This is a genomic window from bacterium, assembly GCA_013360195.1.
Classification (GTDB): domain Bacteria; phylum Electryoneota; class RPQS01; order RPQS01; family RPQS01; genus JABWCQ01.
Map to the genome: position 1 here is coordinate 1 of JABWCQ010000011.1, position 115,343 is coordinate 115,343.

93 protein-coding genes (1 of these 93 running past the window's edge) are annotated in these 115,343 nt (G+C 53.5%); 48 read left to right on the forward strand and 45 right to left on the reverse strand.

Features of this window, described 5'->3' with window-relative positions; genetic code table 11:
* Positions 1–187: 187 nt before the first annotated feature.
* The 4 genes from HUU59_09035 to HUU59_09050 form a co-directional block, all read right to left on the reverse strand.
* Complete coding sequence (locus tag HUU59_09035) at positions 188–1,063, reverse strand: hypothetical protein (protein ID NUO19576.1); 876 nt, start codon at positions 1,061–1,063, stop codon at positions 188–190.
* A gap of 401 nt (positions 1,064–1,464) precedes the next feature.
* Complete coding sequence (locus HUU59_09040) at positions 1,465–1,830, reverse strand: single-stranded DNA-binding protein (GenBank protein ID NUO19577.1); 366 nt, start codon at positions 1,828–1,830, stop codon at positions 1,465–1,467.
* Between the two features lie 114 nt (positions 1,831–1,944).
* On the reverse strand, positions 1,945–2,358 hold the full coding sequence (gene vanZ, locus HUU59_09045) for a VanZ family protein (protein NUO19578.1): 414 nt from the start codon (positions 2,356–2,358) through the stop codon (positions 1,945–1,947).
* Between the two features lie 9 nt (positions 2,359–2,367).
* Entirely contained in the window at positions 2,368–3,909 is a 1,542-nt protein-coding gene (locus HUU59_09050; GenBank protein ID NUO19579.1) for an NAD(P)H-hydrate dehydratase, read from the reverse strand.
* A 161-nt stretch (positions 3,910–4,070) separates the two neighbouring features.
* Between HUU59_09050 and HUU59_09055 the strand changes: the two genes are divergently transcribed.
* On the forward strand, positions 4,071–4,697 hold the full coding sequence (locus tag HUU59_09055) for a hypothetical protein (GenBank protein ID NUO19580.1): 627 nt from the start codon (positions 4,071–4,073) through the stop codon (positions 4,695–4,697).
* A gap of 336 nt (positions 4,698–5,033) precedes the next feature.
* Positions 5,034–6,902: a T9SS type A sorting domain-containing protein gene (locus tag HUU59_09060; GenBank protein ID NUO19581.1), complete on the forward strand. Its 1,869-nt coding sequence runs from the start codon at positions 5,034–5,036 to the stop codon at positions 6,900–6,902.
* 265 nt (positions 6,903–7,167) lie between these two features.
* On the opposite strand, the gene HUU59_09065 is transcribed toward HUU59_09060, so the two are convergent.
* From HUU59_09065 to HUU59_09095, 7 genes are all read right to left on the reverse strand, one after another.
* Complete coding sequence (locus HUU59_09065; GenBank protein NUO19582.1) at positions 7,168–7,584, reverse strand: DUF393 domain-containing protein; 417 nt, start codon at positions 7,582–7,584, stop codon at positions 7,168–7,170.
* The gene (locus HUU59_09070) at positions 7,581–8,480 is read right to left on the reverse strand and encodes a CPBP family intramembrane metalloprotease (protein NUO19583.1); all 900 of its coding nucleotides are present in this window, start codon (positions 8,478–8,480) and stop codon (positions 7,581–7,583) included. The genes HUU59_09065 and HUU59_09070 overlap by 4 nt, the downstream gene beginning before the upstream one ends.
* 17 nt (positions 8,481–8,497) lie before the next feature.
* A complete protein-coding gene (locus HUU59_09075) occupies positions 8,498–10,615 on the reverse strand; it encodes a T9SS type A sorting domain-containing protein (GenBank protein NUO19584.1) in 2,118 nt (705 codons plus the stop codon).
* A gap of 69 nt (positions 10,616–10,684) precedes the next feature.
* Entirely contained in the window at positions 10,685–11,089 is a 405-nt protein-coding gene (gene acpS, locus HUU59_09080) for a holo-ACP synthase (protein NUO19585.1), read from the reverse strand.
* Positions 11,086–12,642 carry a right-handed parallel beta-helix repeat-containing protein gene (locus HUU59_09085; GenBank protein ID NUO19586.1) on the reverse strand — a complete coding sequence of 519 codons (1,557 nt, stop codon included), beginning with the start codon at positions 12,640–12,642 and terminating at the stop codon, positions 11,086–11,088. The genes acpS and HUU59_09085 overlap by 4 nt, the downstream gene beginning before the upstream one ends.
* A gap of 40 nt (positions 12,643–12,682) precedes the next feature.
* Positions 12,683–14,236: a right-handed parallel beta-helix repeat-containing protein gene (locus tag HUU59_09090; GenBank protein ID NUO19587.1), complete on the reverse strand. Its 1,554-nt coding sequence runs from the start codon at positions 14,234–14,236 to the stop codon at positions 12,683–12,685.
* A 47-nt stretch (positions 14,237–14,283) separates the two neighbouring features.
* The gene (locus tag HUU59_09095; GenBank protein NUO19588.1) at positions 14,284–14,988 is read right to left on the reverse strand and encodes an HAD-IA family hydrolase; all 705 of its coding nucleotides are present in this window, start codon (positions 14,986–14,988) and stop codon (positions 14,284–14,286) included.
* A gap of 171 nt (positions 14,989–15,159) precedes the next feature.
* On the opposite strand from HUU59_09095, the gene HUU59_09100 reads away from it, so the two are divergent.
* Both HUU59_09100 and HUU59_09105 read left to right on the forward strand, forming a co-directional pair.
* Positions 15,160–15,903: a TPM domain-containing protein gene (locus HUU59_09100; GenBank protein NUO19589.1), complete on the forward strand. Its 744-nt coding sequence runs from the start codon at positions 15,160–15,162 to the stop codon at positions 15,901–15,903.
* Between the two features lie 45 nt (positions 15,904–15,948).
* Positions 15,949–16,488 (forward strand): LemA family protein, encoded by a 540-nt coding sequence (locus HUU59_09105; GenBank protein ID NUO19590.1) that lies wholly within the window; start codon positions 15,949–15,951, stop codon positions 16,486–16,488.
* 111 nt (positions 16,489–16,599) lie between these two features.
* On the opposite strand, the gene HUU59_09110 is transcribed toward HUU59_09105, so the two are convergent.
* Positions 16,600–16,806, reverse strand: a complete 207-nt coding sequence (locus tag HUU59_09110) for a hypothetical protein (GenBank protein NUO19591.1) — start codon at positions 16,804–16,806, stop codon at positions 16,600–16,602.
* 73 nt (positions 16,807–16,879) lie between these two features.
* Between HUU59_09110 and HUU59_09115 the strand changes: the two genes are divergently transcribed.
* The 4 genes from HUU59_09115 (at position 16,880) to HUU59_09130 (ending at position 24,552) form a co-directional block, all read left to right on the forward strand.
* Positions 16,880–18,652, forward strand: coding sequence for a DNA primase (locus HUU59_09115; protein ID NUO19592.1), 1,773 nt, complete (start codon positions 16,880–16,882; stop codon positions 18,650–18,652).
* A gap of 10 nt (positions 18,653–18,662) precedes the next feature.
* Complete coding sequence (gene hslV, locus HUU59_09120) at positions 18,663–19,208, forward strand: ATP-dependent protease subunit HslV (GenBank protein ID NUO19593.1); 546 nt, start codon at positions 18,663–18,665, stop codon at positions 19,206–19,208.
* Positions 19,209–19,282: 74 nt separating this feature from the next.
* Entirely contained in the window at positions 19,283–20,662 is a 1,380-nt protein-coding gene (hslU, locus tag HUU59_09125; protein ID NUO19594.1) for an ATP-dependent protease ATPase subunit HslU, read from the forward strand.
* A 212-nt stretch (positions 20,663–20,874) separates the two neighbouring features.
* Positions 20,875–24,552, forward strand: a complete 3,678-nt coding sequence (locus HUU59_09130) for a T9SS type A sorting domain-containing protein (GenBank protein ID NUO19595.1) — start codon at positions 20,875–20,877, stop codon at positions 24,550–24,552.
* Positions 24,553–24,626: 74 nt separating this feature from the next.
* Here HUU59_09130 and HUU59_09135 read toward each other — a convergent pair whose 3' ends face one another.
* The 7 genes from HUU59_09135 to HUU59_09165 form a co-directional block, all read right to left on the reverse strand.
* The gene (locus HUU59_09135) at positions 24,627–26,693 is read right to left on the reverse strand and encodes a choice-of-anchor D domain-containing protein (protein ID NUO19596.1); all 2,067 of its coding nucleotides are present in this window, start codon (positions 26,691–26,693) and stop codon (positions 24,627–24,629) included.
* 238 nt (positions 26,694–26,931) lie between these two features.
* A complete protein-coding gene (locus HUU59_09140) occupies positions 26,932–28,041 on the reverse strand; it encodes a mechanosensitive ion channel family protein (GenBank protein ID NUO19597.1) in 1,110 nt (369 codons plus the stop codon).
* 6 nt (positions 28,042–28,047) lie between these two features.
* On the reverse strand, positions 28,048–29,199 hold the full coding sequence (locus HUU59_09145) for a glycosyltransferase family 4 protein (GenBank protein ID NUO19598.1): 1,152 nt from the start codon (positions 29,197–29,199) through the stop codon (positions 28,048–28,050).
* A 124-nt stretch (positions 29,200–29,323) separates the two neighbouring features.
* Positions 29,324–34,333 carry a carboxypeptidase regulatory-like domain-containing protein gene (locus HUU59_09150; protein NUO19599.1) on the reverse strand — a complete coding sequence of 1,670 codons (5,010 nt, stop codon included), beginning with the start codon at positions 34,331–34,333 and terminating at the stop codon, positions 29,324–29,326.
* 297 nt (positions 34,334–34,630) lie between these two features.
* Positions 34,631–37,144 carry a S9 family peptidase gene (locus HUU59_09155; protein ID NUO19600.1) on the reverse strand — a complete coding sequence of 838 codons (2,514 nt, stop codon included), beginning with the start codon at positions 37,142–37,144 and terminating at the stop codon, positions 34,631–34,633.
* An 18-nt stretch (positions 37,145–37,162) separates the two neighbouring features.
* Positions 37,163–37,708, reverse strand: a complete 546-nt coding sequence (locus tag HUU59_09160) for a spore maturation protein (protein ID NUO19601.1) — start codon at positions 37,706–37,708, stop codon at positions 37,163–37,165.
* A complete protein-coding gene (locus tag HUU59_09165) occupies positions 37,705–38,313 on the reverse strand; it encodes a nucleoside recognition protein (protein NUO19602.1) in 609 nt (202 codons plus the stop codon). Before HUU59_09165 ends, HUU59_09160 begins: the two co-directional genes overlap by 4 nt.
* 247 nt (positions 38,314–38,560) lie before the next feature.
* On the opposite strand from HUU59_09165, the gene ispG reads away from it, so the two are divergent.
* The 21 genes from ispG to HUU59_09270 all read left to right on the forward strand — a co-directional run bounded on the left by ispG (position 38,561) and on the right by HUU59_09270 (position 56,647).
* A complete protein-coding gene (ispG, locus tag HUU59_09170; protein NUO19603.1) occupies positions 38,561–39,754 on the forward strand; it encodes a flavodoxin-dependent (E)-4-hydroxy-3-methylbut-2-enyl-diphosphate synthase in 1,194 nt (397 codons plus the stop codon).
* Positions 39,755–39,769: 15 nt separating this feature from the next.
* Positions 39,770–40,330 (forward strand): hypothetical protein, encoded by a 561-nt coding sequence (locus HUU59_09175; protein NUO19604.1) that lies wholly within the window; start codon positions 39,770–39,772, stop codon positions 40,328–40,330.
* Between the two features lie 13 nt (positions 40,331–40,343).
* A complete protein-coding gene (locus HUU59_09180) occupies positions 40,344–40,706 on the forward strand; it encodes a cupin domain-containing protein (GenBank protein NUO19605.1) in 363 nt (120 codons plus the stop codon).
* 59 nt (positions 40,707–40,765) lie between these two features.
* Positions 40,766–41,521, forward strand: a complete 756-nt coding sequence (locus HUU59_09185; protein ID NUO19606.1) for a ferredoxin--NADP reductase — start codon at positions 40,766–40,768, stop codon at positions 41,519–41,521.
* 41 nt (positions 41,522–41,562) lie between these two features.
* The gene (locus HUU59_09190) at positions 41,563–41,823 is read left to right on the forward strand and encodes a NifU family protein (GenBank protein ID NUO19607.1); all 261 of its coding nucleotides are present in this window, start codon (positions 41,563–41,565) and stop codon (positions 41,821–41,823) included.
* Between the two features lie 12 nt (positions 41,824–41,835).
* A complete protein-coding gene (locus HUU59_09195; GenBank protein NUO19608.1) occupies positions 41,836–42,681 on the forward strand; it encodes a cytochrome c biogenesis protein ResB in 846 nt (281 codons plus the stop codon).
* Positions 42,678–44,417, forward strand: a complete 1,740-nt coding sequence (ccsA, locus tag HUU59_09200) for a cytochrome c biogenesis protein CcsA (protein ID NUO19609.1) — start codon at positions 42,678–42,680, stop codon at positions 44,415–44,417. Before HUU59_09195 ends, ccsA begins: the two co-directional genes overlap by 4 nt.
* Entirely contained in the window at positions 44,414–46,366 is a 1,953-nt protein-coding gene (locus HUU59_09205) for a 1-deoxy-D-xylulose-5-phosphate synthase (protein ID NUO19610.1), read from the forward strand. The genes ccsA and HUU59_09205 overlap by 4 nt, the downstream gene beginning before the upstream one ends.
* Complete coding sequence (locus tag HUU59_09210; protein ID NUO19611.1) at positions 46,363–47,313, forward strand: 4-hydroxy-3-methylbut-2-enyl diphosphate reductase; 951 nt, start codon at positions 46,363–46,365, stop codon at positions 47,311–47,313. The genes HUU59_09205 and HUU59_09210 overlap by 4 nt, the downstream gene beginning before the upstream one ends.
* A gap of 88 nt (positions 47,314–47,401) precedes the next feature.
* On the forward strand, positions 47,402–48,943 hold the full coding sequence (locus HUU59_09215; protein ID NUO19612.1) for an exo-alpha-sialidase: 1,542 nt from the start codon (positions 47,402–47,404) through the stop codon (positions 48,941–48,943).
* A gap of 5 nt (positions 48,944–48,948) precedes the next feature.
* Positions 48,949–49,857 carry a lipoyl synthase gene (gene lipA / locus HUU59_09220; GenBank protein NUO19613.1) on the forward strand — a complete coding sequence of 303 codons (909 nt, stop codon included), beginning with the start codon at positions 48,949–48,951 and terminating at the stop codon, positions 49,855–49,857.
* A 60-nt stretch (positions 49,858–49,917) separates the two neighbouring features.
* Positions 49,918–50,241: an iron-sulfur cluster insertion protein ErpA gene (gene erpA, locus HUU59_09225; protein NUO19614.1), complete on the forward strand. Its 324-nt coding sequence runs from the start codon at positions 49,918–49,920 to the stop codon at positions 50,239–50,241.
* 86 nt (positions 50,242–50,327) lie between these two features.
* Positions 50,328–50,663 carry a hypothetical protein gene (locus tag HUU59_09230; GenBank protein ID NUO19615.1) on the forward strand — a complete coding sequence of 112 codons (336 nt, stop codon included), beginning with the start codon at positions 50,328–50,330 and terminating at the stop codon, positions 50,661–50,663.
* A 10-nt stretch (positions 50,664–50,673) separates the two neighbouring features.
* On the forward strand, positions 50,674–50,946 hold the full coding sequence (locus HUU59_09235) for a DUF2480 family protein (protein ID NUO19616.1): 273 nt from the start codon (positions 50,674–50,676) through the stop codon (positions 50,944–50,946).
* 132 nt (positions 50,947–51,078) lie between these two features.
* Positions 51,079–51,771, forward strand: coding sequence for a MotA/TolQ/ExbB proton channel family protein (locus tag HUU59_09240; protein NUO19617.1), 693 nt, complete (start codon positions 51,079–51,081; stop codon positions 51,769–51,771).
* Between the two features lies 1 nt (position 51,772).
* Complete coding sequence (locus HUU59_09245) at positions 51,773–52,246, forward strand: ExbD/TolR family protein (protein NUO19618.1); 474 nt, start codon at positions 51,773–51,775, stop codon at positions 52,244–52,246.
* Positions 52,247–52,251: 5 nt separating this feature from the next.
* On the forward strand, positions 52,252–52,887 hold the full coding sequence (locus HUU59_09250; GenBank protein NUO19619.1) for a TonB family protein: 636 nt from the start codon (positions 52,252–52,254) through the stop codon (positions 52,885–52,887).
* Positions 52,853–54,184, forward strand: a complete 1,332-nt coding sequence (locus tag HUU59_09255; protein ID NUO19620.1) for a PD40 domain-containing protein — start codon at positions 52,853–52,855, stop codon at positions 54,182–54,184. The genes HUU59_09250 and HUU59_09255 overlap by 35 nt, the downstream gene beginning before the upstream one ends.
* A 40-nt stretch (positions 54,185–54,224) precedes the next feature.
* Entirely contained in the window at positions 54,225–54,752 is a 528-nt protein-coding gene (gene pal / locus HUU59_09260; protein NUO19621.1) for a peptidoglycan-associated lipoprotein Pal, read from the forward strand.
* A 9-nt stretch (positions 54,753–54,761) separates the two neighbouring features.
* Positions 54,762–55,490, forward strand: coding sequence for a tol-pal system protein YbgF (ybgF, locus tag HUU59_09265; GenBank protein NUO19622.1), 729 nt, complete (start codon positions 54,762–54,764; stop codon positions 55,488–55,490).
* Positions 55,491–55,567: 77 nt separating this feature from the next.
* Positions 55,568–56,647 (forward strand): AI-2E family transporter, encoded by a 1,080-nt coding sequence (locus HUU59_09270; protein ID NUO19623.1) that lies wholly within the window; start codon positions 55,568–55,570, stop codon positions 56,645–56,647.
* Between the two features lie 50 nt (positions 56,648–56,697).
* Here HUU59_09270 and HUU59_09275 read toward each other — a convergent pair whose 3' ends face one another.
* From HUU59_09275 to HUU59_09330, 12 genes are all read right to left on the reverse strand, one after another.
* Complete coding sequence (locus tag HUU59_09275; GenBank protein ID NUO19624.1) at positions 56,698–57,351, reverse strand: DUF502 domain-containing protein; 654 nt, start codon at positions 57,349–57,351, stop codon at positions 56,698–56,700.
* 40 nt (positions 57,352–57,391) lie between these two features.
* Positions 57,392–57,712 carry a septum formation initiator family protein gene (locus HUU59_09280; protein ID NUO19625.1) on the reverse strand — a complete coding sequence of 107 codons (321 nt, stop codon included), beginning with the start codon at positions 57,710–57,712 and terminating at the stop codon, positions 57,392–57,394.
* Between the two features lie 5 nt (positions 57,713–57,717).
* Positions 57,718–58,995 carry a phosphopyruvate hydratase gene (gene eno, locus HUU59_09285; protein NUO19626.1) on the reverse strand — a complete coding sequence of 426 codons (1,278 nt, stop codon included), beginning with the start codon at positions 58,993–58,995 and terminating at the stop codon, positions 57,718–57,720.
* A gap of 83 nt (positions 58,996–59,078) precedes the next feature.
* Positions 59,079–59,375 (reverse strand): hypothetical protein, encoded by a 297-nt coding sequence (locus HUU59_09290; GenBank protein ID NUO19627.1) that lies wholly within the window; start codon positions 59,373–59,375, stop codon positions 59,079–59,081.
* Entirely contained in the window at positions 59,372–60,370 is a 999-nt protein-coding gene (locus tag HUU59_09295; GenBank protein ID NUO19628.1) for an HD domain-containing protein, read from the reverse strand. Before HUU59_09295 ends, HUU59_09290 begins: the two co-directional genes overlap by 4 nt.
* Position 60,371: 1 nt before the next feature.
* On the reverse strand, positions 60,372–61,265 hold the full coding sequence (locus HUU59_09300; GenBank protein ID NUO19629.1) for a hypothetical protein: 894 nt from the start codon (positions 61,263–61,265) through the stop codon (positions 60,372–60,374).
* A 20-nt stretch (positions 61,266–61,285) separates the two neighbouring features.
* Positions 61,286–62,488 (reverse strand): outer membrane protein transport protein, encoded by a 1,203-nt coding sequence (locus HUU59_09305; protein ID NUO19630.1) that lies wholly within the window; start codon positions 62,486–62,488, stop codon positions 61,286–61,288.
* A gap of 9 nt (positions 62,489–62,497) precedes the next feature.
* Positions 62,498–63,100 carry a hypothetical protein gene (locus tag HUU59_09310; protein NUO19631.1) on the reverse strand — a complete coding sequence of 201 codons (603 nt, stop codon included), beginning with the start codon at positions 63,098–63,100 and terminating at the stop codon, positions 62,498–62,500.
* 11 nt (positions 63,101–63,111) lie between these two features.
* On the reverse strand, positions 63,112–63,573 hold the full coding sequence (locus tag HUU59_09315) for a hypothetical protein (protein ID NUO19632.1): 462 nt from the start codon (positions 63,571–63,573) through the stop codon (positions 63,112–63,114).
* 10 nt (positions 63,574–63,583) lie between these two features.
* The gene (gene argF / locus HUU59_09320; protein ID NUO19633.1) at positions 63,584–64,507 is read right to left on the reverse strand and encodes an ornithine carbamoyltransferase; all 924 of its coding nucleotides are present in this window, start codon (positions 64,505–64,507) and stop codon (positions 63,584–63,586) included.
* A gap of 53 nt (positions 64,508–64,560) precedes the next feature.
* Positions 64,561–66,927 (reverse strand): T9SS type A sorting domain-containing protein, encoded by a 2,367-nt coding sequence (locus HUU59_09325; protein NUO19634.1) that lies wholly within the window; start codon positions 66,925–66,927, stop codon positions 64,561–64,563.
* 117 nt (positions 66,928–67,044) lie between these two features.
* Positions 67,045–70,170, reverse strand: coding sequence for a T9SS type A sorting domain-containing protein (locus HUU59_09330; GenBank protein ID NUO19635.1), 3,126 nt, complete (start codon positions 70,168–70,170; stop codon positions 67,045–67,047).
* Between the two features lie 777 nt (positions 70,171–70,947).
* Between HUU59_09330 and HUU59_09335 the strand changes: the two genes are divergently transcribed.
* Positions 70,948–72,039 carry a dienelactone hydrolase family protein gene (locus tag HUU59_09335; GenBank protein ID NUO19636.1) on the forward strand — a complete coding sequence of 364 codons (1,092 nt, stop codon included), beginning with the start codon at positions 70,948–70,950 and terminating at the stop codon, positions 72,037–72,039.
* A gap of 73 nt (positions 72,040–72,112) precedes the next feature.
* On the opposite strand, the gene HUU59_09340 is transcribed toward HUU59_09335, so the two are convergent.
* The 8 genes from HUU59_09340 to HUU59_09375 all read right to left on the reverse strand — a co-directional run bounded on the left by HUU59_09340 (position 72,113) and on the right by HUU59_09375 (position 81,501).
* Positions 72,113–73,717 (reverse strand): T9SS type A sorting domain-containing protein, encoded by a 1,605-nt coding sequence (locus HUU59_09340; protein NUO19637.1) that lies wholly within the window; start codon positions 73,715–73,717, stop codon positions 72,113–72,115.
* Positions 73,718–73,745: 28 nt separating this feature from the next.
* Positions 73,746–74,234, reverse strand: coding sequence for a hypothetical protein (locus HUU59_09345; GenBank protein NUO19638.1), 489 nt, complete (start codon positions 74,232–74,234; stop codon positions 73,746–73,748).
* 177 nt (positions 74,235–74,411) lie between these two features.
* Entirely contained in the window at positions 74,412–76,352 is a 1,941-nt protein-coding gene (locus tag HUU59_09350; GenBank protein ID NUO19639.1) for a S9 family peptidase, read from the reverse strand.
* Positions 76,349–76,951: a GNAT family N-acetyltransferase gene (locus HUU59_09355; protein ID NUO19640.1), complete on the reverse strand. Its 603-nt coding sequence runs from the start codon at positions 76,949–76,951 to the stop codon at positions 76,349–76,351. Before HUU59_09355 ends, HUU59_09350 begins: the two co-directional genes overlap by 4 nt.
* A gap of 14 nt (positions 76,952–76,965) precedes the next feature.
* A complete protein-coding gene (locus tag HUU59_09360) occupies positions 76,966–78,219 on the reverse strand; it encodes an ABC transporter permease (protein NUO19641.1) in 1,254 nt (417 codons plus the stop codon).
* 3 nt (positions 78,220–78,222) lie between these two features.
* Entirely contained in the window at positions 78,223–79,446 is a 1,224-nt protein-coding gene (locus tag HUU59_09365) for an ABC transporter permease (GenBank protein NUO19642.1), read from the reverse strand.
* A gap of 15 nt (positions 79,447–79,461) precedes the next feature.
* A complete protein-coding gene (locus HUU59_09370) occupies positions 79,462–80,148 on the reverse strand; it encodes an ABC transporter ATP-binding protein (GenBank protein NUO19643.1) in 687 nt (228 codons plus the stop codon).
* 63 nt (positions 80,149–80,211) lie between these two features.
* Positions 80,212–81,501, reverse strand: a complete 1,290-nt coding sequence (locus HUU59_09375) for an efflux RND transporter periplasmic adaptor subunit (protein NUO19644.1) — start codon at positions 81,499–81,501, stop codon at positions 80,212–80,214.
* A 192-nt stretch (positions 81,502–81,693) separates the two neighbouring features.
* Between HUU59_09375 and HUU59_09380 the strand changes: the two genes are divergently transcribed.
* The 7 genes from HUU59_09380 to HUU59_09410 all read left to right on the forward strand — a co-directional run bounded on the left by HUU59_09380 (position 81,694) and on the right by HUU59_09410 (position 94,311).
* Positions 81,694–84,270 (forward strand): hypothetical protein, encoded by a 2,577-nt coding sequence (locus HUU59_09380; GenBank protein NUO19645.1) that lies wholly within the window; start codon positions 81,694–81,696, stop codon positions 84,268–84,270.
* Between the two features lie 13 nt (positions 84,271–84,283).
* Positions 84,284–85,837 carry a hypothetical protein gene (locus HUU59_09385; GenBank protein ID NUO19646.1) on the forward strand — a complete coding sequence of 518 codons (1,554 nt, stop codon included), beginning with the start codon at positions 84,284–84,286 and terminating at the stop codon, positions 85,835–85,837.
* Between the two features lie 105 nt (positions 85,838–85,942).
* Positions 85,943–87,847, forward strand: coding sequence for a BamA/TamA family outer membrane protein (locus HUU59_09390; protein ID NUO19647.1), 1,905 nt, complete (start codon positions 85,943–85,945; stop codon positions 87,845–87,847).
* Positions 87,848–87,855: 8 nt separating this feature from the next.
* The gene (locus HUU59_09395; GenBank protein NUO19648.1) at positions 87,856–91,542 is read left to right on the forward strand and encodes a translocation/assembly module TamB domain-containing protein; all 3,687 of its coding nucleotides are present in this window, start codon (positions 87,856–87,858) and stop codon (positions 91,540–91,542) included.
* Positions 91,542–92,813 (forward strand): BamA/TamA family outer membrane protein, encoded by a 1,272-nt coding sequence (locus HUU59_09400; protein ID NUO19649.1) that lies wholly within the window; start codon positions 91,542–91,544, stop codon positions 92,811–92,813. Before HUU59_09395 ends, HUU59_09400 begins: the two co-directional genes overlap by 1 nt.
* Before the next feature lies 1 nt (position 92,814).
* Complete coding sequence (locus tag HUU59_09405) at positions 92,815–93,789, forward strand: quinone-dependent dihydroorotate dehydrogenase (GenBank protein ID NUO19650.1); 975 nt, start codon at positions 92,815–92,817, stop codon at positions 93,787–93,789.
* A gap of 3 nt (positions 93,790–93,792) precedes the next feature.
* Positions 93,793–94,311 (forward strand): hypothetical protein, encoded by a 519-nt coding sequence (locus HUU59_09410; GenBank protein NUO19651.1) that lies wholly within the window; start codon positions 93,793–93,795, stop codon positions 94,309–94,311.
* A 71-nt stretch (positions 94,312–94,382) separates the two neighbouring features.
* Here the strand turns inward: HUU59_09410 and pepF are convergent, their stop codons facing one another.
* Positions 94,383–96,329 (reverse strand): oligoendopeptidase F, encoded by a 1,947-nt coding sequence (gene pepF, locus HUU59_09415; GenBank protein NUO19652.1) that lies wholly within the window; start codon positions 96,327–96,329, stop codon positions 94,383–94,385.
* 634 nt (positions 96,330–96,963) lie between these two features.
* Between pepF and HUU59_09420 the strand changes: the two genes are divergently transcribed.
* Positions 96,964–98,049: a hypothetical protein gene (locus HUU59_09420; GenBank protein NUO19653.1), complete on the forward strand. Its 1,086-nt coding sequence runs from the start codon at positions 96,964–96,966 to the stop codon at positions 98,047–98,049.
* Positions 98,050–98,066: 17 nt separating this feature from the next.
* On the forward strand, positions 98,067–99,746 hold the full coding sequence (locus HUU59_09425) for a hypothetical protein (protein ID NUO19654.1): 1,680 nt from the start codon (positions 98,067–98,069) through the stop codon (positions 99,744–99,746).
* 415 nt (positions 99,747–100,161) lie between these two features.
* Here the strand turns inward: HUU59_09425 and HUU59_09430 are convergent, their stop codons facing one another.
* Positions 100,162–100,938 carry a class I SAM-dependent methyltransferase gene (locus HUU59_09430; protein NUO19655.1) on the reverse strand — a complete coding sequence of 259 codons (777 nt, stop codon included), beginning with the start codon at positions 100,936–100,938 and terminating at the stop codon, positions 100,162–100,164.
* A 361-nt stretch (positions 100,939–101,299) separates the two neighbouring features.
* Between HUU59_09430 and HUU59_09435 the strand changes: the two genes are divergently transcribed.
* Positions 101,300–103,432: a HAMP domain-containing histidine kinase gene (locus HUU59_09435; protein ID NUO19656.1), complete on the forward strand. Its 2,133-nt coding sequence runs from the start codon at positions 101,300–101,302 to the stop codon at positions 103,430–103,432.
* On the opposite strand, the gene HUU59_09440 is transcribed toward HUU59_09435, so the two are convergent.
* Positions 103,425–103,805, reverse strand: a complete 381-nt coding sequence (locus HUU59_09440; GenBank protein ID NUO19657.1) for a cupredoxin domain-containing protein — start codon at positions 103,803–103,805, stop codon at positions 103,425–103,427. The two genes, HUU59_09435 and HUU59_09440, sit on opposite strands and share 8 nt — an antisense overlap.
* Positions 103,806–104,030: 225 nt before the next feature.
* Here HUU59_09440 and HUU59_09445 point away from each other — a divergent pair, with 225 nt between their 5' ends.
* Entirely contained in the window at positions 104,031–104,300 is a 270-nt protein-coding gene (locus tag HUU59_09445; GenBank protein NUO19658.1) for a helix-turn-helix domain-containing protein, read from the forward strand.
* An 84-nt stretch (positions 104,301–104,384) separates the two neighbouring features.
* Here HUU59_09445 and HUU59_09450 read toward each other — a convergent pair whose 3' ends face one another.
* On the reverse strand, positions 104,385–106,805 hold the full coding sequence (locus HUU59_09450; protein ID NUO19659.1) for a T9SS type A sorting domain-containing protein: 2,421 nt from the start codon (positions 106,803–106,805) through the stop codon (positions 104,385–104,387).
* A 394-nt stretch (positions 106,806–107,199) separates the two neighbouring features.
* On the opposite strand from HUU59_09450, the gene HUU59_09455 reads away from it, so the two are divergent.
* The 3 genes from HUU59_09455 to HUU59_09465 all read left to right on the forward strand — a co-directional run bounded on the left by HUU59_09455 (position 107,200) and on the right by HUU59_09465 (position 109,925).
* Positions 107,200–107,484, forward strand: coding sequence for an RNA-binding protein (locus HUU59_09455; GenBank protein ID NUO19660.1), 285 nt, complete (start codon positions 107,200–107,202; stop codon positions 107,482–107,484).
* A 378-nt stretch (positions 107,485–107,862) separates the two neighbouring features.
* Positions 107,863–108,165: an RNA-binding protein gene (locus tag HUU59_09460; protein ID NUO19661.1), complete on the forward strand. Its 303-nt coding sequence runs from the start codon at positions 107,863–107,865 to the stop codon at positions 108,163–108,165.
* A 248-nt stretch (positions 108,166–108,413) separates the two neighbouring features.
* On the forward strand, positions 108,414–109,925 hold the full coding sequence (locus tag HUU59_09465) for a T9SS type A sorting domain-containing protein (GenBank protein ID NUO19662.1): 1,512 nt from the start codon (positions 108,414–108,416) through the stop codon (positions 109,923–109,925).
* 450 nt (positions 109,926–110,375) lie between these two features.
* Here HUU59_09465 and HUU59_09470 read toward each other — a convergent pair whose 3' ends face one another.
* Positions 110,376–110,735 (reverse strand): cupin domain-containing protein, encoded by a 360-nt coding sequence (locus HUU59_09470; protein NUO19663.1) that lies wholly within the window; start codon positions 110,733–110,735, stop codon positions 110,376–110,378.
* Positions 110,732–111,085, reverse strand: coding sequence for a VOC family protein (locus HUU59_09475; protein ID NUO19664.1), 354 nt, complete (start codon positions 111,083–111,085; stop codon positions 110,732–110,734). The genes HUU59_09470 and HUU59_09475 overlap by 4 nt, the downstream gene beginning before the upstream one ends.
* A gap of 174 nt (positions 111,086–111,259) precedes the next feature.
* Between HUU59_09475 and HUU59_09480 the strand changes: the two genes are divergently transcribed.
* The 4 genes from HUU59_09480 to HUU59_09495 form a co-directional block, all read left to right on the forward strand.
* A complete protein-coding gene (locus HUU59_09480; GenBank protein NUO19665.1) occupies positions 111,260–111,889 on the forward strand; it encodes a thioredoxin family protein in 630 nt (209 codons plus the stop codon).
* A 75-nt stretch (positions 111,890–111,964) separates the two neighbouring features.
* Positions 111,965–112,999, forward strand: coding sequence for a T9SS type A sorting domain-containing protein (locus tag HUU59_09485; protein ID NUO19666.1), 1,035 nt, complete (start codon positions 111,965–111,967; stop codon positions 112,997–112,999).
* 167 nt (positions 113,000–113,166) lie between these two features.
* Positions 113,167–114,339, forward strand: coding sequence for a T9SS type A sorting domain-containing protein (locus tag HUU59_09490; GenBank protein ID NUO19667.1), 1,173 nt, complete (start codon positions 113,167–113,169; stop codon positions 114,337–114,339).
* A 118-nt stretch (positions 114,340–114,457) separates the two neighbouring features.
* Positions 114,458–115,343: the 5' portion of a T9SS type A sorting domain-containing protein gene (locus tag HUU59_09495; protein ID NUO19668.1), read on the forward strand. The gene runs 182 nt beyond the window's last position; 886 of the gene's 1,068 nt are visible here — the first part of the coding sequence; the start codon lies at positions 114,458–114,460; its stop codon lies off the right edge, out of view.

The window sequence follows — 115,343 nt, forward strand, 5'->3', positions numbered from 1 at the left end:
AACACTCGCCGCCGTCACACGACGCCGTCAACGGCGTCAGTGTATACAGAATCGCATTGAACTGCGCTTGGCTCACTGAAGCCACCGCCAGCATCGCCAGTGCGACAAATAGCATTTTGATCTTCATTTACAGTCTCCTTGACAAAAGTATTTCAAACTAAATCTCAGTTCGTCTTACATCAACCGCTTACTTCGTCGCGCCAGTGGTCTTCACTGAGCCTGACTTGACCGAAGACGTCTTCACATTCTCATTGCTCACCGGAGCTTTCGTGATGCCCGGAGTCGGAAGCAGGATGCCGGAATTCATTGCGGCCGCTGCGCCAGTTGCATAGTCATAGGTCCAAGCGCCGTTCGGGTGCGGGCGGTTCTGGATAAAGTACGCTTGTCCCGGGACAATCTGGGTCAACGTACCTGACCATGTCGTTCCTGCCGCGTTCACACGGGCAATCGCACCACCGATTTGAGCCGCGATCTGGTCGGACGAAAGTGCCGTACCACCCGTAAAGCCCTGAGCAACCAACTGCGGACCAACCTGGGTTGCAACTACGATGTTACGCGAATCGCGCCATGACAACGGCGTCGAAGCGACTGACACGCCACCAGTGACCGAGAGCGTACCGTAGCCACCGGCGTTGTCAACATCACCAGCCAAAACCAACGTGCGATTCGCACCGGTCTTGTTCTGATAGAAGTACGCACGGCCGGGAACCATGGATGCGCCAGTCTCGAGCGAGCCTGTCCACGTACCTGTCGTCGAACGATACGCAAATGCGCCACCGTCTTGACGGACGATACGGTCGGCCGAAGTCACCGTTCCCTGAGCAGTCTGGGCACCGATGATCGACGACGGACGGGTCGACTCTACACCGTATTGCGGCACGTTGGAGACCACGTTCCAAAACTTGAACGGGAGACCAAACGGGAGAACCGCTTGAACGCCCGGAGTACCCGAACCAGTCGAATTCAGCTTCACGTAGCCGACATCGTTCGACGGATCGGACTGCTGGGCGAAAGCAGTCGCCGCAAACAGCATACACACGATCACAAGCATGACTTTCTTCATCTTTTCCTCCTTAACTTCGAGAACTGCGACATGCAATTCCCATCTTATCGTTACACACTCATCAAGTCCCGAGGCTGTTAACCCCGAAACTCAAACAAAAACTTAAACTTGGCTCTTTTCGTCCAGCATAATCGCAGGGCTTACCCTACTTAATATACTTGCTGAACTATATGCCTCTTCCGCCATTCCCGGAAAATGGAGGCACAGCATTCAAATCCCCGAGTGGGTCAGCCCTTCAAAATCGGCTCCTATCCACTCGGATAATTGCTTGTTTCTTAAGCCCCTTGCGAGACTCCAAAAACACTGTAATACGGCTTACGCCGCAGACAACTGATATTAGCTAAAACTCGACCGGATGTCAAGAGTTTTTCAACATCCCGCAAGAAAAGTCTAAAAAGTAGTCAGAACGGAAGGTCCTCATCCGGTCCTGAACCAAAATGGGTCGGTTCCGGTTGCGAATGGCTTGATTCTCCAATACTTTCGCCACCTTCCTTGGGTGAAAGATTGCGAATTGTATTGGCCAGAATTTCAAATGACGTGCGTTTCTGACCCTCCTTGTCCTCCCAGTTCCTCATCGAGATCCGGCCTTCAACATACGCCAGATTCCCCTTCTTGAAGGACTCACTCGCCCGCTCAGCAGCCTGTCCAAACACGACAATCGTGTGCCACGTCGTTTCTGACTGCCAATTCCCCTGCTGATCCTTGCGGTTCTCATTCGTTGCCAACGTGAACCGCGCCACCGCCATGCCGCTGGGAGTGTACCTCATCTCCGGGTCCTTGCCCAAGCGTCCAATCAATGTAACTCGATTGACCAAAATATACTCCTACTGTGTTTGCAATTTATTTGAATTCTCAAATCGCTCTTCTCTGAAATTCAGCGTTTACAAGCTCACCGTGCTTTCCACGCTGTTATGAGAGGCCGTCTGCCTGTCCCGCCTCCGCGAAATCAACAGCCAAAAGAGTCCTCCCACCACGATACCTGCGGCATCCGCCAGCAAATCCCCCGTCTCTGCACTCCTCGTCGACGTCTGCGTCTGCAAAACCTCAATCAGTCCTCCCATCCCCAAACACACTGCTGCCGCCGTCAGCAATGGCCGCGTCTGTCCGGGAGTATCCTCAAGCGCCCCCGCCCACACAATACTGCCAATCAAGAATGCCAATGCGTGCAGCACCTTGTCCGAAACAGGCGCCGTTATCAGCTCCACATTTCGAATCGGTGTAATCGCCAGACTAAGTACCACCGCCGACCAGACCACTGCCGAAGCTTCCCAGAAGCGGCGCGAAGAAGAGTTCACAGTTGAAGCTTATTCGTTTTCTGTTTCCGTTGCCAGTTCATCAATCGCCGCCGGCAAATGTGCTATCACATCGCTCGGCAGCAGCGACACCTCGCCCAGCACGTCCGCCGCAATATCTGCCGCCAGCCCGTGCACATACGCGCCGCCCCACGCACACGCCCCTGCCGGAATTCCCTGTGCACACAATGCCCCAACTATTCCCGCCAGCACGTCTCCCGAGCCGCCCGTTGCCAACCCCGGATTACCCGTCGTGTTCACATAGACCTTGCCATCTGTGGTCACTGTTGCAGACGAGGAACCTTTCACATGCACGACCACCTGATGCTGCCGTGCAAACTCCCGCGCCGCCGCGATTCGCTCATGCACAGTCGGCAAACTCGTGCCACACAGCCGCTCAAGCTCGCCCGGATGCGGAGTCAGGATGGCGTTTACCGGAAGCTTGTCCTGCAAATGATGAGCGGCAATCAAATTCAATCCGTCCGCGTCAATGACCAGCCGCTTGTTTGATGCTAAAATATCATTTAACAGATGCGCCGTTTCCGCGTCTTGTCCCAGACCCGGTCCTACGGCCACTGCATCCGCCCATTTCAGCAGCGGCTCCAGCTTCTCTCTTGCCGCATAAGAGATACACCCGCCTGCGGTTTCCGGCAGTCCGACCGTCATCAGTTCCGGCTGCCTCGTGACTTCGGAGCGAACACACTCCGGTGTCGCCACCATCACCAATCCGGCTCCACAGCGCAAGGCCGCTCCTGCTGCCAGTCGCGCCGCGCCGCTCATCCCCTTGGACCCCGCAATCAGCAGCAATTTGCCGTAGTTCCCCTTGTGAGAATTGGCAGGCCGCTCCGGAAACAGTGTTGCCGCGTCGTCATGCTCGGGAAGGAAATATGTGGCTTTGAGCGCGTCGTCCGCTGATATCGGAAGCGAGATGGGTACGATGTGCACTTCGCCGGCATGCTTCCGGCCCGGCTCAAGATATAGTCCCGGTTTGCCGCATTGAAACGTGATAGTAAAGGTCGCATCGAGCGCGATTCCCAGCTCCGCTCCCGTATCCGCATTCACACCGCTCGGCAGGTCAAGGGCTAACACCGGAAGCTCGGTTTGATTCAACAGCTCAATCGCCTCAGCGAACAATCCCGTCACCTTGCGTTCCAAGCCCGTTCCGAACATCGCGTCCACGACAAGATCATACCCCTCAAACTCGAGATCTTCCCCCGTCTCCGGCTCAATCATCGGTATGTCCAGCTTCGCCGCCGCCTCAAAGTTTATCTTGGCATCACCGCTAAGCTTCACCGGGTCATCCATCAGCCAAATCTCAACATCGCACCCCCGCAAAAACAGCTGCCTCGCCAGTGCAAACCCGTCACCGCCGTTGTTTCCCGGCCCGCACAGAACTCCAATGGTCAGCAAGTCCACGTCCCCGAGTTCCTTTTCAATCAGGTCAAGTGCGGCAAGAGCGGCATTCTCCATGAGCACGATGCCCGGGATTCCCATTTCCGTGATGGCCCGGCGGTCGAAACCCCGCATTTGCTCAGAGGTAAAGAGTGGTAACATAGTTGGAGTCAGGTGCTAAACAGATGTTCCCCAATTTACACAATCTCTCCGGCATTCTCAATAGGTTTATTTCTTACTTTGCTCGTCCGGAACAATCTTCTGTATCCCCCCGTTTTACTTATAAACGGATAAATAGGTCTTTTAATCATCTGGAGCTAGTCATGCGCACTATTACTTCCCTATCCCTTCTCCTCTTTACAATCACTGCTCTTTGTCTGCTATTCGCTCAACCGGCATGGGCACATTGCGATTCCATGGACGGACCCGTCATCAGCGATGCAAAACGCGCCTTGGAGGCGGGCAACCCGGCACCCGCCCTGAAATGGGTGAGCGCTGAAAACGAATCGCAGGTTACTCACGTGTTCGAGCAAACACTCCGCGTGCGGGAACTTGGAGGAGAAGCTCGATCTCTTGCCGACCGTTACTTCTTTGAAACTCTCGTTCGAGTGCATCGCGCCGGTGAAGGCGAACCCTATACCGGACTGAAGGAGGCCGGGTCGGTTGATGAAGGTATTCTTGTTGCCGACCGTGCCCTTGAGACAAATACCGGAAAGGCGTTGGCCGGCGAGTTAAGCAAGCAAATTGAAGCGGAAACTATATCCCGCTTTGAACAAGCTTCCGCCGCCCGTCAAATTGCCGACAACTCTGTTGACAGCGGACGGGAGTTTGTCGAGGCCTACGTGAACTACATTCATTTCGTTGAAGCTGTTCAAAACCTTGGCCGAAAGCATACTGCTCAAACCAAATCTGCCCAGTCTCATGACGGGCACTCCGCCCATCAGCATTAGCTCTCACTGTCTTGCCTTTGCCTTGTCTTCGCTCCCCTCGCGTTTCGCGAGGGGAGTTTTTTTGAAGATGCCCCTCCTCCAAATCAGAATCTGACCAAAAAAGTATGAATCTATTTTCAATAGATAAAGAGTGTCGTCGTCAAACCTCAATTTCTGATTTTAAACTTCTTGCTTGACTTTGATTGCACTTTTGGTCAGGTTGATACAAATAGTATTGCGGATCGAGAGTATTCAGCCCGTAATACTGTACTTATTTGTCGAATACATGTCATCACGGCGACAACCTCGGCCTCCGGGCGGCTGTATCCGCGTCACCTATTAGGAAGGAAAACAGCAATGAACTTCTACTCATCTGTCAGACGTCTGATGTCTGCGGTTTGCATTTCGCTGTGTGCGCTGTTCATTACCTCTAATCAGGTCACTGCCCAATCCTGGGTCGCTCAGTCTATTCCGACTCCGGGCGATGTATTGGGTGTGTTCTTTCTCGACGGAAACAACGGCTGGGCGGTCGGCGGATATTGGGACAATCAGGACATTGTGCACAGCACCATTCTCCATACGTCAAACGGCGGCAACACTTGGCACGAACAAGTTAGCAACGCAAATACATTCTTGTTTGGAATTACGTTCGCTGACTTGTACAACGGATGGGCCTGCGGATGGTCTGGTGTCATACTGCATACCACGGATGGCGGAAACACGTGGGTTCTTCAAGACCCGGGAACAGACCATTCCCTGCTCGATATCACATGTGTCAGTCCCACCGAAGCCTGGGCGGTCGGACAATTTGCGACCATTCTGCACACGGTAGATGGCGGAATGACCTGGACTCAACAGGAGCACCCGCTGGATGGCACTACTATTGGACCGCGAAAAGTCGTGTTCCTCAATCCCAACCAAGGCTGGGCCTTCGGCGAATTCTATACGGTCTTTCAGACTGCCGATGGCGGACAGAACTGGACCTATCCCGGCATATTGACTCCAGGACAAATCTGGGGTGGAGACTTTGCCGACGCGAATAACGGCTGGGCGGTCGGACATCCGAACTATGGCCATTGGTTGCAGCCGAGCTTGATTCTCCACACGACGGACGGCGGCCAAACTTGGACACCCCAACCCAATCATAGCTCGCTCAGCGCTCTCATGGATGCGGCGGCGATTGATGCGAACAACGTCTGGGTTGTCGGCTACACTGGTATCTATCGTACGAATGACGGCGGACAGTCTTGGATTAATCAGCCTGCTGGTACAAGAAGGTATTTTGCCATCTCGGCGGTGAGCGAACATAATGCTTGGGCAGTCGGAGAATACAGCACCGTCCGCTGTTTCAGTGCCAACAGTCCGATTCAGTTGGGTTCCGTCTCTGTTGTTTCGTCAGGCCCACCCGATTGGACGTACTGTTTGAATTGGATTAGCGGCTCGTTGTCAAGGTTGACCTTTACCAACGTGTGTCACGGAACCATTGGCTCTGTAACCGGAGATGCTGCCCAAGTTGGATGGCAGGTCACGAACTACGTGGATTCGGTTGTCTTTACCGCCGCAACTCCGCTCATCGTTGGCAGCTTGACGGGATTTCGGCTGTCTCATCCTTCCTGTTCAGATTTTGTAAATTGGAGCGTTGGGGACAGCTCCGGCATCGTGGATGGGCCGCTTCCTGTCAATCTTCTTTCCTTTACGGCACAAACTGGTGACGCTTTGGTCAAACTGAACTGGAGCACGGGTTCAGAATACAATATCAGCCATTTCGAATTGCGGCGGGACGGTTGGTCTATTGCCAATGTGCAGGCGGCAAATAGTGTCGGAGGCGGCAGTTACTCATGGAGTGACCCGGTCGTTGTGAATGGCCAGACCTACCAATACTCTCTCAGTGCTGTCAATCTCGATGGCACACTTCAACTGCTTGGTACTTTAGAGGCCACTCCGCAGAGTGCGGCCATACCGGTTCGATTTTCACTCGCCCAGAATTATCCTAATCCATTCAATGCTTCGACCACGATTGAGTTCTCTCTGCCCGATGCGGCGGACATTTCGTTGAGGCTCTTTAATCTCGCCGGACAGGAAGTTGCTGTGCTTGCATCAGGCGTGCACTCCGCGGGTTCGCATTCTGTAAATCTGAATGCCAAGGAATTGTCCACCGGTATTTATTTCTATCGTCTCGAATCCTTGAACAAGTCCACTCAACAGAAAATGGTTTTGCTCAAGTAGCTTCTTGTTTTGTTCACACAAATCAAGAGGTCGAGCAAAGCAAGCTCGACCTCTTCTTTCTCCAAGGTGTTCTCTCTCAACGGCCCCCGCCCTACCCTTTCTATTTTCTCACATCTCGTTTTCCGATGATTCCTGATGCCTCTCTTTTTTGCCCACTATTTCCCTAATTTCAATTTGAACAAATGTTTATTAAGTTCAATAAAATGAAATTTTCTCTTGACATGTTGCATTTTCAGTATTATATTGTATGCACAATTTCGACCTATTAATCGCGCAGGACCCTACGCATTAGCTCCGGTGGTAACTCGGGTATCAGCCCCTTAGGCTCGGCAAACAACCGGTGCCGCACTTTCGCAATCATCCGGTAAACTTCGTTCCATATCTTCATCGGCAGCATGTCACATGCTGCGACGACGCCCCGCCAAAAGCGGCCGCAGTAGCGCAGCAGATAAAACACTGCCGCCGCTTCCGACAGCAGTCGCTGTTCTGTTTCATGATAAACCAAGATACTTCGAGGTGTCAGGCTGATTCCCCTGGACTGCGCAAATGTACGGTAGGTCTCGGACTGAATCGGAGCAAAGTAGAGACGCTCACCGCGATCCCGCGTCAGCAAAAAAACAACGGCCCTGTGGCACAAACCACAACGGCCGTCATAAAACGCGGTTATTTGCTCAATGCTCATGAAAAGGAACTCTCAAGCTCAGGCTCCTTTAACATTTTCCGCCGCCACGCGAGGTACATCCACACTGCCGGAGGCAGCAACAGCGCCGATGCGCCAATGCCGCCTTCAACACCAAGCGCTCCGCCCGTCCACAGTTTCGGCCCGCCAATCTGCACAAGGTCTGATGCCCACAAGTCGATGCTCGTCACTGGAAGCCCCAGCAGCGGACCCATCGCGTAATTCCACCCGAAGTGCGCGCCAATCGGCAGCCACAATGAACGGCTGTAGAGAAACACGTAGCCCAACAGCATACCGATGACAAACAGATTGGCAAGCAGGAGCAGCGCGTCCAACTTAAGCAGCGTCCAGTGCAGCAACACGAACAGCACAGAGGACACAATCACTCCGGCGTGAGAACCGAAGTTCGCCCGCACCATCTGCTGCACGTAGCCGTGAATTAACGTCTCCTGCTGCACGGTATTGAACAGCATTGCCAGCGTCACCCATCCAAGCTCTCTATTCAGCGGCCCAGGACCTCCGCCCGCCTTGACAAAACCCAGCACGGCCAGCACGCCAATCAGCACGAAAAGCCAGAGACTCCCGGCTGCGGTGCCAAGCGCGAAATCCTTGACCACTCGCCGGGGCGAGAATCCCACCCGTGTCATGGAGACCCTGTCCGCATAGCGTGTCATCGCCAGCGCCGCAAGCACGAGCGTCACCATTGCCAGAAGCTCAATGACCATCCGGCCGCGTGCCGTGGCAATCGTTTCGTACTCCGTCTCAGGATACAGAATGAACGGCAGTACAAACGGAATATACAGAGCTAAGAAAAGACCGACAAACAGCACGAGCTTCCAGCTCACAGACCAAAGTCGGCGAGGGAAGCTCGTGCCAGTGCCGTTAGGCTGATGAAGCATAGGCCTATAAGCCTATGTTACTTCAACAGCAGCAGTTTTGTTATCCGCTCCGCTGTCGGAGTCTTCAGTACCGCGAAATAAGTACCTGAGGCCATCTCCGCGGCATTCCACTGCACACGGTGGACACCGGCAGTCAGCATACCTTGGTGCAGCACCGCGACCTCCTGGCCGGCCAGATTGTGAATTACCACACGCACATCCGAATTCTGCGGCAGTGCGAAGTCAATCGTCGTCTGCGGGTTGAACGGATTCGGGAAAGCTTCGATCACATAATCCGTCGGAACTAGCGTCGGGTCATCACCTAGTCCGCTTTGAATAATCACCCGCGGAGTCCACGTCACCGAGTCGCAAAACTCGAAGTCGCAGGCGCGGCACTTCACCGTGTTCTGGTTCAGCGTGATGAAGCGGTGGTTGTAGGTCGGGCTGTTGGTTCCGACCGGGTTGCCATTGTGGAACCACTGATAGTTCAGCGTCTGACCGTCGGGGTCTTCCGCCAACACCGAGAAATTGATGGTCGTGTTGAAAATCACTGTGTCCAGCGTGTCCGGCGACGGAACCGCAGCCGTGATAACCGGCGGATGATTTTCCTGTCCCGGAATGCGAACCGTTGCGCGCAGCATCACGTCCGCTTCATTCAACAGACGGTTCTCTGCCCAGCCGCCCGCGGCTTCCCACGAACGACGCGAGATTCCCTGAGCAGACGTCGTGTCGACGCCAAACACTGCGGTCGTTCCCGCCGTCGTGTACCAGGCCACATAGAAGCTGCCGTCATTGATGATGACTTCGCCCGCTTCAACCGTCACGCTGTTCCAGCCGACCGTCGGATTGTTCACGTCCGCCGCCCAGATGATGTCGCCGGGTGAACCGTTGGGACCGTTGTCATCGAGAATCTGAATCTCAAACGCGCCGACCGTCGTCACGTAGCAGCGCGCGCTGATGACTTCGCACGGATAAACCGGCGGTTCAAATTCCATACCCATTCCGCCTTCGCCACCGGCCCAGCTCCAATCGCGGTCCGGCGTGCCGTCGTCATAAACCAACTCGCCCGGCAGAGTCACCACGTGTGCTTCGGCACGAACCGAGTTGTTGGCCGCGTTCATGTCACCGGTCAGAGTCACGGTTCCTACGATACGGAACACGCCGTCCGTGCTCGGCACCCAAACATCCGGAATATTCGTATCGATCACCTGACTCGGGTTAATCGTCGTGCCGGTGATATTGCTCTGAGTAATCAGCGTGTTGTTCGTCTGGCGGATTGCATAGTTTGCCGTGTAGGCCGTCTCCACCTGGTTGCCGGCGTTGCGTACGCTCAAGAAACCGTCAAGGGTGTCTGCATTCTGAATGAAGATACCTTGGGAAAGGTGGTTCTGTGTTCCAGCGACCGCAAGGTCATGCACCTGGAACGTGATTTCATCGGGATAGTAGAACTTGATGGCCGTGCCATTGGTCGGCGACGTGCCAAAGAAGTTCGAGATACCAATCTGTCCCGTCAGATTCTCAATACCAACAGCGATGTTGTTGTTGGAAATCGCGCCCGTCTGCGGTCCGTATTGGAACGTGATGGAGGAGTCCGCGCCGGACAGAATCAACTGGAAGTTGTGATTACCGTCGTTGCCGGTTTCGAGCCACGCGGCTACGTTCACCCACGACACAATCAGCGTATCCTCGCTATTCGTCCAGTAGTAGCACTCGCTCGCTTCACCCGTGCCGAAGAACCAATCGGCCACGAACGGTCCAACGATGTCATTCGGTGCTGCGGCATTCGGAAACTGCGGAATCGGCTGCGCAAGCTGGCCGGCCGTCGAAAACTTGATGTAGCCGTTCGAACCGACTGAGAACGAACTTACGTCGTACCAGTAGAAACGGAAGTTCCAGCCAATCTGGAACGGGCCGACGAAATTGTCATCCGTCAAACCGTTCACACGGGTTCCGTTCGTGGTAATGTCAATCCAGGCGAAGTCGGGACCGTCCGGCTCGTTCTGGTCTTTCGCAAGGTAACCGAACTGGTCGGGACCCCATTGCGTGTCGAGACTCTGTGGAGTGCCGCGCCAAATATCGGCCGGACCTGAGCCACTCTTGGCAAAGCTAATTGACATGCTCGCAATTAGCAGCGCAAACAAAAACCAACGCTTCATCTTGTTGCTCCTTTCAAGGCTGCGGGACTGCCGGGACCACCGGAAGTCGTACAAAAAAGTAGTTAGAGGTTAATCTATTGAACTGTCGTCTTCGGGAAAAATCATGACTACGGCCGCGGCCGTGGTTCTGGTATGTGTCAATGATACGGAAATTCGCATCGGAAATTCGGCGTACGGACCGTGAATGCGAACACGCGGGCCCTTGCCCGGAACCGTCAGCACTTCGACATCGCGAAAGGCCAGATGCTCGCCAATTCCTGTGCCGAGCGCTTTTGCCACTGCTTCCTTCGTCGCCCAGCGAGCCGCCAATGACTCTTCTGCTTTGGCGCGCTTCAGACATTCTGCAAGTTCGCTCTCGGTAAATATTCTTTCGAGAAATGCCCTGTCGTCGAGATGTTTGGCTATCCGTTCAACTTCCACGAGGTCTATTCCCAATGAAGGCAGAATCGGTGTCGGCGGAGTTTTTTCGGTCATCTGGTCGGTAACGGCGATGCCAATTGCGCGGAAACTTGTGACGCGATCACGACGTACGTGGTCTGACCGAACGGTTCGGCCAGTGCTCCTTCATGCACATACTCCGGAAAAGCATTCGCGCCGACAAACTGAGCGGTGCTCCAATCAAACTCGCCGGACGTTGTTCTGAACACCCAATACTCCACAGCGTCAGGCACTTCCGTCCAGCGCAACCTGATGTTCTGTGTCCCTGTGATGTGCACAATGTTTAAGTCGTCAATGGGCGCCAGGTGGAAGAACGGATACGGTCCGAGGTCAGGCAGCGTGCCGTCAGGGTCCTGCGGACTATTGGCTGAGCCGGCATTTATCAAATGCGAGGTATGGTGGAGACTGAATTCGCCGTACGGGCCGAGCGGGTCAAATCCGGGCGACGTGAACAGGTTGCCGTACACGTCAATCGAATCGCCATTCTCATTCAGGTTCTGAAGAACTCCGAAGTTCGGCGGCGCTCCCTGCAGGTTCGTCGGTCTGGTATGAAAAGCCGTGAAGCGCAGTGTATCTATATCCGGTCCGGCCATGAAACCGTGAATTGCGTTCTCGACAAAAACACACTGGTGAATCGTCATATTCGCATCCGAATACACCGTGGAGTAATTCCCTCCCCAGTTTCGATAGAACAGACAATTCGTGAACCGCAGCGTGTCTCCAGTTGGAGCAAAGACTGCGCCGTAATTTCCTGTATAGCCGTCGTGGCGGGATTCATTGCGGGAAAACACACAGCGATTAAACTCGACTTTGCCGCCGTCCACCAGATGCGCTACTCCGCCTGACAACGAGAGGTTGCTGTCGAATACACAACTTTCAAAACGGAAGTTCGAATTGTCGGCATAGACCACGCCGCCCCAAATCGTTCCCTTGTTTCCGTAGAACTCAGTTGAATCCACCGTGACTTCACAATCATAGAAACAAAGCGCTCCGCCGTCGAGCGCCCGGCTGTACTTTACGGTGCAACCGGATATTTCAATTTGACTGCTGTTGGCACGAACCGCCGCGCCGCAACCCCCTTCCCTGCCGTTTTCAAAAAACGTACTATTCTCGATGCGCAATGATTGAGTCAGCACATTAACACCGAACCCGGTGTTGTAACGAAAATTCAAATCCCGGATTTCGTGCAGGCCGCCCATTACCCGTATGACGCCGTCCCACGAAGAGGCGAATTCGACGATCGTATTTCGCAGAACTGATGAATCCCCTGTGGAATTCGCGAATGCCAATCCCTGCCAGCGAGTGGGATAGGTCACCGTATCCTGAGTGAAAAGAACCGGGTCGGCGGCTGTGCCCTCGCAATGCAGCCGCCCGTAAACGGTCAGGCGCTGACCTCCGTGCAATTCGACGCGAACACCCGGCTCGATTTGCAACTCCTGCCCCGTTTGCACAACGAGACTGCCGGTCGCGATGTACGGATTCCCCATGATCGTCCAGACCCCGCTCACAGCGCCGGAGACATAGGTCGTGTCCGCATCGGCCTGAAAGACAATGACCAGAGACAAAATGGTCACAAAGTGCGACTTCATTTCACCCTCCATTTTGGAGTTATCCCGAGGATGGGTCGAACTATCGCTGCAACGTCAGCTGTGCCGAAGCGGCGGAGACTTGCGAAGCAATGACCACGTACGTGAATTGCTGAAACGGTGCGCTAAGCGCGCCAAGAACAACAAACTCGTCGGCTGGAGTGGAGCCCACGAAGCTTGCGGAGTTCCAATTAAACTCACTAGCGAGTGAGTGGAATATCCAGTACTCCGCGGCCTCTTCATGGCCAATCCAGCGCAAACGGATATCGTCTGTTCCGTCCACAAGTTCAATGGTAACATCGCGCACAGGGTCCAAGCGATAAAACGCATGCGGACCGATGTCGGGCAGCGTGCTGTCAGGGTCGAGTCCCAGATTCGGGTCGCCCGCGTCTATCCAGTGCGACGTATGGTGCAAACTGAATTGCCCGTGCGGACCCAACGCGTCAAAATTGGCCGGAATGGAGAGATTACCGAAGGCGTCCGTTGAATCGCCGTTGATGTTCACGGCGCTCATTCGGCCAAATCCCGACGGACCGACAACCTCTAATCTAAAATTGGGATTGCTGAAGACACAGTGGCGTATCGTATCAACATCGCCGACAATGGACGGGTACAAGTTGTCCAGAAACCCCGTATTGAACATCCACGTGTTTCCCGCTACCCGCAACGCTCCGCCCGTCGCCCCCCAATTCCCAATAAACAAGCAATTTGAAATCTGCTGTGGACCGGGTGCATTCATCACAAAGCCGCCATAGGTCCCAGTGCGGCCATCACTATACACGGCACGATTGTCGCGGACAATGGTACGCTCAAATCGTACTCCCGAGTTGCCGACAATCATTCCGCCTCCGCCACTCGTAGCTTTGTTGCTGTCCACGACACAATGTGTCAGGGTCACACGAGAGCTGTCTGCAAAGATGCCGCCTGCCCAAATGGACGCGCGGTTCCCGCGAATCAGACAACTGTCCAACGACAACGTGGAATAGAACGCGCAAATGCCGCCGCCGTCCATACCGGAATTGCCGTCAAAAACAGAGCGGCGAAAAACTATGTCCGACAAGTAGAGATGCGCGCCGCCGCCGCAAGCACTCATATGCCCGTTATTGACGAGCAGGATGTCCGTGAGTTCGGCCGTCGTTCGCTCCAGCTTCAGGCCGACTCCATCACAATTGCGAATGGTGATATGAGAAAAATCAACAGGCTGCTCCAACACGCTCAGAGCACCGCTGTAGCTTACCGCATTCTCGATGACAACGTGGCGCATGACAGACGTGTCTCCTGACGTATTCATGAAGCGGAGACCGCGCCATCTGTCGCCGACTAAACTTGTATCCTGCGTGAATAGCACAGGGCTGTGTGTTTCGCCCGCGCATTCCAAGTGACCTGTGATGTTAAACTGGTCGCCGCCTGTGAAGTGAACCTGTACGCCGGGACGAATCAGCAGCGTGTCTTGCGCGGCAAGAAAGAGTGAACCTGTCGCGATGTAGGGATTACCCGCTGCAGTCCATTCTCCGTTCACATTTCCAGCAACAAAGGTCTGAGCGACAATTGCTCTTGCAAAGAGCAGACAAAACAGAATCCAACTTCCTGATTTCATCCGACCCTCCTTTGGACGGTGCGCAAAGTTTTGCACACCTGACTGCGTCAGAACAATGAGGTTTGGTCTTCGTCAATTTCCATCAAATTCAGGACTTGCAGGAGCTGACTGATGTCGTCGATGTCGTAATCCGCTCCACTCTCGACTGTGTTTTTTGTATCGCCGTAACGGGCGAATACAGTTACGATGCCAAGCTGCTTGGCTCCGACCATGTCCCGTTCAGGCCAGTCTCCGACCATGATGACTTCCCTGGGGGACAATCCCATGATGGCCAGAGCGCGCTCAAAGGGCACCGGTGATGGCTTGCGATGGCCGGTATCATCAAAGGTCACAACCGGGTCAAACATGTGATGTAAATCCAGCTGAGCGAGCCGCAGCCACGCCCCAAGTCTGGGAGCATCGGAAATGACGGCCAGCCGCAAACCCCGTCGCAGCAGCTCTGCCAAGGTTGAGCGGACGTGCGGGTAAGTGACCAAGTAATTATTGCGCGCCCGACGATAGGCGACAATGCCTGCCGCAAGCCATTTGAAATCGACGACCCGGTAGTGCTTTTGCAGAAATATATCAAAGATCTCCTGATTCTCAATGCCCACCTTGTCGTAAATCTCGTAGATGAGTTTGACGGCCTCGTCAGGCTGCATCGGCATGCCGGAGTCGATCATGGCGGTGACCGCGGCCTCGATGGATGCCCGCTTCATGCGCATGAAGTCCAGCAGGGTATTATCGAGGTCGAAGAGGATCCCGCGAATCATTGGCAAAGTAGGCTTTTAAGGGGTTAGGCAAATTACAATCTATTGACATTCTTGCTATTATGCAAGCATTTGCAGCAACCGCGCAGGATGTCACCCTTTTTGTAATATTCCCGTACGAAGTGCTGTTTAACCAAGCTATGTTATTGTTTTCTCGGGAAAGGCGCGTTGACAATGAATCCCACTATTGGTATATTGCAACGGGTGTTGCAGGTTGCCTGTCTTGCCATTGCGACGTCGGTTGCGGTGTCCAGCGAGGAAACCACCGTGTCCATTCCCGATCCGATCGGGTATGTCTCAGACTACGGACGGGTGATTGAACCGGAGTACGAGAGGAAGCTTGCGCAAATAGGAGCGGAGCTCGAGCGCAAGACGGGCGTGCGTATCCGGGTGCTGACCGTCCCGGACTTGGGCGGACAGAATCTCGATTTCGTCGCTAAGGCTCTTTTGGCAGCGTGGTCGGAATCTGAGACTGCGGCTCGAAACACGATTCTTATTCTGGATGCTCTGGCCGAGAAACGGCTGCGGATCGAACTGGGCGAGAATATCCCTAATCTGCTTACTGAAGAAGTCAGCCAGAGGGTACAGAAACAGGTGATGCTGCCGAACCTCGCCCAAGGTGATCGGGGCGAAGCCTATTTGCTCGCCGTTACTGAAATTTCTGTGGCAATCGGTCTGGAACAGCAGGTGGCATTGTACTCCGTGCCAGGATTCTTGAAACTTCAACCGGCGGTATACCGGCCGGACGGAGGACAAAAATCCAAGCTGCCGGACATCCTTCTGTTTATCCCGCTGCTTGCCTTCATGGTTGGAATGGCGCGGCTGGAGACGAAAATGGCCCGGGCGACCGTTGTCTTCGACAAGGCGTTTCGGCGGCGCTGGAGCGGGAGATTTACTAAGTTCAGAGGCAGAATCTGAGCGATTCTGATTGGGCAGGTACAGCATAGGGCAAGATAGAATTCTATGAAATTCCTCCGCGTTGCGGCGTCCGTATTCGTGTTGGTCTTGTTGGCCGGCTTTGCGCTGGCCTTCTCCGTTTATCAGAGTTACTCGGATCTGGCTGAGTTAAATCGAACGGCCAAACTGCGGTTTGCCGAATGGGAAGCGGCGCTTGCACCGCGGCGGGCCATGCTCGATGAGTTGACGGAAATGACCTCCGCCTATGACCAGCAGGCTTTTGAGTTTCAAGAGTCCGCCGAAAGAATTCTGGAGGATGCTCCGGAAGGCAATGATGTTGCCGCTAGAATTGCGATGCACATGCTGCATAACAGCACGTTCAATCAGTTGCGCGGGCTGGCCGTCAGATATCCTCAGCTAAGAAGTTCAAGCGCCTTTGTGGAGTGGGAAACCGGCTATCTGAAGAGCGAGATTGCTGAAGTGGCCGCGCGGACCGGTTACAACTCGGCTGTGAGGGATTATAACGCGGTGCTTGACTCCTTCACGGGCAAGCTCATCGCACTGCTGTTTACTGTTCCGCCCAAGCCGGTTATTCCCGGAGCCTAGCGGACCCCAATACCGGCTTGAGCTAGAAAAAAACCGCGACTGTGTCAGGCGCGGTTTTTTTGTCTGAATCGAGTTATATTGCCGTACGCAAGTCATGCGCACGGTGCGCGGTCACGGAGCCGGGGGCGGAGGTGACGGTGCCACCTCTTCAGTGCGGGTCGGTGCCTCTAAATCAATGATTTTGGTAGAGATCGTTGAGATCTCGCCATTGCAGGGGTTTTCGACCATCAGACGATACCAATCGTCATGTTCTGGTGCCGCTTCAGCAAAAACAAGCCAATGCGGGCGACGTTCATCGTATTTCATTAAATTCCTCATTAAGATCCCTCCACCCCTTTAACTCCGGGAAGGGCAACAAAGATGCCACGGGGTTAAGTCAAGTATTTTCAAAGTGATTCCGGAAGACAAGCTCGAAGAGATTCGTTTAGCCAACGATATTGTTGGGGTTGTGAGCGAGTACGTTGCTCTAAAGCGACGGGGCCAGAACCACTTCGGACTGTGCCCGTTTCACGAGGAAAACACGCCCAGTTTTTCGGTGCATCAGGGCCGTGGGATGTTTCGTTGCTTCGGTTGCGGGCGGGGAGGGAATGTGTTCGGGTTCATCATGGAGATTGAACGGGTCTCGTTCATTGAATCAGTTAAGATGCTGGCCGAACGCGCGCATATTGAGTTACCGGCCTACTCCCGGAAGGAGGGCGATGGCCCCACCGATAGCGAGCTCATCGTCGAGGCCAATCAAATCGCCCGGGATTACTTTCATACGAATCTGTTGAATCAGAACGGCGAAGGGGCAAAACGGGCGATGAGTTACTTGTTGTCGCGTGGTTTCACGGATGAGATCATCAGGGCATACATGATTGGATATGCACCGGATGGTTGGGACGGGCTGGCGAATCGCGCGCAGGGCAGCGGTGTGTCAACGGAAGTCTTTGTGAAAGCAGGCTTGCTGAAGACCGGGCAGCAGCAGGGACGTCCCTATGACGCATTTCGGGACAGGGTGATGTTTCCGATCCGGAACTTGGCGGGCCGTGTGATTGCTTTTGGCGGACGAAGACTGAGCGAACCGGAGCCCGGCGAACCGGCGGCAAAGTACATTAACTCTCCGGAAACCGCTGTTTATATCAAGGGCCGTGAATTGTTCGGCCTATGGGAGTCGCGCAATGAGATTCGCAGAGAGGACAGGGTTATTCTTGTCGAGGGTTACACTGATGCGATATCATTAGCGGCGGCGGGAATTCGTTGCGTTTGTGCCAGTTTGGGGACGGCTCTGACCGAACAACAGGCGAGGCTGCTCTTGCGGTTTGCTTCGAATGTCTTTATTCTCTATGATGGCGATGAAGCGGGGCTCAGTGCAGCACGGCGGGCGGCGGACGTCTTGCTGTCATGCGGTGCACAACCGAGAATCATTGAAATCCCGGGTGGCGATGATCCTGATTCATTCGTGCGCTCGCATGGGGCAGATGCGGTGTGGGAGCTTCTGGAACAGGCACGGAATATCGTTGAGTTTCACATCGACCGCGGCAAGTCAAACAAGGTGCCGATTGCGCAACTGGCGCGCGAGTTGGTGATTAGCGCGAGTCTGATTCCCTCCGTCATTGAGCGCGAAGTTTTTGTGCAGCAGATAGCGCAGAAGACAGGTTTATCCATGAACGCGTTGCTGTCGGAGCTTTCGCAGTTGAAACGCCCGCAGCCGCAGCGCAGCACAGCGCCGCGCTTGCCGGCATGGCCACCGAAGGGAGTAGAGTCGCTTCTGACGCGGGCATTGATGAGGACTCCTGAGATTCGCGATGAAGTTTTTCGACATTGGTCGCCGGATCAAATCCGGGACGAGAGGCTGAAGAAGATTCTGCTGTATCTTCACGAGAGTCATGCAGGTCATCGTTATCCCGACACGACTCATTTGCTGAGTGTTTTTCCTGAATCCCCCGAGCGGGACTTCATCGCGGCAACCGACGCCGAGGAATCCGATGAAGACAAGCGTGCCGACATAGACCGCAAGACCGCGATTGACTGCCTGCGGGCAATACAGGTTGAAGACGTGCGCAGCGAAATCGAAGCTATCAAGTTGCAAATTCGTAAAGAGCCGGACAACATGGAGCTGTCACGCAAGTTAATGGAACTCATTGCAAAGGAGAAGGCTCTGCGAAGTCAAGCTTCCGAATGAAACAAGAACTATGAGCAATTACCACGGTACAACAATTCTCGCGGTTCGCCGCAACGGGATGTGCGCCATCGGCGGCGACGGACAACTCACTCTCGACGATACGATTATCAAGAGCAAAGGCAAGAAGGTGCGCAAGATTTTCGAAGAGCAGGTTCTAGTGGGCTACGCAGGGGCCGCCGCCGACGCATTGGCTCTATTGGATATCTTTGAAGGCAAGTTGAAGCAGCACAACGGCAACTTGACGATGAGCGCGCTGGATATGGCGAAAGAATGGCGCATGGACCGAAATCTGCGGCGGTTGGAAGCGGACATGGTGGTGATGGATAAGCAGAAAATGTATCTGATTTCAGGGTTGGGCGAAGTGATCGAACCGGATGACAATATCATCGCACTCGGTTCAGGCGGCTCGTATGCAATGTCCGCCGGCCGCGCACTCTATCAGCACACAGAAATGACCGCCCCGGAAATCGTCAGAGCAGCGCTTGCGATTGCGGCGGAGATTTGTATCTTTACAAACTCCAATTTGACGGTTGAGGAACTGACGGACAAGGCCTGACATTCCACGAACCGATTCACAGCCCTAACGATTGATCTCCTTTTTTCCCCGGGGATGCCGGGGTTAAGCACGACATGACAGCATTAAATACACAACTGCAGGTCCCTCAGCTTTCGCCACGGGAAATCGTGAGGGAGCTGGACTACTACATCATCGGGCAAGACGCCGCAAAGAAGGCGGTAGCAATTGCCTTGCGCAACCGCTGGAGACGGCAGCAGGTCGAAGGCGAACTGCGCGATGAAATTTATCCGAACAACATCATTCTGATCGGTCCGACAGGTGTTGGCAAAACGGAGCTGGCGCGGCGACTCGCGAATCTGGCGGGAGCGCCGTTTATCAAGGTGGAAGCTTCAAAATACACAGAAGTCGGATACGTCGGTCGAGATGTTGAGTCGATGGTCCGTGACTTAACCGACCTTGCGGTGGCGAAGGTGCGCTCGGAAAATATGGAAGTCGCACATGCCAAGCTCGATGCGCTGATTGAAGAGCGCCTGCTTGATTTGCTTCAGCCGCCGGCGTTTGAAGAAGGCGAAGAAATTGGCGATGAAGTTAAGGCCGAACGACAGGACGCATGGAAGAAGAGACGGTTGGAGCTGCGGGACGAGCTGCGAGCGGGGAAGCTTGACGACGAAGTAGTAGAAGTTGAAGTGAACGAGTCCTCGATGCCGCTGATGCAGATTTTCTCGGCTCAAGGAATCGAAGAGATGGGCTTCAATCTGCCGGAGGCAATGGGGGAAGGCGCGACGCGGCGCAAAATGGTTCAGGCATCGCTGCCGGAAGCGCGCGAGCTGCTGTTCGAAGATGAGTTTGACCGTGAAATTGACATGGACAGAGTGGTGCGCGAAGCAATCCGCAGAACCGAAGCGCTCGGCATCGTATTCTTTGACGAGATTGACAAGATTGTTTCGACATCGGACGGCGAAGGCGGTCCGGATGTATCGCGATCCGGTGTGCAGCGGGATATACTTCCCGTCGTGGAAGGGACTACTGTCACAACCAAATACGGGCCGGTGAAGACGGATCATATTCTGTTTATCGCCGCGGGAGCATTTTCCAATGCGAAGCCCTCGGATTTGATTCCGGAACTGCAGGGGAGATTCCCGATACGAGTGGAGATGGATAGGCTTGGCGAGGAGGAGTTTTACAGAATTTTGACCGAGCCCAGGAACGCACTCATTAAGCAGTATCAGGCACTGTTAGCCACGGAAGGTGTGAAACTCGAGTTTACGCGGGATGCACTACGCGAACTGGCACGAACGGCGAAGGATGTAAATGAGCGCACGGAAGACATTGGAGCGCGGCGGCTGCACACGATTCTGACGACACTTTTGGAAGACATCTTGTTCGATGCAGCCGAGATGACCAAGAAGGACGTGAAAATTTCGAAAGGTTTTGTCGAGTCCCGATTGAAAAATATCGTCGAAGATGAAGACCTGTCGAGATTCATACTTTGATTGGATTTTGAGTGGACGCATGTTTTTGTTGCCCTATGTCTCCTTAAGACAGTGGGAAAAATCCGAAAGAGGCACGGTTATCGCCATTACTGAAAGAAGCAGAGTGAAAGCGCTTGATTCGGAACAACTTACGAGTTGTGACCGCGCGCAAGCTTTGCGTAAGTTGCACGAATTGCATATTCTCGGGAATTCTAAAATAGAGGTGAGGTCCAATGATTAGAACACGCCAGGCACGGACTTGGGTAATAGTGCTAACTCTGATTTGCGTCGCGTCCGCGTTCGCGAGTTCTGAGAACTCTGTTGCGATTGCACAAAAAACTGTGTTGAATGCGACTCTTTCGCGTACTGCGATGAGCGTCGAGTTCGACGATGCGCTTGTGTCGTCCCAAGCGGCAACTGCGCGTTATGCGTTCGAAGTGGATCAGGCCGGTGCGTTGCTGGCGATTCAAGGCGTGGGTACACCGGTGGCACGAGTGCTGAACGTTGAGCTTGGTGACGCCGTTGCATCCGCTCTGGATGCAAGCGCATTGCCGAGTTCAATCGACGACCTTGTTCGCGTGAATGAGCCGGTTATCTGCCGCGGCGTTCGACTTGCAGGAGTCGGAGTTTCCCCTGTCATTGCCACGGAAGACGGGCTGCGCGCGGTGCGCCGGGTCGAGTTTGAAGTGGTAACAGAGGGAGTCGGCGGAGCCAATCAAGTGCTGCTGAACCGTGCGTTGCCGGAAGCGTATGCTTCAGTTCTAAGGCGAACGGTAGACAATCTGGACGATCTTAATCCGAATATTGCGTTGGGAGAGCCGGCGCGGTACCTTGTTATCGGCTCAACCAGATTGCTGAACAGTGATTTGGCGAACAACGCGCAGTACAACGCCTGGCTGGATCTCAAGCGCCGCCGCGGTTACGATATGCAGATCGTCACGCTGTCGCAGATCGCGCAGGCGCACGGCGATTCATCGGCCGGAAGTATCAAGAACTTTATCGCCGCGACGTACAACGATCAGTCGTTGCCGCCGCTGGTTTACGGTTTGATATTGGGCGACGTGACGGGCGCATTTGCCGTGAGCACACACCCGATGCAGAATCCGGAAGTACCGACAGAGTCGTCGGTGGGTGACAATTTCATGTTCGCGGTGGACGGAACGGACTATATCAGCGACATATTTCACGGCCGAGTATCAGCGCAATCGGTTGCCGAGTACGCACAGTATTTCCGGAAAGTTTACTTATACGAAGCTCAACCGTTCACGGACAACATGAACTGGTACAGGAGCATGACCTGTGTGGCCGGAAATTTCGCGGACAACGGGACATATCCGGTGACGCCGGTGTGGAATATGCGCTGGGCAAGAGAATATGTGATGGAAGACGGCTGCATTACGGATGCCGACACCTTCTTCTTCCATGATCAGACGGAAGATCCGAGTGAGTGGACAGAAGAAATTATGAACGATATCAATCAGGGTGTGTGCGCCGTCTGGTATCGCGGTTGGGGCAGCTCGCAATGCTGGCAATATCCCGTTCTTTGCAACACGGATGTTGAATCCGGAGTGAATGTCGGGCAGAAGTTTCCATCAGTTTGGGGCATTGTATGCGGCAGCGGCAACTTTGCCTTCGGAAGCGGACCGTGTTTCGGCGAAAGGTGGACTACCGGTCTGGGCACTCCCACAGCTCCGAACGGTGCAATCACCTACGTCGGAGCCTCGGACTTGCATACGAACACGAAGCATAACAACGCGATGCTTGCGGCAATGGCACAAGGCATGATAATCGACGGCAACCGCAGCACCGGAGCACTCGTGCTGGCCGGCAAGCTGGAAGTTTATCGTCAATATCCGCTGGAACGCGCCGACAATGAACAGGTTCACTTCTACGGTTTTCATGTGTTCAACGTGCTTGGCGATCCGGAGACTCCGATCTACTTTTGTGAGCCGCACGACTTCAATGTCAATGTTCCGTCCACAATTACCCGCAGCACCCGCTGGGTGAATGTCACTGTGACGGATGACGATACGGGACAGCCTGTTGAGGGCGCGGTGGTCGGCGTACGTCGCGGCACGGGTGAAACATCGTGGACGGCAATGACCAATTCGGCCGGACAGGCGGCGGTGCCAGTCAATTTCGCCGGACTGGATTTGGCGCAGTTGACGGTGTGGAAGCACACGTACTTCATGCATTGGCAGGATTTGAGCGTGGCGACAGCGGAACGTGATCCTTGGATTGGCAATGTTAACATCCTCGACGGCGATAATCTGGCGAGCCCGGGCGAGTCCGTGCAGATGACATTCGATATTTCGAATGTTGGAACGCAAAGCGCGACGTGGACAATCACGGCCACGTCACTCGATACATTGACGACGGTGACGAATGGAAATGCGAGCACGCCGGAGATTGTTCCCAATGGTATGGGAGTTTCGACGCCGATTACCGTTCAAGTCGCATCCGACGTCGCGAATGGTGCGGTGGCGGCTCTGGCCTTGACGTTCAACGACGGCACGAATTCCATTACCCGCGACGTGCGATTCAGCGTGTCCGCGCCGGACCCGCTGATTCTCAATTTAGATATTCAGGACGCAGATGGCATACTTTCGCCCGGAGAAACGGCAAATATCGGGATTACCATTCGCAACACCGGTTCAATCGGTGCGAATGAAATCACCGCGACTGTTCATAGTTGGGACAATGCGATTTCCTTCCCGGACAATAGCCTGAATTGGACGAATGTGAACGTAGGTGCCGAGGTTTCGAGCGCAACGACATTTTCCGCGTCTTTACCGAACAATGTCACTCCGGGGCGGCAAATCGCCTTACGGGTTGTCTTTGCACTTAACGGTCAGCCGTTCACATGGAAGCAAGTATTCCTGACGGCAGGAGTCGTGACTCCGAGCGTGCCAACCGGACCGGATGATTACGGCTATTACGCCTATGAAGACATTGACGTGGGTTATGCTGCAACGCCGACCTATTCCTGGACAGAGCTTGATCCTGAGTTCGGCGGAAGCGGTGGCACACCGCATCTTGTGCGCGATGATACGCACGTCGGAATTCTCTTGCCCCAGCCTTTCACGTATTACGGCGAGAGCTATGACTCTCTTTACATCTGCTCGAACGGCTGGGTTTCGTTCGGATTGGCCACACTGCCGGAATTCCGGAACTGGGAGATTCCCTCTCCCATCGGGCCGCCGTCGATGGTGTGTGTGTTCTTTGACGACTTGATCGCGAACGGCGACTCGATTCATCCGAACGACAACATGCAGCACGAGGTATTCACAAATTGGAACGGCAGCAATCGCTTCATCATCGAGTGGCGCGCATTGAACCGCGCCGGCCTTGTGAGCGGTGTCCCCAATCGTGATTTCTGCACATTCCAGTGTGTGCTCGAATATAACGCGTCGGGTGACGGCTCGCTTTTGTTCCTGTACAATCAGATTGCCAACACCGATGCAACGAACAACTACGCTTCCGTCGGCATTCAGGATGAGCGGCATTTGCGCGGGTTGGGATTGACCTTTGCGAATACGTACATTCCGTCCGTCGCGCCGCTTGCCGCAGGCCGGGCAATCAGGTTCACGACGACCCCGCCGGATGCATATCTTGACGCGGATGATCCGCGTGATGATGTCGTTCCGACACAATTTGCGATGCACGCCGCCTATCCGAATCCGTTTAACCCGGCAACGGAGCTGCGCTTCGACCTGGCACAGAATGCCATGACGACCCTGAAGGTTTATGACACATTGGGACGGGAAGTCGCGACGCTTGTTGACGGGAATATGACCGCAGGCGCACATTCGGTGCGTTTTGATGCCGCAGGATTGGCATCCGGTCTGTATTTCGCACGGCTGGTGTCGGGAGCGAATACAGCGGTTCAGAAGATCGTGCTGATGAAGTAACGGCTCGAGTTGATTGAAACGGCGCAGGCCACCCGATGACGGGTGGCCTGCTTTATTTTGCGGTCGAGGAAAGGCTATTTCAGCAAAACGAGTTTGCGAGCAGCGTGGTAACCGCCTTGAGTCAAACGGGCAAAATAGAGTCCGCTCGCCAATCCGGACGCGTCAAACTCAGCCCGGTGGACGCCTGCAGCACGATAACCATTGACGAGTGTGGCAACACGCCGGCCTGCAGTATCGAAAACATCAAGCGATACCTGTCCCGCGACAGGAACCGAAAATTGCAGATGTGTTGCGGGATTAAAGGGATTCGGGTATGCTTCGGAGAGGGCAAAAGAATGTGAAATCTCCGGCGCGTTCCCGGCGGGAGAACTCTGGACACCTTCACCCCGAATAATAACCACAGCAGACGGTTCATTGTGCGAGTTATTGGTGATGGTCAGGAGTCCGTTGTACGCGCGCACAGCGGATGGGTCGAAACGGATTGCGATTGCCTGCGACTCTCCGGAAGCTATGCGGACGCTGACGGGATTGACGGAATATGCGGCGCGAATTCCGGCAGGCGAAACGACGATGTTTGAAACTACGAGCGTATCCTGCGCACCCGTGTTTGTGATAGTCAGTTCAATCGTGTTTTCGCCGCCGGATACTTCGACTTGACCGAATAGAAGCGTATCGGCGGAGACTTGCAACAGCGGCCACGGAGGCAGGACAGTTGAAGGACTCAAATAGGCTTGCATGCAGTAGTTGCCTGAAATCGTGGACTGCCAGCTATTGGTTCCGGTCCATGCGATTTCACCCATGTCCGTGTTTTCCGATGCAAGCGGCGCATCCTCGTCACGCGCGAAACCGGCTGTGACCGCAACATGTGCGACCGTGAATGACTGTCCTTCGTAGATTAACACAGGCGGGTTCACCGGAATCGTGTTCCAACCTTCGGTCAACGTGCGTGTTTGAGACCAGAGAATGGTTTCTGTCGGTTCGCCGTTGTCATTGTTGAGATAGATTCTGATGCTGCCGTCTCCTGTTCCCAGTCCGGCCGCGACTCGAAGGGAATCTATCGAAGCCGTGTAACTGACCGGGCGATAGGAGACTCCGATTCTCAGACCGGGTGAATTGCCGATATAGCTGTCCGGTTCCTCGTTGTCGTCGTAGCGATACCATTGGTTCAGTTCTCCGACGGACATACGCAGCCATGTCGTGTCATTCTCGTTGCGCACATCATTCTGTCCAGTTGCCGAGCATCCAACAAGAAGATAGCCACTCTGAGTCGGCGTAAATAACTGTTCGGCTTCGTAGAACTGCAATGCTCCCGCTGCAAGGCCCGGTACATCGCGAATGTCCTGAAAAATCGTCTGCCCACCCGCGTTGCGGACAATCCAGGATAACGTGAACGGGGTGGACACAGCATTTCCGCGGTTTCTGATGCGTGATTTGAAGAGTATTTCCTCGCCAGCGGAAACGAAGAAAGCAGGATTGCCGGTTGAAATCACTTCATTGAAGCAGGATTCACCGGCGAGGTCGATGAACGGCGCACTTTCTCCACCGGCACGAACCATCAAGTCGCCGTCACGAGCGGCATATTGCCCTTCCCTGCCGCCGTTCAGTGCAGCCATACTGCGGCTGTCCGTAGGCGAGTTATCCAGCAATACGTGGATCCCCTGTGCCTGAAGGCCTCCGGCAATTGGGCCCATCACAACGAAAAACTCTTCACCAAAATCGAAGGAAACAGGCTGCGGCAGATTGACATCGCCCCAAGCCGGGAATTGCACAACAGGTCCCGGCAAGGGGAAACTGCTTAAGACATCGCCCAGCTCGCCCGCATCACTTGAATAGACAAAGACTGAGCAAGGGTCGGTTCTACCAAGCGGATTGTTGCCGAGGTAATAGATGCTGCGCAGCTCGAATTCCGCAGGCGACGTAAACCGAACTCGAACCCAGTGATTTGGAGATGGAATCAGTAGAGACGGTGTACCGTTGTCATAGCGGACCGTGTCGGGCTGTGGGTCATCAAGGGGGTGTTGCACGGGACGGTGGTTGCCGTCCGGTTCAAGCAGGATTGCAATGCAGGCGGGATCTGCGGATGCGGTGGTAAGGAATGTGGACAGGCTTGCCAGCAGGCAAAAACAGAGCACGTGGTACATGATTGGCTCCCTCCAAGGGCAATAATCTTCGCCCGGGACCCAACCGACTCCGCTTAGGCAACAACTGCGCCGAAAAGAGCGTCTGCAAATCGCGCCATTTTAAGGTATTCCAAGCGGCAAGTCACACAAAAGCGACTCATCGCGCGCAAAAATGACTTTTCGATGCAATAATTGCGCTTTCTGAGAGCAAAAGAAAAGGCTGCACAACGCAGCCCTTTTATTCAAACAAGTCATCAAATCAGTTTGTGGACGGGAACTCGTGTGAGCCTTGACTAGGGGCAGAGGCAATGATCATGGTCTGCGTCGGGTAGGCGAAATTGATGCCGAGCGCTTCAAATTCACGCTTAATCGCGATGAGCAGCCGATGGCGGGCCTGCATATACATCGCATATTCAGTGGACACTGTGAAACACTGCACAAGGATAATCAAACTGGACGACTCAAACTTCGTGAAGTAAACCGCCGTGCCTTCCGTGTGAAACTCGCTGTCTGCGGCAATCAATTCGCGAATACGGGCGATTCCGCTTTCGATTTTCTCGACGGGGGTGTCATAGGTCACGCCGATTTCGAACCGCACCCGTCGTTTCTCCATGCGAGTGAAGTTTTCGATCGGCTTCGTGGTCAAGTCCTGATTGGGAATCGTAATCAGGCTGCGCTCGAAAGTGCGTACTCGAGTGACGCGCAGGCTCACTTCCTCAACGGTCCCTTCGATTGCCCCGACTTTGACCCAGTCGCCAATGGCGAAGGGCTTGTCCACGAAGATAACGAGGCTCCCGAAGAAATTCGCCAGAGTATCTTTCGCGGCAAAGGCCAGCGCCGCGCCGCCAATGCCGATACCCGCCAGAAGTGACGCCACTGAGTACCCTAGATTCTGAAGCGCAATCAAGGTGGCGAGAATCCACATGACCACCACAAGTGTCTTGCGGCCGAGCGGCAGAACTCCGGCAAGCTGCGGATTGCTTTCGCGGGTCTTGTCTTCCGCCGACTTGATGAATCCGCTGACCAGCCTGACCACCAGCCAGAACCCGATGAAAATGGTCGCGGATTTCATGAACGCGAACGCAAAGCGATCCAGATCTACCGGTTCGGTCGGAAGCGGCAGTACCGTCAGCGCCGCCCAGAGTCCGAGCAGGAAACACATCCAGCCGATCGGCTTGCGAACAGCATGCAGGAGAATGTCGTCAAAATCGCTCTCGGATTTCTCTGCGAGTTTCATCAATCGCTTAATGACTATGATGGCAATCTTCTTCAGAATCCAGCCCGCGGCAAGCGCCGCAAGCGCCATCAGCCACTGTTCGGTGGTGATGCTCTGAAGCTGCTCAAGTATTGTCGTTTCTTTCTTGTCCATATTCTATTACAATTTCACGCTGTCAAGAATCAAGCGGCAGCGCGCCTCCCAGGTGTACTCGCGTGACACTTTCTGGTACGCGCGAGCGGGCATTTCGGTTTCCCCGCTTCGTGAAAGCCCCTCGCGAACTGCCTTTTCCATTTCGTCAGGATTGTCCGGTTCAAACAGAATCGCATCCTTACGGTCTTCGAGTACTTCAAGCACCGTCGGAAACGCGGGGCCGACAATAATCCGTTTCGCAGCCATATACTCAAACAGTTTCATAGGAGAGCAGACGCGGATTGTCGGGACACGCCAAGTCCACATCATCAGGAGGACATCGGCAGCGGCAAGCCAGCGAGGTATGTCCCGATGAGGAACGCGCCCGGCCAGGTGTGCATTGCCAAGAGAAAGCCGATCAGTTTCGGATTTCCAGAAATCAACCTCACTTTGATTCCCTCCGACAATCCAAAATTCAACGTCCGGCATGCGCCGTGCAGACTCAAGAATCATCTCAATCCCGCGGTCGCTTTTCAGCGCTCCGGTGTAAACAACAACTTTGCTTTCTGAGGAAAGTCCAAGTTCTTTCCGTGCGGTATCCCGTTCAGGAACGTTACCGAACATGTTCATATCCACGCCGTCATGTGCCGTGAGGAGTTTATCGCGCGGAACGCCGTAGGATTCCCATACTCGGGCAAGAGCATCAGAAATCGCCACCACCTTGACCATCTGCGATGTCCGGGATGTTCTGACAATCAGGCGCTGCAGCAGCCAACCGAGAAGTTTCGAGCGTTTGTGGACGTTCTCTTCGTGCGCTTCCCAAATGAACGGAGTTCCAGTGCGGCGAAGCAGAGGAACCGACCACGGGTTACGGCTATACACAAGATCCTGCGGCTGCCGCTTCAATGCATCCAGGGTACTGCGCACGCTCCCGAGAACTTCCATCCGACCGAAGACTTTCCTGCGCTGCACAAAGGAGACCTCGAAGCCGAGTGGGCTTCCAAACAGTTCACGAGCGCGCGACAGTGCTTCTGAATCAGACGCAAAGTCGGCGTGTCGAGGTATGAACAACGTGACATCATTGCCAAGAGACTGAAAGGCACGACACATCTGTACGACCTGAACGACGTTTGCATCCACGGAGGGAAAGGCGCGACTATGAACGTAAGCGATTCTCAATTTTCAAACTGTATATTGGGCGATTTCCAAAGGTAATGAATTCAGACTATTCCTGCAAATCCCGCAAAATCAAAGCGGGATGGCCTGAGGCTCATCCCGCTTCGCGTTGCCAACGTGTATGTGCCTATTTCAGCAGTATCATCTTGGCGGCCTGCGAGTAGCTGCCGCTTTCAAGACGATAGAAGTACATTCCAGAGGGCAAATTCGCGGCATTAAAGTTCACCGTGTAGGCTCCGGCTTCCTGCCTGCCGTTGACCAACTCCGCCACTTTGCGGCCGGTGATATTGTACACACTCAACGTGGTTTGACCGGCTTCCTTCAGAGTGTACTGAATCGTTGTGCTTGGATTGAATGGATTCGGGAAGTTCTGCGAGAGCGAATACTCGCGCGGAAGCAGCCCATCGCCCGGGCCATCTCCAGCGGAAACCGCGATGTCAATCGTGACCGGAATTTCTATTAACGTGTCGAGCACGTCATTGGTCAAATAGAGTTTCAACGTGTGAACGGCCGTGCGGAATCCATCAAGATTCGCGTTCACTGTGATCTCACGCTGATCGGCGCCGGGTACTGAACCGGCCGCCGGAGTAATTTGAGCCCAATCCTGATCAAACTTCATCTGGTACACGCCGAGACGGTCACCGGTGTTATTCTGCAGCACGGCGCCAAATGTCACCATCATATCATTGTAATCTGACGTGATGGCGCATCCACCGGCGGTGTATTCCGTGCCTTCAAGAACAGTCACGTGTTCGCGGGCATAAGTGACAGGATGAATGCGGGTGACACGAGTCTGATTGTTTCCGCCGTCACGGCTGAACACGTACAACTTGTAACCATCCGGATCCTGCGGCCACCACGCCAAACCGGTAACTGCAAGCTCTTCTGCACCTTCATTCAGGATTTGCGCAAAAACGTTGCCGTCGCGGTCAATCGAGTAGATATTCTGAGTGAAGTCTCCAATCCAAAAGCGATCCAGCAACGGATCGTAGGCAATCGCGCGCGTCGGATTCAACGGACTTGGAATTGTCGCATGTACAGCTCCGTCAAAGTCAATGCCAACGATTTCGCCGGTGCCGTCTTCCGAACCATAGATGTACTGACCGTCAAACGCAAGGTCATACCATCCGAAGGCAGAGACGGACGGCTGCGGAATCGCGGGCGGCACATATTCACCATCGCGATTGAAGCGATAAATGAAGTTTGTTCCAACCGGTCCGCTGCCGCCTGTTACAAACCAGTAGTCATTGACGAACTCGCAGCCGAGCATCTGGAAGTCACTCGTCTGCGTGGAGAGGTCAACGTGCTGCACGGCATCCCAGTTGCCGATTTCTTCACCATTTTGGGTGTAGGCCATGCGGATACTGTAATCGAGCGGGCCGTTGCCGTCATTAATGATATTGAAAGATGTCGAAGATTGCGCGGGATAGGCAATAGTCAAGGCGTCATCCGACAAATCAATTTCCGGATGCAGCATGCTAAAGTTCACCGTCACGGTGTCGTCGAGTTCCACAAGCACGCTGCCGATTGTCGCATCGTTATAGCCGACCTTATGCACGCGCACGGTATACTCACCGATCAGAACGTTGCTCAGGAAGTAGTTTCCGTCAACATCAGTCGTCGTGCTGTAGTTATGACCGTCGATGGACACGGTGACATCCGTCATCGGCAAACCGGTTTCTTCGTCCTGCACTGAACCGGTCACCGCACCAAACAGGTTGCGCGCATCGGTCGTAATCAGAATGGCCCGGCTGTCCACGACGCTTGCGCAGCCCGGAGAGAGCTGGTCGCGATAGGCGAGCTGCAATCCGACCGTCTGCGATTCATCCTGTATACCAATCGAAGAACCGGAAATCTCTGAGCCGAATGCGCCGCTCAGGTTCATCGTCACATCGTTGTACTGAATCAGTATTCGGCCATTGCCGTCAAGTGTCGGCGTTAAGTCCTGTCCAAGCAGAATGACCTGGAAATTCAAATTTGCCTGGCTGAATCCGGAGCCGCCCGCGGAGGCTTTCCACTGGATAATCAGACGATTGTTGGCGGCATCATGATACCACCAGACACCTTGTCCGGCGCCGCTTGTTTTCAGGTCGTCCCAATACGGCGCAATCATCGCACGCGGCGAGGTCTGGGCAGGTATCGGATAGTTGCGGAAGTGGTCAGCCCAAGCTTGGTTACCGAAGGCCAACGTTCCGCTTGCAGTCACAGTTAGCGTGTCATAATCGACACCATAGTAACGGAACGGGAAGGGCAACGGACGGGCGACGCCGAAAATCTGCGTAATCTGCGTTTTCTCACCCGGATCCGCGAGATTCAAGTTTGTACCCAGACCCTGACTGATATCCACCCAGTTATAGGTCGGGTGCAACTCGTAGTTAACGTCAGTATTGTCGTAGGCATAATAGCCGTAAGCATCGGGACCGCATGGATCATTCGCTGCTGCCGTGCCAACCGCGACATTGAAGTATGTCGTATCGGCAAATCCACCGTTCCCCGAAACGATCAGTGTCATGCGCGCCTGATGTCCCGGGAAGGTCAGACTGTTGGAATTCAACGTGAACGGGCTGGCCGTGTTGACGACCTGCGCATTGGGATTGATGTCGCCATACGTGGCTGTATTGACTGTCGCGGCAACAAATGGACTGCCTGAAATCAACGTTGCTGTCACACCTGTCAAAGGTATCACGCCGTTATTACGCACCGTTACCGTAAGGTTACGGGTTGTCCCGGGCGTAAAGGCACCGCCTTGGAATGCGTGGCTGACATAATCCAGTTTGGCGGCAACAATGCTGTAATTTACCGTGCTGGTCGTTGGAGTCCCTGACGACGTAACCGCGAAGCGAAGCGGCACGATTTCATTGTGCTGCAGGCTGTTGCTGAACGTCATTCGATAGGGAGAGACACCCATGGCCTGCGCACCCGGGGCTAAATCCGGGAAGGTGGACGTGCCTTGCACAACTGTAGCACGAGTATTTGTAGTTGAAAGATTGGCGCTGATTCCGGAAACCGTGACCGAGTTGCCAGAGTTCTGCATCATGACACCAAGATCAACCGTTTCGCCGGGGTTGATGACACCGTTGCCATTCCCCTGCGTTCCGCCGGCATTATCATCGTCAACGGTCAGCGAGAACAGTGAGACGTTTTCGGCCACCACTGCGCACGGAATGTCTACAAGATACGGTTTCAAATTGCGCTTGGTTACCGTCAACATCAAGTTGCCGGCAGAAAGAACTTGAATCGGAAGTACGACATCGCCATTTGCATCCGTCAAGCCCTTGACATAGCAATCCGTGCCCTTCCACGCCGTAACGAGCGCACCTTCAACCGGGTCGCCAGAAGCATCATCCGCGACATGGACTGACAACGAACGCGCGCCGACATTCAAGGAACCGGAATGAGTGACGTCCACAATCTGCGGAGTATCTGTCCAAATCGACAGTCCGGGGTCACCCATCAGGTTGAACCAGCGAGTGAAATTTTGCTGTGACAACGAGCCTGCTCCAAAGGTCGGGACAAGCCAAGCCTTCGCTTGATTTACACAGTGTCCAATGTGCTCGGTTTCTGTTACCGCAATTGCGTATCCCAATCCACCCGTTACACACAGATTTTCCGGCGGGTGGGTTCCTGATGTGGCCATGCCAAGTCCTGTCACGCCCCCTTTGGGAGAGGCGGCGGTACCGGCGAGAACCCATGACTCGGAAAGGGCTGTTCCAAACTCAAAGGAACCTGTGGCACAAGTTACAGTCAAGCAAATCGGTGTTCGGGCGCCATTGTTGCATTGTCCGGCGACTTCATTTCCCATACCCCCAATCCAACTTCCGCGCCAAAGGAAAATTCCGCGGCCAGCATTCAGTTGGCTGGTAATATCCGAGTTATTGACCTGATTTCCGCTGTGCGTGAGCAAATAGACCGAGTCGATGGCGGTGTTACGCTTCAGCATGTCAGCCATCCATTGGAAGGTCGTGTAATTAGACGTCAACTCCAAACTGATTCCTGCATAAAGAAATGCCTTGCGGAACCAAGTCGGATCGGCCATGTGCGGATTGCGCTCGTAGCCGACGGTCTTGCCGAAGATATTTGCAAGGTCGGTTCCGCTCGAGGCGCAAAAACGGCCGACACCGATATCCTCGATGTCATCGAGCGTGTTTGCCAGCGCATAGCCGTGGTCATAATCGGAGCCACCGGAAACCGGAAGTCCCCAGCTCGCCTGCGGATCGCCAATGAGGCAGACATATTCCAGCGGGCTCTCATCGGGGGCTTCAAGCCATGCGTCACGGATTTCCGTGATAATCTGCGATGCCGACCAGTTGGCAGCCTGCATCACCAACACATCATGTCCAGAGCGCTTCTTCCACAGGGCGAGACTGTCCACCCACGGATTCACCTGATCGTTCGTGCGGGCGAAAATCATGTAGGTGCCGGGAGTCGTGGTCGCGTCATCTAACGCGGCGTCATCGAGGTTCTCAATCAGCTGCTGATAAATCGGCGTCCATGAACCGGACGGGCGGCGGACACGTTCAATTTCGTTGAAACCGGGCTCGTTGTTTGGCACGATATCCACTTGAATATCACGATAAACGCGTGCCTGACCGGTCACAGGATTCACCTGAACCGGATTGATGCGAACGGTGACTACGCGGAAATCGCGCATAATCATCGGTTCGGACATTTCGGCGATATTGGCAGGGAACCACTCGTCCCGATTGAAAATGTTCGGATTGCGGCTTTCTTTGCGGAATTCGTGGCCTTCAGCAGTGTAGGGCAGCGGATTGTAGTTATCGATGAGTTCGTACTCGGCACTCATCACCACAAGGTCCACCCCACCGGTGGCCGGAATGCGATAGAATCGCGACACGTGCGGCAATGCGGGTGAACCATCTTCCGTGATGATCGCTTCTCCGTCAATGCCGATGAAGTCGTAATTCTCGAATTCCCTTACGAGAGTCTGGCGTTCCAGATTACTTCCGTCAAAGCGAATCGAGGTGTACTCAGGGCCAGTCTTGCTGACCTCGAGTGCCGCTCCATTCCCTTGGAACGTTGAGTATATTGGTCCGCGGCTCTCTTGTGTGGCAAATACCACGCATGAGAAAGCAAGTAAGGTGAAGGCGCTAAGAAACAGTCCTGGTCTACTTGCCATGAAGGCTCCTCCAATTTCGTACATTTGGTTGCGGCTGACCGCCGGTCGGGACCGGCTGGGCTAATTCATGCTAAAGTAAGGAAACGAGCGGGGCCATGCAAGTATGACGGTGGCTCAATTTACATTTCTCGACTGGAAAAAGGCGACATGACTACAAAAGCCCGAGTCGCCTTTCTCTTAAAAAACAATGTCTTATAAGATTGAAGTTCTCGTGAACTGCTCAAGGCCTCGATTTCGCCTCATTTCTGACCGTACAATTGAGGGAAACAAGTGACCTTCGCGATGGCCAGGAGCCGCTTACTTCCATGTGCTCATTCGAGCCTCCCAAGCCTCCGGCTGGTCTTTCAAATACTTGTCAAACCACTCCAGCATCATCTGCCGATGCAAGATTAGATTCTCGTACTTGCTGTTGATATTGTGGGTCTCGTTCTGGAAGCGCGCGTATACAACGTCCCTGCCGAGGAGTTTCAGCGCAACAAACATTTGGTCTGATTCCAGCCACGGCACGTTCGTATCATTCCCACCATGCAGGATTAACAACGGTGTCGCAATTTTGTCTGCATTGTAGATGGGAGACTTTTCCACGTAGACATCTCGATCACTCCACGGGAATTGCCCGGGAGAAGCAAGGTCGCTGTACCAATATCCCCACGTGCCGCCGCCGAAGTAATTGGTGATATTCGAAATTCCGTACATATCAATGGCGACTTTGAACATCTTTGTTTTGGTCAGCAAATCAAGTGTAATGAAGCCGCCGTAGCTGCCGCCATAACAGCCCATGCGTTCGCTGTCCAAGTAAGGATGCGCCGCCAGAAGTTTTTGCGTCCCTTCAATGACGTCCTGCGTAGCCTCCGTTCCCCAATCACCGGCGTGGTAGTCCGCAAACTCCTGTCCCCGCCCCACTGCGCCGACTGTGTTCAACACATAGACCACATAGCCATTGGCAAGCCAAAGCTGGTTCTGAACGCTGAACCGCTCATCGCGCGGAGATACTCCGGCGTAGAAATAGACGATCAGCGGCCACTTCCTGTCGGGAGTGAAATCGGCGGGCTTGTACAGCCAACCGTCAATCTCAATACCCAGCCGGTTTGTGAAATTCCACTCTTCCATGGTTCCTAATTCCCACTGCGATGCTGTCACCTGATTTGTCATCACGATAGCCCGTTCAGCGGGAGTGGAGAGAGAATTGACGTAGACCGCCTTGGGAGAATTGTAGTCCGAGGCGACATAGGCAACACGTGATCCGTCTTTGGCATATGCCGGATCATCCGTGAAATCAAAGCTGGTCTTGACCGCTCGATACGTCACGTTTTTGCCATCCAGTGAAATTCCTGCAAACTGCCGCTCACCGCGGTAGCACACATGCGCATACAGTTTCCGGTCGCGTGGGTTAAACAAGATCCGCTGGTGTCCGCCCTCGTCGTTAACGGAAAAATCCTGATTTGCCGTGAGGTTTTTATGCTCACCCGTGCTCAAATTCAGCGTGTACAGACGCAGCTGATTCACATTGTGGTACGTTGTATCCTCAGGTGACGCGTCGTGCGAACCTGCACAGTAGGCAATGTTATTCTCATCTATCCATGCTATGTTTTGCGGATACTCAAGAAGCGACCGATTCAATACTTTGGCTGCTTTGCCGGATAAGACGTCAAGCGTCCAGAATTCCTGCCTCATGTAAGGTCGGCCAAGCTTCGGTATGTTGTTTACCAGTAAAATGCGTTCACCGGAAGGTGACACCGACCACTTCTGGATCTCGAATTCACCAGCCTTTGTCAGTTGCCGCGTAAGCCCGCTTCCAATTTCAGCAGCAAAAAGCTCCCTGCGGTTGTTATAGCCCGTTGGTCTGTCGTCCATGTCGCGAAACAGGTCGTATCCGGACTTGTTTTCAGGCTTTTCTTCAGAGCGACTGTAAAAAATCTCGCGCCCGGACGGGACAACTTTGAAACTTTCAAGATCCTTAATTGCCGGCAAGAGATGTGTCAAGGCCTTGGTGGACATGTCAAAGGACCAGATTTCACTCCCGTCGTCCATACTCTTCTTGAAGTACAGTTTCTTTCCATCGTCTGAAAAAGCAAAAGCCGAGACTCGGTCTTCGGAAAACGTGTAGTAGAGTGCGGACTTGTCGAGTTGCCAAAGCTCAAACCACGACTTCTGCCTATGCTCTTCACCTTCCCGGACGGATCTCTTGAACAAGAGGTGTTTTCCGTCCGGCGACATCACAAGCGAGCTGTAGTCTTCGAGCTTCGCATCATATCGGAAATGGGCAGGACGTTCCGGCAATGTTGTGCCTACGAGTACAACTCTGTTGGAGACCGTGTCCTGTTTGACCTTGGCGCCAATCTGCCAATCGCCGCTGTCCTGCTTCTGTGAGACTGTTAGAATCAGCAGTTCAGTACGTGTGCGGTCCAAGATGAGTTCGCCAGAGGCAACATAACGGCCGCTGTCCGCGCTAGTGGCTTTGGCAACCTCCTTGCCGCCGGCATATACAACAAGTGGCCGCGACCCTGACACTTCGAGAGTTGTTTTGACATACCCGTCCGCTGACAAATAGGACTGCGCAAGCACTGCCGCGCGATCAACAGACGTCGAAAATCTCAAGAACTCGACCGGGTCTGCCTCAACTGTTGTGAGCCGGTTTGCCTTATTCAATTCCACCTTGACTTGTTCCAGCAAGTCGGAGGTTTTTACCGCTGAATCGCCGAACATCACCGGCGCAAGCGGAATCGGATCCGAGAACTTCCAGGAAGTTACGGCAGTTTCCTTGGCCAATAGACTGGAGGCCAAGACAAGGAGCAGAGTTATTCGAAGCATGGGTCTCATCGAATTGTGTTATTTGAAGAAAAAATTGCTGATGTAAATTGCTGCAAGTATTCCCGTAACGTCGCCTATCAGACATGCGGCCAGCGTGTGCCGGGTGCGGCGAACTGCCACAGAGCCAAAATAGACGGCGAGGACATAGAACGTTGTTTCCGTTGAACCCATCAGAACAGACATCATATTTCCAATCAGTGAATCCGGCCCATGTGCAGTTAGTCCCTCGGAGAGAACGCCAAGTGCGCCGGATCCCGACATCGGGCGAATGATTGCCATGGGCAGGATTTCCGGTGGTATACTCAGCGGGGAAAGGACAGGACTCAGTGCGCTGACGACCGCATCCAGTGCACCTGAGGCGCGGAATATTGCGATTGCACAGAGGATTGCAACAACGTAGGGAATGATGCGCACTCCGACGTTAAAGCCTTCCTTTGCCCCCTCAATGAACTCCTCGTACACTCTCACTCGCTTGAACATCGCCGCAGCAGCGATTATGAGAAACAGCACCGGCACCGCCCAATCGGATGCCGTTTGCATCACGGCGAATAAAGCGTCCTTCATTCCGCCGTTTCCTCGCTTGGCTGTTTGTACATGCGGCGTCGTTCAAGCAGTTTCACAGCTATGAGACTCGCAGCCATTGAGATTATCGTTGCAAGAAGCGTCGGACCGATGATTCCTGTGGGATTTTGTGATCCGGCTGAGGTCCTCATCGCAATCACCGTAGCTGGTATCAACGTGATTGAAGCAGAGTTCATTGCGAGGAACGTTGCCATCGCGTTGGTGGCCGTGTCCCCCAGCTTGCTCAAGCTCTTGAGGTCCTGCATGGCTTTCAGTCCAAGTGCTGTCGCCGAGTTTCCTAAGCCCAACATATTGGCGGCCAAATTCGACAACATTGACCCCATCGCCGGGTGCTCGGGAGGCACATCTGGGAACAGCCGCCGCATAACCGGTTTCATGAGTTTAGCAAGCCCTTGCACAAGCCCGGCTTTCTCTGCTAACCTCATAAATCCCAACCACAAAGCCATTATTCCGATCAAGCCAATGCACAATTCCACCGACGTCTTCGCCGCTTCCACAGTCGCTTTCGTCACTTCGGCCATCTTGCCCGTAAACATCGCGGTAATTACACCGATAAGTATCAATCCTAACCAGACTACTTGCACGATTGCTCCTAAGTTTTGATTACTAGCAGTTTACGAAAAGTGTTTGGGAATTGCAATGAACCCGCAACTGGCACGAAAAATTTGCTTTCCGGGAGGCTTGGTGGAACTGATTTTGGGAAACTTTCCCTGACCCAAATAGTTGAAAAAACAATGGGTCGAGGGATACCTAAAAATTGACATTTCCGGTCAAGGAGTGTATATTAGCAGATTACAGGATTGTCAAAGCTGATTAAAATTGTCATATTAGAAAATGACTTTGTTTGAATTGCCGCTGAAAGGCAAATGCACGGACAAACCGGGAGGAGGAACGGCTCTTCCGGTTTTGGGCGAATTCACTCCTCAATCGTTCCGGCACAAGCGCGTGCGCGAATGCCGCATCGGCTCGGTCACGATCGGAGGAGAGCATCCGGTGGCAATTCAATCCATGACCCTCACGGATACTCGGGACGCAAAAGCCACCCTCGAGCAAATCCATCGGCTTGAAGAGGCCGGATGCGAGATCATTCGCGTAGCCGTTCCCGATGACGAAGCTGCGGCGGCACTTTCCGAAATCAAGAAGAATATGCGGGTGCCACTCGTCGCGGACATACATTTTCACTACAAGCTTGCATTGAAGGCGATTGATGCCGGCGTGGACAAGATTCGCATTAATCCGGGCAACCTTGGCGGCGAAGGCCGCGCGAAGGTGGTCACGAAGGCGGCGCTTGACGCGGGAATCGCGATGCGTGTGGGAGTGAACTCCGGCTCGCTTGAAAAAGACCTGATTGACAAATATCAAGGTCCGACTCCCATGGGCATGGTGGAGTCGGCTTTGCGGCATGTTCAATGGCTGGAGGACGAAGGCTTTACGAATCTTACGGTTTCGCTCAAGGCTTCCAATGTGCCGCGCATGATTGAGGCCTACACGTTGTTCCGCGAGCGCAGTGACTATCCGCTGCATCTAGGCGTAACTGAGGCTGGCCCAATCTTTACCGGTTCGATCAAGTCGGCATTGGGAATTGGCTACTTGCTTCAGAATGGAATCGGAGAGACTCTGCGTGTGTCCCTGACCGCGGATCCGGTTGAAGAGGTGCGTGTTGCCTGGGAGATCTTGAAGGCGCTGGGTCTGCGCACGAAAGGAGTCAACCTTGTTGCCTGTCCGTCGTGCGGAAGGTGCGAGGTCGATCTGCTTGACTTGACCGCGCGAGTGGAGAAAGCTGTAGCCAAGATAGAGAAACCTTTGCATATCGCCGTCATGGGCTGTGTCGTCAACGGCCCCGGAGAAGCCCGCGAAGCAGACCTCGCCGTCGTCGGCGGCAAAGGCAAGGGCCTGTTGATGAAAGACGGCAAAGTTGTCGCCACGCTGCCTGAAGATGAATTGATTCCGGCATTGCTTCGAGAAGCGGAGCTTTATGACGTTTCGATGCGACCGAGCGGGAAAGTTAGGTTTGTGGCGAGTGCGTAAGGAAGGGAGCGGATGGTGCTGTCTAACCTAGAGTTGGTTGAAGACTTTGCCAGCGCACTCGTGAAATTCGACGCTGGCGGGGCAGTTTTCAAGGATTACCGTCCGGGCGTTGGCCCCCACTCTGAAGACGCGATGGTGAAAGCCGCCATGAGCATTCTTCGTGACTCCAAGCCTGAAAGTTGGGGAAGGGCAAGAACTAAACGAACGCCAGATTTGCTAATAGAAGGCGACTGGCAGATAGAAGTCAAACTGCTTCGACCTTACGGCGACAATAACAGAATCGCGGAAAATTGGTCGCAGAATCTTCTTCATCCCTACGCTGGCAATGAAAGTTGCTTAGGGGACTGTTTGAAGCTCTTAAGGAGCGAACGGCAGGAACGTCGCGGAATTCTCGTTGTCGGCTACGAGCACAATCCTTGCAAGACCCCTCTCGAACCGTGTTTACGCGGTTTTGAAATACTTGCGAAGTCTATATTAGGAGTGGAACTCTCTAAAAGAGAAGAAGTGGTTTGTACTGGACTCATTCACCCTGTTCATCAGGTTGCCCGAGTTTCGTTTTGGGAAGTTGTCAAGTAATTTGTTGTCAAACATGCCCGCCAAAATATCCATAGCCTCCACTTTCTCCCAAATTCATGACTACGAGAATCCGCGCATCGCGGCGATGGTCAATGAATGCGCGGTGAAGTTCGTCAAGCTCAAGGGTGATTTTGTGTGGCACCATCACGAGGAAGAAGACGAACTCTTCCTGGTCGTCAAAGGCTCGCTCGTGATGAAATTGCGCGACGGAGACGTGACCGTGAATGAAGGCGAAATGATCTTAATCCCACACGGTGTTGAGCATTGTCCTGTCTCCGAAGAAGAAGTCCATTTGATTTTGTTTGAGCGCGCGACGACCGTGAATACGGGCAATGTCTTGAACGAGAAGACGAAAGTTACGTTAGAGACGATTTGACAGTTTGACCCCCCTTTATCCCCCCGGAAGACCGGGGGGAAATCAGAACCCAGAGAACATTGAGCAGCTTAGTCGAAAATATTCAAGTGGAGCCTCGGAAGGGGCCGAAGTATCTGTTCTTTGACGTGGAAGTGACGCGAATCGTGGATGCGACGCCGACTGTCAAATTGTTTGACTTACGTGTGCCGGGCCGCGACTCCTACAGGTTTCAAGCCGGGCAGTTCGTTCAGATAGATTTTCCGATTGATGCGAAAGTCACCCGCCGCAGCTATTCCATCGCTTCGGCGCCGGACGGAGGGAATTCGTTTCAGTTGTGTGTGGGCCGCGTGCCGGACGGATTGGCAACTCGCTACCTGTTTGAAGACGTTAAAGTCGGTTCAATTCTGAAGGGGTCCGATGCTCTCGGCCGATTTGTGCTGCCGGATGTTGTGGAGAAGGAAACCTGTTTCATTTCCACAGGAGTCGGGATTGCGCCATTTCGCTCCATGCTGCTTGACGGCTACGCGCGCGGTATTATCAAGGCCCCGGTCAGCCTGTTTTTCGGCAACCGCCACGAGTCTGACATTCTCTATCGCGATGATTTCGAACACATGCGCAGGCAATTCGGATTGCACTTCTTCCCCGTGTTGTCAAGACAGCACGATTGGCACGGGCCGCAAGGGCACGTGCATGTGCATTACACGAAGTTTTTTGCCGATAAGCGTCCGTGCACTTTCTATCTCTGCGGCTGGCGCGCCATGCTTGACGACGCGCGCGCGCATCTGACCGAAATGGGATATGACCGCAAGGACGTTAAAATCGAGTTGTATGACTGATTGCAAATAGGAAATTTGAAGCAGATCAATAGGGAATTTACATGAGCAATGTTGAAACGACCACCGACCTCGATCTCGAATTGTCGCAGAAGGTCACGAAACTGCTGGATATGTTCCGCCCGATTTTTCAATCGGAAGGCGGAGACGCGCAATTGATCTCCTTGAAAGAGGGTATCGCGACGGTGTCGATGGGCGGAGGATGCGAAGGCTGCGGCGGCTCACTTTCGGCGATGGAAGGCGGTGTGCGCCGGACTCTGCTTGAAAAAGTCGAGGGTCTGCGCGAAGTTGTCATTGTCTCATAAAGGACTGGTGTCTTGACAAACATACTTGATCGGATTTGGCTGATATTCTCTTCAGTCAAACTCACCATTGTTCTGCTGCTGATTTTCGGCATTGCAATGGCCTACGGAACCTGGATTGAAACCGTATACTCCAATGGTGCGGCGCGAATTCTAATTTACCGCACCTGGTGGTTTGACGTTTTGACCGTTCTGCTCGCACTCAATCTCATCGGCTGCACGCTCAGGCGGGCTCCCTACTATCCTCACCAATATCCGTGGCTGCTCACACACGTTTCCCTGCTCCTGATTATGGCGGCGTCGCTCATTACGAACCGCTTCGGACTGCAAGGACAAATGGTCATTCTGGAGGGTGAAACCGAAAACCGCTTCGGACTGGAGCAGCTGGACTTCGAGAATTGGGAAACCACAATCGGAGAAGAGCGGCAGCTCCCGTTTGGAGTTCACTGTGTGGCTTTTGAACAGGTAATGTATCCCGGCACGGGCATGACCTCCCTGTTCAAATCGCATGTAATTGTGGATGACCCCGGCAATCCCGAAAAGATCGAGTGGGATGTCATTTTGAATCATCCTCTCGTTTACAAAGGCTACAAGATCAGCCAGGCATCGTGGATTGACCTGCCGGACGGCAGACAGGCAACGGTTCTTGGTGTATCCTACGACCCGGGCATTCCCTACATGTATGTCGGGGGAAGCCTGCTTGTACTTTCCATGGCGGGTATTATCTTTCTGAAGCCGTGGCTGAAAAGGAAATTTCCGCCCGCACCGCGCGGACCGATAATGCCGCTTGCTGAAAACACGGAGATGACACAAGAGCTTATGGCCGATTCTCCCACGAACAAAGAGGGAATCCCCGCATGAAGAAGTTCGCATTCCTGATCACGGCTTTGCTTTTCTCGCTGTCGTTTGCACATGCCGAAGACTATGACTGGAAGATCGCCGGTCAAATCGTCGTGCAAGACGGCGGCCGCCTGAAACCACTGGACACGTTCGCACGCGAGCTGGTGTCCGATCTTACTGGCCGTGACAAATATGAAGGCCAGCATCCCGTGGAGACATATTTCCGCTGGATGGCTGACGGCAGCCGCTGGTCGGATATGCCGCTCATCTATTTGCCCAAAGGAGATTTGAGCCGCGAACTCGACCTACCCGGCGGACACGGCAACATGTATTCAATTCAGGAGCTGCATTCCAAACCGCGACTGATGCAGATCGTCATGGAGGCTCAAGAGGCACAGAAGGCGAACGAGAAGCTCACGTTCACACAAAGCAAGGCCAACGAAATCCTGCACAAAGTGAACACGCTGTCGCTCGTGTTCCAGCATGAACTTCCTTCGTTCGTTCCGCCGCAGGAAGGTGATGCCAAGACAAAGGAATGGATGTCCATGCCCGAACTTCTGGCCAAGCTCGAGCGTGACTCGATGAATGCTGTCGGGATTAGTGAAGAAATGTCCGCCTTCGGTCTGGCCTGGGCAGGCATGTTTCATTCCGTGCTTGACAACCGCCCGGATATGTTCAATACTTCAGCGAATCTCTTTGTCGAGACGCAGCATAAACTTCTGGCAAATCAACCTGAGATCGAGGCCCACAATAGCCTTGAAGTGACTTTTAACAGTCTCGCTCCCTTTTTCTGGTCGCGGATTCTACTGCTCGCCGCGGCAGTGCTGTTTGCTCTAAGTTACACGCAGCGATTCGCCAGAATGCGATCATCCGCCCTGATTGGTATGGTCGGCGGATTGATGTTCTTTTCAATCGGGATGATCATGCGCTGGATGATCGGCGGACGCGCACCGTGGTCAAACATGTACGAATCGCTGATGGCTATCGGCTGGTCGCTCGTTATCATCGCACTGATCTACGAACTCGTCCGGAGAGACAAGATTTTCGGCCTGTCCGGTTCGCTGATGGGTGGAATTGTGCTTTGGCTTGCGCATTACGCGAATCTCGACCGCGGCATCAATCCGCTCGTTCCAGCTTTGCAGAGCTACTGGCTCATCTATCACGTCATAACGATTCTGACGAGTTACGCCTGTCTGGCCATTGCCATGGTCATCGGCCATGTTGTCCTTATCGGCGCAGTGAAGTCAAAGGGGCAAATCAGCCCAACACTTGCAAAGATGGCGTCGGCCAATTTGCATGTGATGCAGGTCGGATGCGTCATTCTCATTTTCGGAATTCTGCTCGGCGCGGTTTGGGCGGACTCAAGCTGGGGACGCTTCTGGGGCTGGGATCCGAAAGAAACGTGGGCGTTGATTACGTGGTTCGTCTATATCGCCTTCCTGCACGGTCGCAGCGCGGGATGGTTGAACTGGAAAGGGCTTGCGTTTGTCTCGGTAGCCGCATTTCCTGTTGTGGTGATGACTTATTACGGTGTGAACTTCTACCTTTCCGGACTGCACAGCTACGGCGCCGGTTCCTCGCCGGGTATTCCGTGGGAAGCCTATGCTTACCTCGTTATTGAAGCGATCTTCCTCGGTTGGGTGGCCATGCAGCTGAAAGGAAAGTGGGGCAACATGAACTACAAACAACAGCCGCCTGCGTCACCGGCAACGGCTGTTCCGCGCGCTGCGCAGGAACCCGCAGGAGTCAACTCTTGAGTACTTTCAACGCCGAACTCTATCCTCTTCTTTCGCGTATTGATTCCCCGGCGGAATTGCGCAGGTTGAATGTTGAGGAGCTTGAGATTGTCTGCACCGAACTTCGACGCTATCTGTGGGACACCATCAACGCAGTCGGCGGGCATTTGGCCGCATCGCTCGGTGTCGTTGAACTGACTACCGCCCTCCACTACGTCTACAACACGCCCGAAGACCGGATCGTGTGGGACGTCGGTCATCAGGGTTACATTCATAAGATTCTCACCGGCCGAAGGGACAAGCTTGGCACTATCCGCCGCAAGGGGGGATTGTCAGGCTTTCTGAAACGCAATGAAAGTGAGTTTGATTCGTTTGGAGCCGGCCATGCGTCCACGTCGCTTTCAGCGGCATTCGGGATGGCCGTAGCTCGCGACATCAAAGGCGAAAAACATAGCGTCGTCGCTGTGATTGGTGACGGCGGCATGACCGGCGGACTTGCGTTTGAAGCGCTAAACAACGCCGGACACTCAGGCCGTGACATTACCATCATTCTGAATGACAACAGAATGTCCATCTCGCCGAACGTGGGTGCCGTCCCAAAGTTTCTGGCCAAAATGGAAACCAATCCGCTGCTTGGCAAAATCAAGGACGAGATGTGGGAGATGATGGGTAAGTCTCCGGTCGGCAAGGATACGATGCGCAGCTTTGCCGGACGCTTTGAAGCATCACTGAAGAGCCTCGTCTCGCCGGGAATGCTGTTCGAAGAGTTCGGGTTCCAGTATTTCGGACCATTCGATGGACACAATATCAAGGAGTCCGTCGAAATTCTGAATAACATCAAGAGCCACCACAAACACCCTGTTCTGGTTCATTTCCTGACCAGAAAAGGTAAAGGCTATGATGTAGCAGAAGCGGATTCTGTGACATGGCACGCGGTGAAAGCACCAGCCAAAGTCGAGCCGAAGGTCGAAGCGAAACCCGAGCCGGAAACCGAAGCTTACATGAACATTTTCGGCAAGGCAATGATTCAAGAGGCCAAGCGCGATAAACGCGTATGCGTGATTACCGCGGCGATGAAGGAAGGCACCGGACTTGTCGAGTTTTCGCAGGAATGTCCTGAACAGTTCTTTGACGTAGGCATCGCAGAAGGTCATGCCGTCACGTTTGCCGCGGGATTGGCCGCCGAAGGATTAAAACCTGTCGCCGCTATTTACTCAACTTTCTTGCAGCGTGCCTATGACCATATTTTGCATGATTGCGGCATCCAGCATTTGCCCGTCCTGTTTTGCATGGACAGAGGCGGCCTCGTCGGTGAAGACGGCCCGACACATCATGGCTGTTATGATTTCGGTTATTTGACTACCATTCCCGGTATGGTGGTATGTGCTCCTCGCGACGGACAAGAGCTTCGCAACCTAATCCACACCGGCTTGAATTGGGCTGAAGGGCCCTTCGGCATTCGCTACCCGCGAGATAAGGCTCCCGATCATATTAATTGGGATGAATCACCTGCTCTGCTGAAAGTTGGAAGCTGGGAGATGCTGCGTGAAGGCAAACGAGTTTGTGTCCTTGCCGCAGGAACGATGGTGGAAGCGGCGCGCAAAGTCATTGCTGCCGAAGAGTTCAATGTTACTTTGATCAATGCACGCTTCATCAAGCCTTTTGACGAAGTCCTGTTGTCTCAACTGCTCGACACGCATGAAGCGGTGCTGACGCTGGAAGAAGGCACAGGGTACGGCGGGCTCGGTTCGCAAGTGGCTTTGTATTTGAAGTCCAACGGCCATGAGCATCTGTTCCATGCAATGCATTTGCCGGATAGCTATATCGAACACGGCACGCGTACTCAGCTTCTCGAAATCGCAGGACTGTCACCACGCCATATTTCAGAGGCCATCGCCGGATTAATTCAGGCCGAGTTGCCCGCTTCGATGCTCATGCGCACCGGTCAAACTGAGGACAGCGGAAGATGAGTATGAGAGTCCTGGTTGATCCGCGGGCTGGCTTCTGCGGCGGCGTACGACGCGTTGTCAAGATGGCCGAAAAAGTGATGAGTGACACCGGACTTCCGCTGGTGTCGCTCGGTGACATCATTCACAACGAAGTTGAAATTGCGCGCCTCGAGAAAAGCGGATTGTCTTCCATTGACCATGGCGGAATGGCCGCCGAACAGCGTCCGCAAAAGGTTCTGATTCGTGCACATGGCGAACCACCTGAAACCTACGCCAAGGCAAAGGAACTCGGTGTCGAGTTGATTGACGGGACGTGCCCCGTGGTGACCCGTTCGCAGAATATTGCTCGCAAGCACTATGAAGCGGGCGAACAGGTCGTCATTATCGGCAAACCTTACCATCCCGAAACGATTGGCATCAAGGGTCATTGCGACAACAGGGCGTTCGTGGTTTACGAACGCGAAGACTGTCTGCAACTCGATCCAAATAAGAAAGTCTTCATCCTTGCTCAGACGACCGTTTCGAAAGAGTGGTTTGAAGAGCGGATCGGGTGGATCAGAGATTACGCCCGCGATGTCGAAGTTCAAGTTGAAAACACCCTTTGCCGCTTTGTGGTCGGTCGCGATGGAGATTTGGAGCAATTCGCAACTCAGGTGGATGTTATCATCATGGTTGGCGGCACGAAAAGCTCTAACACAAAGGCTCTCTATGGTGTGTGCAAGCGCATGAACAACCGCGCACACCTCATCGTCGATGAAAACGATCTTGAATATTCGTGGTTCCGTGATGGAGACACGATTGGAGTCACAGGCTCAGCTTCAACACCGCATTGGCTGCTGGAAAAGGTGCGGGATATGATTGGCGAACGCACCGGTGCCGACGTACTCCGCGATACAACCGATTGGGAATCCCTGCAGCAGCAGAGCGAGCTTGAAAAAATGACAAAGGATGATTGCGAGTGTAATTAGCACCTGACCGCCGACTGACGGTTCTTTGAATTGACGAGGTTATACGATGTTTGTATTATTGATGGTATGCTGCTCTTTGAGTATTGTTATGTCAGCTGAACGGCCCAATGTGCCGCGCTCCGCAGTAGTTGATGTTCTGCCGATTGACTTTCGGGCAACATCCAATCCGCTCGATGACAGCGGCCCGAATGTCCGTATGAATCAAGACACAATCGGCAGACGACAAAATGAAATCACGATGGCGTCGTGGATTCAGAACCCGCGTCTGGTCATGGGCGGTTCCAACGACTACCGCAACGGTGATGCGTCCGGGGGATTCTATGTCAGCATTGACGGCGGTTACTCGTTCTATGATGCCCTGGTCACGAGAGGCCCTGCCGGAGTGTTTGAGGCGTCCGGTGATCCGGTTGCGGCAATTGACCGCACGGGGCGACTCTACGCGAATTACATTTCCTTTGACCGTACGACGGATGACGGAGGACTGTATGTCCAATCTTCCGTTGACAGCGGCATAAGCTGGTCAGACCCTGTGCCGATTGCCGAACACATCAATGCGCCGGGTGCGGATTTTGAAGATAAGCCCTATGCCTGCTGTGACTTGTCGCCGGGTTCGCCACATGTGAACTCACATTATGTGTCGTGGACAAGATTCTATGCGGCTGGCGGCTCTCCGATTTTCTTGTCCTACTCGAGGAACGGCGGCGCAAGTTATTCCGCACCCGTCCGTGTTTCCGAGTCGGATGCCTGTCAATTCTCCTGTCCTGCCACCGGACCAAATGGAGAAGTTTATGTGGTCTTCGTGGACTACTGGACCGCTCGCATCAAGGTTGATAAATCACTTGATGGAGGCGTTACATGGGGCACCGATGTTACGGTGTCACAAATTTGGGACTTGTGGGGTCAGGTAAATCCATGCGGAACGTTCCGCACGCCGTCCTACCCTATGATCGCGTGCGACATCTCCGGCGGTCCGCGTCACGGCTGGATCTATGTCTGCTGGGTTACCTTTAACGGCACCGATCCAGATGTGATGCTCAGCAGTTCTGCTGACGGCGGTGCCACATGGAGCGCGCCGGTTCGCGTGGACGACGGCCCTGTCGGAACGTGGCAATGGTGGCAATGGATGAGTGTTCATCCGGAAACAGGTCACTTGGGCATCGGCTGGCTTGATCGCCGCGATGACCCCGCAGGCTGCCTGTATTTGCCTTATGCGACGATTTCAACCGATGGCGGCGTGACGTTTGAACAGAGTTTTCCGCTTTCCTCCGTTCAATCGAATCCGACGGTCACGAATTTTCTGGGTGATTACAATAGTGCAACGTTCAGACATGACGGCGGCTTCTACTACGGCTGGGTGGACACGCGCAACGACACAGGCGATGGATACAGCGCATGGTTTCGTCTTGGACCACCGGCGCCGGAGGGCTTAGTCATTTCGGTTGCGGGTGATGATGCCCGCCTTGACTGGAATCCCGTTGAAGCGGCAAGTTATGAAGTTTACAGCGCGCTAAGTTCTGAAGGCCCATACGCAACTTTTGTCGGCGCTACCGCCGATACCTTCTTGTTAGATATTAGCGCTTTTTCCACAAATGAAGAGAAATTCTACGTGGTGAAAGCTGTAGGAGAATAGTTAGCTTGCAAGCCCTACCCGTACTAACCGACACAACTCCTGCGTCGCCGCGGAAGCCGGAGTGGCTGAAAATCAAAATCGGCCACACCAAGAAATTCCATGGAGTGCGCGAACTGATTCACGGACAAAAACTCTTCACCGTGTGTGAAGAGGCGGCCTGCCCCAATATGGCCGAATGCTGGTCGCGCGGCACGGCAACAATCATGATTATGGGCGATATCTGCACGCGCTCGTGCGGGTTCTGCAATGTCAAGACAGGCAAACCTCTTCCACTCGATAAAGAAGAGCCGCGCCGCGTCGCCGAAGCCCTGCGCGAATTCAATCTGAAATACATCGTTATTACCTCGGTCGATCGGGATGAGCTTGACGATTGCGGAGCCGGACACATTGCTGAAACCATTCGCCTCTGCAAGGAGTTATCTCCATCGACGCGCTTGGAAGTCCTCGTTCCGGATTTCAAGGGTAAGCCTGAGTGCGTAAAGACCGTTTGTGACGCCGGTCCTGCTGTCTATGCGCATAACATGGAAACCGTTGCCCGTTTGCACCTGCAGGTAAGGCCGCAGGCGAAATACTGGCGCAGCCTGGACACGCTTGCCCGCGCAAAACGTCACGGAATGGTAGTCAAGTCCGGCATCATGGTCGGTCTCGGCGAAACTCCGCAGGAGGTCAAGGAGGTCATGCGCGACCTTGTGGACGCCGGTTGTGACCTGCTGACGATCGGACAATACATGCAGCCTTCCCGCCGTCATTTGCCGGTCATCGAATATGTCCACCCTGACCAGTTCCGCGAGTACAAGGAACTGGGGCAGTCGCTGGGACTGAAATATGTCGAAAGCGGTCCTCTCGTGCGTTCGAGCTACAAAGCTGAAACGCAAGAGGAGCTGATGCGAAGCGGTGTACTGGCCGGGGCTTGAACCGTCAGGATTTTTTTCTCGATTACTTAATTCAATTTTCAGATAACGGAGAATCACACCATGATTACACTGTCAGGAACTGCTCACTCCAAGGTCAAGGCCATCATGGAGCAGGAGCAGAAGAGCGATTGGAATCTTCGCATGGGCGTGCGCGGCGGCGGCTGCAGCGGCATGAACTATGTGCTCGGTTTCGATAACCAACTTTCGGAAGACGATCAAGTCTTTGAGCAGGACGGCATCAAGCTGGTTTGCGATATGAAGAGCTACCTGTACCTGAACGGGACCGAAATTGACTACGAAGACGGTCTGAACGGATCGGGTTTCGTATTCAAGAACCCCAATGCCAAGCGCTCCTGCGGTTGCGGGCAGTCCTTCTCAGCCTGATTCAACCTCGGGCGTTGGCAGGTGACCGCACTTGCCTCGCTTGGAACATTATTCGGCGGGCCTTAACCGGCCCGTTTTGACTTTCCATGACCTCCAAGACTTATTGCGACATCCCTGTAACCGAGGAAAACCTTTGGTTTATGGAAAGATACCTGAATGTCTTCGATTTTCTGGAACTTTTTCCACGGGATGCCGTCTCAAAGGCAGACGGCTCTCCAGGTATTCCCATTAAACTTCGGACGGACTTAGGGTTCACAATAGAAACGGATATCGACCGCTCGAAAATGCAGCTTCGTAACCGCTCGAAACTGCATGGCTGGACCCGCTTCACAACTGAACATAACCTGTCCGTCGGAGACACCATACGTATCGAGAAACTTAGTGACCGTGAATTCACTTTGCGGCTCATTCGTCAAGCTTAAATAAACAACATTGGAACTTATCAGATTCCCCCTTGAAGACCTGCTGGATGGAGGCATTGTTCGTGAAAGTGACTATCGCCAGAAGCTGAACTCTATTAATCTGGACGAATACCGGGGCAAACCGGTTATGATTCCCTGGATTCACGGGCAAGAAGTGCCAATTTGGGTCTATCTCATGGCTGTCGCAAAACTGTCCCCAGTGGCAGGTGTTCTTTCGTTCGGCGAGCCGTGCTCTCCAGTCGTCCTCTCACAGACCATGCGGCCTGAAGCTAAGTCGTTATAAAATGAACAACCTAAAACCGATTTTTCTTGACATTCCTTAAGGTTTTTCATATATTTGTATTTTATGAAGTAGGCCATGGCATGTCGGGGACAAATTGGGAATTTAGCTTTAGGATGAACAAAGGTTTGCACTATGGGCGGTAACGAGAGTATTTGGCAGTTGCTGACTGTAGCATCGCCTTTTGCCAAATTCGTCCTGCTGATTCTGGCCATTATGTCCGTGCTTTCGTGGACAGTAATTCTGGACAAAGTTGTCATGTGGATGCGTGTGCGCAAGGACTCAAAGGGCTTTGAAGGCTACAACTGGAAGCACTTCGAGCCGCGCAGTCTGTTTAGCGAGGCACGCCGCTACGGAAGCGCCTTTCCGGCCCGGGCTTACATGTACGCCCATCGCGAACTGTTCGACCGTGGTTTGCCGGATGACCTGGACGGAGAACTGGTCGCTCGTGAATATGCCCGTGCTGCGGCGCATCACCTCAACCGTGCAGAACGATTTCTGCCGTTCCTGGCAACCTGTTCGGCTGCGGCCCCGTTCCTTGGACTGCTCGGAACCGTCTGGGGAATCATCTCCGCTTTTCAGCGAATCGGAATCTGGGGCAATGCCAGCATTGCGGTGGTCGCACCCGGCATTGCAGAGGCACTTGTGGCAACTGCACTCGGACTCTTCGTTGCCATTCCTGCGCTGATTGCCTACAACTTCTTCTCGAATTGGCTGCGCAAAGAGGCGGAGAAAGCCGAAGCGTTCGGGGATGATTTGGCCTTCGCGGTTGACCGTCAATTGCTGAAGCGCACGGCTGTGACCGGCAACCGTTCGGTGGTGAGCTGAAGTGGCCGGCGCCGGAGGATTGCCGCAAGAGCACCGCACCGCAAAGGGCAGAGGAAGACAGCTGACCAAGATCAGCTACAGACCTCTGGCCGATATTAACATCACGGCGCTTGTGGATGTGACGCTCGTGCTGCTGATCATTTTCATGGTTGCGGCTCCAATGCTGAAAAACTCCGTTGATGTTGCCGTACCCCAGGCATCGACGGCAGAGTCGAAAAGCGACGAGGGGATCACGATTACAGTCAAGAAAGACGGCTCGATCCTGATTGACCAGACCAAGGTCGACGAGTCAAGCTTTGATATAGCCTTCGAGCAAACTTATGGAGCGTCCAAGGAACCTGTCTTCCTGCAGGCCGACAAGGAAGTTCCCTACCAAAAAGTTCTCCACGTGATAGATGTGCTGCGGCAGGTAGGAGTCACGGATCTCGGTCTCGTAGCCGACCCGATGCAGTCGCAGACCGGCCGACGGGGATAGTGCTCATGAAGAAGTCGTTTATCGGCTCTCTCGTGCTTCACGCGGCTTTTCTTGTGGTGCTGATCGTTGCAAGCTATGCCAAGACTGAGGTAAAACGGCCGCTGCCGGATGTCACCAATGTCAGACTGATTCGACCCAAACCTGTTCCCGTACAATCCAGCAAGATTGCCGAGGACATCAAGGTCCCGGAAACTCAAAAGCCACTCGAGACTCCCAAGAAGGAGCCGAAGAAAAAGGTCAAGGAAGAGAAAAAGCCCGAGCCTCCGAAAGAAAAAAAAGTTCGTTCGAGTGACCCGGTGCCTAAAGAGCTTGTTGGTGAAGCCGGTACTCTGAAGCTGCAGAATCCCGGTTTCGATTACGACTTCTATCTCGCACTGATTCAGTCCAAGATTGAACGTAATTTTCGCCCGCCGCCCGGCGTAAGAGCTGGAACAATGGCTACTGTTGGATTTGTCATTCTGCGTGATGGAACGGTGTCTTCGATCACGATGGTTCAATCCTCGAAAAATTTGTTAATCGATCAGGCCGCCGAACGCGCGGTGAGGGCTGCGGGAAAATTTCCGCCGCTGCCGCCGCAGTATGATCAGGGTGAATTAGGAATTAATTTTGAATTTGTTGTCAATCCGAGCGCGCGTTCTTAGTCTCTGCATTCTCCTGTCAGCGTGCGCGAGCCTTGCTCAAATTACGCTGCGCACCGAGACTGCTTCCGTTGGCAGACTCGATGTTGTCGTCTATCCCTTTACTGCCGACGGTGATGGCGCCTTTATTGGCGAATTGCCGAGGCAATTGTCAGATTTAATCAAGGGCGACCTGTCCTACTCAGGGTTCTTTAATGTCATCGATCCGTCAGATCTGCCGCCCGACACGACCATTCAAGTCAAGAAGGTCGGAGGAACGTTTGACACGCTGATGACCTTCACAGGTTCAAGTGCGGCCAGAATTCGCGGCACGGTTTCGGTCAAGTGGGATAAGTCGGTGGCTTCGATCGCCATTTTCCAACCACCACTGCGCGACCCGATTCATATTTCCGATTTCACGTTCCAGTCCGACAAGGTGCGTGACGCGGCCCACGAAATTGCGGCCTGGATAACCCGCATGCTGACGGGGGAAGAAGGCTCCTTTCTGACCAGAATTGCGTTTGTCGTCAAGACAGGTCAGAACAAGGACCTCTGGCTCATGGATTGGGATGGTGCCAACGCTCGCAGCCTGACACGTGACCAGACTTTGAACATGTCGCCGACGTGGGCGCCGGATGGAAAAACCATATACTTCACGTCGTTCCGTAACGGTGATGCAGACATCTATCGCTATGATCTCGAGACTGGCAAGGTTCGACCTTTCATTCAGACGCCTCGTACCGACAGCGCGCCGTCGGTTTCTCTCGACGGACAGTGGGTCGCCTATGGGTCGAGCGAATCCGGCAATTTTGAAATCTATCGTATTCGCCCCGACGGTACGCAGAAAACCCAGTTGACTTTTAACGGTCGTGACGACACGTCACCGTCATGGTCGCCGACCGGTCGCGAAATCGTCTTCACGTCCGATCGTTCCGGACAGCCGCACATTTTCATCATGGACTTCGATGGAATCAACGTGCGGAGACTGACTCATTCGGGTGTCTACAACGAAACAGCACGATGGTCTCCCCGCGGCGACTTGATTGCATTCTGCAGCCGTGAAAGCGATGCCTATCCTAAGTTCCAGGTCTTTACGGTACAGCCTTCGGGCGGACGTGAACGAAGGCTGACAGACGGAGGAAACAAGTTCGATTGTTCGTGGTCACCCGATGGAATGAAACTGGTCTTTACATCCACGATTGAAGGCAGGACTTCCATCTGGACGATGAACTGGGATGGCAGCAATGCGCGCCAGCTCACTTTTGGTCTTGAAGCCTCACAACCGCAATGGGGACCCGTGGTTCCCTTTGTTTCACCATAAGAATTCTCTATTTATACTTATTTCCCTCGCAGGAGAGAACATGAAAACGCAGAAACTTGGTTTGCTTACTATTCTCATCATGCTTATTGCAGCGCTGGCTGTTGCCCCCGGCTGCAAGAAGAAGATGCCAAAAGAAACCGCACGGCCTGTTGAGCAGCAGATTGAAGAAGTTGCCCCGACAACCGAAGAGGAAATGACCGGGGACACTCGCAGCGAAATGGAACGTGACCTCGCTCTGATTCAAGTCGTCTATTTTGAGTATGACCGCGCGGAAATCCGCCCCGAAGGTCGAGAGGCAATTCGGAACAACGCCGATATTCTGCGCAAGTGGACGGATTGGACGGTTACGATTGAAGGCCATTGTGACGAACGCGGCACCAACGAGTATAACCTCGCTCTCGGTGAACGCCGTGCCCGCGCCGCACAGCGCGCACTCGAAGCCGAAGGTATCGCCTCTGCACGCATTCGCACGATTAGCTACGGCGAAGAGCGCCCGGCAGACCCCGGTCACACTGAGACCTCGTGGTCACGCAATCGCCGTGCTGAATTTCGTGTCGCTACGAACTAATCATCGTTTGTGAAGAAACTTCACTTTATCTTCCTTGCGCCCGCTTTGTTAGTCGCACTTTCCGGGTGTGCGACCCGAAATGAAATTGTTGGCTTCAAGGAGGATTCGCGCTATATTCGCCAGCGCGTGGACTCGCTCGCGTTCTCACAAATGAGCATCGAGGAGCAGCTCAATCAGCTCTCCAACGACATGCGTGAACTGCGTGCCAACTCAGAATACGGCTCGTCTGATTTGCAGGACCGGGTCGAAACGCTTGCCTCGCGGCTGGACGAAATCCTTGTCCGTCTTGACCGATCGCTCGCTCCCCTGGAGGAATTCCTGCGCGGCCAAGGAGGAAACACCACTACAGGTCCTGAACCCGCAATGGGTGTGGATGTGTATGACGCGGCGATGCAGGATCTTAGTCTCGGAAACTACGACCTCGCAGAAGTGGGCTTCTTGTCCTTTCTGTCGAAGAACCCGCGCTCCGAGTTGGCTGATGATGCGCGTTATGGTTTGGCCGAAACATTCTACGCCCGCAAGTTGTTTGAGGAAGCTGCGGCTGAGTATTCACGTGTGCTCGATATGGACCCCATGGGCTGGAAGGCTCCAGCCGCTATGCTCAAACTTGGACTGTGCTACAGACAGCTCGCAAGACCGCAGGATGCGCGCACCGTTTGGAATCAGCTCCTTCGCGATTTTCCAAATAGTGACGAAGCCAAGGTTGCACAGCAGCGCTTGAACGAGCTTGGCCGGTGATGGGCTGACTCCCATTGAGTTGACTTTCGCCCCGTCTGATTTCAGACGGGGCGACTTATTAGCTATGATTTTCCGACATGACTGAAATTACTCCTGACAAGGCCAACAGCGTTCTGAGAAAGCGCTTCATTGCCATACTGATGCTTGCTCTGATGGGGCTGTTTCTGTATGTCGTCTCTTCGCTGCTGCTTGGTGTTGTCGGAGGGTTTATCCTGTGGGCAATTTCGCGCGGGATGTTTGAAAGATTCCGGAAATGGACCAAAGACAGGTCAACACTTGCCGCCTCGCTCTCCGTGCTTACTTTGCTCGTGCTTGTGATTGGTCCCGTGATCTCGATTCTTTCGCTCATGGTCAATGATGCCGTCAAGCTGACGGGACAGGGTATTGAGTTTTTCAATCATCTCAAGCCGCGAATACAAGAGTTCATCAGCCGCTTCTCAGCCGGCGACAATCCGAGCATCTTCGGATACTCCATTGATATCGACCTGATTGTCAACAAACTGCAGGAATTCTCCGGCACCGCCGCGGAATACCTTGTGACCGCGATGCAAAAGACCGCAGGTGGAGTTGCAAGTGCCTTTCTTCAAGTTTTCGTCATGCTTTACACCTTGTTCTTTCTCTACCTTGACGGTGAGAAATTTGTAGCGTGGCTCAAAAAGCTGTTGCCGCTTGATGACGCTGAAACGGACAAATTGTTCGGCCGTTTCTTTGAAACATCCATCACCTCTCTGAAAGCGCTTGGCGTAATCGGAGTCGTGCAGGGTATTCTGGGCGGAGTTGCGATGTGGATATGCGGTATTCCCTCCCCGTTTTTCTGGACAGTTCTCCTGATATTCGCGACGGTCATTCCGGTCGTTGGTGCACAGATTATTATGCTGCCCGCGGGAATTCTGCTCATTGTATTCGGAAAAGTCGGGTTCGGAATCGGACTGTTGCTATGGAGTTGGATAGTTCTTGCCAACGTGGACAATTTGCTTCGGCCGTACTTGGTGGGTCGTGCCGTTCAACTTCACGAGCTTATCGTGTTTCTTACAACACTGGGCGGCATCGCCGTATTCGGTTTCTGGGGCTTCCTTGTTGGACCGGTGATCGCGTCACTCCTGAGTGTAATGACAGAATTCTATATAGAAAATCAGCACCGCGAGCTTAAAGCTTAAAAAAAAACGCCCGGCAATGACCGGGCGTTTCAATTGTGATTCGCGCACATTTACTCAAACCGTTCCGGGAAAATCGTACCGCCTGATACGATAAGACGAAACGCTTCGTCCGTACTGAGGTCGAGTTTCTTAGTCTCCTTTTCGGCTACAAAGAACAGAAAGCCTGACGTTGGGTTTGGAGTCGTAGGTACAAAAATGTGCAAGTATCGCTCTTCCCCAATCAAAGTGCTTTCTCCTGTCACAAAACCGACGGCCCAGGACGTATCATTCGGAAACTTCGTCGCGACAACGCCGCGAAAGCTCTTCTTGTCTCCGAAAAAGGCTTCAAGAAACTTCCGTACCGATCCGTAAATGTCGCTCACCAGCGGAATTCGATTCAGCAATCTGTCGACAAGTGAAAACAGTCTCTGCCCGAGAACTCGCTGAACAATCAGACCTATCAGTGCAATCAACAGCACCGTGAGCGTGAACGCCACGACATCCGACAGCAATTCGACAAGCTTCGACTTTTCCTCAAGCTGGAGAATCTCAGCAGCTCCGTACTTCACATACGGAGACAGCACGCCGCCAAGCAGTTTGACTATGAGCAGAATGATGTAGCCTGTCAGCCAAATTGGAGCGAGAAAAAACAGTCCTGTCGTAAAGGCGCGGCGAAACCGTTTGGCCTTGGATTCCGGAAGTCTGGTAGGTTCAGTTGTCGACATAGAGAATGCGCCCGTGAAGTTTGTTCACGGGCGCCACGTTTTAGTTACCGGTTACTGGTTCAGCCGGTGTAGGTACAATCTTCCACAAGTACTCTCGTTCGCCCACAAGGCCGTATTGCCGTGCGGCAAGTTCAAGCGCCGCCTCGTCACCGCGCCGGACGGCTTCAAGATATCTGCTTAACTCCGCCTTCTGAAGCTCGCGCGCAGCAATCTCCTGTTGCTGACGATGATAAGTGTCTCTGAGCCGGTTCGCCTCGCGAACTCCGCCTTCGCCAAAGTAAAACCAAACTGAAAAGGCGATAACGGATAAGCCAAGCACCGAGTACCATGACACCTTGCGTATTTTCGCCCAGTTCGCCATTCTACTTACTTCCACATCGCGCCGAAAAAGACCGCTTCGTCGCCCAGGTCGTCTTCAATGCGCAAAAGTTGATTGTATTTTGCCATGCGGTCGGTACGTGACGCGCTTCCGGTCTTTATCATACCACAGCCGCAGGCCACTGCAAGGTCGGCAATCGTCGTGTCTTCCGTCTCGCCGCTGCGATGAGAAACCATCTGCGAATAGGCGTGACGACGTGCCAGGTCTATTGCATCCATCGTTTCAGACAACGTCCCTACTTGATTCACCTTGATGAGAATGGAGTTCGCCACGTTCTGCTGAATTCCCTTGGCCAAAATCGGCACCTGTGTCACGAAGATATCGTCGCCGACCAATTGAATCTGCTTGCCAAGAGTTTTGGTCAAATGTTTCCAGCCGTCCCAGTCGCTTTCCCCCAAACCGTCTTCGATGGAAAGAATCGGATAATCCTTGCACAGCTGCGCATAGTAATCCGTCATTTCGGCAGCGGAAAGCACCTTGCCTTCACACTTCAAGTCATATTTGCCGCTCTTCCGGTCATGAAACTCCGATGCGGCGCAATCCAGCGCAATGGAAATATGCTCGCCCGGCTTGTAACCCGCAGACTCTATCGCCGTCAATATTGCGTCCAGCGCTTCGCGGTGTGACTGCAAATTGGGTGCAAATCCACCCTCGTCGCCGACATTGGTCGAGTGCCCCTTCTTCTTCAGAACTTTCTTCAAGTGATGAAATGTTTCCACGCCCGCCCGTAATGCCTCGTTGAACTGCGAAAAACCGCGCGGAACAATCATAAACTCCTGAAAATCGAGCGGATTGTCAGCATGAGCTCCGCCGTTGATGACATTCATGAACGGTACCGGAAGAATCTTCGCACTCACACCGCCCAGATACATATAGAGCGGCAAGTTCACCGAATCAGCCGCCGCGCGAGCATTCGCCAGACTGACCGCTAGTATTGCGTTTGCACCAAGCTTCTCTTTGTTCGGAGTCCCGTCCAATTCAATCAAAGCCGCATCCACTTCCTGCTGGTAAATGGCGTCCATCCCGATCAGCTCTTCGGCTATCTTGTCATTTACCTTGGCAACAGCATCGAGCACGCCCTTGCCGAGGTAACGATTCTCGTCTCCATCCCGCAACTCAAGCGCCTCACGTTCACCTGTAGAAGCGCCGGAAGGGACAATCGCCCGGCCAAACGAGCCGTCTTCGAGTGCAATTTCCACTTCAACTGTCGGATTGCCGCGCGAATCCAAAACTTCGCGCGCATAAATACTGGATATCTCAGACATGTTCTTTATTTTTGTAAAATAATAGGGTAACCTGAATATACGAAGGCTGAACCGAAGGTGCAACCGCCAAACTTACTCAACCCCTACAGCGACGGGTCGTCAACCTCCTCGGCCGGCTCACTTGTATGGTCCCCTCCCAAAATTGAGTCGTGAATCTCCAAGGCCCGTGTATAGTACTCCTCCGGAACCTGTATCCGCCACGCCTTTCCGAGCGTCTCTGTTCCTGTCACCACCCCCAGTCCACCACTTGCCAAATCCGTCTTGACGATGTTCGGAATCTCCTCATTGTCAAGTACTTCCGTTACCATGGCCACCCAAACACCCCCTCCAAGCGGCGGCAGCGACTTCCAATTTGTATAAGACTTGACTTGGTCGCTCATTGCTCTCCCCTTTCTGATTCATCCGCCGATCGGAAATAGAAAAACCTTTCCATCAGCCGTTGATAGTCCGAAAACTCCTGCATATCCGGCGTCTTCGCCCTTACTTGTTCAAAGGCGTTAACCCGACTGTCAAGCTCATCGAGGTAGTGCAACACCAGCGCCTCCAGCGTCATCGGCTTCACAGGCGAGCCCTTATCCCCGTCTCCCTGATGCGACAATATCAGATGCAGCAACTGCTTGCGCATTTCTGCCGGAAAATTCTCTATCGCTCTAATCTTCTCTTCCACCAGCAGAGTACCCACTGTGATGTGCCCAAGCAGCCTGCCATCGCTTGTGTAATCAAGCGCGGGTTCAAACGTCAACTCGACCACCTTGCCGATATCGTGAAGCAGTGTTCCGGTAATCAGCAAATCACGGTGCAACTGCGGATAATGTTCCGCCATTTGTCCGGCCAGTTTCACCATGGACAGCGTATGCTCGACAAGGCCTCCCACTGTTGAATGATGCCAGTTCTTGCCGCCCGGCGTCTCCAGAAACTTGCTCCTCAACTCGTGGTCGTCAAACACCAAATGCAGAAGCCTGTTCAACGATTCGTCTTTGACCGAATCAATCTGTTCGTTGAGCAGTTCGCTCGCCCGGTTCGGAGAAAGAGCCGAGTGAGGCAGAAAACTTCTCTTATCAGGAACTTCCTGCTCGCTCGCCTTGCGAATCTGTGACAGAGTGAGGCTTGGAGTCTTCATGTAGAAATCAACCCTGCCATCCACATAGACTGCATCGCCGGCCCGCAGCGACCCAAGCGCATCACTGAAATTATCCCACTGCTTGGCCTCAATTTTCCCGCTTGCGTCCGCGAGCTCGACTACAAGAAATGGCTCGCCGTTCTTCTTGTTGCGAGTCTCGATCTTGGTCAGCAAGTAGAAACCCTGCACCTGATCGTTGGCCGAGTATTCACGAACTGCTTTCAGGTCCGGGGTTGTCGCAAGCGTCACGGCCATCTCAGTCGCACTCCGCTAGTCGCCTGCTTATCTCATCCAAGTCTTCCTGTGGTCTTCCCGATTCCCGCGCCAGCATGGTGGCGATCAACAGCTCATATTTCGCCATACCACGTTTGTTCGACGCTTCGAGCGGATCCACGGCAGACAGATTCTCCGCCCATTTCAGAAAGACCATTGCCAAACCATAATGCGCCCAACCAACTCGAAACTCCTTCGTGTCGCCGGTCATCATCTCCCACTCTTCCCATGCCGCAAGCGCCGCTTGCGCCTTCTCCTGAGCCTCCTCGAAATTATGCAGCTCGGCCAGAGTTCCGGCCAGATTGTTGCTGCTTGTCGCTTGTGCACGAATTCTCGTAACCGGCTCTGTTATCTGTGCCGCAACTTCGAGACTTTCCCGCAGTACGCGCTCCGATTCCGTCCAATCCATCAGATAGTAGCAGTCCACGTCTATGCTGATAAGACAGTCGTGCTCTTCCTCGGCAGAGCCGTAGTGCTGCGCCAATTCCAGAGCGGCATAGTGCCTTTTTCTCGACTCCTCATATCCCCCTCGTTTGCGCTCGATATAACCGAGCTTGCGTTCGATCCGCGAAAGCAATCGTCCTGATTCCGCTGCTCCCGAAATCTCTTTGCATTTCGCCGCCGCCTGTTGCAGCACCGTCTCCGCCTCGTTCAAATTCCCCTGTCCAATCCGTGCCAGACCCGACAGATAGCCGTGCCATGCAAAGTCCGATGGAGTCTTCAAATCCACCCGCAACAAAACGAGCGCTTCATCGAAGCGCTCATCGTCAATCGCCTCCTGAGCTCGCTGCGCCCAGGGTTGTCCTTGCAGAACTCCTTCAGGCCGCTGAGCCAGCACAGTCGTCGTTAGAATCAATAGCAATCCCCAAATTTTCATTGAGAATGTGGTACGGAGGATTACATGCGGTAACTTAGCGTCAGCAGAGTCTGCGAACTGCGAATATCTTCCTTCAAGCCCGTGGTCACTTCTTCGGTGTACGAGGCCGTACGCCACGTCGCGTCCAACATCACAGACCGGTCAATCAGAACGCCAAATCCAAGCGAAAGAACTCCCTTGTCGGCATCTTCACCTGCGTCCTTGAAATTCGACGGCTCAATACTGTATCCCAGTCTGCCCCGGAGTCCGTACGCCGGAAACAGATACTCTCCGCCCAGCGATATTCGAGTTGTGCTCTCATACCGTTCCCGAATCTGGCGGTTCCCCTCGGCGCGCGTCACTCCTTCATACGGCGTGTCCCCGCGAAACTCAAGCGACTTCCAGTCACGATACTCAATATCGCCCGCCAACATCCACCGGCCCGGCGCAACACTTGCTCCCATCCGCCAAATCCAAGGATACGACATTTTGTAATCGAAATAACCGTCGTCTCCGTCAATCACCCATTCCTCGTTCAAACTCATGGAAAACGGTGTTGATGTCGCAACTCCGATTCGAACCATTCTTCCCGGACGATAAAGTCCGCCCAGATTGAAATTCCAGCCGCCCAAGTCCGTGAAAATGGACTGTTCTGTCTGAACGGTCGAATTGTATTGTCCAAGTAATGAGTAATCGCTTGAACCCGTCCAATAGTTGATTCCAGCGCCAACCGACAAATTCGGCGAAATGTCGACGGCTGTCGCAAAGGACCACTGGCCCAGCTTGCCGCTCTCTACTTCATCGAAATTGTCCCAATCCTGCCCGGCCTGACCGCTCTCGACCTGAGTCCGGCGTTCAAAATCCGTTACCTGCGAGTAACCAAAGGCAAAACTCAAAGCACCCTGATAAACAGGCACGGGAAAAACCACACCGATGTTGTTCAGCCGCATCGCGTCTGTTGAGCCTTCACGATTCAAGCCAAAATAACTCGACTCGTTCGAAAATCCAGTTCGCAATAGCGTGCCCTGTACTTCAATGCGTTTCACCTGCGCCAAACCCGCAGGATTCCACCATATCGCCGAAAAGTCATCTGCGATTCCCGTATATGTGCCGCCCAAGCCAAGCGCGCGAGCGCCCGAGCCAAGCTGCTGACCTCCGGTCAGCAAGAGACGTTCCGGTATTTCATCCTGTGCAAAAACCAAACTTGCGACAAGAAGCTGTGCGAGAAGTATGTATCGTGTCATTGTCTTTTCTTATCGTCTCCGCTTGCCGTTGCGCTTCTGCGAATTATCCTGCGCAGGCTGCGGATTCTTCACTTCCGGTGTTACCGGCTGAACTGCCGGAGGAGTAGGATTTGCCGGCGGATTATAGGTGGCTCCGCCCCCTGTCGCGCCGCCGCCGTTATATATCGGCGGGGGGCTTACATCGCTTGAACGGCGACCCGGGCGCTGTGACGGCGGTTCACCCGGCTTTCCCGGACTTCCACCCCACCATGGGCGATTGTGATACCAGTCATGCCACCACGGACGGCCGTAGTAATCGTAATAGCCGTAGTAGCCCCAATAATAGTTAGGCGAAAACCGGTTGAAATCAAATCCCCACCGCGTGTAACCGCGCGGACGTCCCCAGTAAGACCAGTTGTCATAGTAATACGGATCATAATTCGGATAGACATCCACCGTTTCCGGCTTCGTCAGCGTCGTATCTATCGCCGTCGAATCGTATCGGTTGTAAAGCGAATTCTCCGAAAACGGTCCCTGATCTTCCATCCCGGGACGGTAAAGTTTCGTGTAACAACCCGTGGACAAGACCAATAGCCCAAGAGTTGTAAACAAAATTAAAATGCGGGTCTTCATAGCATCCTCTTCTATTGCGGGACGGCCCCGACAAACATCACATTGCCGTCCGTACGGTCAAGCTTCAAAAACAAATACGCGTAAGTCTCGGCATGACAAACTTCCTGCTGCGGCTGCTCCCGCAACGAGATAACCGTCACGTCCTCATGCCGTGTCACCGCCTCCACGCGCTCCGCGTAATCTACACAGCCGAATCCTTCAAGCCCCCAGAATATCGCCACCACCATGCTCGAATCAAAATCCACATACGGAGGCGCGAATACACATCCGTTGCTGCATTCGGGATGGGCAGCCCAAAAATTCTCCCATCGCTGCCATGAACGAAACACCTGAGTGTGCGGCTCATCCACCTGCAGCAAGGTCGATGTCAAAACCGTTTCATAGGAAATCTGCTCCGGCGCGCTTGCGCCCTCCTCACGGTCACAGGAGGCAAGCAGCATTGCAGTAGCCAATATCGCCAACAGCTTGGACATCATACCTTTCCTACTTCTTCTCCATCAGTATCGTCATGATTGCCTTCTGAGCGTGCAGTCGGTTTTCCGCCTGATCGAACACAACGCTATGCGGGCCATCCATAACTCCGTCCGTTATCTCCTTGCCACGTTCAGCAGGCAGGCAGTGCAGAACTATGCAATTCCTGTCCGCATGCGAAACCAACTGCTCGTTCAATTGAAAAGCTCGCAGCTTGCGCGCCTTGTCGTCCGCCTGGTCTTTCTGCCCCATCGAAGCCCAAACATCCGTGTACAGCACATGAGATCCTTTGACCGCCCGCACCGGATCATGTTCAACAATCACTCGTGAATTGCCCAGCTTATTCGCCGCATCCACAAGCTTCATGTCCGGCAGCGTATCTTCTGCAGTGCCGATGACCAGCTCGAAATTCAGCCGTTGAGCAAGCTCTATCCAACTATTCGTGATGTTGTTCCCGTCACCCACATAGGTAATCCGGAAATCGTCAAATCGGCCAAGCTTCTCATACACCGTCTGAATGTCCGCCATGATCTGACAGGGATGCGAGTAATCCGTCAATCCGTTGATGACCGGAATATCCGCGTGCTTCGCCAACTCTTCCACATCCCTGTGGCTGAATGTGCGAATCATAATGCCGCCCAGATAGCGCGACAGCACCTGAGCCGCGTCGGAAATCGTCTCGCGCTTGCCAAGCTCAATCTCCTTCTCGGTAATATACAAAGCGTGCCCGCCCAGCTCGGCAATCCCGACTTCAAACGAAATGCGCGTCCGCAAACTCGCTTTGTGGAAAATCAGCCCCCAAACTTGCCCTTCAAGCGGCCGAACTTCCTCGTGGCGATTCCTCCGCTCCTTTAACTCGCGGGCAAGTGCTAATGTTTCAATAACCTCGTCACGGCTGAAGTCGGTGACGGCCAAAAAATCGCGATGATTTCGCATGTACATATCTGATTTAAGAGTTTCTGTGTTAATTCCGGCAGTTCCGAAGCTAATTACTTCAGGAACATCAGTTTCTGTGTCCCGACAAAGTGCCCTTTCGCCGACATCCGGACAAAATAAATTCCCGATGTCAACTGCGTCCCGCCATTCGTAACCCCGTTCCACCGCAGTTCATACCTTCCCGGTGAAGGAGGCATTTCCGTGCTCGACCAAACCATTTGACCCAGTACATTGTGTATCGAAAACTCCACCGGTCCTGAGGCCGGTGCATCGTACGCAATCGTTGTTGTCGGATTAAACGGATTCGGATAGACCTTGGATAGTGCGTACTCCGTCGGGAACGGACTCGGATTGCGCGGCGAAGACAAATCCACTCCCCCCATCACCTGGATGTTGTCAAAATGGATTCCCAGGTCGCCCAGCACGTTATCCGTCTTCAAACGAAAGCGAACATACACATTCGTGTTTCCGGCCCACGGACTCAGGTCACACCACACCCGGTTCCACGGCTTCTCCAAGTCGCTGAAACCGCGCACCTCTTGCCAGTCCGTCCCGTTCACCGATGCGTCCACAAAGAAACTGTCACCCGGCATATCCAGCCTGCCGCGATAATCAAATCGCAAATGAAATGCGTTCCCGCTTGTCAGATTGAGTGAATTGTTATACGTGAAGGTCGCGTTTAAGTTGTTCCCGTAGTTTTCGCGGTATCCCGGCCCGTTCGTGTGCACGCAGATCCCGTAGTTCAGAGATGTCGTGTCCACCGTCTGCCGCCATGCACCGCCTGCCGCCGTCCAATTGCCGATTCCCTGTTCAAAATCCTCACTGAACAAAACCGTTCCCGTCGGCACAGTAAACGTCACCGTCGTATCGTTGTTATGATAAAAATGGAACGTTCTCGCGATTAAGTTCTGATTCAGCGGCTCCACACGGAAATGAACGACTCCCTCTGGTTTTGAAAGTTCGATCATGCCAACATCGTACCGGTAGCGTTGCGGATAGCCGTTGTCAACCAGCACGTCCGCTGAAACTGCCTGACTGGATTCGTTCACCACATTGAAATTCAAACCGTACCACGGCAGCGGTTCAAGTTCCAACGTCGTCGTCACCGTTGTCCCGCCCGGGTTGACAGTGACCGTGTTTGTGTCGTTGCGGAATCCTTCCTTGCGCGCCATCACTTGTATCGTCCCCGGCGGCGGCAGAATCGTCGCGCTGCCGTGCTCCTCGTTCGTATACCACGGATTCAAAATTGCCGACCACGAATTCAAAATCCGGTATTCCGCCGAGATTGGTGCTCCCGTCAGACTGTTCCGTGTATGAATCTTCACCGGCGAACCCTGATTCTGCATGTCATTCCCGTTCGGGAAATTTATCAATCGCCGCGCCAGCCACTCCATTGGAGGTATCAGCGTCTGTGCCAATCCCGGTAAGTTCGGTGCCGGTGCCAAAGAGTCACAGGTCGGCTGTATGTCAATCCGTGGACTCGTCTCCGTCAAAATCTGAATCGTCCCCAAATTCCGGTAAAACCAATCGTGCAGCGCGCCATTGCGCGTCGCTCCGATGACTTCAAGATAGGGCTGCGTCCCCGGATGTTTAATCGTCTTACCAATGTAACCGCGGTTCACGATCCCGATTGCCGTGCAGTCCGGTGCAAACTTCGCATTCCCGTCAAGTCCCCACTGCCAAGCGACAATACACCGCTCCGACACATTCCCCGAACGCGAAGAGTGCCACACAATCGAAACCGTCGGTTTTATCCTCAATGCTAAATCTCTCACCGCCCGCGATTCCGGTTCCGAGAACGGTCCCGGCCCGCGAAAATAGTCAAATGGCTCCACGTTCTCGCGCACAAACAGCGTGTCGCCGTATATCCAATTGATATCCCAGTTACGGTTCAAATCCACTCCGCATGAATCCTCGCCCATGCCTTGCACGACAATGCAGGAATCCAAATGAAGTTCCGGCGGTACATAACCGTTCTTTCGCCAATAATTGTCGAGTCCCAGAGAGATGACCTCCAACCCGTCCGGATTCATCGTCGGCACAACATAAACCTGCGTCTGATTCCGAATCGTCCGGTACGGCTCCTGATTCGTCACCAGCTTCTGCATGAACCGAAGCGTCGCCTCCATACCCGCCACCTCTTCGGCATGGATATGAGCGATAATGAGATTCACCGGCTCGTCCTCGAACGTTGCTACATTGTCTGAGATCTTCACCGAGTAAAGCGGAAACTGATGGCCAAGCATCTCCCCGCGGGAATGACCGATCGAGTCCACCTGAACAAACTGCGGAAAATCTGACTGCAAATCAAAAATGAACTCATAGAGTTCATCAAGCGTGTGATAACACGAGTCCAAGCCTTGCGCATACACGCCGCTTGATAAAACGAGCACACTTAGAATACAAAAGATGCTGCGCATGATGCGGGTCCTCATGTGTCTTCTCTCTCTAATCCTCATTCAAGTCCGTCCCGGTCTGTCTTGCCCTGAAAATGCTGCGGCGCGGGGCAGATTTGTGCCCCGCGCCGCGCTGTACGCTTACTTAATCAACACCATCTTCTTTACCGTCTGGAAACTCGGAGTCTCGAGCCGGTAGAAGTATGTACCCGAAGACAACTCTGATGCGTCGAAACGCACCTGATACGTGCCCGCATGCATCACTTCGTCCACCAAAGTCGAAACCAGCTGGCCAAGTGTGTTGAATACTCCAATCCTAACTGCCTCCGTCGCTGGAAGAGTGAATCGGAACTCCGTTGTCGGGTTAAACGGATTCGGAAAATTCTGCGTCAGCATGTATTCCCGCGGCATCGGAGCCGGAAGTTCACGAACACTCACCGTGTAGTCGTTCACCCAGTTGCCCCAGATGTTCTGCAGAGGCTCTTTACCCGATGAACGCCAGTCCACCCACACCGCCGACACGCCGCCATGATAGTCATGCGCAAGTGCCGGCTGATTCTGGTTCTGATACTCCACGTTGATCGCACCGCCCAGCGGCGTCTCGCCGCTCGACTGATCCCACCACGGCTCGGCAATATTGCTCTGCTCGTCAAGATGCAAACCGTAGATATCCGAATAAGGATTCGTGCGGCCGTCTTCCCAAACCATGTACAGCCCGTCACTCCACTCAACCAGCAATTGCTGATCGCTCTGGTCGCTGTTCGCGCCGCAAATCCAGCGACCGGTCTGTTCCGGCCAGATCCGCGATCCGTCCGGATTCAACTTCTGTCCAAAGAGATCAAGATTCGCTCCATTACGGAAATCCTGCCACACCACGAACACTCTGCTCTGGCTGTCCACAGCCAGCCGCGGCAGCTTCTGGTCCTGCGCAAAAGTTACAATCAACCTGCCATTGTTCGTCCACTGCGCCTGTCCGGCTGCGTTCAATCGCTGGCCATAGATGTCCTTCGATTGAATCTCATCGCGGTCGTCCGTCCATACAAGATACACTCCGCCCTGGCCATCTGCGGCTATCTGAGGCTCCTGCTGATTGCGCGGCGCCGTCGAAACCGCCGTCTGCCACGCAACCGTGCCGTCTCCGCAGACTTTCGCTGCCCGAACGTCAAGCTGACCGAACTCGCCCGTCTGCCAAACCGCGACCACGCACCCGTTACCGTCGGCCACCGCAAACGGATTCGAATCATCCGAAGTTGCGTCGCTCGATAATAACGCCGGCTCGTTCCACATCGGCTCGCAGTCCGCGTTCATCCGCATCGCATAAACGTCAAGCTGGAAGTTCTGGTCAAAACCTGCCCAAACCACGTAGCAGCCGCCCGCTCCGTCAGGAACAACTTGTGCGTCCTTCTGGTCAACACCAGAGGCCGATACAATCGCACCCGCGCTGTCGCAAGCCAAATGTCCATTCTGTCCCACGCGCTGCAAACGAATCTGAATCAATCCGTCCGCCAGATTCTCGAACACACAGTAGAAACCGTTGTTGTCGTCCGTGCATACAAAAGGCTTGGCCTGACCGAACACGTCGCCCGCTACCGAAACCGGTGCGATCGGAGAGCCGTTCTCTGGAATATGCGGGAACGTGCGATCATATGTTGTGTCTAAAACCTGATAGTAAATCTGCTTGCCGTAGTTTACTCCACGGTTGTCTTCCCAAACAAATGCGACGTTGCCCCAGAACATTCTTACGTTCATCGGACTTGTCGCGTCGCCGTCCAAGCCGAAAATAATCTCCTGGTCACGTTCGACCACGCATGTTGCAAGATTGCACTGAGCAACGCGCACCGTGCGTGAACCGCGATAGAAGTCGGCGTAAATACAGAACACGTCGCTGCCGTCGCCGCTCATGCGCAATACCGCTTCCTGCTGCTGGTTGTTCCCTGTGTTCACCGCAACACCGCAGTCGCCGCACTGCTGCACGCCGCTCGCGTTCAAGTGCTGAATATATGTGTTGTATTGCGTAATGTCACCTGCATCGTGGCGAGTGTCATCCCAAACGTACATTCCGCCACCGGCTAAATCCGAAGTCAAACGGCTGTTGTCACGCGACTCGCCCGTGCCGCCCGGTCCTGCATTGCCGCACACCTTCACGCCGTTCGCCGTCCATAAATGGCTGCCCGCGGCATTCGTCTTCTGTGCAAACACTTCTTCCACCGAACCGTTCTCGCGCACGTCCTGCCAGCACGTCAGCACACCGTCCTGAGCGTCATTGTTGAAGCTCGGAGTGATACGCGCGCCGCGCTGATCATCGTTTGCATTGCAAACCACTATTCCATCTTCAGTCCACTGTGCGTCACCGGCTCCATTGAATCGCTGCATGTACAGGTTGTTCGATGTGCCGTCACGTTCATCCTGCCAAATAAAGTAGGCACCGCCCGTCGTGTAGTCCGGACACAGCTTCAAGCCCAACTGACGGCTCGTGAAATCACACACTGCGCGGCCGCCAACTCCGCCCCACGGCAGAGTGCCGCTGTTCGTTATTTTGGCCGCAAACACGTTGCCGCCGTCACGGTTGTCATTCCAACCGACGATCAAACCGCCCTGTCCGTCCGTGTCAGCCGTGATTCCTGTCTGCACACCGGATGCGTCCGTCACTGAAACGACGCTGCCCCAGCCGCGTTGTCCGTTTGACAAAATTCTCTGCGCGTAAATATCCGCCGCGTCGCCGCGACGTGTGTCTTCCCATGCCACAATTGCGCCGCCCGAACCGTCCGTTGCGCCGCGAAGCGTTGTTTCATTGGTCATTGAGGTCGTGTTCGTGTCCACGATCATCCCGTCCGGATGCCACAGCTTGGCGCCCGTGTAGTCGAGCTTCTGTGCAAACACGTCGCCCGTGCTGTCATAACGAAAGTCAATCCACGCAATGATGAAACCGCCGTCCGTTACGATCGGCTCTGGATCCTCTTGCCGGAACGGATAATTGATCACATGCACCGGCCAGCCCGGTGCCAGATCACCATCCGGCTCTATCAACTGTGCGAAAACATCACGGTCACCTGTTCGAGTGTCCGACCACGTCATCAACGTGTAACCGTTGGCATCCGTGTACGCGGCGCGTTGCCACTCGATGTGATGGCCTTGCCTTATCGGGCGTCCCGGGGGACCCCATTGGCGGGGATCGTCAGCGAACGATACACTCACGTTCCACAGCAGACCGACCGTGCATAGCAGCAGTGCGAAGTACCTCAATGAGGCGGTGCTGGGTCTCTTCATCTTGCCTGACTCCTCTAACTGATACAAAGGGGAATAAAAAACAATATCTTAAGTTTCTTCGAAAACATTCTTCCAGTCTGTGAAAATAAGCATTCCCCATCCGAGTTGCAAGTAACCTCATGGATTTTGAGAAATTACATCCTGTGTTTTCAATTACTTTGCATACTACGTTCACCGAAAGAGAGGCACTCCTACAAGCCGCTCTTTATTCGTCTTACAACCTTCATCATCCTTCGGTTCAATTGGGGCACGGCATCTCTTGAAATCTGAAGTCTTTTTCAAGATTTCTATTCTGTCACCCCGAACATAGCAAAAGATCACTTCATGCCTGCAAATACTCTTTCATCCCGCAACTTAGTCACGAGCAACTGGCACCGGCGAATGCACGATTTCCTGTAAAGACTTCCGGCTCCAAGAGCCTCTCTATTTCTTCAAATTCCAATGTCATGCCTCTTTAGACCTTCTTTTTTGACTAACCTTATCTAAATCATACACTTCCTAAGTTCAATATTTGAGTTTTTTCTCTTGACCGTACGTTCAATTCTTCGTATATTAGTAGAGTCATTAAGATTGAACTTGTTTGACTTTGTAAATTATAGCACACGATACTGTTCACTTTCCGCGTTTTCGCGATGCTCCCGTATCGTACGTTTCCACCTTTTTACACTGTATCACATTACCAGAAGTCCCTGCATCAGAAAAACGTTAGCATCGGAACGCAGGTGGAGATTCAGCCGTGAAACATGTAAATTGTGGCAAACTATGGGAGCTCCTATGATGAAAACCCTCGTCCTCACACTGCTTTGCCTTGCAGCTTTCGCTCGCGCAGATGAAACCGTTCTGCGCTCGCTCGAGACCACGGCCTCACCCCTCCAATGCTGGCGCGCGCTCTGTGAAGATTGGATATACAAGCAGTGGATGCCCGTTCAATCCGTCACCTTCGGTGGTGCACCTGAAACCCCGTGGCGGGTAACTTTTAAGGACGGTTCTTTTGAAGAGGGAATCCTCAAAGTCCTTGAACCCGGCCGAGTCCTCGAATACACCTATCACGGTGAATATGAAATCGAGACCGTGCACCTTGATTTCATCCCGACTGAGACCGGCACAACCATTAAGCTCGTTCATACGATTCCCGGTCGTGATGGCCGCACACTTAAGTCTGCGATGAATGCCGGTGACCGCTGGGAAGCACGCTTCACGTTCCTGCGAACCTACCTCGATTCGCGGCCAAATTCTTATTTGGTTAAGCCCTACGGCGACGGCCGATATCCCGCCGTTCTGCTGCTTCACGACCGATTCGGATTAAACAACACCGTCCGCGCACTGGCCGACTCTCTGGCCAATCGAGGCTACGTTGTGCTTGCAATGGACATGTTCAAAGGTGATCGCACCAGTGATGTCGCGCAGGCCCGTCAGTTTCTGCAACTGGTAAATGAGTCCGACGCGTTGCGTGCAGTCGGCTCGGCTTGGCAAGCATTGCTGGCCGACTCCTCCGTGAATCGCAGCCGTATCGGTGTTGCCGGGCTTGGATGGGGTGGAGAAATGACCATGCGCGTTCTCGCTGCCGATCCGTCCTTCAGAGCGGGCGTTGCGTGGTATCCGTCCACTGCACCTGCGGACACTATTCTGACTCGCATTGCCGCGCCGCTTATGATTATACACGCGGCTCCAGCTATGGACAAACCAACATCGCAAGCCGAGGCAATGTCACAAGTTCTCGTGCAGCAGGGCGTTCGCGCTGAAACGGTGCTTATCAAGGGTGACGTAGGTTTTGCCGAACCTGCAAATGGTGCCGCCTACAGTGCATCCGCATCCACAGATGCCTTCAGAACTACCATGGGCTTTCTCGACAGACGGCTCAAACTTTGACCGGCGACTCTGCTCTGAAAATTCAAAAAGGCAGACCGGTTGGTCTGCCTTTGCATTCTACAAATGATTGCCTTCACTTCAACAGCAGCAGTTTCGTCACGGCGAGCGTCTCGGTTGCCCGACTCAAAACCGCAAAGTAAACTCCGCTCGGAAGCCAATTCGCATTTACGCTAACTTGCGTCTGACCGCTCAGATAACCGTCATACAAAACCGTGCTCTCCCGCCCCATTACATCAAACAGCTTTACCTCATACTCCCCCGCGCGCGCAACAGTTATCACCAAAGTTGTCACCGCGTTGAAGGGAGTTGGATATGCGGATAATGTACACGATTCCGGTCGGAAAGGCGAGGGAGAGTCAAATGACACCGAATTTGAATCGGCAGTCGTATCATGAGGTAACAGAGACCATGGAGCAAACAACACGTTGTCACCAACTTCTGCGCCCTGCCCGTTCGGATTCCGATCAAAATGATAAGGACCCGTCGCGTCTCCCCACCAGTTGTTGCGAGCGTCAATACGCGATTCCTCGTTCTCAACGTGCTTGACGCCCGGAAGGGAATGGACGAAGTCATTCCCTCGCAAGAATATCGTGTCAACGCCCGTGTCGCAGGAAACATAGACCTGAGGTCTGTTACCCAAAAGTGTTGGGCGGAATCTGTTGTGAAGTACCTCACAACCTGCTTGAAGCAGAAAACCCGTCGCGTCGCCGGCAATTCGTCTCGTTGAGTCCACGATTGTGCTGTCGATTCGAGCCAGGAATCCGTTGCCTCCCGCCGCGCAGTGAACGCGTAGCATTTCCCCTCCGCCAAGATCGCTGCTGCCCGAACCGCAGTCAATAAACCTGTTGCCGCTTAGTTCTATGGCGCAGGCATTCTCCTTAAGTTGACCAAAACATGTGTCAACAACTTCCACCACACTGCCGCCAACGCTCAATCCGCTGAACAAGCAATCCCGTACTTCTGAATTGCACCGAGGACGGATGGTTAATGCGCTGCCATCCAGCGAATCGGAGGCAAAAAACTCGCACCGAAGCACCGACAAGCTGTCGCCCAATCCTGTCAGCAGACTACCTCTTGCACTCGACATCACTCGACAATCTTCCAGCCTGCCACCACCACGCACCCACAGTACTATATTCCCGGTCAGACATTCAAAATCCGTGTCAAACGCATACAACCTGCCTTGTATGTGGGTGCTCACGCATCTCTCGAAGCAGCCGACAAAGTTGCATTCGTTAAGGACAGTTCGCCGAAGCCCGCGTATGCCTACAAACGTGGAATCAAAGGTGCAGTCAGTAAAAGTAGCGCTTACAACATTTGAGCTCCCTTGTACTCCCCCGGTACGGGAATCCTGTCGATTTTCACGCATTGGCGACCTGTTCCGGAATACCATGTTGCGTATCTCAATTGTACCCCCAGTCAGCACCAGACAACCCAGCGTGTCTGATCCGGGCAAATCTGTTGGGTCAATCACCGCCCGCTCATTTTCAATGGAATCTTGGCCGATTTCACCAACAATCATAAGATTTCGCGCGGGTACTGTTACTGACTCAACGAATACCCCCGGCGAAACTATCACAGTGTCGCCACTTGCCGATGCACTAAGTGCGCCTTGTATCGTTGCGAAATCGCCTGGCACTCGCAAGATTTCTGCCGCTGCGCTCTTGAAAATGGCCATTAATATAAGGATCAAAATTGTCAACATTCTAAGGACACGTCGTTACATTTCTGGAAATCCAGCCTGTTGCAATACAGGCAGACTTGCAATCAGTAGTACATTCTGCTTCCTCGCAAGGGCGTTTGCAGACATACAGCCGATACGTTATGTTCGCATTCAATGTCACATCGGTGTCCAGCGTACAGAACTGCACAGTGCAACCGGATTCATACGAGTTAACGATTACGCCGGTGGATTCAATAACGACAAGCACGCATGCTGAACATAGGCCGCAGTCGACGCATCCTGCTCCTGATACTTTAGCGCCCAGCTTGTATGTTCCAGTACATGGAGGAGTAAACGTCGCAGTACTTGAGCAGCCTGTTGTAGAGACACTGCAGTCATCATACGTTCCAGAACAAGTTGCGTCTGTGGTCCCGATACAATAGTTGCACTGCGCAGAAACTTGCGCACTCCCCAAACACAAAAAAACCGCGAGGATCGTCGTCGCGGCAAGGGTAGAAGGTGCTTTTCTCATAGCTTGACTCCTTCGGTGTTGTGTTCCGGCACACTGGTTGGTGCTCTGGTTGGTGCACCAAACTTAATTTACAACTGCAAATCAGTTTTGTCAAGCCTTTTTTCGAGAAATCAAGAGTATTGTCTAACTGCTTGAAAATAAAGAAAGAGCCTCGCGGGGCGAGGCTCGAAGATTCAATTATTTGTCCGTGCGTTTCATACCTAAATTTGCGCGCATGAAATCGTACATTGCGTGATAGGCTTTCAGTTTGTTTTCACGTTTGCGTAATCCGTGTCCTTCATCTTCGAAGATGAGATACTCGACTTGTTTGCCGTTCTTGCGCGCCGCTTCAACGATCTGTTCCGACTCCGCAACTTTCACGCGCGGATCATTTCTTCCCTGCACAATCAACAACGGTCTGACAATGCGATCGGCGAAGAACACCGGTGACTGGCTGTACATGCGCGCACTGTCTTCGGGAATGCTCGGATTGCCTATCTCGCGGTAGAAGTACTCTTTGTAGGGCTCCCAATAGGGCGGTATGGATTCCAATAGCGTGAATAGATTCGACGGCCCAACCCAATCCATTCCAAGCGCGAATTCTTCCGGAGTAAACGTCATTGCCGCGAGTACCATGTATCCGCCATAGGATCCGCCCCAGATCACCGTCTTAGAGGTATCCGCTTCGGGATAATTATCAGCAATGAAATGCTTCAGGTACACCACATCCTGCAACGGATCTTCACCCCACTTCTTATCGTCGGCAAGATAGTAAGACTTGCCGTATCCTGTCGAACCGCGCACGTTCGGTGCGGCAACGATGTATCCGCGGCTCACAAGAAATTGAATCCACGGAGAATAGCCGGCCTTCTGCTGCGCCATCGGCCCGCCGTGCACTTCTATCACCACAGGCGACTTTCGTCCCCATGACAACTTCGCCGGACGGTAGACCCACGCGGGAATCTCAGTGCCGTCAAAGGACTCGTATCGCACCAGTTCCGACCGTACCAGCATGTCCGGTTTCAATTCGCTTGAGTCGAACAGGTTAGTCAGCTTGATGAGTTCAAACGTCTCAAGATCGTATATATACTGGTCACCGGGAATGTGATCCGCCATAACGTAGATTCGCAAGTAACGCTCTGAGCGTGAAAAACCGACCGGAATCACCTCTGCGTTCGGCAGCGGCGGCAATTGCAGCTCATCCCCGGTCTGAACGTTGCGGATTTCGACACGCGACACGCCGTCTTCATTGACGCGGATGTAGAAGTATTTGTTGTTGTAACTGAACCCCGCGCTGACGACGTCCCATTCATCTTCGTACTCGACAGCCCATTCCTGTGACTCCGTGTCGTAGGTCATCAGCCGCATAAACTCGGACTCGTAATCGGTCAGAATATAAAGCTGGCGACCGTCCGGAGAGAAGTCGGCAAATTCGTAGTTGGCTTCGCCGTTCTCCTGCGATGTCAGCGGCGACATCATGCCCGAATTTACGTCAAAGGCATAAAGGTTGGACGCTGTCGTGCTGATGAACTCCGAGAGAATGAGTGTTGATTCGTCATGCGAAATGCCGACAACGGAGAAGGTTGTGTTGTTTTCGAACACGCGCTGGCTTTTCATTGTCACCACATTCAGCCGATAGGTGTCCATGAAGCGCGGATGCCGTTCATTTGAATTATAATAGAGCGAGTATCCGTCGTGCGACCAGCCAAGAATGTCACAGCGAGACTTCTCCGGTGTCACTGCATGGGAGACACCTGTGCCTATTTCAAACATATAGAGTCTGAAATTCTCATCGCCGCCGGTATCCATTGAATAAAAAATTCTGTCCATGTTCACCGGACACCATAAGACGGAGTAGATGGCGTCTTCGGTTTGCAGAAGCGGTTTCCACTCGCCGCCGCGGACCGGCATTGTGTAAGGTTGTGAATGCCCGAACTTGTCGGACACAAACACGAACTGCGTTTCATCCGGGCAAAACGAAAGACTGCTTACACGGTATGTCTTGAAAAACTCCTCGAGCGGCAATTCGGCCGCTGATTTGGCGAAAACAGGTTCCATAATTAGCACGAGCGCCGCAAAGGCGCTCCAGAAAAATCTTAGCATCTCTTCTTTCTCACGTATCTGACACCAACCGTTCATCCAAGCGAAGGTTCCGGCACGCGGACGTCGGGATCATCCGCACGGTACTGTTCCCACAACGGCAGCCACTCGGAACGCAGCAGCCCCGTCTCAATCACATCCCAATATCTTCCCGCGCGGAAATAGTGCTCGCGCCGACGACCTTCCTCGCGATAGCCGCACTTCTCGTTGTAGCGCAGGCTTGCCCTGTTAAACTCGTACGCGTGTGTGTAGAGTTTGTGCAAATTGAGCATGCAAAATGCGTGGTAACACATCAGCATTTTCGCGTCCACACCATAGCCCTTGCCTCGATTTTCCGGAGAGCCGAAGAACGCGCCGGACGTGGCGTTGCGATGGATCCAATTGATTTCATGCAGTCCCATCAGCCCGATCAGCGTGCCGTCGTGTTTGCAGACTGAAAACATCTGCGTGTCGTCTGAAGTACAGAACTTTTCAATCCGCGCCCGGGAATCCTGTTCTCGGTTCGGTTTGACGATCAGCAAATTCAAATATATTTCCGGATCATTCAGCCAATCCGCAATGATCGGAACATCCTCGTCAATGATCGCGCGCAACTGCACGAGCTTTCCGCGCAGGAAAGGAGTATGGATTCGTGACACCGTGTTTTACCGTGTTATTCGTAGCGCAGCGCTTCAATCGGATCAAGCCGTGAAGCTTTGACAGCGGGCCACATGCCAAAGCCGACACCGACGAAGGTGCAGAAAATTGTCGCCAGAAAGACCGCCCACACCGGCACAGGGGCGGGGAAATTCAAGTTGTTGTTAATGAAAATTGCGATGCCGTATCCAAGTGCGATACCAATTGCGCCGCCGACCAGCGACAGCGTCGTCGCTTCAATCAGAAATTGCCGCAGAATCGAACCGCGCGTGCCGCCCAATGCTTTTCGAACGCCGATTTCACGCGTGCGCTCTGTCACTGACACCAGCATGATATTCATGATTCCAATCCCCGCGACGAGCAGCGAAATTCCGCAAATTCCGAATGCCGCCACACCAATCCATGACGTCTGCTCGGTGAACTGTTTCTGCATCAAATCCGGTGTCCACATGCCGAAGTTGTTCTCTTCGCCGGGACGCAATCCGCGAATGACGCGCATGGCCTCGACAACTTCCGACTGCGCCTTGCGAAAGGCTTTCGGGTCCCATGCCTGTACCGTCAGGTTAACCGACTTTTCGCCGTATATGCGCTCAAAGGTCGAAAACGGAATCCAGTTTTCTCTGTCCTGAGACTCGCCGAACATTTCGCCGCGCTCCTCGAACACCCCGACGACTTCAAACTTTTGTCCGTCCACGCGAACGAACTGACCTATCGGATCGGATCCGGCAAACAAAGTTTTATAAGCGTCGAAACCAAGCACGATGACCCGACGCGCGGAGTTGATATCCTGCTGGGTTATCGGCCGTCCCATCACGGTGTAGCGGGAGTTGTTTGTGCCATACTCGACTGAACCACCGGCAACCTGCTGGTCTGCGTTTGTTTCCAGGCCACCGCGAGTAATACGCAAGCCGAAGGTCCAAGCTTCGACGCCCACAGCGCGCACAGAGGGACAGCGCTGTCTAATCTCATTGGCATATGAAGCCTCAATCTTTGGCCGCCATTTACGCCGGCGCGGTCCAAACTGAATGCCGCCTTCACTGTCGTAGCGCTGCACTTGAAAAACGTTGGCTCCCAGGGAGTTCAACATCGCGTCATCAATCTTATACTTGATCCCGCCAAGGACGGTCATCATCGAGATAATTGTCGCAACACCGATGACAACGCCTACGAGCGTAAGAAATGCGCGCATCTTGTGCGCCCGCATAGCTTCAAGAGCCATGCGGAACGATTCCCAATATGACGAAAGTTGTCTGAATAGTTTCTTGCCCATGTGCTACTCCGCGCGCAAAGCCTCTATCGGAGAAAGCTGCGCGGCTTTGAGGCTCGGGTAGAGCCCGAAGAATATTCCGACCACGGCGGAAAAGACGACACCCACAAGCACAATCCACAATGGCATGTAGGTCGGCAAGAAGCTGTTGATTGCCTGCGAGACGACGGCAGCAAGCGCAACTCCGGCAATACCCCCAATTGCGCATATCACGGCTGACTCGATAAGAAACTGCCACGCGATGTTCCAGCGTTTCGCACCGAGTGCCTTGCGCAGCCCGATTTCGGCCGTTCGTTCCGTGACGGACACCAGCATGATATTCATAATACCGATGCCGCCGACAATCAGCGAGATAAAACCAATAATGATTCCGCCTGCATACACACCGGCCGTCATGGCGTTAAACTGTTCGAGTATGGCGGACTGTGTGTTCAATCCGAAATCGTTAGCTTCCCAGGGCTCAAGATGACGGAGCCTGCGCATGATTCCCGTAATTTCCCACTGAAGTTCTTCAATACGATCCTCACCGTGTCCTTTTGCCACAATTGTCAAGCCGTCAAAATTGCGCCCGGCGAATCGCTTCTGAAACACGCCGTATGGAATCACGCAGAAGTTGTCCCAGCTCTGACCAAACACCTTGCCGTATTTCGTCGTGACCCCGATTACTTCAAAGTTCCATGCGCCGATCTTCAGTTCCTTGCCAATTGGAGACTGGTCGGGGAAAAGCTGACGGGCGATGTCCGGGCCGATCACGGTAACGTTGGCGTTGCGCCTGACTTCCTGAGCGGTGAAAATCCTGCCCTCGGCAAGTTCCTTGGGGTTCGTCAGGAAAAATTCTTCGGAGACGCCCTGAACGTTAACGCGCGAAAGCTGTGCGCCGCGATAGGAGACGGTCATGTGCTGGTCGAAGAACGGTGAAATTGCTTCGATTTCACGCGACTCCTTGCGCAACTCGTCGATGTATTCCAGCTCCATGTCCCGCCGCTTCAGCATGTCGCGCCAATCGTTGCTCTGCCAATCCCAACGGGAAATGAACACTGTTTCGGCGCCAAGGAAGTCCAACTGACTCTTGAGGGCCTTATTCAGACCCATCACGATCACGACCATCATGATAACCGTCATAACGCCAATGACAATTCCGAGTGTCGTAAGACCCGCGCGCAATTTATTCGCGCGGAGAGCTCCAAAGGCTATCCTCAGACCGTTGATGACGTCGGTTAAAAATCGCATGAGACCGTGCTCCGGTCAGGCCGCGCGGCTGACGATTTGGTCGGACTCGATGAGACCGTCGCGCAGTCTCACAATCCGGCGCGCATGACGGGCGATATCCTCTTCGTGCGTGACGAGAATGATCGTGTTGCCGTTCTCGTAAATCTTCTCGAACAGCTGCATGATTTCATCACCAGTTTTCGAGTCGAGGTTTCCGGTGGGTTCGTCGGCAAGAATTATGGAGGGATTGGTGACAAGCGCGCGTGCAATGGCCACTCGCTGCCGCTGGCCGCCCGACATTTCATTCGGTTTGTGCTTCATTCTGTCGCCCAGACCTACGGCCTCCAGCGCCTCCTTCGCGCGCCGGCGCCGTTCCGAGGGGGATTCACCTGCATAGACGAGAGGGAGTTCCACGTTTTGCAGCGCCGACGCGCGAGGGAGGAGGTTGAAGGTCTGGAAAACAAATCCAATGCGGCGATTGCGAATCTCGGCAAGCTGCCGGTCGGAAAGGTGTGCCACGCGCTCGCCGGCAAGGATGTACTCGCCGGACGTCGGTGTATCAAGGCAGCCGATCAGGTTCATCAACGTAGATTTGCCGGAACCGGACGGACCCATGATGGCCACGTAGTCGTTCTCTCGGATGTTCACGTTGACTCCGCGCAGTGCTTCGACTTTTATAGTGCCCAGGTCGTACACCTTGCGCAGGTCCTGAATGTCAATTATCGAGCGGCGTTCAGCCATATAACTAGACCGTAAAATGCTTGATTGGTTGCGGGACGCGGGCGATTAGCCCTGCTCTTTCTCGTCTTTTTTGTCCTTCTTCTCTTCGAGCGCGACTTTGTCCTGGTCCTTCATGTCGCGGGCAAGACTGCGATACGGACCCGTGATTATCGAGTCGCCGTCGGATATACCGGACAACACTTCGATAAACCTGTCCGCGGCAACTCCGGTCTTGACGGGCGTCCACGTGGCAACTCCGTTAACAAAGCGGAAGACTCCTGTCTCAAGTTCATCCGATGCGGCAATCTTCGTTGTATCTATCGTTCCCGCACGAACCTGCTCCGCCATCTGACGGGAAGAGAGCTCCTCTTTTTCGCGCGTGAGCGTTACCGCCTCGCCTTCCCCCTTTTTGCGCACGGCAACGGATTGAATCGGCACTGCCAGAGCGTTATTCCGATAGTCCGTTTCGATGTCCACAGTTGAGGACATGCCGGGGCGAATACCGGGAACTTGATCAATCAGCACGACGCTGACCTCAAAATTCGTGGCCGAAACCTCCGCACCGAAATCACCGGAGCCGGTGATATTGCTGGCCGATTGGGCAATTTCGCGCACCAGCCCGCGAAAGGTCGTATCCGGAAATGCGTCAATCTCGATGCGGGCGGTGTCATTCATAGACACGTTGACGATGTCATTCTCGTCCACATTAGCTTTTACTTCCATGACGCTCAAGTCGGCAACTATCAGAATCACGTCTTCCTGAAACTGGGAGCCAAGCGTCAGCTCGCCAACTTCCTTATTAAGAACAGAAATCGTTCCCGACATCGGAGCATTCAGTCGCGTTTTGCTCAGATTCTCCCGTGATTGACGCTCGTTCGCCTGAGCACGCTCAAGGTCCGCTTCGGCAAGCTGAGCGGCCGCAAGCATGGCGTCAAGGTCCGCCTGCGAAGACATCCCGCGAGACACAAGCTCGGACACTCGCTTATAGTCAGCGTCGGCCTTCAGCTTGCTCGCCTGCGCGGATTTCAGCGCTGACTTGGCGGCATCAAGCGCTGAGATATAGGTTTCAGGGTCGAGTTCAACGAGAAAGTCTCCTTGCTGAACAACATCGCCTTCCTTGACGGCAAGCTTGATGATGCGGCCGGGAATTTCGGCGGAGACCTTGACCTGAGTAACCGGCTCTATCTTACCTTCTGCCGATACAGTGGCAACAAGCTGCCGGTACGCGGACGTCTCGACCGTTACCTGTGTCGCGGGCTTTTCCTTGTTCTTGTTCTGCTGATAGGCAGCGACGCCACCGACAACCACCAAGACTGCGATGACGATCCAGAGAATTTTCTTAGATTTTCTTGACATGTTTTAACCAATTACTCATCAAGTTCAAGTGTGCGGCCAGCTTTGCTGGACGCATTTCCGGCCACCCCGGCGGCCTTGTTATGTAGGAGAGACCTACCCTGCGAAATGTTGCATAGTAGCTTCACCGGGTGGTCCCAAGCTTGCACATACTCTGCGAGTTAAGTGGAAAAGCATGAAAAAAGGAGCCATCGCATGACCCCTGCCAAGCCCACGCCTGGCGCTGAACTCGTGGAACCGTTGCGCCAATTCTTAGAGTCTTTCACGCAAGAGCTTACAGAACAACAGTTTATACCTGCGTTTCGAGGTGAACTGGGCAAGCTCGCGGAGGGTCTCGATAATATACAGCAGTCCGGCGAAACCTTGCAACAGATTGCGAAGGGCGTCGAAAGACTGCGGGAAGTGTTTGCCCCGGCGGGCACCCGAATGCTTGAAGGGGTCAAGGATATCGAGGAGCAACTCAAGTCCGGTGGTGAACAAATGCGCGCCCGAGCCGAAGAGGTGCTCGGACAACTCGCCGCAACACATCGCGAACTTGATCAAGCACTGCGGGCTGAAGCGGGACTGCTGGGAGAGCAGACTTCCACCAGCCGCGACGCCTTAACGCGCATTTCCGGGGAGATTGACGAACAGTTGCGCAGTTTCTCCTCCAAGCTCGACAACTTGTGTCGCAAGGCCGAACAGGAAATCCATCAGCTCAGTCAGCTCTCCGCCCGCGCTATCGAGCAGCAGGCGACGTCAGTCGCCGCAACATCCGAGACCGTTCAAATGCCGGCGACGGCATTCCCCAACCCTGCCGAACTATCGGAGTTGATGAGCCGCACTGAGTCCACGGTATCCGAAGAACTGGCGCGGCACTCACAGCAGTTGAGGGAACTGCTTTCCAACAACACACGCGATCACAATGAACGGCTGGCACGCATTGACAAGACCATTGACGACGCTCTCCGTGCCGTTGCACCCAAAGTGCAGTCTGAGCTTGACAGCGCGCTGCAGCGGCTGCGTGATCAAATGGATGCGATGGTCAGAGTTGAGCGAGAGGTCATTCAGCAGCAGCAGGAGCATAATGCGCGGCAACAGGAAGAGAACGCGCAGCCGGCGCCTGCTCCGGTCATTGATTCGTCCGCGTTTGTCTCAGCGTTGGGCGGTATCGAGAACCGTGTGCTGCGCGAGTTCGACGAATTGCGCAAAGCCAGTGTCAATGAGCTGAATGAAATCCAGAAAAGTCTGGCGGACTTCGCTCTCGATCTTGCGGACATCACTGAAAAACAAACTGAGCGTGTTCAAAACGAACAGCAGTCGGTCAAAGAGCTGCTCGTCCGGCTCGAGCGATTGAGTAAAGAACGCTCGACGACGCTTGCATACATCACCAAGCAGGTCGGTGAAAACAGACAACAGTTCGATCAGCTCGTCACGCAGAGCGCGCAGACCACAAATCAGGTCGTGCAGCACTTCAATACGTCGCTCGAACAGATAAATTCACAGAGCCAGCAGCTGCATCAGCTTGCCGACAATGCCGACGCGTGGTTCAACAAGCTGACATCGCTTCTCAATCACACGGAAGAGCAAATCGGACGGCTGCTTGATCAACAGAACAACGAGTCGCGTCTGGTGCGTGAACGCATTGACGCCGGAGTCGCGGATCTCCGGGGACGTTACGACGGGCGGTTTGATCAACTTGTGCAGCGCAGCGAAGAGATCGCAGGAAGATTGGGAAGCGATTTTCAGGGACATCTCGAATCTCTGAAACATGAGGTTGAGAACCGATTGCACCAGATGAGCGAAGCTTTGAACGCGGATTTGCAGCGGTACGAGACTGTGATCCGTGAACAGAGCAAGCAGCAGGAAGCGTCGGCTCATGATCTCGCCAGCGAGGTATCCCGTGCGGCGAATCTGATTGACGAGAAACTCTCGGGCTTCGAATCAAAACGTGAGGAGAATGAACGATTCACGCGCGCCATCGAAGGTCACGTCAAAGTCGTCGCAACCGAAGTCAGTGCGCTGCGTTCCAAACAGCAGGAGCAACTGGAGGTCCTGAAGGAGGCGATTCGCGCCAATTATGACGATAATGCCGCCCGACTGAAAGAGGTCATTGACGGCGCGTACGACCAATTCCTTGAACAGATTCGCACAGTTCCGCAGGCGCTCGAACGCTACTCGAAATTCGTCGAGACAATGCACCAGAGTAACCAGCTCGCTTTGCAGGGCATCTCCGGTGACACGACGAATCTCCTGACTATCGCGCAGGACATCAAGAGTGAGACGGAGACACAGAAGAAGTTCTTCCCGCTGCTGAATAAAATGATGGAAAAGCACTCGCAGGTTCTTGAAGCAGTGCGCCGTTCGCAGTCGGATCATGATAAGAATTTCGCCCACGCGGCGAAGTTTGACAAGGATTTCCACGAAGAATTCGGAAAGACACTGGCCGATTTGAAAGGCGAACTGCGCCGCGTTGAAGGAGCGGAGCAGTCCAAGCTTGCCGAACTGACACAGATGCACATGTCGACCTACTCGGAGCTCGAGAATCTGCAGCGCAATGACTTGCCTGCCTTCAGGCGAGAGGTCATACAGCTCATTCAGTCCAAATTTGAGTTCATCGAAAATACTCAGGCCGAACGGCAGACCGCCATGCGTGCCGAGATGGCGGCGAGACTTGACGCACAGGAAACCGCTGCGCAAAAGCATTTCAAACAGCTTGTCTGGCTTGTGGCAGGTGCCGCGCTGCTGCAAATCGCTCTGCAAACCAATCTACTGGCCTTAATCGGCTTCTAAGCGGAGCGACCCAATGCCTGAACGATTTCAGAAATCCGCCTCCGATGCCGTCGCGTTCATGTCCGGTATTCTCGGCTTGTCCGAGCATGACAGCAGCCGAATCGCGTCACCGCAGATGCTCGAAATGCTCACCCTCTGTCGTGAAACCGGATTGCGATTGCCGACTCTCGAAGTTTTCAGCAAAGTGTGCGACAATGGTCTTGCTGTAACCCTGCTCGGCGGCGACGCGGAGTTGGCGAAGAACTTAGCGCGCTGCGTCGGACTTACAGCCGATTTGCAGGACATTCCGGAAACACCGCTCATCTGGTGGATTGAATCCGCACGCTCCACCCGGACCGTCGTCGAGTTCGGCGCCACCGAACGCGAGTTATCAGAGACAGCTCTCAACGCCCTGTTATCCACCGCATTGCCTCCCGACCGCGTCACCGTCGTACGGCGGAAAGTCGAATCAGATTCGGAGTGGCGATTCGCGTGGCTCCCGGATATCGACTCGCTTGTCAATCATGCCGCATGGCCGGCCGTCTTGGAAACCTTCATCGGCGCGCAGGTGATGATTGCGATTCGTGATGAACTCCCCGCAGCATTTCAATCCTGGTTCTCACGTCCCGGAATGATTGCCCGACAATACTCGGCTACGGAGATTGTGCGCGACGACGTGAGACCGGTTCTCTTCAGCGAATTGTGCGCCATGCGCGAGCAGTCCTTCGCAGAACGGGAGGCGATGATCGCCGCAACATGGAGCTATCTGATTCCAAAGTTAGTGGACCAGCTTGACGCCCTGCGGCAACAGAATACGATTGAAATTGACCGTCAGAACATGAAGCTGCAGTTGACGCGACAGACTCTGGGGGAGTACCGCCGCAACTGGAGCAACGGTATCCGAAACCTGCTTGACGACTTCTTCAACAAGAAGAACTCCGGCACCGCCATGTCCGCCTTGATTGATCCGAGGCAGCCCGGCCCGCAGCCGGGCACATATCTGCAAGCTTTGGCACTTCCTTCGCTGTGGAAGCAATTGTCGGAGCTCATGAATGAACGACTTGGCGAGTTTGTGCAGGGACTCGGCGCGCTGGCAATTCGCGTGGAATTGCGCAGCATCTCGCTGAAGGATTTTGACATGAAGTGGAATCCCTCCTCAATCGCGCAATCCCTCGAAGAAGAGCTGCTGTCGCGGCGGGTTTTCAGTGAAGGGGGAGGCGCGCGCGCGGGAATCGTCGGAGCCTTGATCGGAAAAAGTGAAGAGATTGCGGGACTGCGCCGCGGTCAAATCGTGCGCGCGAACAAGACAGTGCAGCAGCAAATCGAACAGGATTTTCTCGAATGGGCGGACAGGTTGTTTCACTCCATCGAACAGCGGGTGCGCGTCCAAATCGCGGCATCTCAGGCCAATCAGGGCTTGCCTGATATTGAAACACTGCGCACAAGCCTCACCGGAATCGATCGTCTGACCGCTATGCTGGAAGGAAACCGCGAAGGCGCCCGCGAAGAACCGGTTCGCCGAGTCGCGCAATTGCTCCGGTCGTGGAGTCAAAGACGGTGGATTAGACGATATCTGCCGGCTGCATAGTCCTCCGATTTTCCTTATTTCCTGAACGGCTCGCCTGATTGGCGGGCCGTTTTACTTGTCTCCGCCTTGCTTTTCCGCTTGTTTTTTGCCTAATTTCAAGATTACATGCGTAATCTGACCCGACATATCGCACGGACAGCCGCTCTTGCCGCACTGCTGCATGTGTTTTCAGCACATGCTCAGTTCACTCTTCAAGAATATGAGTCCTGGCAAAGATATACCGGCTGGCCAATTCGAGTGGTCGAATTCCCCGGTGTTGACGCTTTCGCCCGTGCGGACGTGCTGGAAGTTATGGCGACGGAAAAGCCGACGTGGCTCCGCCGCTACTTGCCTCTGGGGTCTCGCACAACGTTCTATGCGGAAGACTTCGCCGCCGATCTGATTCGAGTGCGGAATTTCTATGCACGGGAAGGATTTCCCAATGCCATCGTGACTGGAAAGGTCATTCCGCGCGAAGACAAGGAAGATTTAAGGCTGGTCGTGCAAATCGATGAGGGGAATCCGCTGATTCTCAGACAGTGGAGCCTCCGCCAAACCGAGGGCTCAAATGCCGGTGTGGACTCCGCCAGATGGTCGGAGCGGTTGCCCATCCGCATTGGCAAGCGGTTATCCCAAACAGATCTTCAACTTGCCGCCGACACGCTGCGCTACAAATTGCGATTGATTGGCCATGCGCGTGCCGAAGTGAGTTTTGACACCCTGAATGTCATGAATGACTCGGTCGATGTCGTGTTTCTGCTCGACAGCGGGCCGTTCTGCCGCTTCGGTCAAACTCGAATCACCGGACTGAAGCAAGTTTCTGAGGAAACGGCGCGACGGGAAATCGCATATAAGGAGTATGCGCCCTACACTCCGCTGCTGCTCGATGAAACGCGGAAGCGGCTGTTGCGGCTTGAAACGTTTCGGATGGTGCGCGCCGACGTGGACTTGAAACAGGAATCAGATACCCTCGACGTCCTCATCCGCACGGAAGAGGGGAATCGCTATATCGTTCGAACCGGTGCGGGATATGACACCGAAGAAGGCGTGCATATTTCCGGCGAACTGAGTGATTTGAATTTTTTCGGCAGAGCTCGCCGATTCACTCTGGAAACCGGCGTCTCCAATCTCATCAGTGATCCGCAGCGGCTGGACACAGCCGGGCTGTTCAACGACACAAAAGAGATCGACCGCAAGGTCGGCTTCACACTTTTTTGGCCGCACACGCCGCTTGACGCCACCGATATCACCATCGCGCCGTCATGGGAGTACGAGTACAACGTCGGAACCATTGTCACCACTACTTCTGCGAATACAAGCGTCTCATCATCACCTTTGCCAAAGGTCGCCGTTTCTCTCTCCAACGAATTCGGACGGCAGGATGTGCGGATTGATTCAGTGGACAGCGAAGGACGTGTCAGCACCATCTCCATCGAGAGTTTCGCCTTCGGATGGGACACGCGCGACAATCCGCTCGTTCCCCGGCGCGGACAGGTTGTAAGTCTATCGCTCGCGGAGTCAGGGCTGTTGTGGAAGCTTGATGACCGCTGGTGGCGGGCAACAGTCGGAGGAAGACTCCTCATCCCGGCCAATCGATTTACGGTGTTTGCCATGCGCAGCGAAGTGGGATTTATGGGAACTCTTCACGAATCCACGCAAACTCCCGTTCAGGAGCGCTTCAGGCTCGGCGGTGTTTCAAACATTCGCGGCTGGGGAAGAAACCTCATCGGGCCGCGTGCCGCTGAAGACGACAAGCTTGTGCTCGGCGGCAATCATTCGCTGTTCGGGACTCTCGAAGTGCAGCGTGAAGTCTGGGGTCCAATGGCGATGATTCTGTTCGCGGACGCCGGCAACGTGTGGCCGGAAGCCAAGAACGCGCGGTTGGACGACTTGTATACCGCTGCAGGACTTGGACTGCGCTTTCTCACACTCATCGGGCCGATACGTGCCGACTTCGGCTATCAATTGCGCCAAAATGAGTTTGGCGAGCGGCCGTGGGCTATTCATATTCTCCTGGGGTCGGCATTCTAATGTGGAAAGTGCTGGCAAGACTTCTACTATGGCCGCTAACGCTGGTCGGTGCGCTGCTTGCAGGTGCGTTTTTTTTAATTCAGCAGGAACCGGTACAGCAAGCCGTGGCGAAAAGAGCCTTGAAGATTCTGAACCGCAAGATCGCCGGCAGCATAGACGTGAAACACGTTTCGCTGAAGCTGCACGGCGCCGTTAACGTTGACGGTTTCGTGCTTCGTGATGCGGACGGAGATACAATTGCGACTGCTCGCCGCATCGATGCGTGGTTAGCTCCTTGGGATATTTTGCGCGGACGAGTGCATGTGTTGAAAGCCGATATCGAAGGTTTGAATGCGGTTTTTGCCATGGACTCTTCGGGAAACAACTTCGCCGGTGCGTTTGCGACAATTCCATCACAGCCTGCGGACAGCATGAAGTCGCCGCTCTGGGTACGGCTTGACAGACTTCACATGGATCTCGATTCCTTGTACGTTCAAGTTGACACGTCCTTTACGAAGTCATTCATTGAACATGCGGTTGAGGCGGACGTTCTGTTGACGGATTCTGTCATAACGTATGCACTCGAAATTGTAAAGGAAACAGATTTCCGCTTGTCGAGCGAAGGAGTTGTCCGCGTGAATTCGGACTCGCTGTTCGCCGGCGAAGTGCATTTTGACGGCTCTTCTGCGTACGTGCGGGACAATTGGGCTCCCGACCTGCCTGATCTTGGCCGCATTGAACTGTCAGCAAAGGCGGATGTTTTCACGCGAGATCTTGTGTCCCTCTTCAAGATCGAGCTCTCTAAAGTCGGTTCGCTCGGCGGTGACATCGAAATTGATGACTTTGCCGGAAGGCCGCGTGTTTCTCTCGGCGCAACCTTCACAAACATTGATCTCTCAGCATGGATTGGCGATTCGGTCGCACATCAATTCAACGGTCGAGTCGCTGTGGTCAAGAGCGAGTCGCAATCATGGCTGTACGATTGGACCGGCCGCGTCGAGTTGGACAGTTCCTTCTATGACAGTATCGGGATTGACGCAGAACTCGAAACCGAACTCTTCGCCAACAGTGCCGCACTTGCCGGAGAGATTCGCACGAACGCCGGACAATTTGATGTGCGGCTGTTCTGCGAGGGGCTGAGTCCTGATTCGCTATCGCTTTATGGCCGCGCGGTTTTGTCAAATGCGAAGGTGCATGAGCTTGTTGCGGCCGTTCCTGATTCTCTGTCTCCGCTTTCCGGAACCGCAGAGTTTTCACTTACACGAGTTGTGCCCGATGAGCTTGAACTTGACGCCGTACTCGCACTCGGCCCGCTCTCTCTTGGACGATACAAACTTGACAGTCTTGCGTTGCATGCCGCGGTGCACGGCACTGAGTTTACACTCGACTCTACGCGTCTGCGTCTCGGCTCTGCTCATGCTTTGCTCGCGGCGCGCGGTGATTATACCAAGAGCATCACAACGGAAGTTTCGGCTGAAATCCCTGCAGTAGAGGAGTTTCGAGATTTGCTTCGACCCTACCTGCCACAAGTTGATTCGCTCGCAGGCGGTCTCTCTGTCTCGGGAAGCGGAGAACTCTCCATTGCTGATGACTCGTTGTCAAATATTGTCGTTCGCGGTCAACTATCCAGCGAAAAACTCGTGCTTGGCAACACAACCACGCATAATTTGCTGGTTGACTGCACTATTTTCGATTTGAACGGCGAGACAATCGCAGCCGGGATTACTTGCGATTCCGTGCTGGCTGCCGGAGAAACAATAACTCCGTTTGAATTTAAGCTCAAAGGAAACTGGCTTTCTCCGGAATTTGCCTGTTCGTTTGCCGCCCGTGCGGATACTCTGCAAGTATCTGCAAATGGCAGCGCGAACTTTACCACTGAACCGTATTCCGTTGACCTTGACGAACTCGAATTGAATCTCTTCAATACGGTGTGGACAAACGATTTTCCGGTGGCTGTATCCTTTGACAGTCTGCATTATGAAATCGAAGCTCTCATTCTGCGTTCTGACTATGGTGTGCTGCGTGCGACCGGTTATCTCGAGATTCCGGGAGAACAGGATCTTGTGATTGAATTTTCGGGCTTTCGAACAGGCGCGCTCTCTCCAATACTGCGCACAGAGATTCCTGACGGACGGCTAAACGTCCGACTGCAAGTTTCCGGACGCGACACTGCCGTCATCGGTCGTGTGGAGCTTGTCATCGACAGTGTTACCTACAAGAGCGCACATCTTGCCGATGAAATTCGCTTGAACGCGGACCTCGGTGCTGACGGTACTCTCGATGCGCGGCTGCTCTATCAATGGTATGGGGATACAGCCGCGATTGCTGCAGCGTCTCTTCCAGCCTCGTTTTCCATGGAGAACGGATTGCGCATTCCCGAAGGTGAAGAGCTCGCAGGCACATTGCAAATTGATTCACTCCCCTTGCAGAGATTCGCTCCATGGATGTCAGCAGGGACACTGCTTGATGGCTTTCTGTCCGCAAATCTTATACTCAAGGGAAGCGCTCTTGAGCCGGATTGGGACGGCGAAGTTCATCTGGATGACGGGTTCTATCGTGACACCCGTTTCGGTATCGCGTACAAGTGGATTGTGCTTGATGCGGATTTGCGCCGCGATTCGCTGCTCATCAATTCCCTTCGCGCGACGAGCCGCGGCACGATGACAGGTTCCGGCTTTGCCCGCCTTGGCGTACCGTGGCCTGAAGAGCTTGACATGGAACTCAAGTTCGACAGGTTCGAAGCCGTCTCTTCCCGCATTCAAAAGGCAAGACTCGACGGTGATCTGGCGCTCAACGGTCCGTTTGACTCGCTGCATGCCGCTGGACGACTGACCGTTCAGGAAGGCCTTTACCGGCTTACGCAGTCGGCTACCAAAACCATTGAGCCCGTGAATATGGACAGCGTTCTGGCCGTTCTGCGCGGAGACTCTCTTGAGGAAGGATTCAATACCGATGCGCTCTACCAATCCATGTCGCTTGACCTGAACGTTGAAATTCCCGGCAATTTCTGGATCCGCGGCGCTGGACTGAATACCGAGCTTTTCGGCGAACTGCGACTCGAAAAGGATCACTTTCAGGACGCCACCGCGAATGGTGAAATCGCCGTGCGCAACGGTACCGTTAACTTTTACGGTCAGGAGCTGCGTATCACCGATAATTCCTCCTTCCGCTTTGACGGACCGGTGGACTCGCCGGAACTGAATGTTTCTGCGGTTTATACCGGTGTCGAGCGTGAACGCGGGTATGAAGTAACCGTTAAGCTGACCGGCACGCCCGATAAGTCACTTGCGGAGTTCAGCGGCAAATTCGACGACGGGACAGTCATGTCTGAGGATGAGGCAATTCAGAGATTGCTTCCTTTTGCCAATGTCGGGGACGGCAGCGGATTTGATGCCGAGCAATCCGTTGTCGATGCCGCGAGCGGCCAGGTTTCCGATATCGTCTCCAAGGCAAGCGGGCTCGATGTCTTCGAATTCCGTCCCGGACCCGGCGGCCTGAGTGATTTGTCCTCGGGACAGCTTGAGCTCGGCACCTATGTCACAGACCGGCTGTTCATCCGGGTTTTTCAACCCATTGAAGACCCCCGCGCAGGACAGAAAGTGTCCATTGATTATCGACTGCTCGACTGGATGAAGCTTACAGCCGAGCAGGAATCGCGCTCACAAGCGACCACGAGCAGTTCGTTCACCGTCTATCTTCAGTTCGAGTGGCGCTGATGCACAAGTTCATTATTCTCCTATTGTGTCTCCCTCTCACTCTGCTCTCCGCTCAGCGGGTGCAGGTGTCTGAGATTGTGTTCATCGGCAATCAGATTACACAACAGTGGGTGATTGAAAGAGAGTTGCGCTTCGATGTCGAGGACAGCGTGTCCGCCGATGACCTTGAAAAGGCCCGGCTGCGATTGCTTTCGCTCGGAATTTTTAACAATGCGCGCGTGGACTTCGATGATGAAGGAGTCGTCACGGTGCAGGTCTCTGAGCAATTCCGCTATATCCCTGTGCTCGGGACCGATGCTGTCGAAGGGTCCTTCAATGACGCACTGAAGGAGCCGTCAAAGCTCATGGACATCGTGGTTTTCACGGCCGGCGTGGCCGACATCAATCATCGCGGAAGCGGCGCCATGGCCGGTGTGCTCGGGGAGTTCGGAGCACGTTCAGGTATCAGTGTCGAGTATCGCACACGGTGGCTTTCCGCCCGCTATCCGGTCGCGTTGAATTTCGGCGTGCGTTCAATGCGTATCTCCGACCGACATGCCTCCGTGCTGGGATTCTCGCGCAGAATGCGTAATGACCGCGCCTTCATTGATATCGCCACACGAAGGGGAGCACCTTCGCGCGTGGGGATGCTTCTCAAATATGATCATGTCGAAGAGTCCGAGGACTTTCCGGCCATGGGCAAGTCGTACGACGTCGGCTGGATTGCTCCGTATGTCATTCTCGATCGCCGTAATCTCGAATGGTTTCCCACGGACGGATTGTTTGCTCGCGGTGACCTTGACGCGGCATTTGGCAGCGAACTTTTCTTCCGGTCGCGCGCCGTGATTGCACGGTACCTGCCGTTCTCCGAATCCTACCGTGCAGTTACACTCGCAATGCGCGGCTACAGCGGCACGGCAAGTTCAAACACACCGCCGTGGGCGCGCTACTATTTCGGTTTTGCGGACAAGTTCCGGGGTTATTCCAGCGAACAAACGGAAGCCGCAACCTATCTTGCCGGTGAAATTGAACTGCGGTTTCCAATCACTCGTGAATTAACGTACGATGTTCCGCTGGCCGGGCGTTACGGTGACGATATCCCCTTCTGGCTTGGCGGCGCGGTATTCTTCGAGCGTGCACAAACCCAACTTGACGGCACCCGTAACGACCTTTACGCGTATGGAGCCGCTCTTCACATTCGCGTTCCCTATGTGCAGGTGCTCGAAGTCAGTGCCGCAGCCAACCGCGATGACGAAAAAGAATTCGTCTTTTCAACCGGAGTGAGGTTTTAGCATGTACGAATTGCTGCGGCCCCTTTTGTTTTCCGGTGACCCGGAGAAAGTTCATGACAGAGTGCTTACCGCACTTGAGATTGCCGGTGAATCATCGCGGGGACGCAAACTGCTGGCGCGGATGGCCGGAAAGAATTCAGCCGCTTCCGTCCGAACGATGGGACTTACCTTTGATCATCCCATCGGACTTGCGGCCGGATTTGACAAAGACGCGCGCGCGCTCCCGGCTCTGTTCGCGCTCAATTTTGCTTTCGTTGAGATTGGCACCGTCACTCCGCGTCCGCAGCCCGGCAACCCCAAACCACGAATGGTCAACGCGATGGGTTTTCCCGGTGAAGGTATGCATGCGGTCAAGCGCAGGTTGATCTCGCTACTTGAGCGCGAACTTATCACCCGGCCCTACGGTATCAATATTGGCAAAAATGCCACTACTCTGCTGGAACAGGCGTCCGATGACTATCAAGCCGTTCTACGCGAACTGCTCAACTTCGGCGATTATTTTGTCGTCAATGTGTCTTCGCCGAATACACCCGGGTTACGCACATTGCAGAAGCCGGACTCTCTGCGCCAGTTGCTGTTCCCGCTGATGCAAATGACAAAGGGCAGCAAACCGCTGCTGCTTAAAGTCGCACCGGACTTGACGGATGATGATTTGATCACCGCAGCATCCGTGGTCACCGAATTGGGTCTCGCTGGCATGGTGTGTGCCAACACGTCCATTCGTCGTGAGATGGTTCCGCGAGCCGCAACTCTCGACCGCGGCGGACTCTCGGGCTCACCAATTTTCCCACGAACGGTTGAGTGCGTGAGTATTGTCCGCCAACACTTGGACAAAAATGCAACCATCATCGCCGCAGGCGGCTTAGATTCGCCGGAACGTGTGCATTTCGCACTGTCGGCCGGAGCAAATCTCATTCAAGTCTACACTCCGTTTGTCTATCTTGGACCGCGAGTTGTAAAAAAACTATTGGGGTAAGCGATGTATCTCCTCCTTGTGCTTGCGCTGTTATGTCTTTCGTGCAACAAACCCGATCATTCGCAGCCCGGGCTCCAGCGCGTGCCCGTCACGTCCAAAGATGACTCGCTTTTCCTTGCCGACGATTTTGAAGAACTCGGGTGGGACCAGTATTCATACGAAGATTATGATTCGGGTCTTGTGCTGTTTGATTCGGCTTTGAAGTATAATCCTGAGCATTCGCAGGCATGGCATGGACGCGCGCTGATGCTCGACAACTTGCAGCGCGACGCCGAGGCGGAAATCGCCTATCAAAACGCCGAAAAGTTCAACCCGCGCAACAAACAGGCGATCTGGCACCTTGGCTGTATGTACGCCAAAGCCGGACGAAAAGAGAAGGCGCTTCGTCAACTTCGCACGGTTGTCGCTCTTGATTCAAGCTACGCGATCGGCGTGCGAACTGAAGAGTGCTGGACATCCCTCTGGCATGACACCGACTTTCTTGAAGTCGTCGGTATGCTCGAGCCACTGGGGACAGAGTAACATAGTCAGAAACGTCGCAAAGAAAAGCCCCCGGCTATGTGTCGGGGGCTTCTGATTCCGTTGAACCCGGTTTAGAGATTCGAGCGTTTCTTGCTCTTTTCCTTCCGGTTCTCTGGTTCATTTGCCTTCGCGCCGCTCTTTCCCTTCAAACTGCCGTTTTCAGCAAGCAGCACTTCAAGCTGGTCAACATACTCCGCAAACTTCTTCATCGCCGCTTCAATGGGAGCAGGAGAGGACATGTCAATTCCCGCACCCTTCAGCAAATCGAGCGGATATTTCGAGGAACCTCCGGCCAGAAATCCGAGGTAATCCTGAAGCTCCTGCTCGCCGCCTTTCGTCACACGGTCGGACAAAGCCAGCGCCGCGGCCATGGAGGTCGCGTACTTATACACGTAGAAGTTGGAATAGAAGTGCGGAATGCGCAGCCACGTGAAGTCATACTGCGGATCCATGGCGACTTCCGGTGCATAATAGCTCGCCAGAATGCCGCGGTAAAGTTCGTTCAAAGACTCGGCGGTCAGAGGCTCGCCGCGCTCGTACTTGCGGTGCATTTCAAGCTCAAACTCCGCAAACACCGTTTGGCGAATAATCGTTCCATGAATATTGTCAATGAACTGATTCACATAGATGAGCCGCTTCTCCGGATCTGTTTCCGTCTTCAGCAAGTGATCGATCAGCAGCGCTTCGTTGAACGTCGAGGCAACTTCAGCAACAAATATCGCGTAGTCCGCGTAAATCTGCGGCTGATACTTGTATGTGTACCACGTGTGCATTGTGTGGCCGATTTCGTGGGCATTCGTGAACACGTCGTCCAATGTGCCGTGATAGTTCAGCAGCATGTATGGATGGCTCTTGTAGCTGCCCCATGAATACGCCCCGCCGCGTTTGGCCGGAGTCTCGTATACATCCACCCAGCGATTGTCATAGGCATAGGCCAGTGCGTCACCGTACTCCTTGCCCAGCGGCTTCAGTGCTTCCTTAATGGTTGCGACTCCGGCTTCGTACTCCCATTCCGGCGCATCACCGACGATAGGCGCGCTGAAGTCGTAGAAGTGAAGCTCGTCCAGGCCAAGCGCTTCGCGGCGCAGCCGGACGTACTTCTGCAGCGGCTCAAGATTCGCCTTCACCGTTGATATCAAATTCAAGTAGACCGTCGTGTCCACGTTGTCGTTGTCCACTGCCATATGCAAAGCCGAATTGTAGCCGCGGGCGCGCGCCTGAAAAACCTCGGCAGCAACGTTCGCTCCCATCAGGCTGGCAAACGTGTTCTTGTATTTTGCATATTCGTCATGCAGGGCAATGGCTGCGTCGCGACGAACCTTCGGATTCGTCGTTTCCATCAAGGCCCGATAGCGCCCTTCGGTCAGTTTCACCATTTTGCCGTCGGGTCCCTTGATTTCGGGAAACTGGATGTCCGTGTTACGCAGCGCTTCCGCAGCCGACTCTGATTGCGTAATTATCTCGCTGGCCATTGACATCAGCTTCTCTTCTTCCGGCGATAACACGTGAGCCTTCTGGCGAAGTTCGTTGCTTATGTATTGCTTGTAAAGGTCAAGTCCCTTCACATCCTTGTACCACTTGTCAAGTGATGCCTGCGGAATTGAGGTCAGCTCCGGTGAAAACCACGACAAAGCGGCGCCCATCTTCGCACTGATAACATCCGCGCGATCGCGCAGGGCGATGTAAACCTGGTCCCGCGTGTCCAAGTGATGTGACATATTAGCATAGGTGTACAGATTCTCGCTGTGGCCACCCACCTCAACCATCAAATCCAAAAAAGCCTTCAGGTCCTTGCCGGACTTGCTGACCTTGCCCTTGAAGGCTTCGAGTTCGGGAATCTTGCTTTCAATCCATTCGTAATCGGCCTCCCAAGCCTCATTACTCGGGTACATTGCCGTCAAATCCCACTTATACTTGGTTTCGACCTGCGAACGCTCCAACTCTGAAGCCTGAGCGACCCATGCCCAAGCCAGAAGTGCCACCATAACCCCGGTCATCCGGACGGTCCTACGATTCATGCCTGCTTGCTCCTTGCGGATTGAACTATGTTAGAAATGCTTGCTCTCGCTATCATATTAGAGACTGCATACTAAGCCCTTTGTGGCAGAGTTGCAAGGGGGAATTCCAGATTTTTATATGTGACAAGGTCACTCCTTTGTTTATTCACTATTTAGACATATCTTTATGTATAATTTACTTCACAGGAGAGGCACGAAATCCGGTACTAATTGTTAACTTTCAGTTCATGTGTCGATTTTCAAGACTTTTACGGATGGGTCAGTTCTCTAACTTTTATGCGATTTGGCAACTTCGACTCTTGACTCAGGAATTCATCATTCCCATATTACCCGTGAATGGCTTTCATTCAGCCGTGCAGGCGCAGAGAAGGACGAATAATTGGAGAAAGAAGTCGAAAGTTTTGTTAGAATGATTTGATAGCTTAGGATTTGACCAACGCATGCCCCGGCGGATGGCGACACAAACCCTCGTGAAAGCGAGGGTTTGTTGTTTTTTGCTGCTATTGTGCGTTATCGCATTGTAAAATAGTTACATTGACCCATTCCTCAATTGCAATCCGGACACGTCATTTGTATATTGTGCAGACATTTTCTATAAAAATATCGAAATCTCACCAGCCAAGGATCTGTCCGGATGAACTACTTTTCGCGCACACTGTTTTTTGCAGCCATCATGCTCTTTGCTTTGACAGCTCATTCTGCCATTCTCTATGTTTCGCCTAACCCCGGGTCGGCACCGTACACAACTGTCACCGCGGCCTTTGGTGCAGCCGCAACTGGTGATACGATTGTTCTCGGGCCGGGCGCATACAACGAGAACTTCAATAACTTCAGCAAGCGGATCCACATCATCGGCGCAGGATGGGATGTCTGCACTTGGACAGGAGTATGTCAGTTCGGCACAACCAACGCCTCACGGAGTGTTATTGAAGGCATTCGCTTTCTTGGCGGCGGTTACTACACTTTTTACAACCACACAAGCGTGGACTCGCTGACCTACCGCCGATGCAACATTTATGCTCTCCCGGGCTGGATGCCGTTTTATCTGGCCGCCGGAAAAACGTTCTTTACTGACTGCGTGCTGCACTCAAACAGCAACCACGTCTTGTACTTCGAATCTGCGATCAGCGGGAATGCGGTAATCCGAAACACTGTGTTCAATTGTTTGGTTCCGTCTGTCAACAACAATGCGTTGAACGGATCAAACGCCGGAACAATTGAGATTTATAACTGTGTCTTTCTGAATTTCGTTAAGCCATTTCATCTGACGGGCGTGCCGCAAGTCATCGGACTGAACAATATCTTCTGGGATTGGAATCCTGCCGCACAGTACGGTTCGCTTCCGGTCGGTTCGGTGTTTGAATACACCGCGGCGGGCAGCGGCGCTCCGTCATGGCCATTGAACTTCTCGAACAACATCGATCTCGGCAACAACAATCCGTTCGTGAACTATGCGACGGACTACTATCAATACGGAGTCAGCGATCTGCGTTTGAACACCAACACCGGCGGAAACCTTTGCCGCGACGCGGGCTATCCGTCCATTGAAGACCTCGACAGTACTCGTTCAGATCTCGGAGTCTACGGCGGCCCCAAGCCGTTTGTCGATCACGGAGTACCGGCGTTTCCGTTCGCTCTCACGCTCACCATCGACAACCTGGTGGAGGTTGGCGACAGCGTGAACGTGGTATCATCCGGCCGCATCGGCCCGCGCTACTAAGCGGAGATCAATACTCCATGACACTACGCACGACATGTGCTTTGCTCCTGCTGTGGTCGCTTATTGCGTGTGCGCAATCGATTACGGATGCGGAGTACTTCATCAACTCGGACCCCGGTCCAGGAAGCGGGATTGATATACCCGTTACGCCCGGTTCACAGGTCAACATCACATCACTGCAGGTTCCGGTCGCGCTGTTGGATTCCAATGATTCGCATGACCTGTTCCTGCGCTATCGCTCGGAGGATGGTTTGTGGGGTAACAGAGAGCGCCGTTCGTTCTTTCTGTTCTATTCCATACCTCACGGCTACGCGGGTCGCGACATCACTTCTGCTGAGTACTGGTTTGACAACGGCGCTCCAATTCCGTTCGACTTAAGCGATGATCCGTCTGTCGTTCATGCGATTCTGCTGCCTTCTGCCGGTTTGCAGACCAACACGGCACACAAGTTATCGGTGCGCTATTTCGGTTCTCACGGACAATTCGGGTCCGTTGAGTCGCGTTACTTTTTTCTGCATGAGCCGATTCCCGGTATCTGGTACAGCCGGGATATCACGCATGTCGAATACCGGTTCGACAACCTGCCACCGACGCTGGTGGACATCGGCAATAACTTTGAGATTGACTACTACGCACTGCTTCCGGTAGGAGGGTTGACCCCCAATCAGAATCACAAGCTGACGATTCGCTATCTCGATGAGGACGGCCGCTGGAGCAATCCGGAGGCGCGCTACTTTTTCGCGATTCAACTGGAGGGCGGTGCGGCAGAGTATATTGACATTACACACGTCGAATACTCCTTCGATGGAGTCAATCCGGTTCTGGTCGACGTTACAGACGGCGTTGACATCAATTATGCTGAGCTGATTGCATCGCTTGGTCTGCAGGTGAATCAATCGCACAAGCTGGCGGTTCGCTATTTGGATGAGCGCGGGCTGTGGAGTAACTTCGAGGCACGATACGTCTTTGTGCATGAGGAAGCGGACGGCATACAGACTCTGCTCGACGTGGCGGCGGTCGAATACTGGATTGACGGCGGGGCACCGCTGCAAGTTGATATTGCGGACGCAGCGAATGTCAATTTCGCTTCGCTTGTTCCGCATTTTGCCGGACCCGGACACCACGACTTTTACCTGCGTTACATCAGCGAAGAAGGTCAACGAAGCAACGCCGAAAAGCTTCCGTTTTTCGTCTGGTCAGGAGCCGGTCCAAGCGGCACGGCTCGACTGGCCGGAGCTGAGTATTTTGTCAACGTTGATCCCGGTGTCGGGAACGGAGTTCAAGTTACATTTCCGCAGGATGGAGCTTGGGATGAAGGTGCGGAAAACTCGGTGTCGGTTTTAACAGGTTTGCCTGTCGGTTTGCATCGCTTCGGCATTCGCTTCCGTGATGAAATCGGCAACTGGAGTCACACACTCACCGACACATTTGTCGTCGGGCCGGTACTGGTTATCAGCGTGTCTGGCAGCAATATCGTGTTGAATTGGACTGCAAATCCTGATAACATTCCGTTCCACGTCTTTCGCGCTCCCGGCACTGGCGGTGCGTTTACTGAAATCGGAACATCAACAGGATTGTCTTACACGGACGTTGGCATTGTCAACACACAAGACCGGCAGAACTACTATGTAACCACCACCAACAACGGTGTGTTGTCGAGATTCCAACTACCACCCCCCGCACGAGCAGATAAGTAGTTTGATGAAGTGGATTCACATGCGGCCCTGGCGAAAGTCGGGGCTGTTTTCTTGAGATTCATTTTATCTTTATCGCTTGCATAATATACGACAGTTTGAACGGATGGTCAAGATATATTTTCATTTTATTGAACTTAACAAGCTCTTTGTTGATAAGAAATTATGAAAAAAAGCGCAAAATTGGAGGCATCAGACCCCATCCCCCGACCCCTTCCCCATGAATGGAGAAGGGGGGACGAACGGATTCCAGCCGGGTTGCGGCGGGTCTTAACCCGGCTCGGCGGAGTTGGGGGGCGAGGGCTTGTGTGATCGATTTGCTTAACATTTTACCCCCCTTTATCCCCCAGAGGACTGGGGGGAAATAAAAAGAAAAACCCCCGATATTGTCGGGGGTTTTTGTTGAATCGAGTTGTGACTATGCCTCTAAGGTCACGACGTGCGAGATGTTTTTCAAGTGCAGAGAACCGTTCGGTCTTACGAACGGCTGGACGGACTCAATTGCGGTTTGCCTGGTCTTTTCTTCGCCGACGTTTGCCATTGCCGCCTGCACAGGACCCGCGGAGCTGAACGTCTCCCAGAAGTCTTCGACATCGGGATAGACAAAGTCACAGGGCACCTCAACATCGCGAACTACTTTCAGGCCGCTCTTTTCGATCGCGGCTTCCAGCAAACCCGGTTTGCCAAGCGCGAAGGGTCCGACTTTCGGCGGCTGCGGCAAGAGGCCGCCTATGGCTTTGATGAAGGTGCCCATGTTGTTGCGTTCAATGTCCGTGAACACCGCCACAATCGCTTTGCCATGCGGTCCAAGCAGACGCTTGATTTCCGAAAGAGCTTGCGCCGGATCATAGGTGAATTGCACGGAATTAGCGGCAAACACAACGTCGAAACTTCCGTCTTCGTGCGGCATCTCCTCCAAATCCCCCACAACAAAAGGTGCGTGCGGCAGACGCTTCTGTGCGATAGAAATAAGTTGTGGTGTTGCATCCAACCCGGCGACTTGCGCTCCGCGCTGCTCCGCAATGACAGAGGCTCCACCCGAGCCGCAGCCCGCATCAAAGAACTTCACTCCCTTCGTGACGCCGGACATCGTGAGCATTTGGTGCCACAACGGCACGAAATGCGGTTCAAACTTGTTGGCCCAGACTTCGGCGCCTTGCGCCCAGACTTTTGCCTGATCTTGTGCAGATCCCATGTAGTGATTTCCCCAATTCTGTTTTTTTTCGAAAGCCAGCACAACTTGTGGCTCTCCCCTATTCGATTGTTCAACTGTTTCTGAATGCAAGCAGGCTCAGCAGAAGCGCACCTGCAGTGTAGGACAATGTCGCAATCGAATCGAGAATATATGATAATTTTCTATAATTGTCAATAGTTATCAATTTTGGCTTATTGCCTTGCATATTTTAAGGTTACGCACTCCGAAAAATGAGCTGTTCCTGCTTTTCTGTCTCAATACCTGCCTGCCAGGACCTGTGAACAGCTTGCGATAAACGAGTCTTCCATGTAAATTGATAAAATGATCACTTCGAAGCTGCTGGGCATGCGAACATAGGCCAATGAAAGCAAACATGCTTAGAGGGGCTGCGGTGCCGCTCGTTTTGTTGGCACTCTTGATCACGAGCGAGTGGTGCGCGGCGCTTGACTGGTGGCCGCACCGGCATCATCTGTCCATTGCTTGGACAAAGCCGTTTCCACGCGGCACAAATTCACCCTTGAATATCGGGGGGCTTGATTCAAGCGGTCACGAGTATGTGTTTATACACTACTCAGATGACGTAAAGAGCGGTCGTCCACTACTCGGACACGTGGAAGTTTGGGATAGCAGGTTTCATCTGCATGAACAGTTGAATCTACCCCATCCCATCGCGCGCGTGGAACCCTGTCAAGCTGACCGAGACGACACGGGCGAGATCATGGTTTGCTACCGGAGTCCGGACGGCGTTGGCATCAGGGTGTATGATTGGCCGGAGACTGACGTGCTGTTTGACTTCGAGATCTGCGAAACGGATGTGCGCTGGAGAAACAGTTCACATTGGGACATCGAATTCCGCTTCGTCAACTATGTTCAAGGTGAACGGGACCTTTTTCTCATTCAACCGCAAGTCGGTTTTGCCAAGGGCCCGCGGGGAGTGATTGCAATAAATCCGCAAACTGGAGACTCTCTCTGGTATGCCAGATGCGCAAGCGGTGTGCAGAGTTGGTCGCTCATAAACTCCAGTCAAGGAGAGACCATTATCACTTTAGGAACAGGCGCGAGCTGCAACGGCGCAATTTACAACGAAACAGCCGACACGGTGAGTTATTTGCATGCTTATAACACTGACGGCGAGCTACTGTGGAGACATGTGAAGGAAAGCCCGTTTAGCTGGTTCTACTTAGCAGCAGCCAAAGCGAAACAACCTTGCGATGAGATTGTCGCCATTTCTTCGACGCTCAGTGTCAACGATTTCATTCCCACACTGCTGCGCGTAGATGCGCGGAACGGCGAAGTTCTGCAGCAGCGCCAGCTGTTTCCCATGAATCAGCGTCCGTGGATGATCCCTTGGGATGACTGCGCGTCCGGCGAACGGAGATTCGTTGTCACCGCAGAACCGGAGACGACAGTTGTCATTAACAGTAGCCTGCAAGCTCTCTCACTGAAACTGCCAAGAGGGCAAGTCAACGAAGTGTGCGCTGACTTTGATGGGGACGGACGAGACGATTTGGCACTAAAGCAGCCCGACGGTTACTTGAGCATATGGTCGTTTGACGGAGAACTGCTCTTCCGTGAGAAAGTATCAGGAACCTTTGCAGCCCAGCAGAGAATACAAAATGGAGAGTACAGCAGGCTGTGGATGCACAACGGCGAGACATTTACCGCCTACGATGTGACTCTGAACAACTGGTATCATGCTGAACTTGCTTTGGCGGGCAGCGGATACATTCTGGGAACGGCGGCGCTCGCTTGGCTGATTGTGTGGAGCGTCCGGACGAGGCGGGCCTATTTGCGGGCGCGAAGAGAGAAACTCGTGCTGGAAGGTTGGGCGCAGACGGCCTCATTTCAAGCGCACGACACGAAAAAGCCGATTGCAGTAGTTCAGCGGGCGCTGGAGAATTTTGAGGTTAGAATGGCGAGGGACTTTCCTGACGCTGATATCAAGCAGTTTGCTTCACGGGTGCGCGGGGAAATAGCGCGGATGCTGCAGACATCACGGCAAATTCAAATCATCAGCCGCACGATACAACCCGACTTCCAGACTCATGATTTGAACGCGCTGATAGCCTTGACCGTCGATCGCATGAATTTGTTGGAGCAGACCCAGGTTGTTCACGAAAATCCAGGACGACAACTCCGGGCCGTGTTTGACTACCGCTTGATTGAATCCCTGCTTGAGAACTTGATTGGAAACGCCATGGAGGCATCTCCTGCGAATGAAACGGTGAGGGTGAGTGCGGACAGTGGAGCAAACGATGGACAGGAAGTAAAGATTGTCGTTACGGACCGCGGAGAAGGAATGAGTGAGGAGAGAATTGCCGAGATTCTGGACGGCAAAGGGAGTCTGAAACAGGGCGGACAGGGACTGGGCATACGAAGCGCGAAGTGGATTGCGGAAATCCACGGCGGGGGACTGACGGTCAACAGCTCATCCGGGGCAGGGACTACTATCACCGTGCTCCTGAATCCGACGCCAGCCAAACAGGCTAACTGATTTTCACCAGCCCCGCCTCCCGCTCCGCTCCCAATACAATTTTGAACCTACCCTTTTTTTCGGGGAGAAAGGCAATGATGGTGGTATGCCCGCCGGGGAGCAGCTCGTGGATGGAGAGTTCATTGATTTCGAAGATCTCATCGTCCGGCTCAGAATCAAAGCGGTGAATCAGCCACTGGACTGGATGGCCGACCCGGATTTCGTATTCGGCGGGTTCCAGCAGGCCATTCTTGAGTTTTGACTCGAACTGCTGGAGTTTCCGTTCCTCGCGAGGCAATACGCGCCCACTCCTCCCCCGAAAATAGAAGAACCAGAAAATCCCGGCAATGAAGGCAATTCCGGCGACCATCTTCCAGAAGCTCATCGGGTCCATGAGTGGTCTCCAAGTTCGAAACTGTAACCCATTCTATAACATTCTCTTAACATGATTAGATCGGGAATATTTTGAGGTCAAACTACTCGATATCGGGGTATTTAGAGGGCTGTGGAGAAACCGGGAACAATCGTGAAAGCTGTTGCGTCTAACTGTTGTAGGCGGTCGAAATCAGGGTCTTCCGCCTGCATGTCAGCAGCCATCTAACCAAAGAAGGAGTAGATCATGGTGATTCTCAGTGTACAAGAGGCTGCGAAGTTTCTCGGTAAGACCCCGGCCGCTCTGCGAAACGGCTATAAGCGGTGGGGAGTTCCACATTTCAGGCTCGGCGGGCAAATTAAGTTCACCCAGGAAGCGTTGCAGGAATGGGTTGAAAAGGGCATGACCGTCGACAGCAACGAGCCGGCTGGTCCGGCTACCAAGAATGGCCGCCGTGCCCGCAGGGTTACGGCGGAAACTAAGGCGACTTCGCACTCAGGAACGCACGTAGCCTGAGCCTTGTAATCAGGGACCCAGCAGAGCGGGCGCCGAGCAATCGGTGCCCGTTTTCTATTTGGGGGGCGTGTGTGTAGCTGAGATCTATCGAATTAAAAGAATTTTGGAATTTCTGGAGATGGACCCTGCCGACAAGGAAACTATGTAAATTCCTGACGCCCACTCAGTGTTGCCAATTTGTACTTGATGACTTCCAGTGTTCATCCGTCCCAAATCAATTTCTTCAATCATTTGACCGAGAACATTGAAAATTTCTATTTTAACATCGGAATTGCGAGGAAGATCAAAGGAGAGTGTAGTCGAAGGATTGAAAGGATTTGGATAAACTTTCAGTGTGAAGTTAAGCGGAAGCGAGGGATTATCTACAGTGTTCGTTGTATCCTGGGTCGTATCAATCGCGAAATGCTGAACGAAAGCGCTGCTGAAAGCGTTATCACCGGGTTGGAATGCATCAGGTGTGACAGGCAGATCAATGGAAAGCGTCGTACCGGTAAGCCAAACACTATCGGCATTCTCTATATACCCTAAATATGAATCATGAGCCGAACCGCCAATGTATGTAGCATAAGTTATATTCGTCAATTCTCTGTTTAGCCTCGCAACAAATCCATCATTTGGCGGCACGCCTGAATTATTAAGAACAGAATCAAAAGCGTTAGAGGTGACCGGAAGATCACCGCTGTCAGTGGATCCCGCAATTATTACGTAGTTTTGTCCAACCCAATTCCCAAAGGTTGCAATAAGCTCACCACCACCCCCCCCAAAATATGTTCCAAAATAATCATTTGTTCGCCAGTTTAGCCTTGAGACATAGCATTCAGTGGATGTTCCTAATTCAATTACGCCAATGGTGTCCGCCGCTCCAGTAGAGACCGAAAAATCAGTTGAATGCGTGCTACCAGCGAGGTAAACTACGGAATCAACTTCCACTAAAGCAAAGAGATAGTCGTTTGCTTCACCGCCTAAATAACTGCAATACTCCAGCGTCGGAGGATGCAAAGTTAGCAAGGCAAAAAACGCATCAGGTTCATCGAATTCACCTGTGTCCGAAAACTCCGACTTGAATGCATTTTCAGTTACAGGCAATCTGGCACTATTCGTTTCTCCAAAAAGCCAGAGATGGTCACCATAAATGCTTTGTCCCCAAAAGCGGTCACCGCGCTCTCCTCCAAAGAACGAAGAGTAGAGAAGTTCGCTGTTGTTAGGGTTATATATCCAGAGAAAACCGTCACCACTTTGACGTACAGGCATCAGTGCTTCAGGTGTAATTGGGAAATCGTCGGAGGCTGTCTCACCTACAACATAAACCAGGCCTGCTTCATCAACCTCTACATCGCGTGCTTGGTCGCCGTGGTCACCACCGAGATAGGAGCAAAACTCAAGCTGTGTCAAGTCTGCGCTTAACCTAAGAAGGAATCCGTCGTAAGAACCTCCGATTATTGTGTCGAACGCATCCGGAGTGATCGGCCAGTCCGGATAGGCAAATCCACATATCCAGATACCATTTCTGAGTGAATCATAAGCTAGATCGTAGGCACCGCCCTCAGTGTTTCGATTGTCCGACGTCTGAATCTCTCCATACAAAGTTGAAGCAATGAACTCACCGTCCAGGCCGAAGTGGCTAACGAATTCTCGCATGCCCGGAAAGATTCCGGTTTCATCATAGGCACCCGGCGTCGTGGGAAAACCTGAAAGGGCGTAGGTCGAACCAGTGACATACACACCACCATCTGGTGCGAGTGTTAACGGGCCGCCATTGTCAACATCACCTGCCCCGAGATAAGTGCCATAGAGTAGCGGATCCACGACCAACTCTTTCCCCCGATCAAACTCCTCCACATCAAACCCCACCAGATTCTCGCTGATAATCCGATAGCCTGATTCCACTCGCTTCTGCATTCTCCCTTCCTGCTGAAACGCAAACGGAGCTTTCTCTTTGACTTCTCCCAATGAAGTCGTGAGCACAAGATTGCCGTGAGCATCCACACGCAATGGCGCATCAAGACCGAGATACTCGATTTGGATTTGTGCGGGAACTGCGCCGGGTTTGACATGATAAACCGTTTCAACACCGAGTTTGTCAGCGCGGTATTCTACATCAATCCCCGGCCAGATTTCGGGGACGATGACACGCTCGTAGTGGTCGACTCGGCTGCGCCAGTTGGTAGAATCTCTGCCAAAGAAGTAATTGGAATAGTGGCCGAGCTTGTCGATGCCGCGCGCGGAGTGTCGAGCCGGGAGGCTCGACCTAGTAGTTTCTGGGGAGTTTGTCGAGGAATTGAAGTGAATCTGCACCACATGCCCTCGAACCGTCACCGAGTCCTGGTCCTCATGCCTCTCCAGCATGTCCAGCGGGTCCCGCTGACCACGAGGCTTCGGATACTTCTTAAACTCTCGAAAATCCACCGTCATACCTTGCGGCGTGACATAATAGACAGTACTCCCAACCTCACATTTGAAAGAGAAGTCCCCATCCCACTGCCCTTCATTCTCAATCCAGAACACTTCCCCTTGCCCCCCCGCTGAAGCGAGGGGGAGAATTAGAAGAAATATGTAAACGGCAACCATACCCTAAATTAAGCTACAACCCAGCCGAATGCAAGGCCGCCACCGTGATATTTCCGACAAAGCGAGCGTAAATTGTTGAGCCATTAGGAAATGTCACAATTTGTGCGTATATTCACTCCGTCTGGCTAAATTGGGTCAGACACAGTTCGCGATTTCAGTTTGTGTAAGCCTGTACGTCGTCTCGCCGTCTGTCCCTCAGCGATTCCGAAGCAGTATTCACGGAAGTCGTTCGAGGGCATTTTGCTCTTCTAAGTGCTGTATTTACAACCTTGGAGTATCCTTAATCGGTCCTGCCAAGACAAACACTATGAGGGACATAGGAGAAATGACGATGGCAACACGTCTTTATGTTGGAAACCTTCCGTTCAGTACGACGGAAGATGAGCTTCGCACCGTCTTCGGTGAATTTGGTACAGTTGAGTCGGCAGAACTGGTCATCGACCGGATGTCGGGTCGCCCGCGGGGATTCGGATTCGTCCAAATGGACACCGAGGGAGCCGCGACTGCTATCAAGAAGTTGGACGGCGTCGAAATGGGCGGCCGTGCAATGAATGTGAACGAGGCCAAGGAACGGACACAGTCCCGCCCGGAACGTCGCGGACGCAGCAACTGGTAATCTGAACCCGTGCCGATTCGGCAGGGTTAGGAGAGTTAATGGACGGGCATCGAGGCATCGGTGCCCGTTTTCTTTGCCTGTGCAGCGCAATTTTGCCCAAAATATCGATTTTTTTGCCTCAAAATTGTGTGTAAAGACAAGAAATGATTTGGAGAATCCGAGAATTGTATGTATATTGCGCAGCGCATGATGGGCTGGGAAACCGTATCCATCCTCTGCAGATCGCGATTTCAGTTTGTGTAGTCTGTCCGTCGTTTCGCCGATTATTCGTCCCTCAGCGATTCCGATGCAGTAACCACGGAAGTCGTCTGAGGGCATTTTTGTCCTCCAAAGCGTTGATTAGTAAATACCTAAGAGGGACGAACAGGAGAAATGACGATGGCAACTCGTCTTTATGTCGGTAACCTTCCGTTCAGCGCAACGGAAGAAGAACTTCGCACCGTTTTTGGTGAGTTCGGTACAGTGGAAGCCGTGGAATTGGTGAAGGACCGTGAAACCGGTCGGCCGCGCGGCTTTGGTTTTGTGCAGATGGACGCTGAGGGCGCCGCCAATGCGATTAAGCAGATGGACGGCAAGCAAATGGGCGGCCGTGCGCTGAACGTGAATGAAGCACGTGAGCGTACGCAAGGTGGTGGCGGCGGTGGCCGTCCCCCGCGTCAGCGTCGCGAAAGCAACTGGTAATATTCTCTTTTTTGCGGAATTTTCCGCGACTGGGAAGAAAGAAAAAGCCTGTCCTGTAAAGGGCAGGCTTTTCAGTTTTCTCCTCCTGACAATTTTTTATCCAAAATTATTGCAACTTTGTAATAACGCTAACTGCAAAAAAAAAGCACTTTCGGCTCGGCGTTTCGGAACTGCAACGTCTTGACAACAATGCTACAGACACCTATTTTGAAACAGCAACACGCGGAACAACCTCAGAGGGACTGATAATGAAAAGGTTGAACGGCTTTGAATTACTATCGCGAATCTTACTCGCTTTTCAGAATCATCTGAAGCGGGTGGGGTTCGCGGTTTTGTTGTTAGCACATATCGTTGCTAATGCACAAGTATTGGACACGCTTTGGACAACCAACTCCACTGGCATTGCTTTTTCGGTTGAGGAGGCAATCGCAACGCCTGACGGCGGCTATCTATTGGTTGGGAATGACCATGGGATTCCGGCACAGGCTTATTTCTACAAAATGAATGCCTTTGGCCAACAGGAATGGTGGAGGGATTACGGTGGCGAGGAATCTTTCGACTATTTATATGATGTCGAAATCTGCGAGGATGGCGGATATATTGCCGTAGGGAGACGCTTTGATTGGCCAGAAATACCTGACCCTTCGGGATTTATCGTTCGTACGGATGCTTTCGGGGACACGCTATGGACAACAACATTTCTGCATGATTCCTTAAGGCTCGGATTTTTCGCGATTGTTAGAATAGAAACGGGATGGATGATTGGCGGAACGATGTCCTCGCGGGACAGCCAGCGGGGGGGGCCGTGGCTCGCCTTGCTTGGAGACGACGGCAATCTGATACCTGTTTATGAAGACTATGACTTTACACATGTGCAATCATTGTGGAGGTGTGTGCGGCAGGAAGATCGGATAGTCTTCAGCGGGACACGTTTTTATGACGATTCAATGGACTCCACCAATGTGTTTTTGAGCGCGTTCTCATTAGTCGGTGCGCCGCTCTGGGAGCGCGATTTCCGACTATCGCGTTATTCCGATTCACATGATCTCACATTAACTCCTTCGGGCTTCCTATTGACAGCAGGAATTGGGGACCAATACATTTGGGGGCCACGGGACATGTGGTTTATCAAAACGGATTTTGAAGGAAACATGGTGTGGTCAACCACTATGCGTGGACCACACTCTGATCTTATTGAAGTAACATTGCCTGACAGCAACGACAATTTTGTCGCAATAGGTTGGCGTGGTTCCGTCGGCGTTGAAACAATGGCTGATTTCTTCGCTGCGGGATTAGATTCCAATGGTGACAGCCTGTGGTATCACGCATTTGAATTTCCAAATCGAGAATTAGGGGGGGGGGGGGCAATTGCCTCTGATGGAAGCTATATGTTGTTTGGAGATCAGCGAACACGCAATGATGAATCGTCATTGGGACTTTACACACTTTGCGCGGTACCGCACAGAACAGACTTGTTGAACCCGAGAGTCCCGCTGCGATTTGATGTTTCATTGTCTGGTTATCCTAACCCTTTTAATTCATTAGTTCATATCCGGTTTGAATTACCGTCGATAATTCGAACCAAAGTAGCTCTATTTGATATCAGAGGCCGCGAGACACGATTGATTACTGATGGCATCTTGTCGGCAGGGTATCATTCCATTCTACTAGACGCTTCGACATTGAGTTCAGGGCCGTATTATGTCCGCCTTACGGCTGGCTCAGTTAGCAAGGTTCAGAACCTGATAGTTGTGAAATAGGTCAACAGAAAGTACATTGTTATTAATTATACATCCCTTTGATAGGCCTGACATTTAACAAGATACGCGTTCGTTCTGGGTAATACAGCTTAAGTAGACAATGAAAGGGCAACTGTAGGCATTCAGAGCAAATGGCACAAGATGCGCTATTGAATTAGGGTGTAGTTTGGGTTTGTAAGTTGCGGAGCTTCAGTAGTTTTCGTGATGTTGATGTATTGACCTGGCGACGGGTCTTTTTTGTTTGTGTTTGGAGTTTTTTTCGCCGTCTGAGAACGGTCTCGGCGCGGCCGTGATAGACATCTGCGGGGTGCAGATTGTCGATGGATTTGTGGTAGTGTTCCATGCGCAGCACCCGCGGCGGGTGCCCCGAGAATGTGTGAGTTATACACCTCAGCCCTAAATAGAAAAGCCTGCCCAATTGGACAGGCTTTCCAGTCTTTGGCCGCCGCCTTACAAAATTTCCTCGTCCTCGGCGCGCCAGGCGGGATCAACTATGCAAAGAAACTCGAGAATTTCGGGACCCAAACAGGTGATTCGTTGAGTTGAAGAGGGAGCGATGTAGATGGTGTCGCCAACCCCGACCTCGCGGGTTTGGCCGTCAATCTCCATGTTTCCCCGGCCCTTGAGGATGTAATAGACCTCACTGGTGGACAATCGGTGCAATGACGAGGTGTTTCCCGGCTCGAGGCTGGCGTGGGCCAGCGAGTAGCCGAGGGCAAGGGGGGTCTTGTCCGGATGCAGAATCTCGCGGAGGCGGGTCTGGTCCCCGGCGATGAACTCGTCGCAGGAGCTTAACGGGATAACTTTCACTTGCGGCTGAAGAGTCCGAGTTTGAAGCCGTCGGAGAGTTCGAACATCCCGATGAAGCCCATTTCGTGGGGCAACGGACGCTTTTCGTCTATGACTTTGGCCCCTAAAGAGACCGCTTTCTTGAGTGCGTCGGCCACGTCATCCACGAACACATAGTTCTGCGCGCCGCTGTCAAGCACGTTGTCCACCTTGATGAGTCCACCGCTGACACCTTGCGGATCGTCGTTGGTCGTAATCATCCAGTAGTTATCCATCATGGGATCCACCTTCCAGCCGAACATTTCACGATAGAAGTTGGCCGCCTTCTCCAGGTCGGTGGTGGTGAGTTCGATGTGACAAAATGTGTGCATGGGTCCCTCCGTGGGTTGATAGTCTCGCCCGTAAGTAGTTAATTATAGTGTTGACAAGCAAGTCGGGCGAACATATAGAATATGGCTTTTGACCGACTTTCGCAATGAATTTGATGTATTATTGCCAACTGATGAAGTGTGACCGTGGTCACACATAACCCTCTGGAGAACTAAATGTTTAGAAAGCGCACAGCTGTGTGGATAGCCACGGCCATCGTCTGCGGAGTGGTGGCGGCGGTGTTCTTGTATCCTCAGAAGACTTCGGCGGCAGCCATCGGGATCGGGACGGAGGCGCCTGCTTTTGAATTGAAAAACGTCGATGGGCAATTGGTTAGTCTGGCGGCCGCATCCGGCGAAGTCGGAACACTTGTAGTCTTCACCTGTAATCACTGTCCGTTCGCTGTGGCATATGAAGACAGATTGATTGCCTTAGCCAACGAGTTTCAGCCCAAGGGCATCTCATTTGTTGCCATAAGCCCGAACGACCCCAAGATAAAGCCCGAGGACGGCTTTGAGGCCATGCAAAAGCGGGCACAAGAGAAGAATCTCCCCTATCCGTATTTGCTTAACGAAGATGGGACTATTGCCAAGGCCTATGGAGCGGCAAGAACACCGGAGGCCTTTCTTCTTGACAAGGATGGCAAAGTCGTTTATACAGGCCGCATTGATGACAATACGGAAGTCAAGGAAGTCAAGTCACACGATTTGCGGAACGCCATGACGAAGCTGGTCGAAGGCAAAGCGTCTGAAATTGAGCCCAAAACCACAGCGGCATTCGGCTGTACGATAAAATTTAGAAAGTAACCCCGTGACGCCCGCTTGCAAAGCGGGCAGCCTCGCGCTGACGCCTGCGCTTGAAACTCGCGGCGGGACGCAATCATGCAACTGTTCTTGCTTCTCCTCATCCTCTCGCCGTTGGCGGCCGCACCGTGGACCGTGGGTAACTCCGGTGCGCCCGGCACGCAATCGTGCGCGTCATCGTGTCATGGAGACGGGGCAGGAACGGTGGAAGTACACGGGTTCCCTGAGTCTTATTATCCCGATTCCGTCTATTTGATTCAGCTGACAAGCACGGGGCCCACGATCAAGAATTTCAATGCGTCATGCCGGTTGGGGACGACATCGCTGAACGCCGGGGTGATGCTCGGATATGGCATGACCGCCGCATATTCCGTGTCCAATGAGACGAACGGTGTGCACTCGCTGGTCTTGGATCAGGATACGCTCGAGTTTCAGTGGATTGCTCCTGCCCACGGAACGGGAGAAGTTCGCATGTACATTGCGGCGCATCAGGGTCATGACACGGGACCGAATAACGACTTGATGCTGATTGCCGGTGAAGTTTTTGTTCCACAGCCTCCGGATACGCCGCGAAATCCTGTTCCGCCAAACGGCGCGGAGAATGTGAATGTAATTGTCACACTGCATTGGGACGAAACCGCGCGCGCCGATTCGTTTCTTGTTTATTTCGGCACCACGACAGATCCACCGCTTGTTTCGCGGCAGACGCAGATATATTATGAGCCGCCGGAACTTAACTTGAACTCGCAGTATTACTGGCGTGTCACCGCAACCAACGCGCAGGGCGAGAGCATGGGGCCGCTGTGGAACTTCACGACGACGGCGACCTCCGAGAGTGCTGGACCTTTTGCCGGTGACTTCTTGCTTGAGCCGCCGTTCCCGAATCCGTTCAATGGCACAACCACTTTGAGAATGGAGCTCATTGGAAACGTGCCGATCACTATTTATATCTATGACGTCCGGGGACGATTCGTCGAGACACTGTACTCCGGAATGTCGCAGCACGGACGCAACGAATTTCTCTGGCACGCCGATGGCCCGTCGGGAGTTTACTTTATTCGCGCAAACATAAATCACACACCCAAAATTTACAAAGCTCTCTATCTTAAGTAGCGCGACATTCGCGACGAATGCCGCCGCATCACACAATGCAAGCAATCAAGGCCGGGATAATCAAGATTCTACAATCAATTTCCCCAAGTAACTAACCTTAGGACAACACCATGAACGGCAACAGAAGGTCCGGCCAAAAAATTTCGTTCGTTTTCAGGGAGACCACGATGAAAAGATTTGTTGTATTGCTTGCTTTGATGATGGCCACAGTGAGTTTGGCCACCGTGCACACGGTCAACGTCAATGCCTTGTCATTCTCACCGGCCAATCTGACGATTCAGCAGGGAGATACCGTGCGCTGGATTAAACCGGCCGGCGGATTTCACAATGTTGAAGAGTCAAACAATAATCCGCCTGTGTTCCGCAGCGGCGATCCGACGAGCAGTGCCTTTACCTACAATTTCGCCTTTGCGGCTCCGCTGTCCGGTACATTTAACTATGAGTGTATCGTCCACGCGGCCAGCGGCATGGTCGGCACAGTGACCGTTGAAGCGGGCGGTAATCCGCCGTCAACCCCGTCCAATCCGATTCCGAATAACGGAGCGACCGGAATGCCCGCACTCGGATTCTTGATTTGGGAAGACGAGGGCGCGACGGGACATAGCGTGCAATTCGGCACGACGAATCCTCCGCCTACGGTGAATGATAATTTCGGCGGCATGATGTTCCCGTACTCAGGCTTGACGCCGAATACTCAGTACTTCTGGAAAATTACCGCCTTCAATGAACACGGTGAAACGGAGGGGCCGCTTTGGTCGTTTACAACGGCCGGACCGCCGCCGCAAGTGACCGGGCCTTTCCCGGATGACGACGCGACGAATGTTCCCGTGACAACGACCTTGGCGTGGGAGCCGTCGAGCGGCGCCAATGGATATGAAGTCTATTTCGGAACGAGTGAACCGCTTCAATTGGCGACAACAACCACACAAACCACCTTTGACCCGCCGGGTGATCTCGCGACGTCAACAGTTTACCTTTGGCGTGTAGATGCCTTTGGGGATGCAGGTTCAACGACCGGACAGGTGTGGAGTTTTACGACCGAAGCTGGTTCAAGCGCAGAAAACCCCGCCGCTCCGCAAGCATTCCAGTTACAGGCGGCCTATCCGAATCCGTTCAATAGCAACGTGAGAATCGGCCTGACGGTTGCCCAGGAGAGCCCGACTGTCGTGAGAATCTTCGATATCGTCGGACAGGAAGTGGCGACACTTGTTGATTCGAAGCTCAGTGCTGGCGAGTATCAACTCGAATGGAATGCCGCTGGAAACGCCGCGGGACTGTACTTCCTGAAGTGTGAATGCGCAGGTCTCACGCAGACCCAAAAGCTGATTTACCTGCCGTAAAGATACTTGTCAGAACGGGTGCCGCCGTCTCGGCAATGGGAGAGCCAGTGTTCGTGATTCGTTGGTCACACGACTGATGAATCTCAATAGGTGAACTGCAACAAAAGGAATCACTTCCATGATTCGCCGCAGCATTGGCTTTTTGTTCGTATTTGCATTTTCTATTCATTCCTTCGCGAGTCCAACGAACCGGGGCTACTCAGGTGCTCCGGGTTCGCTGGGAAGGTGCTCGTCAAGCTGTCACGGTGTCAACGGCGGCACAGTGCAGGTGACGGGTTTCCCGACGGAATATGTGCCGGATTCGACCTACTTGCTTACTATTCAAGCCGTGTCCGGTTCTCCGATTAAGAACTTCAACGGCTCGGTCCGCGTCGGGACCGGCTCCGTCACTGCCGGGCAGATTACTCCCGGCTTCAATACAACGACGTATAGTATTGCGCAAGAGAACAATGGTGTGCGGCTGTCTGTGCTCGATAGACAGAGTGCGAATTTTAACTGGCGGGCACCGGCCGCAGGGACGGGAACCGTCAGGCTATACGTAGCCGCACATCAAGGTCCACGGGATTCAGGGCCGAACACGAACCTCACCATTGTCTCGACTGAGGCGGTGATCCCGCAAGCTCCGAACGCTCCGACCAATCCGACACCCATTGACGGGGCAATCAATGTTTCGCTTCCGCTTGTGCTCGGTTGGTCTGCTGTTTCAGAAGCCGAGTCCTATGAGGTCTTTCTTGGAACGGCAGAGCCGCTTGGCACGCTTGGCACTGTTGAGGCCAATTCCTTCCCGCTGACCACTCAGCTTTCACCCAATACCGTCTATTTGTGGCGGGTGGACGCTTCAAATGCGGCGGGAACTACGGAAGGTTTTCTGTGGAGCTTCACGACTGAGTCGCAGTCCGCCGCCCACGACATCCCTGCGGTATCGAGCTTCCTATTGAGCGATGCCTACCCAAATCCGTTCAACGGACTCGTGCGGCTCAATCTCACGCTGCCGCAAACGGGAA

What these genes read in the sequence shown, in the direction of transcription:
- HUU59_09035 (NUO19576.1), bottom strand. Translation starts at nt 1,063, where the DNA reads ATGAAGAAAGTCATGCTTGTGATCGTGTGTATGCTGTTTGCGGCGACT.
- HUU59_09040 (NUO19577.1), bottom strand. Translation starts at nt 1,830, where the DNA reads ATGAGGTACACTCCCAGCGGCATGGCGGTGGCGCGGTTCACGTTGGCA.
- HUU59_09050 (NUO19579.1), bottom strand. Translation starts at nt 3,909, where the DNA reads ATGTTACCACTCTTTACCTCTGAGCAAATGCGGGGTTTCGACCGCCGG.
- HUU59_09055 (NUO19580.1), top strand. Translation starts at nt 4,071, where the DNA reads ATGCGCACTATTACTTCCCTATCCCTTCTCCTCTTTACAATCACTGCT.
- HUU59_09060 (NUO19581.1), top strand. Translation starts at nt 5,034, where the DNA reads ATGAACTTCTACTCATCTGTCAGACGTCTGATGTCTGCGGTTTGCATT.
- HUU59_09065 (NUO19582.1), bottom strand. Translation starts at nt 7,584, where the DNA reads ATGAGCATTGAGCAAATAACCGCGTTTTATGACGGCCGTTGTGGTTTG.
- HUU59_09070 (NUO19583.1), bottom strand. Translation starts at nt 8,480, where the DNA reads ATGCTTCATCAGCCTAACGGCACTGGCACGAGCTTCCCTCGCCGACTT.
- HUU59_09075 (NUO19584.1), bottom strand. Translation starts at nt 10,615, where the DNA reads ATGAAGCGTTGGTTTTTGTTTGCGCTGCTAATTGCGAGCATGTCAATT.
- acpS (NUO19585.1), bottom strand. Translation starts at nt 11,089, where the DNA reads ATGACCGAAAAAACTCCGCCGACACCGATTCTGCCTTCATTGGGAATA.
- HUU59_09085 (NUO19586.1), bottom strand. Translation starts at nt 12,642, where the DNA reads ATGAAGTCGCACTTTGTGACCATTTTGTCTCTGGTCATTGTCTTTCAG.
- HUU59_09090 (NUO19587.1), bottom strand. Translation starts at nt 14,236, where the DNA reads ATGAAATCAGGAAGTTGGATTCTGTTTTGTCTGCTCTTTGCAAGAGCA.
- HUU59_09095 (NUO19588.1), bottom strand. Translation starts at nt 14,988, where the DNA reads ATGATTCGCGGGATCCTCTTCGACCTCGATAATACCCTGCTGGACTTC.
- HUU59_09100 (NUO19589.1), top strand. Translation starts at nt 15,160, where the DNA reads ATGAATCCCACTATTGGTATATTGCAACGGGTGTTGCAGGTTGCCTGT.
- HUU59_09105 (NUO19590.1), top strand. Translation starts at nt 15,949, where the DNA reads ATGAAATTCCTCCGCGTTGCGGCGTCCGTATTCGTGTTGGTCTTGTTG.
- HUU59_09110 (NUO19591.1), bottom strand. Translation starts at nt 16,806, where the DNA reads ATGAGGAATTTAATGAAATACGATGAACGTCGCCCGCATTGGCTTGTT.
- hslV (NUO19593.1), top strand. Translation starts at nt 18,663, where the DNA reads ATGAGCAATTACCACGGTACAACAATTCTCGCGGTTCGCCGCAACGGG.
- hslU (NUO19594.1), top strand. Translation starts at nt 19,283, where the DNA reads ATGACAGCATTAAATACACAACTGCAGGTCCCTCAGCTTTCGCCACGG.
- HUU59_09130 (NUO19595.1), top strand. Translation starts at nt 20,875, where the DNA reads ATGATTAGAACACGCCAGGCACGGACTTGGGTAATAGTGCTAACTCTG.
- HUU59_09135 (NUO19596.1), bottom strand. Translation starts at nt 26,693, where the DNA reads ATGTACCACGTGCTCTGTTTTTGCCTGCTGGCAAGCCTGTCCACATTC.
- HUU59_09140 (NUO19597.1), bottom strand. Translation starts at nt 28,041, where the DNA reads ATGGACAAGAAAGAAACGACAATACTTGAGCAGCTTCAGAGCATCACC.
- HUU59_09150 (NUO19599.1), bottom strand. Translation starts at nt 34,333, where the DNA reads ATGGCAAGTAGACCAGGACTGTTTCTTAGCGCCTTCACCTTACTTGCT.
- HUU59_09155 (NUO19600.1), bottom strand. Translation starts at nt 37,144, where the DNA reads ATGCTTCGAATAACTCTGCTCCTTGTCTTGGCCTCCAGTCTATTGGCC.
- HUU59_09160 (NUO19601.1), bottom strand. Translation starts at nt 37,708, where the DNA reads ATGAAGGACGCTTTATTCGCCGTGATGCAAACGGCATCCGATTGGGCG.
- ispG (NUO19603.1), top strand. Translation starts at nt 38,561, where the DNA reads ATGACTTTGTTTGAATTGCCGCTGAAAGGCAAATGCACGGACAAACCG.
- HUU59_09180 (NUO19605.1), top strand. Translation starts at nt 40,344, where the DNA reads ATGCCCGCCAAAATATCCATAGCCTCCACTTTCTCCCAAATTCATGAC.
- HUU59_09190 (NUO19607.1), top strand. Translation starts at nt 41,563, where the DNA reads ATGAGCAATGTTGAAACGACCACCGACCTCGATCTCGAATTGTCGCAG.
- ccsA (NUO19609.1), top strand. Translation starts at nt 42,678, where the DNA reads ATGAAGAAGTTCGCATTCCTGATCACGGCTTTGCTTTTCTCGCTGTCG.
- HUU59_09210 (NUO19611.1), top strand. Translation starts at nt 46,363, where the DNA reads ATGAGTATGAGAGTCCTGGTTGATCCGCGGGCTGGCTTCTGCGGCGGC.
- HUU59_09215 (NUO19612.1), top strand. Translation starts at nt 47,402, where the DNA reads ATGTCAGCTGAACGGCCCAATGTGCCGCGCTCCGCAGTAGTTGATGTT.
- erpA (NUO19614.1), top strand. Translation starts at nt 49,918, where the DNA reads ATGATTACACTGTCAGGAACTGCTCACTCCAAGGTCAAGGCCATCATG.
- HUU59_09230 (NUO19615.1), top strand. Translation starts at nt 50,328, where the DNA reads ATGACCTCCAAGACTTATTGCGACATCCCTGTAACCGAGGAAAACCTT.
- HUU59_09240 (NUO19617.1), top strand. Translation starts at nt 51,079, where the DNA reads ATGGGCGGTAACGAGAGTATTTGGCAGTTGCTGACTGTAGCATCGCCT.
- HUU59_09250 (NUO19619.1), top strand. Translation starts at nt 52,252, where the DNA reads ATGAAGAAGTCGTTTATCGGCTCTCTCGTGCTTCACGCGGCTTTTCTT.
- pal (NUO19621.1), top strand. Translation starts at nt 54,225, where the DNA reads ATGAAAACGCAGAAACTTGGTTTGCTTACTATTCTCATCATGCTTATT.
- HUU59_09270 (NUO19623.1), top strand. Translation starts at nt 55,568, where the DNA reads ATGACTGAAATTACTCCTGACAAGGCCAACAGCGTTCTGAGAAAGCGC.
- HUU59_09275 (NUO19624.1), bottom strand. Translation starts at nt 57,351, where the DNA reads ATGTCGACAACTGAACCTACCAGACTTCCGGAATCCAAGGCCAAACGG.
- HUU59_09280 (NUO19625.1), bottom strand. Translation starts at nt 57,712, where the DNA reads ATGGCGAACTGGGCGAAAATACGCAAGGTGTCATGGTACTCGGTGCTT.
- eno (NUO19626.1), bottom strand. Translation starts at nt 58,995, where the DNA reads ATGTCTGAGATATCCAGTATTTATGCGCGCGAAGTTTTGGATTCGCGC.
- HUU59_09290 (NUO19627.1), bottom strand. Translation starts at nt 59,375, where the DNA reads ATGAGCGACCAAGTCAAGTCTTATACAAATTGGAAGTCGCTGCCGCCG.
- HUU59_09295 (NUO19628.1), bottom strand. Translation starts at nt 60,370, where the DNA reads ATGGCCGTGACGCTTGCGACAACCCCGGACCTGAAAGCAGTTCGTGAA.
- HUU59_09300 (NUO19629.1), bottom strand. Translation starts at nt 61,265, where the DNA reads ATGAAAATTTGGGGATTGCTATTGATTCTAACGACGACTGTGCTGGCT.
- HUU59_09305 (NUO19630.1), bottom strand. Translation starts at nt 62,488, where the DNA reads ATGACACGATACATACTTCTCGCACAGCTTCTTGTCGCAAGTTTGGTT.
- HUU59_09310 (NUO19631.1), bottom strand. Translation starts at nt 63,100, where the DNA reads ATGAAGACCCGCATTTTAATTTTGTTTACAACTCTTGGGCTATTGGTC.
- HUU59_09315 (NUO19632.1), bottom strand. Translation starts at nt 63,573, where the DNA reads ATGTCCAAGCTGTTGGCGATATTGGCTACTGCAATGCTGCTTGCCTCC.
- argF (NUO19633.1), bottom strand. Translation starts at nt 64,507, where the DNA reads ATGCGAAATCATCGCGATTTTTTGGCCGTCACCGACTTCAGCCGTGAC.
- HUU59_09325 (NUO19634.1), bottom strand. Translation starts at nt 66,927, where the DNA reads ATGCGCAGCATCTTTTGTATTCTAAGTGTGCTCGTTTTATCAAGCGGC.
- HUU59_09330 (NUO19635.1), bottom strand. Translation starts at nt 70,170, where the DNA reads ATGAAGAGACCCAGCACCGCCTCATTGAGGTACTTCGCACTGCTGCTA.
- HUU59_09335 (NUO19636.1), top strand. Translation starts at nt 70,948, where the DNA reads ATGAAAACCCTCGTCCTCACACTGCTTTGCCTTGCAGCTTTCGCTCGC.
- HUU59_09340 (NUO19637.1), bottom strand. Translation starts at nt 73,717, where the DNA reads ATGGCCATTTTCAAGAGCGCAGCGGCAGAAATCTTGCGAGTGCCAGGC.
- HUU59_09345 (NUO19638.1), bottom strand. Translation starts at nt 74,234, where the DNA reads ATGAGAAAAGCACCTTCTACCCTTGCCGCGACGACGATCCTCGCGGTT.
- HUU59_09350 (NUO19639.1), bottom strand. Translation starts at nt 76,352, where the DNA reads ATGAACGGTTGGTGTCAGATACGTGAGAAAGAAGAGATGCTAAGATTT.
- HUU59_09360 (NUO19641.1), bottom strand. Translation starts at nt 78,219, where the DNA reads ATGGGCAAGAAACTATTCAGACAACTTTCGTCATATTGGGAATCGTTC.
- HUU59_09365 (NUO19642.1), bottom strand. Translation starts at nt 79,446, where the DNA reads ATGCGATTTTTAACCGACGTCATCAACGGTCTGAGGATAGCCTTTGGA.
- HUU59_09375 (NUO19644.1), bottom strand. Translation starts at nt 81,501, where the DNA reads ATGTCAAGAAAATCTAAGAAAATTCTCTGGATCGTCATCGCAGTCTTG.
- HUU59_09380 (NUO19645.1), top strand. Translation starts at nt 81,694, where the DNA reads ATGACCCCTGCCAAGCCCACGCCTGGCGCTGAACTCGTGGAACCGTTG.
- HUU59_09385 (NUO19646.1), top strand. Translation starts at nt 84,284, where the DNA reads ATGCCTGAACGATTTCAGAAATCCGCCTCCGATGCCGTCGCGTTCATG.
- HUU59_09390 (NUO19647.1), top strand. Translation starts at nt 85,943, where the DNA reads ATGCGTAATCTGACCCGACATATCGCACGGACAGCCGCTCTTGCCGCA.
- HUU59_09400 (NUO19649.1), top strand. Translation starts at nt 91,542, where the DNA reads ATGCACAAGTTCATTATTCTCCTATTGTGTCTCCCTCTCACTCTGCTC.
- HUU59_09405 (NUO19650.1), top strand. Translation starts at nt 92,815, where the DNA reads ATGTACGAATTGCTGCGGCCCCTTTTGTTTTCCGGTGACCCGGAGAAA.
- HUU59_09410 (NUO19651.1), top strand. Translation starts at nt 93,793, where the DNA reads ATGTATCTCCTCCTTGTGCTTGCGCTGTTATGTCTTTCGTGCAACAAA.
- pepF (NUO19652.1), bottom strand. Translation starts at nt 96,329, where the DNA reads ATGAATCGTAGGACCGTCCGGATGACCGGGGTTATGGTGGCACTTCTG.
- HUU59_09420 (NUO19653.1), top strand. Translation starts at nt 96,964, where the DNA reads ATGAACTACTTTTCGCGCACACTGTTTTTTGCAGCCATCATGCTCTTT.
- HUU59_09425 (NUO19654.1), top strand. Translation starts at nt 98,067, where the DNA reads ATGACACTACGCACGACATGTGCTTTGCTCCTGCTGTGGTCGCTTATT.
- HUU59_09430 (NUO19655.1), bottom strand. Translation starts at nt 100,938, where the DNA reads ATGGGATCTGCACAAGATCAGGCAAAAGTCTGGGCGCAAGGCGCCGAA.
- HUU59_09435 (NUO19656.1), top strand. Translation starts at nt 101,300, where the DNA reads ATGAAAGCAAACATGCTTAGAGGGGCTGCGGTGCCGCTCGTTTTGTTG.
- HUU59_09440 (NUO19657.1), bottom strand. Translation starts at nt 103,805, where the DNA reads ATGGACCCGATGAGCTTCTGGAAGATGGTCGCCGGAATTGCCTTCATT.
- HUU59_09445 (NUO19658.1), top strand. Translation starts at nt 104,031, where the DNA reads ATGGTGATTCTCAGTGTACAAGAGGCTGCGAAGTTTCTCGGTAAGACC.
- HUU59_09455 (NUO19660.1), top strand. Translation starts at nt 107,200, where the DNA reads ATGGCAACACGTCTTTATGTTGGAAACCTTCCGTTCAGTACGACGGAA.
- HUU59_09460 (NUO19661.1), top strand. Translation starts at nt 107,863, where the DNA reads ATGGCAACTCGTCTTTATGTCGGTAACCTTCCGTTCAGCGCAACGGAA.
- HUU59_09465 (NUO19662.1), top strand. Translation starts at nt 108,414, where the DNA reads ATGAAAAGGTTGAACGGCTTTGAATTACTATCGCGAATCTTACTCGCT.
- HUU59_09475 (NUO19664.1), bottom strand. Translation starts at nt 111,085, where the DNA reads ATGCACACATTTTGTCACATCGAACTCACCACCACCGACCTGGAGAAG.
- HUU59_09480 (NUO19665.1), top strand. Translation starts at nt 111,260, where the DNA reads ATGTTTAGAAAGCGCACAGCTGTGTGGATAGCCACGGCCATCGTCTGC.
- HUU59_09485 (NUO19666.1), top strand. Translation starts at nt 111,965, where the DNA reads ATGCAACTGTTCTTGCTTCTCCTCATCCTCTCGCCGTTGGCGGCCGCA.
- HUU59_09490 (NUO19667.1), top strand. Translation starts at nt 113,167, where the DNA reads ATGAAAAGATTTGTTGTATTGCTTGCTTTGATGATGGCCACAGTGAGT.